106 protein-coding genes and 1 pseudogene (1 of these 107 running past the window's edge) are annotated in these 115343 nt (G+C 65.1%); 52 read left to right on the forward strand and 55 right to left on the reverse strand.

What is annotated here, in order from left to right; all coding sequences use genetic code 11:
• The first annotated feature begins 685 nt into the window (after positions 1–685).
• Positions 686–1465, forward strand: coding sequence for a tRNA (guanosine(46)-N7)-methyltransferase TrmB (gene trmB / locus BSIN_RS15710; RefSeq protein WP_089341197.1), 780 nt, complete (start codon positions 686–688; stop codon positions 1463–1465).
• Between the two features lie 4 nt (positions 1466–1469).
• Here trmB and BSIN_RS15715 read toward each other — a convergent pair whose 3' ends face one another.
• The 3 genes from BSIN_RS15715 to BSIN_RS15725 form a co-directional block, all read right to left on the reverse strand.
• Entirely contained in the window at positions 1470–2297 is an 828-nt protein-coding gene (locus tag BSIN_RS15715; RefSeq protein ID WP_089341198.1) for an undecaprenyl-diphosphate phosphatase, read from the reverse strand.
• 75 nt (positions 2298–2372) lie between these two features.
• Positions 2373–2954 (reverse strand): DUF1439 domain-containing protein, encoded by a 582-nt coding sequence (locus tag BSIN_RS15720; protein ID WP_089341199.1) that lies wholly within the window; start codon positions 2952–2954, stop codon positions 2373–2375.
• Positions 2951–3292: a YkgJ family cysteine cluster protein gene (locus BSIN_RS15725; RefSeq protein WP_089341200.1), complete on the reverse strand. Its 342-nt coding sequence runs from the start codon at positions 3290–3292 to the stop codon at positions 2951–2953. The genes BSIN_RS15720 and BSIN_RS15725 overlap by 4 nt, the downstream gene beginning before the upstream one ends.
• Before the next feature lie 168 nt (positions 3293–3460).
• On the opposite strand from BSIN_RS15725, the gene hemN reads away from it, so the two are divergent.
• From hemN to BSIN_RS15745, 4 genes are all read left to right on the forward strand, one after another.
• Entirely contained in the window at positions 3461–4855 is a 1395-nt protein-coding gene (hemN, locus tag BSIN_RS15730) for an oxygen-independent coproporphyrinogen III oxidase (RefSeq protein WP_089341201.1), read from the forward strand.
• A gap of 95 nt (positions 4856–4950) precedes the next feature.
• Positions 4951–5208 (forward strand): hypothetical protein, encoded by a 258-nt coding sequence (locus tag BSIN_RS15735; RefSeq protein ID WP_059519958.1) that lies wholly within the window; start codon positions 4951–4953, stop codon positions 5206–5208.
• A gap of 98 nt (positions 5209–5306) precedes the next feature.
• Complete coding sequence (locus BSIN_RS15740) at positions 5307–5960, forward strand: protein-L-isoaspartate O-methyltransferase family protein (protein WP_069235155.1); 654 nt, start codon at positions 5307–5309, stop codon at positions 5958–5960.
• Between the two features lie 14 nt (positions 5961–5974).
• Entirely contained in the window at positions 5975–6298 is a 324-nt protein-coding gene (locus BSIN_RS15745; RefSeq protein WP_089341202.1) for a rhodanese-like domain-containing protein, read from the forward strand.
• Between the two features lie 132 nt (positions 6299–6430).
• On the opposite strand, the gene aptA is transcribed toward BSIN_RS15745, so the two are convergent.
• Positions 6431–7759, reverse strand: coding sequence for an omega-aminotransferase AptA (aptA, locus tag BSIN_RS15750; RefSeq protein WP_089341203.1), 1329 nt, complete (start codon positions 7757–7759; stop codon positions 6431–6433).
• A gap of 358 nt (positions 7760–8117) precedes the next feature.
• On the opposite strand from aptA, the gene urtA reads away from it, so the two are divergent.
• From urtA to ureG, 12 genes are all read left to right on the forward strand, one after another.
• On the forward strand, positions 8118–9425 hold the full coding sequence (gene urtA / locus BSIN_RS15760; protein WP_089341205.1) for an urea ABC transporter substrate-binding protein: 1308 nt from the start codon (positions 8118–8120) through the stop codon (positions 9423–9425).
• A gap of 112 nt (positions 9426–9537) precedes the next feature.
• Positions 9538–11184, forward strand: coding sequence for an urea ABC transporter permease subunit UrtB (gene urtB, locus BSIN_RS15765; protein ID WP_089341284.1), 1647 nt, complete (start codon positions 9538–9540; stop codon positions 11182–11184).
• A gap of 4 nt (positions 11185–11188) precedes the next feature.
• A complete protein-coding gene (gene urtC, locus BSIN_RS15770) occupies positions 11189–12409 on the forward strand; it encodes an urea ABC transporter permease subunit UrtC (protein ID WP_143757470.1) in 1221 nt (406 codons plus the stop codon).
• Complete coding sequence (gene urtD, locus BSIN_RS15775) at positions 12406–13272, forward strand: urea ABC transporter ATP-binding protein UrtD (protein ID WP_369828190.1); 867 nt, start codon at positions 12406–12408, stop codon at positions 13270–13272. Before urtC ends, urtD begins: the two co-directional genes overlap by 4 nt.
• 4 nt (positions 13273–13276) lie before the next feature.
• Positions 13277–13969 (forward strand): urea ABC transporter ATP-binding subunit UrtE, encoded by a 693-nt coding sequence (gene urtE, locus BSIN_RS15780; protein WP_089341207.1) that lies wholly within the window; start codon positions 13277–13279, stop codon positions 13967–13969.
• 158 nt (positions 13970–14127) lie between these two features.
• Complete coding sequence (locus tag BSIN_RS15785) at positions 14128–15000, forward strand: urease accessory protein UreD (RefSeq protein ID WP_089341208.1); 873 nt, start codon at positions 14128–14130, stop codon at positions 14998–15000.
• Between the two features lie 224 nt (positions 15001–15224).
• Positions 15225–15527, forward strand: coding sequence for an urease subunit gamma (gene ureA / locus BSIN_RS15790; protein WP_059519965.1), 303 nt, complete (start codon positions 15225–15227; stop codon positions 15525–15527).
• 7 nt (positions 15528–15534) lie between these two features.
• A complete protein-coding gene (locus BSIN_RS15795) occupies positions 15535–15840 on the forward strand; it encodes an urease subunit beta (protein WP_059519966.1) in 306 nt (101 codons plus the stop codon).
• 74 nt (positions 15841–15914) lie between these two features.
• Positions 15915–17621, forward strand: coding sequence for an urease subunit alpha (gene ureC / locus BSIN_RS15800; RefSeq protein WP_059519967.1), 1707 nt, complete (start codon positions 15915–15917; stop codon positions 17619–17621).
• Positions 17622–17638: 17 nt separating this feature from the next.
• A complete protein-coding gene (gene ureE, locus BSIN_RS15805) occupies positions 17639–18250 on the forward strand; it encodes an urease accessory protein UreE (protein WP_089341209.1) in 612 nt (203 codons plus the stop codon).
• Entirely contained in the window at positions 18237–18917 is a 681-nt protein-coding gene (locus BSIN_RS15810) for an urease accessory protein UreF (protein WP_089341285.1), read from the forward strand. Before ureE ends, BSIN_RS15810 begins: the two co-directional genes overlap by 14 nt.
• A 39-nt stretch (positions 18918–18956) precedes the next feature.
• Positions 18957–19619, forward strand: coding sequence for an urease accessory protein UreG (gene ureG, locus BSIN_RS15815; RefSeq protein WP_089341286.1), 663 nt, complete (start codon positions 18957–18959; stop codon positions 19617–19619).
• A gap of 142 nt (positions 19620–19761) precedes the next feature.
• Here ureG and waaA read toward each other — a convergent pair whose 3' ends face one another.
• From waaA to BSIN_RS15835, 4 genes are all read right to left on the reverse strand, one after another.
• Complete coding sequence (waaA, locus tag BSIN_RS15820) at positions 19762–21147, reverse strand: lipid IV(A) 3-deoxy-D-manno-octulosonic acid transferase (RefSeq protein ID WP_089341210.1); 1386 nt, start codon at positions 21145–21147, stop codon at positions 19762–19764.
• 34 nt (positions 21148–21181) lie between these two features.
• Complete coding sequence (gene kdoO, locus BSIN_RS15825) at positions 21182–22066, reverse strand: Kdo hydroxylase KdoO (RefSeq protein WP_089341211.1); 885 nt, start codon at positions 22064–22066, stop codon at positions 21182–21184.
• Between the two features lie 16 nt (positions 22067–22082).
• Positions 22083–23150: a lipopolysaccharide heptosyltransferase I gene (gene waaC, locus BSIN_RS15830; RefSeq protein ID WP_173678697.1), complete on the reverse strand. Its 1068-nt coding sequence runs from the start codon at positions 23148–23150 to the stop codon at positions 22083–22085.
• A 103-nt stretch (positions 23151–23253) separates the two neighbouring features.
• Positions 23254–24648 (reverse strand): phosphomannomutase/phosphoglucomutase, encoded by a 1395-nt coding sequence (locus BSIN_RS15835; protein WP_089341212.1) that lies wholly within the window; start codon positions 24646–24648, stop codon positions 23254–23256.
• Between the two features lie 223 nt (positions 24649–24871).
• On the opposite strand from BSIN_RS15835, the gene BSIN_RS15840 reads away from it, so the two are divergent.
• The 5 genes from BSIN_RS15840 (at position 24872) to BSIN_RS15860 (ending at position 30467) form a co-directional block, all read left to right on the forward strand.
• On the forward strand, positions 24872–26128 hold the full coding sequence (locus BSIN_RS15840; RefSeq protein WP_089341213.1) for an oligosaccharide flippase family protein: 1257 nt from the start codon (positions 24872–24874) through the stop codon (positions 26126–26128).
• The gene (locus tag BSIN_RS15845; RefSeq protein WP_089341214.1) at positions 26125–26970 is read left to right on the forward strand and encodes a glycosyltransferase; all 846 of its coding nucleotides are present in this window, start codon (positions 26125–26127) and stop codon (positions 26968–26970) included. Before BSIN_RS15840 ends, BSIN_RS15845 begins: the two co-directional genes overlap by 4 nt.
• Positions 26971–27157: 187 nt before the next feature.
• Complete coding sequence (locus BSIN_RS15850) at positions 27158–28294, forward strand: glycosyltransferase family 4 protein (protein WP_089341215.1); 1137 nt, start codon at positions 27158–27160, stop codon at positions 28292–28294.
• Between the two features lie 13 nt (positions 28295–28307).
• Complete coding sequence (gene galE / locus BSIN_RS15855) at positions 28308–29330, forward strand: UDP-glucose 4-epimerase GalE (RefSeq protein WP_059519976.1); 1023 nt, start codon at positions 28308–28310, stop codon at positions 29328–29330.
• A 27-nt stretch (positions 29331–29357) separates the two neighbouring features.
• Positions 29358–30467 (forward strand): MraY family glycosyltransferase, encoded by a 1110-nt coding sequence (locus BSIN_RS15860; RefSeq protein ID WP_059519977.1) that lies wholly within the window; start codon positions 29358–29360, stop codon positions 30465–30467.
• A gap of 189 nt (positions 30468–30656) precedes the next feature.
• Here BSIN_RS15860 and BSIN_RS15865 read toward each other — a convergent pair whose 3' ends face one another.
• From BSIN_RS15865 to BSIN_RS15880, 4 genes are read right to left on the reverse strand one after another with little or no spacing between them, the layout of a single operon-like run.
• On the reverse strand, positions 30657–32555 hold the full coding sequence (locus tag BSIN_RS15865; RefSeq protein WP_089341216.1) for a polysaccharide biosynthesis protein: 1899 nt from the start codon (positions 32553–32555) through the stop codon (positions 30657–30659).
• Positions 32556–32573: 18 nt separating this feature from the next.
• Positions 32574–33590, reverse strand: coding sequence for an MraY family glycosyltransferase (locus BSIN_RS15870; protein ID WP_089341288.1), 1017 nt, complete (start codon positions 33588–33590; stop codon positions 32574–32576).
• Positions 33590–34582 carry an NAD-dependent epimerase/dehydratase family protein gene (locus tag BSIN_RS15875; protein ID WP_089341217.1) on the reverse strand — a complete coding sequence of 331 codons (993 nt, stop codon included), beginning with the start codon at positions 34580–34582 and terminating at the stop codon, positions 33590–33592. Before BSIN_RS15875 ends, BSIN_RS15870 begins: the two co-directional genes overlap by 1 nt.
• Entirely contained in the window at positions 34579–35415 is an 837-nt protein-coding gene (locus BSIN_RS15880; RefSeq protein WP_089341218.1) for a glycosyltransferase family protein, read from the reverse strand. The genes BSIN_RS15875 and BSIN_RS15880 overlap by 4 nt, the downstream gene beginning before the upstream one ends.
• Positions 35416–35868: 453 nt before the next feature.
• Here BSIN_RS15880 and BSIN_RS15885 point away from each other — a divergent pair, with 453 nt between their 5' ends.
• From BSIN_RS15885 to BSIN_RS15915, 7 genes are all read left to right on the forward strand, one after another.
• Positions 35869–36696 (forward strand): ABC transporter permease, encoded by an 828-nt coding sequence (locus tag BSIN_RS15885; RefSeq protein WP_089341219.1) that lies wholly within the window; start codon positions 35869–35871, stop codon positions 36694–36696.
• A gap of 34 nt (positions 36697–36730) precedes the next feature.
• Positions 36731–37378, forward strand: coding sequence for an acyltransferase (locus BSIN_RS15890; RefSeq protein ID WP_256583827.1), 648 nt, complete (start codon positions 36731–36733; stop codon positions 37376–37378).
• Positions 37379–37445: 67 nt separating this feature from the next.
• The gene (locus BSIN_RS15895) at positions 37446–38627 is read left to right on the forward strand and encodes a glycosyltransferase (protein ID WP_256583828.1); all 1182 of its coding nucleotides are present in this window, start codon (positions 37446–37448) and stop codon (positions 38625–38627) included.
• A 72-nt stretch (positions 38628–38699) separates the two neighbouring features.
• Positions 38700–40013: an ABC transporter ATP-binding protein gene (locus BSIN_RS15900; protein WP_089341221.1), complete on the forward strand. Its 1314-nt coding sequence runs from the start codon at positions 38700–38702 to the stop codon at positions 40011–40013.
• Positions 40010–43672, forward strand: coding sequence for a polysaccharide pyruvyl transferase family protein (locus tag BSIN_RS15905; protein ID WP_089341222.1), 3663 nt, complete (start codon positions 40010–40012; stop codon positions 43670–43672). The genes BSIN_RS15900 and BSIN_RS15905 overlap by 4 nt, the downstream gene beginning before the upstream one ends.
• Before the next feature lies 1 nt (position 43673).
• Positions 43674–44774 carry a non-hydrolyzing UDP-N-acetylglucosamine 2-epimerase gene (wecB, locus tag BSIN_RS15910; protein ID WP_089341223.1) on the forward strand — a complete coding sequence of 367 codons (1101 nt, stop codon included), beginning with the start codon at positions 43674–43676 and terminating at the stop codon, positions 44772–44774.
• Entirely contained in the window at positions 44771–45883 is a 1113-nt protein-coding gene (locus BSIN_RS15915) for a glycosyltransferase family protein (RefSeq protein WP_089341224.1), read from the forward strand. Before wecB ends, BSIN_RS15915 begins: the two co-directional genes overlap by 4 nt.
• Before the next feature lie 106 nt (positions 45884–45989).
• Here the strand turns inward: BSIN_RS15915 and rfbD are convergent, their stop codons facing one another.
• The 4 genes from rfbD to rfbB are packed head-to-tail and all read right to left on the reverse strand — an operon-like array spanning position 45990 to position 49406.
• Positions 45990–46907 (reverse strand): dTDP-4-dehydrorhamnose reductase, encoded by a 918-nt coding sequence (gene rfbD / locus BSIN_RS15920; protein ID WP_089341225.1) that lies wholly within the window; start codon positions 46905–46907, stop codon positions 45990–45992.
• Complete coding sequence (gene rfbC, locus BSIN_RS15925) at positions 46904–47455, reverse strand: dTDP-4-dehydrorhamnose 3,5-epimerase (RefSeq protein WP_089341226.1); 552 nt, start codon at positions 47453–47455, stop codon at positions 46904–46906. The genes rfbD and rfbC overlap by 4 nt, the downstream gene beginning before the upstream one ends.
• On the reverse strand, positions 47452–48333 hold the full coding sequence (gene rfbA, locus BSIN_RS15930) for a glucose-1-phosphate thymidylyltransferase RfbA (protein ID WP_089341227.1): 882 nt from the start codon (positions 48331–48333) through the stop codon (positions 47452–47454). The genes rfbC and rfbA overlap by 4 nt, the downstream gene beginning before the upstream one ends.
• A gap of 11 nt (positions 48334–48344) precedes the next feature.
• Positions 48345–49406, reverse strand: coding sequence for a dTDP-glucose 4,6-dehydratase (gene rfbB / locus BSIN_RS15935; protein WP_089341228.1), 1062 nt, complete (start codon positions 49404–49406; stop codon positions 48345–48347).
• Positions 49407–49769: 363 nt separating this feature from the next.
• Between rfbB and BSIN_RS15940 the strand changes: the two genes are divergently transcribed.
• Positions 49770–50636 carry a symmetrical bis(5'-nucleosyl)-tetraphosphatase gene (locus BSIN_RS15940; RefSeq protein ID WP_089341229.1) on the forward strand — a complete coding sequence of 289 codons (867 nt, stop codon included), beginning with the start codon at positions 49770–49772 and terminating at the stop codon, positions 50634–50636.
• A 39-nt stretch (positions 50637–50675) separates the two neighbouring features.
• Here BSIN_RS15940 and BSIN_RS15945 read toward each other — a convergent pair whose 3' ends face one another.
• The 11 genes from BSIN_RS15945 to BSIN_RS15990 form a co-directional block, all read right to left on the reverse strand.
• Positions 50676–51719 carry an acyltransferase family protein gene (locus BSIN_RS15945; RefSeq protein WP_143757471.1) on the reverse strand — a complete coding sequence of 348 codons (1044 nt, stop codon included), beginning with the start codon at positions 51717–51719 and terminating at the stop codon, positions 50676–50678.
• A 103-nt stretch (positions 51720–51822) separates the two neighbouring features.
• Positions 51823–53490, reverse strand: a complete 1668-nt coding sequence (locus tag BSIN_RS15950; protein WP_089341231.1) for an FAD-dependent oxidoreductase — start codon at positions 53488–53490, stop codon at positions 51823–51825.
• A gap of 806 nt (positions 53491–54296) precedes the next feature.
• Positions 54297–55643: a hypothetical protein gene (locus BSIN_RS25440; protein WP_143757472.1), complete on the reverse strand. Its 1347-nt coding sequence runs from the start codon at positions 55641–55643 to the stop codon at positions 54297–54299.
• 124 nt (positions 55644–55767) lie between these two features.
• On the reverse strand, positions 55768–56643 hold the full coding sequence (locus BSIN_RS15955) for a lysophospholipid acyltransferase family protein (RefSeq protein WP_089341232.1): 876 nt from the start codon (positions 56641–56643) through the stop codon (positions 55768–55770).
• Between the two features lie 14 nt (positions 56644–56657).
• Positions 56658–57938 carry a dihydroorotase gene (locus BSIN_RS15960; RefSeq protein ID WP_069233940.1) on the reverse strand — a complete coding sequence of 427 codons (1281 nt, stop codon included), beginning with the start codon at positions 57936–57938 and terminating at the stop codon, positions 56658–56660.
• A gap of 91 nt (positions 57939–58029) precedes the next feature.
• A complete protein-coding gene (locus BSIN_RS15965) occupies positions 58030–59061 on the reverse strand; it encodes an aspartate carbamoyltransferase catalytic subunit (RefSeq protein WP_089341233.1) in 1032 nt (343 codons plus the stop codon).
• A gap of 83 nt (positions 59062–59144) precedes the next feature.
• Positions 59145–59663, reverse strand: a complete 519-nt coding sequence (gene pyrR / locus BSIN_RS15970; RefSeq protein ID WP_059519998.1) for a bifunctional pyr operon transcriptional regulator/uracil phosphoribosyltransferase PyrR — start codon at positions 59661–59663, stop codon at positions 59145–59147.
• Complete coding sequence (gene ruvX / locus BSIN_RS15975; RefSeq protein WP_089341234.1) at positions 59650–60090, reverse strand: Holliday junction resolvase RuvX; 441 nt, start codon at positions 60088–60090, stop codon at positions 59650–59652. The genes pyrR and ruvX overlap by 14 nt, the downstream gene beginning before the upstream one ends.
• On the reverse strand, positions 60087–60665 hold the full coding sequence (locus BSIN_RS15980) for a YqgE/AlgH family protein (protein ID WP_059520000.1): 579 nt from the start codon (positions 60663–60665) through the stop codon (positions 60087–60089). The genes ruvX and BSIN_RS15980 overlap by 4 nt, the downstream gene beginning before the upstream one ends.
• Before the next feature lie 228 nt (positions 60666–60893).
• On the reverse strand, positions 60894–62147 hold the full coding sequence (locus BSIN_RS15985; RefSeq protein ID WP_173678703.1) for a hypothetical protein: 1254 nt from the start codon (positions 62145–62147) through the stop codon (positions 60894–60896).
• Positions 62148–62331: 184 nt separating this feature from the next.
• Positions 62332–62502, reverse strand: a complete 171-nt coding sequence (locus BSIN_RS15990; protein ID WP_069233938.1) for a rubredoxin — start codon at positions 62500–62502, stop codon at positions 62332–62334.
• A gap of 215 nt (positions 62503–62717) precedes the next feature.
• Between BSIN_RS15990 and thiD the strand changes: the two genes are divergently transcribed.
• Entirely contained in the window at positions 62718–63566 is an 849-nt protein-coding gene (gene thiD, locus BSIN_RS15995; protein ID WP_059520001.1) for a bifunctional hydroxymethylpyrimidine kinase/phosphomethylpyrimidine kinase, read from the forward strand.
• A 240-nt stretch (positions 63567–63806) separates the two neighbouring features.
• Here thiD and groL read toward each other — a convergent pair whose 3' ends face one another.
• From groL to BSIN_RS16015, 4 genes are all read right to left on the reverse strand, one after another.
• Entirely contained in the window at positions 63807–65447 is a 1641-nt protein-coding gene (groL, locus tag BSIN_RS16000) for a chaperonin GroEL (protein ID WP_059520002.1), read from the reverse strand.
• A gap of 47 nt (positions 65448–65494) precedes the next feature.
• Entirely contained in the window at positions 65495–65788 is a 294-nt protein-coding gene (gene groES / locus BSIN_RS16005; RefSeq protein ID WP_059520003.1) for a co-chaperone GroES, read from the reverse strand.
• 563 nt (positions 65789–66351) lie between these two features.
• Positions 66352–67341, reverse strand: a complete 990-nt coding sequence (locus BSIN_RS16010; RefSeq protein WP_143757473.1) for a hypothetical protein — start codon at positions 67339–67341, stop codon at positions 66352–66354.
• A 637-nt stretch (positions 67342–67978) separates the two neighbouring features.
• Positions 67979–68389: a winged helix-turn-helix transcriptional regulator gene (locus BSIN_RS16015; protein ID WP_059520089.1), complete on the reverse strand. Its 411-nt coding sequence runs from the start codon at positions 68387–68389 to the stop codon at positions 67979–67981.
• A 134-nt stretch (positions 68390–68523) separates the two neighbouring features.
• On the opposite strand from BSIN_RS16015, the gene BSIN_RS16020 reads away from it, so the two are divergent.
• Positions 68524–69531: a zinc-dependent alcohol dehydrogenase family protein gene (locus BSIN_RS16020; protein ID WP_089341236.1), complete on the forward strand. Its 1008-nt coding sequence runs from the start codon at positions 68524–68526 to the stop codon at positions 69529–69531.
• Here BSIN_RS16020 and BSIN_RS16025 read toward each other — a convergent pair.
• Complete coding sequence (locus tag BSIN_RS16025; protein WP_143757474.1) at positions 69528–69803, reverse strand: hypothetical protein; 276 nt, start codon at positions 69801–69803, stop codon at positions 69528–69530. The genes BSIN_RS16020 and BSIN_RS16025 overlap by 4 nt on opposite strands.
• Positions 69804–69888: 85 nt before the next feature.
• Positions 69889–70326, reverse strand: coding sequence for a winged helix-turn-helix transcriptional regulator (locus tag BSIN_RS16030; RefSeq protein ID WP_089341238.1), 438 nt, complete (start codon positions 70324–70326; stop codon positions 69889–69891).
• A 131-nt stretch (positions 70327–70457) separates the two neighbouring features.
• On the opposite strand from BSIN_RS16030, the pseudogene BSIN_RS16035 reads away from it, so the two are divergent.
• The 7 genes and pseudogenes from BSIN_RS16035 to BSIN_RS16070 all read left to right on the forward strand — a co-directional run.
• Positions 70458–71396: pseudogene (locus BSIN_RS16035) on the forward strand (MBL fold metallo-hydrolase); the annotation flags it as partial.
• Between the two features lie 223 nt (positions 71397–71619).
• A complete protein-coding gene (locus BSIN_RS16040) occupies positions 71620–72207 on the forward strand; it encodes a helix-turn-helix domain-containing protein (RefSeq protein WP_089341239.1) in 588 nt (195 codons plus the stop codon).
• Positions 72204–72740, forward strand: coding sequence for a GNAT family N-acetyltransferase (locus tag BSIN_RS16045; protein ID WP_089341240.1), 537 nt, complete (start codon positions 72204–72206; stop codon positions 72738–72740). Before BSIN_RS16040 ends, BSIN_RS16045 begins: the two co-directional genes overlap by 4 nt.
• A gap of 143 nt (positions 72741–72883) precedes the next feature.
• Entirely contained in the window at positions 72884–73498 is a 615-nt protein-coding gene (locus BSIN_RS16050) for a LysE family translocator (protein ID WP_089341241.1), read from the forward strand.
• Between the two features lie 326 nt (positions 73499–73824).
• Positions 73825–74964: a glycerophosphodiester phosphodiesterase gene (locus BSIN_RS16055; protein WP_089341242.1), complete on the forward strand. Its 1140-nt coding sequence runs from the start codon at positions 73825–73827 to the stop codon at positions 74962–74964.
• Between the two features lie 186 nt (positions 74965–75150).
• The gene (locus BSIN_RS16060) at positions 75151–76593 is read left to right on the forward strand and encodes a DHA2 family efflux MFS transporter permease subunit (RefSeq protein WP_089341291.1); all 1443 of its coding nucleotides are present in this window, start codon (positions 75151–75153) and stop codon (positions 76591–76593) included.
• Between the two features lie 462 nt (positions 76594–77055).
• On the forward strand, positions 77056–77850 hold the full coding sequence (locus BSIN_RS16070) for a sulfite exporter TauE/SafE family protein (RefSeq protein WP_069233931.1): 795 nt from the start codon (positions 77056–77058) through the stop codon (positions 77848–77850).
• Positions 77851–78241: 391 nt separating this feature from the next.
• Here the strand turns inward: BSIN_RS16070 and BSIN_RS16080 are convergent, their stop codons facing one another.
• Together BSIN_RS16080 and BSIN_RS16085 are read right to left on the reverse strand one after the other, a co-directional pair.
• Positions 78242–80344, reverse strand: a complete 2103-nt coding sequence (locus tag BSIN_RS16080; protein WP_089341245.1) for a D-(-)-3-hydroxybutyrate oligomer hydrolase — start codon at positions 80342–80344, stop codon at positions 78242–78244.
• A 116-nt stretch (positions 80345–80460) separates the two neighbouring features.
• Positions 80461–80835, reverse strand: a complete 375-nt coding sequence (locus BSIN_RS16085; protein WP_059520015.1) for a BON domain-containing protein — start codon at positions 80833–80835, stop codon at positions 80461–80463.
• 234 nt (positions 80836–81069) lie between these two features.
• On the opposite strand from BSIN_RS16085, the gene BSIN_RS16090 reads away from it, so the two are divergent.
• Positions 81070–82617: a TAXI family TRAP transporter solute-binding subunit gene (locus BSIN_RS16090; RefSeq protein WP_089341246.1), complete on the forward strand. Its 1548-nt coding sequence runs from the start codon at positions 81070–81072 to the stop codon at positions 82615–82617.
• 179 nt (positions 82618–82796) lie between these two features.
• The gene (locus tag BSIN_RS16095; protein WP_089341247.1) at positions 82797–83435 is read left to right on the forward strand and encodes a 2-hydroxychromene-2-carboxylate isomerase; all 639 of its coding nucleotides are present in this window, start codon (positions 82797–82799) and stop codon (positions 83433–83435) included.
• An 83-nt stretch (positions 83436–83518) separates the two neighbouring features.
• On the opposite strand, the gene BSIN_RS16100 is transcribed toward BSIN_RS16095, so the two are convergent.
• The 4 genes from BSIN_RS16100 to xdhA all read right to left on the reverse strand — a co-directional run bounded on the left by BSIN_RS16100 (position 83519) and on the right by xdhA (position 89173).
• Positions 83519–83923: a nuclear transport factor 2 family protein gene (locus BSIN_RS16100; RefSeq protein WP_069235144.1), complete on the reverse strand. Its 405-nt coding sequence runs from the start codon at positions 83921–83923 to the stop codon at positions 83519–83521.
• Between the two features lie 285 nt (positions 83924–84208).
• Positions 84209–85018: a substrate-binding domain-containing protein gene (locus BSIN_RS16105; RefSeq protein WP_089341292.1), complete on the reverse strand. Its 810-nt coding sequence runs from the start codon at positions 85016–85018 to the stop codon at positions 84209–84211.
• A gap of 231 nt (positions 85019–85249) precedes the next feature.
• Complete coding sequence (gene xdhB, locus BSIN_RS16110; protein ID WP_089341293.1) at positions 85250–87604, reverse strand: xanthine dehydrogenase molybdopterin binding subunit; 2355 nt, start codon at positions 87602–87604, stop codon at positions 85250–85252.
• 33 nt (positions 87605–87637) lie between these two features.
• Positions 87638–89173, reverse strand: a complete 1536-nt coding sequence (xdhA, locus tag BSIN_RS16115) for a xanthine dehydrogenase small subunit (protein WP_089341248.1) — start codon at positions 89171–89173, stop codon at positions 87638–87640.
• A 273-nt stretch (positions 89174–89446) separates the two neighbouring features.
• On the opposite strand from xdhA, the gene BSIN_RS16120 reads away from it, so the two are divergent.
• The gene (locus BSIN_RS16120) at positions 89447–90661 is read left to right on the forward strand and encodes an MFS transporter (protein WP_089341249.1); all 1215 of its coding nucleotides are present in this window, start codon (positions 89447–89449) and stop codon (positions 90659–90661) included.
• 96 nt (positions 90662–90757) lie between these two features.
• Here the strand turns inward: BSIN_RS16120 and BSIN_RS16125 are convergent, their stop codons facing one another.
• Positions 90758–91969 (reverse strand): pyridoxal-phosphate-dependent aminotransferase family protein, encoded by a 1212-nt coding sequence (locus tag BSIN_RS16125; RefSeq protein ID WP_089341250.1) that lies wholly within the window; start codon positions 91967–91969, stop codon positions 90758–90760.
• Positions 91970–92673: 704 nt separating this feature from the next.
• On the opposite strand from BSIN_RS16125, the gene BSIN_RS16130 reads away from it, so the two are divergent.
• The 4 genes from BSIN_RS16130 to BSIN_RS16145 all read left to right on the forward strand — a co-directional run bounded on the left by BSIN_RS16130 (position 92674) and on the right by BSIN_RS16145 (position 97084).
• Complete coding sequence (locus tag BSIN_RS16130) at positions 92674–93654, forward strand: LysR family transcriptional regulator (protein WP_059520020.1); 981 nt, start codon at positions 92674–92676, stop codon at positions 93652–93654.
• 67 nt (positions 93655–93721) lie between these two features.
• A complete protein-coding gene (locus tag BSIN_RS16135) occupies positions 93722–94723 on the forward strand; it encodes a 2-hydroxyacid dehydrogenase (protein WP_089341251.1) in 1002 nt (333 codons plus the stop codon).
• Positions 94724–95148: 425 nt separating this feature from the next.
• On the forward strand, positions 95149–95808 hold the full coding sequence (bluB, locus tag BSIN_RS16140) for a 5,6-dimethylbenzimidazole synthase (protein WP_089341252.1): 660 nt from the start codon (positions 95149–95151) through the stop codon (positions 95806–95808).
• A 115-nt stretch (positions 95809–95923) separates the two neighbouring features.
• Complete coding sequence (locus tag BSIN_RS16145; RefSeq protein ID WP_089341294.1) at positions 95924–97084, forward strand: MFS transporter; 1161 nt, start codon at positions 95924–95926, stop codon at positions 97082–97084.
• Between the two features lie 303 nt (positions 97085–97387).
• On the opposite strand, the gene BSIN_RS16150 is transcribed toward BSIN_RS16145, so the two are convergent.
• The gene (locus BSIN_RS16150) at positions 97388–97951 is read right to left on the reverse strand and encodes a GNAT family N-acetyltransferase (protein WP_059571335.1); all 564 of its coding nucleotides are present in this window, start codon (positions 97949–97951) and stop codon (positions 97388–97390) included.
• 39 nt (positions 97952–97990) lie between these two features.
• Between BSIN_RS16150 and BSIN_RS16155 the strand changes: the two genes are divergently transcribed.
• Positions 97991–99247: an MFS transporter gene (locus tag BSIN_RS16155; protein ID WP_143757475.1), complete on the forward strand. Its 1257-nt coding sequence runs from the start codon at positions 97991–97993 to the stop codon at positions 99245–99247.
• Positions 99248–99416: 169 nt separating this feature from the next.
• On the opposite strand, the gene fahA is transcribed toward BSIN_RS16155, so the two are convergent.
• The 6 genes from fahA to BSIN_RS16185 are packed head-to-tail and all read right to left on the reverse strand — an operon-like array spanning position 99417 to position 106372.
• The gene (gene fahA, locus BSIN_RS16160; protein WP_256583833.1) at positions 99417–100724 is read right to left on the reverse strand and encodes a fumarylacetoacetase; all 1308 of its coding nucleotides are present in this window, start codon (positions 100722–100724) and stop codon (positions 99417–99419) included.
• A 26-nt stretch (positions 100725–100750) separates the two neighbouring features.
• On the reverse strand, positions 100751–102085 hold the full coding sequence (hmgA, locus tag BSIN_RS16165) for a homogentisate 1,2-dioxygenase (protein WP_173678700.1): 1335 nt from the start codon (positions 102083–102085) through the stop codon (positions 100751–100753).
• Between the two features lie 18 nt (positions 102086–102103).
• Positions 102104–103462, reverse strand: a complete 1359-nt coding sequence (locus BSIN_RS16170) for an MFS transporter (protein ID WP_089341255.1) — start codon at positions 103460–103462, stop codon at positions 102104–102106.
• Entirely contained in the window at positions 103459–103701 is a 243-nt protein-coding gene (locus BSIN_RS16175; protein WP_059520098.1) for a DUF2783 domain-containing protein, read from the reverse strand. Before BSIN_RS16175 ends, BSIN_RS16170 begins: the two co-directional genes overlap by 4 nt.
• A gap of 41 nt (positions 103702–103742) precedes the next feature.
• Positions 103743–105404 (reverse strand): FAD-dependent oxidoreductase, encoded by a 1662-nt coding sequence (locus BSIN_RS16180; RefSeq protein WP_089341256.1) that lies wholly within the window; start codon positions 105402–105404, stop codon positions 103743–103745.
• 11 nt (positions 105405–105415) lie between these two features.
• Entirely contained in the window at positions 105416–106372 is a 957-nt protein-coding gene (locus BSIN_RS16185; RefSeq protein WP_089341257.1) for an MBL fold metallo-hydrolase, read from the reverse strand.
• A gap of 261 nt (positions 106373–106633) precedes the next feature.
• Here BSIN_RS16185 and BSIN_RS16195 point away from each other — a divergent pair, with 261 nt between their 5' ends.
• On the forward strand, positions 106634–107446 hold the full coding sequence (locus tag BSIN_RS16195; RefSeq protein ID WP_059520027.1) for an EAL domain-containing protein: 813 nt from the start codon (positions 106634–106636) through the stop codon (positions 107444–107446).
• Positions 107447–107498: 52 nt separating this feature from the next.
• Here BSIN_RS16195 and BSIN_RS16200 read toward each other — a convergent pair whose 3' ends face one another.
• Both BSIN_RS16200 and BSIN_RS16205 read right to left on the reverse strand, forming a co-directional pair.
• A complete protein-coding gene (locus tag BSIN_RS16200) occupies positions 107499–107903 on the reverse strand; it encodes a GFA family protein (RefSeq protein WP_089341295.1) in 405 nt (134 codons plus the stop codon).
• 318 nt (positions 107904–108221) lie between these two features.
• On the reverse strand, positions 108222–109013 hold the full coding sequence (locus BSIN_RS16205) for an IclR family transcriptional regulator (protein WP_173678701.1): 792 nt from the start codon (positions 109011–109013) through the stop codon (positions 108222–108224).
• A 76-nt stretch (positions 109014–109089) separates the two neighbouring features.
• On the opposite strand from BSIN_RS16205, the gene BSIN_RS16210 reads away from it, so the two are divergent.
• Positions 109090–110277 (forward strand): acyl-CoA dehydrogenase, encoded by a 1188-nt coding sequence (locus tag BSIN_RS16210; RefSeq protein WP_089341260.1) that lies wholly within the window; start codon positions 109090–109092, stop codon positions 110275–110277.
• A gap of 281 nt (positions 110278–110558) precedes the next feature.
• On the opposite strand, the gene BSIN_RS16215 is transcribed toward BSIN_RS16210, so the two are convergent.
• The gene (locus tag BSIN_RS16215) at positions 110559–111197 is read right to left on the reverse strand and encodes a peroxiredoxin (RefSeq protein WP_059520030.1); all 639 of its coding nucleotides are present in this window, start codon (positions 111195–111197) and stop codon (positions 110559–110561) included.
• Between the two features lie 325 nt (positions 111198–111522).
• On the opposite strand from BSIN_RS16215, the gene BSIN_RS16220 reads away from it, so the two are divergent.
• The 3 genes from BSIN_RS16220 to BSIN_RS16230 all read left to right on the forward strand — a co-directional run bounded on the left by BSIN_RS16220 (position 111523) and on the right by BSIN_RS16230 (position 112826).
• Complete coding sequence (locus tag BSIN_RS16220) at positions 111523–111825, forward strand: ElaB/YgaM/YqjD family protein (protein WP_059520031.1); 303 nt, start codon at positions 111523–111525, stop codon at positions 111823–111825.
• 103 nt (positions 111826–111928) lie between these two features.
• Entirely contained in the window at positions 111929–112306 is a 378-nt protein-coding gene (locus BSIN_RS16225) for a phage holin family protein (protein WP_059520032.1), read from the forward strand.
• Positions 112307–112367: 61 nt separating this feature from the next.
• Positions 112368–112826, forward strand: coding sequence for a DUF3318 domain-containing protein (locus BSIN_RS16230; protein ID WP_173678702.1), 459 nt, complete (start codon positions 112368–112370; stop codon positions 112824–112826).
• 217 nt (positions 112827–113043) lie between these two features.
• Here the strand turns inward: BSIN_RS16230 and BSIN_RS16235 are convergent, their stop codons facing one another.
• The 5 genes from BSIN_RS16235 to BSIN_RS16255 form a co-directional block, all read right to left on the reverse strand.
• The gene (locus tag BSIN_RS16235; protein WP_059520034.1) at positions 113044–113493 is read right to left on the reverse strand and encodes a prepilin-type N-terminal cleavage/methylation domain-containing protein; all 450 of its coding nucleotides are present in this window, start codon (positions 113491–113493) and stop codon (positions 113044–113046) included.
• Positions 113494–113505: 12 nt separating this feature from the next.
• Positions 113506–114039: a hypothetical protein gene (locus tag BSIN_RS16240; RefSeq protein ID WP_089341261.1), complete on the reverse strand. Its 534-nt coding sequence runs from the start codon at positions 114037–114039 to the stop codon at positions 113506–113508.
• Between the two features lie 62 nt (positions 114040–114101).
• On the reverse strand, positions 114102–114887 hold the full coding sequence (locus BSIN_RS16245) for a PilW family protein (RefSeq protein ID WP_089341262.1): 786 nt from the start codon (positions 114885–114887) through the stop codon (positions 114102–114104).
• Positions 114884–115288, reverse strand: a complete 405-nt coding sequence (locus BSIN_RS16250) for a type IV pilus modification PilV family protein (protein WP_125910522.1) — start codon at positions 115286–115288, stop codon at positions 114884–114886. The genes BSIN_RS16245 and BSIN_RS16250 overlap by 4 nt, the downstream gene beginning before the upstream one ends.
• On the reverse strand, positions 115285–115343 hold the 3' portion of the coding sequence (locus BSIN_RS16255; RefSeq protein WP_089341264.1) for a type II secretion system protein. It continues 502 nt past the right edge of the window; the window shows 59 of its 561 coding nt (coding positions 503–561); the start codon falls outside the window, past its right edge; the stop codon is at positions 115285–115287. Before BSIN_RS16255 ends, BSIN_RS16250 begins: the two co-directional genes overlap by 4 nt.

Raw genomic sequence — 115343 nt, forward strand, 5'->3', positions numbered from 1 at the left:
GTTTGCTATCCTGTTCGGAGAGCGATTTATGCAGGCGCGCGGATAACGTGCCGTTCAACCGCCTCGCCCACAAAAATGCGGACAGGTTCGCTGGATGCAGGCGAACCAATTCTCGACCTGATTGAGCCGTGACGAATATACGTGGGAGTGGAACGTACCGAGACCCTCGCGAGGCCTAGCAGAAAACTTGAACTGCGTCGGTCTCGTGGCTGCTCACGTTGTCGCAATTAACGTGAATCCCCTTTCTAACGAGCAGTGCCGATCTCACCTCGATGAGGAACACGGCCAACTGGGCGCCGGTGTGACATAGCGCAGTTTTGCCCAGTACCTCGCCGATGGCGATATTCAATGTAGTACCAGGCCCAACGTATCGTTACCCGTTACGTTCGTACTCCAAGCAACCGTCGTCCCCCGCTGAACGCCCGCGCAACCTCACGGCTGCGCATGTGCGATAATTCAGCCCAGAACGTAGTCCATACAGATAGGCCCGTTCCTGTAGAACGGTTTTAAATCGAAGAGCCGGGGGTTAGGTTCGGTTCCCCTCGCCCGCTCTGCTTTTCCAGCCCTGAGCGCGATCCGTTCGCAGCCGTGGCATCGCGAAGCCGCCTCGTCGAAGGCGGCTTTTTTGTATTTCCGAACTCCGGCGCAGACCGGCCCGGCTGCGCGCTTCGCTTTCACCGCTACGATGATTCACGACGACCCGATCCCTCCCGGCACGCCGCACGACGACGCCAACGATATCGCCCCCGACGCCGCAGCGGCCACGCCCGCCGCCGATGCCGACAACCCGCTGCGTCTGCGCCGCATCCGCAGCTTCGTCACGCGCGCCGGCCGCGTATCGACCGGCCAGCGCCGCGCGCTCGACGAACTAGGTCCGCGCTTCGTCGTCCCGTATGCGAATGCGCAGCCGGACTGGGACGCGATCTTCGGCCGCCGCGCACCGCGCGTGCTCGAAATCGGTTTCGGGATGGGTGCGTCGACGGCGGAAATCGCCAGGCTGCGCGCTAATGAAGATTTCATCGGCGTCGAAGTGCACGAGCCCGGCGTCGGCGCACTGCTGAAGCTGATCGGCGAGCAGCAGCTCGCGAACATCCGCATCGTTCAGCACGACGCGGTAGAAGTACTGGAGCAGATGATCGCGCCCGAAAGCCTCGACGGCGTTCACATCTTTTTCCCGGACCCGTGGCACAAGGCGCGCCATCACAAACGCCGGCTGATCCAGCCGCCGTTCGTCGCGCGGCTCGCGACGCGTCTCAAGCCGGGCGCGTACCTGCATTGCGCGACCGATTGGCAAAACTATGCGGAACAGATGCTCGACGTGCTGAGCGCCGACCCCTCGCTCGACAACACCGCCGACGGCTACGCGCCGCGCCCCGACTATCGTCCGGTGACGAAGTTCGAGCGCCGCGGCCTGCGGCTGGGGCACGGCGTATGGGATCTGGTGTTCAAAAAGCGCGGGCGCTGAGCGTTCACGCCCAGTCGATCCAGCCGCTGTATCCGACGAGCAGCACGAACAGCCCGAACACGATCCGATACCACGCGAACGGCGTGAAATCGTGCGACGCAACGTAGCGCAGCAGCCAGCGCACGCACGCGAACGCGCTGACGAACGCCGCAATCAGGCCGATGCCGAACAGGCCGAGCAAATCGGCGTCGAACGCACGCCAATCCTTGACGGTTTCGTAAAGCGTCGCGCCGAAGATCACCGGAATCGCGAGAAAAAACGAGAATTCGGTCGCGACGCGCCGCTCGAGCCCGAACAGCATGCCGCCGATGATCGTCGAACCGGAACGCGACATGCCCGGTATCAGCGCGACACATTGCGCGAGGCCGACCTTGAGCGCATCGAGCGGCGTCAGCGCATCGACCGATTGCACGCGTGCGGGCGCCGCGCGGTCGCGCCGTCCCTCGACCCAGAGGATCACCGCGCCGCCCGCGATCAGCGCAACCGCGACCGGCACCGGCGCGAACAATACCGATTTGATGGTCTTCTCGAACAGCAGCGCGAGCGCGACCGCGGGCACGGTCGCAATCACGACATTCAACGCGAAACGCCGCGCCAAAGGCTGAGTCGGCAATCCGGTCACGACGTTCGCGATCCTGCGCCGGTATTCCCAGCAAACGGCGAGAATCGCGCCGAACTGAATCACGACGTCGAACGTTTTCGCATACTCCGCATGGAAATGCAGAAAGCTGCCCGCGACGATCAAATGCCCCGTGCTCGATACCGGCAGAAACTCCGTCAACCCTTCGACGATGCCCAGCACCAGCGCCTTGACAATCAGTACCCAATCCATTCGTGACCTCTCTCGTAGTGTGCGGGACGGGGCCACTGCACCGCCGCGGCCACGTCGGCCGCGCGCGGCGCGATGTCACTTTTCGACGATCGCCACACGTATGCCGTTTGTAAGGATTGTGATTGTACCGGGTTCGTAATTGACACCGGCAAATTGCAATTGCTCCGGCTTGAACGTATAGATTGGGTAATCGGTCAGCGCGCGGGTGGCAAGCAACCCTGCCGCCGCGCTGATCTGCTGCGCATAGGCTTGCGCGTCGCCGTCGACGTTCACGCTGTCGACGGCGGGCGCCTTCAGCACGACCGAACGGCTGGGCGGGTCATAGGCGAGCTGGCCGGACACCGTGAACGTGCCGCTGACCGGCTCGCGCAGGAACGGACTCGCGAAACGCGCATCGAGCTTGACCGCGACCCGGTTCCGCTCGGGTTGCAACCCGACGACCGGATTCGCCAGCGCGACGTCGACCACCTGCGCAACCGTCTTCTGATACGGAAACTTGCGGGCGACCGCTCTTTGCACGTCACTTTGCGAAAACGTGTAGTGGTCCGGAACAAACGGAAACGTCGACGCGCACGCGGCCAGCGACACAGCAGCGCCCGCGGCCGCACACACGGCGATCAGAAAGCTGCGCCGGCCCGGCGCGCTCGTGTGGATCATGCTTGACTCTCCTGCTGACGCAAACGGCCCGGCGGCGGCGCGGCAGGCTGCGTTGCCGCTTCGAGCCGGATGAGCCACGCAAGCGCGTCGGCGCGCGATGCGCCGCACATCTCGTCGCTCGGCTGCAAGCCCGAGCAGCACGCGGGCCGCTCCGGACGGCCGAAGATCGCGCAGCGCTCGCCGTCGAGCAATTGCGCGCAGCGCATGCCTGCCGGCTTGCCGGCAGGCATGCCGGGAATCGGGCTCGAAATCGACGGCGCGATACAACACGCGCCGCAGCCTTGCCGGCACGCATGCGCGGTTATCTGGTCCGAACGCTCGGCAACTTCGCCCATCATTGCATCAGGTATCCGAAAAACATCGACGACAATCGAGCACGCCGGTTACAGGCGCGCTCACGCAAAGCGGTATTGTGCCATCGGCAGCTGCGACGTTATTACACAATTCGATGAAATCGCCGCTTTATATACTGGCTGACGTCAGAGAGCACGAGCCGAGCCTTCCCCATGACGCCGCCGAACCCGACCGAAGCGCTGTTGCGCCCCGACCTGCTCGCCAAATATTCGGCGAACGGCCCTCGCTATACGTCCTACCCCACCGCGCCGCAATTTCGAGACGATTTCGATCCCGCCGACTACGTGCGCGCGGCCGCGGACCCTGGCGCGTCGGCGAGCGATCTGTCGCTTTATTTTCACATCCCGTTTTGCGCGACCGCGTGCTTCTACTGCGGCTGCAACAAGATCGCGACCGGCAACCGCAAGCGCGCACGGCCGTATCTCGATCAATTGAAGCAGGAGATCGCGCTGCAGGCGGCGCTCTTCGATCCCGCGCGCACCGTCACGCAGTTGCACTGGGGCGGCGGCACGCCTACCTTCCTGTCGGACGGCGAGACGGCCGAATTGATGGCGGCGATTCGCGGACGCTTCACGCTCGCGCCGGATCACGCGGGCGAATTCTCGATCGAGATCGACCCGCGCACCGCGTCGAGCGCGACGCTTGCGCATCTGCGCACGCTCGGCTTCAATCGCGTGAGTCTCGGCGTGCAGGACATCGACCCCGCCGTGCAGCGCGCGATCAATCGCGTGCAGCCGCTCGAGATGACGGCCGAGCTGATCCGCGCGGCCCGCGCGATGGCGTACCAGTCGGTCAGCGTCGATCTGATCTACGGGCTGCCGCATCAAAGCGTATCGGGCTTCGCGCGCACGCTCGATGCGATCGTCGAACTTGCGCCGGACCGGCTGTCGGTGTTCGGCTACGCGCATCTGCCGCGCCTGTTCAAGATGCAGCGCCAGATCGATGCCGCCGCGCTGCCCCCGCCGGCGACGCGGCTCGCACTCCTCGGCACTGCCATCGAGCGGCTGACGCAGGCGGGCTACGTCTACATCGGCATGGACCACTTCGCGCGTCCGGGCGACGAGCTGGTGCGCGCGCAGCGCGACGGCACGCTACAGCGCAATTTCCAGGGTTACAGCACGCGCGCGGATACGGATCTGATCGGCGTCGGCATGTCGTCGATCGGCAAGGTCGGCGACGTCTATGTGCAGAACGCGAAGGATCTGCCGGGCTACGGCGCGGCGCTCGCGCGACGGCGCGTGCCGATCGCCCGCGGCATCCGGCTCACGGCCGAGGACCGGCTGCGGCGCGACGTGATCACGCATCTGATGTGCAATCTGGTGCTGCGATACGCGCCGTTCGACGCCGCATACGGCATCCGCTTTGCACACAAGTTCGCGCACGAACTCGACGCACTGCGCGGCTTCGAGCGCGACGGCCTGCTATCGATCGAAAGCGATCGTCTGACGATTCATCCGCCGGGGCGGCTGTATGTACGTAACGTCGCGATGGCGTTCGACGCGTACCTGGCGGGTGCGCACGACGCGCACTATTCGAAAACCGTCTGACCTGATGTGGCCGAATAGAGGCCGGCGCCGCGCGCATTCGGCCGCCGTTATTGATAAAGTGACGGTTTTCCCGCACTTTCCGTTTCCGACGCACGATGCGCACGACGCAAGCGACCCGCGCGGTCGAACGCCTGAAAACCCGCAGCGGCAACCCGCAGTACGCGGCCGTCGGCATGCCCGGGGGCCTGTTTTATCTGGTCGACCGCTCGGGCGGCGCGGCCGAGAAGCTCTGCGCGCCGTTGCCGCTCGACGCTTTCGTCGCCTTCGTCGACGAGTTCGGCCCGAAAAAGCCGCGCAAAGCCAGCAAGCTCGATCTCGCATTCGAGGCGCAGATCAAGAACAGCAAACGCTAGGGCCGCAAGCGGTTCGCGGCAAGATCTCGCCCCCGTTTGGTACAATTCCACCGTTTTTCGTCCCCCGCCCACGGCCGTTCAGGCTGCATGACCCCATGATGAATATCGAAAAAGCACGTTTCAACATGATCGAACAGCAGATCCGCCCCTGGGATGTGCTGGACCAGGACGTCTTGAGCCTGTTGTCGGTCGTCAAGCGTGAGAACTTCGTGCAGGCCGCGTACCGCGACCTGGCGTTCGCCGACGTCGAACTGCCGCTGCCCGGCGGCCAAAAGATGCTGTTTCCGCGCGTCGAAGCGCGTATCCTGCAAGAGCTTGCGGTGAAGAAGCACGAGAACGTGCTCGAAATCGGCGCGGGCTCCGGCTACATGGCGGCGCTGCTCGCTGCGCGCGGCCAGTTCGTGACGACGGTCGAGATCGACCCGGCGCTCGCCAAGTTCGCCGAGGACAATCTGAAGAACAACGGCGTGACGAATGCCGAGGTCGCCACGGGCGACGGCTCGCGCGGCTGGCCCGCGAAGGCGCCGTATGACGTGATCTGCGTGTCGGGCGGGCTGCCCGCGATTGCGCAGGAACTGCTCGAGCAACTGAAGGTCGGCGGCCGTCTGGCCGCCTTCGTCGGCGGCCGGCCGGTGATGAAGGCGCAAATCGTCACGCGAATCGACGACAAGCAGTACCGCGTCGCCGACGTGTTCGAAACCTACGTCGATCACCTCGTCAACGCGATCGAGCCGTCGCGCTTCAAGTTCTGAGCCGGCGACCGACGATGCAGATCCTCACCGCCTCCGCGCTCGCCGAATGGCTGCGCGACACGTCGCGCGCGGCGCCCATCGTGCTCGACGTGCGCGAGCCGTGGGAAGTCGCAACAGCGAAGATCGACGGCAGCGTGTCGATTCCGATGCAGCAGATTCCCGCTCGCAGCGAAGAACTCGACGACGATGCCGAGATCGTCTGCGTCTGCCATCACGGCATGCGCAGCGCGCAGGTCGCGATGTTTCTCGAATCGCGCGGCTTCACGAAACTCTACAACCTGCAAGGCGGCATCGACGCGTGGTCGCGCGACGTCGATCCGTCGGTGCCGCGCTACTGAGCGGCTGAGCCGAAGCGGCACGCGGCGATGACCGAAGCAACGCACGCCCGGGCCACGCGGATCGAGCCGCGCGAGTGATCCAAGTGCGACGGGCGCCGCCTCCGATATGCAACGCTTGCCGCGCACGCCGCACTACTGCGTTTCCTTCAATGCTTCGGCGACGATCGCGAACAGTTCGACAAGTTGCGCCTCGTCGACGATCAGCGGCGGCGAGAACGCGAGGATGTCGCCCGTGTAGCGCACCATCGCACCCTTCTGAAAGCATTTGACGAAGACCTCGTAAGCGCGTGCGCCGGGCGCGCCGTCGCGCGGCTTGAGTTCGACGCCGCCGACGAGGCCGAGATTGCGCACGTCGATCACGTGGCGCGCATCCTTCAGCTTGTGGATCTCGCGCTCGAACACCGGTGCGACCTGCGCGGCGCGCGTGAGCAGCCCCTCGCGCTCGTACAGATCGATCGTCGCGACGGCGGCCGCGGCCGCGAGCGGATGTCCCGAATACGTGTAGCCGTGGAACAACTCGATCCCGGCGGGCGCGCCGTCCACGATCGCGTCGTGGATAGCGCCGCTCGCGGCGACCGCCCCCATCGGCACCGCCGCGTTGTTGGTGCCCTTGGCCATCGTCAGCAGATCGGGCGTGACGCCGAAAAACTGTGACGCGAACGGCGCGCCGAGCCGCCCCCAGCCGGTGATCACCTCGTCGAAGATCAACAGGATGCCGTGCTTGTCGCACAGCGCGCGCAACCGTTCGAGATAGCCTTGCGGCGGAATCAGCACGCCTGTCGAGCCCGCGACCGGCTCGACGATCACCGCGGCGATCGTCGACGCGTCGTGCAGCGCGACGAGCCGCTCAAGCTCGTCGGCGAGATGCGCGCCCCAGGCGGGCTGCCCTTTCGAGAACGCAGCCTCGTTCAGATTCAGCGTATGCGGCAGATGATCGATCGACGGCAGCAGCGCGCCGCTATAGGCTTTGCGATTCGGCGCGATCCCGCCGACCGAGATTCCGCCGAAGCCGACGCCGTGATAGCCGCGTTCGCGGCCGATGAAACGCGTGCGTTGGGCTTCGCCGCGTGCACGGTGATACGCGAGCGCGATCTTGAGCGCGGTATCCACCGCTTCCGAGCCCGAGTTGGTGAAGAAAATGTGTTTCAGGTCGCCCGGCGTGTGGCGCGCGATCCGCGCGGCGGCTTCGAACGCCTTCGGATGGCCCATCTGAAACGTCGGTGCGAAATCCATCTGAGCGGCCTGCGCCTGCACCGCGGCGACGATCTCGTCGCGACCGTGACCCGCGTTCACGCACCAGAGGCCGGCCGTGCCGTCGAGAATCCGGCGGCCGTCGTGCGACGTGTAATACATCCCCTTGGCCGAGACCAAAAGACGCGGTGCCGCCTTGAACTGCCGGTTCGCGGTGAACGGCATCCAGAATGCGGAAAGATCGGGGGTCTGCGAAACAGGCTCGATCATCAAAGGCTCCTTGGAGAATCGTTCGAATGATGGGCACGTGGCCGCGCCGCGCGAGCGGATCGCGCGCCCGGCAAGCCGGTCGCAGCCACGCACGGCAAAAACGATTGGGCAGGCACGTCGAGAGTGTAAGCACGCCCCGCCCGGTGCACAACCATGCAGCACGCGCGCGCGCCGCGCTGCACCGCTTCGGACCATGCCGCGCCCGCGTACGTGCGCACACGCACCGCCGCACGCGACCAAGCCCCGCCGACGGGCACGCACGCACGCCGGGCCGATCTGGCACATGCCTTGCGTAATCGGACGCGCCGCGCGCTCGCGAGCGTGCGTCCACACCACTCCAACCGGCAAGGGGAACTCGATGAAACGTCGCAGTCTTTTGAAGTTCGGGTCGATGGCAGGCGCGCTCGCCCTCACGGGTCGCAGCCCGTTCGCGCGCGCGGCGGACGCGGGCAGAGGCCCGATCAAGGTGGGTATCCTGCATTCGCTGTCAGGCACGATGGCCATCTCCGAGACTTCGCTGAAAGACACCGCACTGATGACGATCGCCGACATCAATAAAAACGGCGGCGTGCTCGGGCGGCCGCTCCAGCCGGTCGTCGTCGATCCCGCGTCGAACTGGCCGCTGTTCGCCGAAAAGGCGCGGCAGTTGCTCACGCAGGACAAAGTCGCGTGCGTGTTCGGCTGCTGGACGTCGGTGTCGCGCAAATCGGTGCTGCCGGTGTTCGAGGAGCTGAACGGCCTGCTCTACTACCCGGTGCAGTACGAAGGCGAGGAAATGTCGCGCAACGTATTCTATACCGGCGCCGCGCCGAATCAGCAGGCGATTCCCGCCGTCGAATACATGATGAGCGCCGAAGGCGGCGGTGCGAAACGTTTCTTCCTGCTCGGCACCGATTACGTCTACCCGCGCACGACCAACAAGATCCTGCGCGCCTTCCTGAAATCGAAGGGCGTGAAGGATGCCGATATTCAGGAGGTCTACACACCGTTCGGCCACAGCGATTATCAAACGATCGTCGCGAACATCAAGACCTTCGCGCAAGGCGGCAAGACCACCGTGATCTCGACGATCAACGGCGATTCGAACGTGCCGTTCTACAAGGAACTCGGCAATCAGGGGATCAAGGCGGCCGAGGTTCCCGTCGTCGCGTTTTCGGTCGGAGAAGAGGAGCTGCGCGGGATCGATACGAAGCCGCTCGTCGGCCATCTCGCCGCGTGGAATTACTTCATGTCGGTCAAGGGGCCGGCGAACGCGAAGTTCAAGGACCAGTTCGCCGCGTGGGCGCAATCGCAGAACCTGCCCGGTGGCGCGAAGCGCGTGACCAACGATCCGATGGAGGCGACCTTCGTCGGCATTCACATGTGGAAGCAGGCGGTCGAGAAAGCCAAGAGCGCCGATGTCGACAAGGTGCGCGCCGCGATGATCGGGCAATCGGTCGCCGCGCCGTCGGGCTTCACGCTGACGATGGACGGCAACCATCATCTGCACAAGCCGGTGATGATCGGCGAGATTCGCGGCGATGGTCAGTTCAACGTCGTCTGGAAGACCAAGACGGCGATCCGCGCGCAGCCTTGGAGCCCGTACATCGCCGGCAATCAGGGCAAGCCCGACGTGATCGGCTCGATTCCGGCATTGCTGCGGCGGCGTGCGGCGGCGCTCGCGTGACGTACTTCGCGGGCGGCGCGTCCGTAGCTACATGCGGACGCTTTGCGCGCGCCGCCGCGCCAGGGCGCACGGCCGCACGGCGGATTTTCTTTTCATTCATGAGGACAGGCTGATGCTCACGCCCTTAAGCCGCGCGGTGCGCACCTTTGCCGTGCGCACCGCCGCGGCGTTCGCCGTCTGCGGCGCGCTCGTGCTCGCCGCGCCTTGCGCGGCGTTCGCGCTCGCGAATGCCGACGTCACCGCGCTCGCCAGCGACGACTTCGACGCGAAGCTCGCCGCGATCGATCATCTCGCCGCCGACGGCAGTCCCGCCGCCGTCGCGCTGCTGCACGCGCTCGCCGACGGCAATGCGCTGACCACCGACGCGGGCCGCCTGCTGATTCAGGCCGGCGACGGCAGCACCCGCGACTTGCTCACGCAAGCGGGCACGCCCGCAGGCGACGCGCAACCGGTGACGCTCAACAATCTGCTGCGCACGAAGATCGCGAATGCGCTGTCGGGTATCGATCTGGCATCGCCAGACGTCGCCACGCGGCGCAACGCGATCGATGCGCTGTTGAAGAATCCCGACGCGTCGGTCAAGCCGATGATCGACGCGGCGCGCGCGAAAGAGACCGATCCGGCGCTCAAGCGCCGCCTCGACACATTGTGGGCGATCGCCGCGCTGCACGACGCGGACCCGGCGCGACGCCTCGAAGCGGTACGGCTCGTCGCCGCGCGCAACGATCTCGACATGATCGAGCAATTGCGCCCGCTCGTCGCCAAGCGCGCCGACGCAAGCGATGCGGAGCCGGACGCGCAGGTGCGCGCCGCCGCGCAGCAGGGCCTCGACGCACTGTATGCGATCCAGCGCCGCGGCGAAATCGCGGGCACGCTGTTCGCGGGGCTTTCGCTCGGCAGCGTGCTGCTGCTTGCGGCGCTCGGACTCGCGATCACCTACGGCCTGATCGGCGTGATCAACATGGCGCATGGCGAATTTCTGATGATCGGCGCCTATGCAACCTACGTCGTGCAAACGCTCGTGCAACACTATCTGCCGGGTGCGTTCGACTGGTATCCGCTGATTGCGATTCCCGCGTCGTTCGTCGCGGCTGCCGCGGTGGGCATCGCGCTCGAGCGGCTCGTGCTGCGGCATCTGTATGGCCGCCCGCTCGAAACGCTGCTCGCGACGTTCGGCGTGAGCCTCATCCTGATCCAAGCGACGCGGACGATCTTCGGCGCGCAAAACGTTCAGGTGACCAATCCGGCATGGATGAGCGGCGGCGTCGCGGTCATGCAGAACCTGATCCTGCCTTACAACCGGCTCGCGATTCTCGCGTTCTCGCTCATCGTCGTCGGCATCGCATGGGCCGTGCTGACGAAGACGCGGCTCGGGCTGTTCATGCGCGCGGTCACGCAAAACCGCCAGATGGCCGCGTGCGTGGGCGTGAAAACCGCGCGTGTCGATTCCCAAGCATTCGCGTTCGGCGCAGGCATCGCGGGCCTGGGCGGCTGCGCGCTGTCGCAGATCGGCAATGTTGGCCCGGATCTTGGCCAGAGCTACATCATCGATTCGTTCATGGCGGTCGTGCTCGGCGGCGTCGGCCAGATCGCGGGCACCGTGCTTGGCGGCTTCGGCCTCGGGCTCGTCGGCAAGGCCATCGAGCCGTTCTGGGGCGCGGTGCTCGCGAAGATCGCGGTGCTCGCAATGATCGTGCTGTTCATCCAGAAACGCCCGCAGGGCATGTTTGCGCCGAAAGGCCGAAGCGCGGAGGCGTGACGACATGAATTCGACGACTCAATCGTTTTCCACGGCCGCGGCAAGCGCCCCGCGATCGAGTGGGCAAGCCCACGCCGAACCGGCTGCCGGGCCGATCACGCCGCCGAGCGCGCCGCGCTTCACACTCGATCTGCCGCCGCGCGCCGCGCTGCTGCCGCGACGCGCGTGGCTCGCGCTCGTCGCGCTGTGCGTGGCGGTCGGCATCGGCGTGCCGCTCGCCGCGCTCGTCGTGCCTGAATCGAGCGCATTTCATCTGTCATCCTACGCAATGACGCTCGGCGGCAAGCTGATGTGCTACGCGATCGCGGCGCTCGCGCTCGATCTCGTCTGGGGTTACTGCGGCATCCTGAGCCTCGGGCACGGCTTGTTCTTCGCGCTCGGCGGCTACGCGATCGGCATGTACCTGATGCGCGAGATCGGCCGCGACGGCAAATACGGCAGCGATCTGCCCGATTTCATGGTGTTTCTCGACTGGCATGCGCTGCCGTGGTACTGGCAAGGCACCGGGCACCTCGCGTATGCGCTCGCGCTCGTCGTGCTGGTGCCGGCCGCCCTCGCTTGGGTGTTCGGCTTCTTCACGTTCCGCTCGCGCGTCAAGGGCGTGTATCTGTCGATCATCACGCAAGCGCTGACATTCGCTGCGATGCTGCTGTTCTATCGCAACGAAACCGGCTTCGGCGGCAACAACGGTTTCACCGATTTCAAACGGATCGCCGGCTTCGCGATCACGTCGCCCGGAACACGCACCGCGCTGTTCCTGCTCACGTTCGCGGCGCTCGCCGCGTCGTTCATCGCCGCGCGCGCGATCGTCGTGAGCAAGCTCGGACGCGTCGTCACCGCGATCCGCGACGGCGAGACGCGGCTGATGTTCGTCGGCTACAGCCCGCTTGCGTACAAGCTGTTCGTGTGGACCGTATCGGCCGTGCTGTGCGCGATCGCGGGCGCGCTCTACGTGCCGCAGGTCGGCATCATCAATCCAAGCGAGATGTCGCCCAGCAATTCGATCGAGATGGCGATCTGGGTGGCCGTCGGCGGGCGCGGCACGCTGATCGGTCCGATCATCGGCGCATTCGCGGTCAACGGCGCGAAGAGCCTGTTTACCGCTTACTTCGCCGAATATTGGCTGTTCTTCCTGGGCCTTATTTTCGTGCTCGTGCCGCTCGTGCTGCCGCGCGGGATCATGGGCGCGAGCGCGGCGCTCGCGCGCAAAGGAGCGAGCCGATGAGCCCGCACATGATCCGGCCGCGCCGCGCCAAGCAGGCGGACGACTCCGGCCCGAGCGCCGTCAGCGGCACCGCGGCGCTGTCGCATGTCGTCGAGCCGGGCGCGATCGATACCTCGCACGGCACGATCCTGTATCTCGAAGACATCGAAGTCAGCTTCGACGGCTTTCGCGCGTTGAAAAAGCTCTCGCTTGCGATCGACGCGGGCGAGCTGCGCTGCGTGATCGGTCCGAACGGCGCGGGCAAGACGACGATGATGGACGTGATCACCGGCAAGACGCGTCCCGACTCGGGCTGCGCATTCCTCGGCCAGACACTCGATCTGACCCGGATGAACGAACCGCAGATCGCGCGCGCGGGTATCGGCCGCAAGTTCCAGAAGCCGACCGTCTTCGAGCAGCATCCGGTATGGGAGAACCTCGAACTCGCAATGCAGGCCGACAAGCGCTGGTTCGCGTCGCTGCGCGCGCGGCTCGAGCGCGCGGCGCAGGCACGCATCGAGGAAACGCTCGCGCTGATCCAGCTCGAGGACAGCGCGTACCGGCTCGCGGGCGAGCTGTCGCACGGGCAGAAGCAGCGGCTCGAAATCGGCATGCTGCTGATGCAGCGCCCCGCGCTGCTGCTGCTCGACGAACCGGCGGCCGGCATGACCGACCACGAAACGATGATGCTCGCCGAGCTGTTGAACACGCTGCGCGGCAGTTGCTCGATGATGGTCGTCGAGCACGACATGGAGTTCGTCGCGGCGCTCGCGGGCGATACCGGCCGCGTGACGGTGATGGCCGAAGGCGCGGTGCTCGCGCAAGGCACGCTCGATCAGGTCAAGCGCGACGAAGCGGTGATCGAGTCTTATCTCGGACGATGATGCGATGCTGACGATCGAATCACTGAATCAGTACTACGGCGGCAGCCATATCCTGCGCAACGTGAGCCTCACCGCCGACGACGGCAAGCTGACCGTGCTGCTCGGGCGCAACGGCGTCGGCAAAACGACGCTGTTGCGCTGTGTGATGGGCGTCGTCGCCGCGAAAAGCGGCGCCATTGCATGGGGCGGCAAACCGCTCGGCCCGCTGCCGCCGTATGCGCGCGTTGCCGCGGGCTTGGCGTATGTGCCGCAAGGCCGCGACATCTTTGCGCGGCTGACGGTCGAGGAAAATCTGCTCGTCGGCGCGGCAAGCCGCCAAGCGCCGTCCAAGGTGCCGGACCGAATCTACGATTTGTTTCCGGTCCTGAAGGATATGCGTGCGCGGCGCGGCGGCGATCTGTCCGGCGGTCAGCAGCAGCAGCTTGCGATCGGCCGCGCGCTGATGAGCGAGCCGCAACTGCTGATCCTCGACGAGCCGACCGAAGGCATCCAGCCGTCGATCATTCAGGACATCGGCCGCACACTCAGGCAGCTCGTCGACGAAACGCGGATGACGGTGCTGCTCGTCGAGCAGTACTACGATTTCGCGCGCTCGATTGCCGATCGCTACTGGGTGATGAGCCGCGGCGAGATCGTCGCGGGCGGCGCGGGCAGCGAGATGGACGCGCATCGCGTGCGGGAGATGATCGCGGTTTGAGCCGATTGTTCAAGCGGTTTTCCGGCGTGCGGCGAAGCAACCGGACCGGGGCACCCCCGCACGGCCGGACAGTGCGGCCGAACGCACTCGCCGATGCGCTCGCGCAGTGCGGCCGATATCCTGTAGCATGAGTGCGCCCGCCTTTTCCGCGCCTGACGATGTCCGCCCACGAACCTCATGCCACGCTCGCCCGCCCCGCCGCCAAGGCGTGGCACGCCCGTCTCGAACTCGGCTTCGAACTGCATGGCGCGCGCACGGCGCTCGTCCATCGGCGGCATGCGGGTCCGCTGCGCGTTCAGCGCGCGCTCTACCCGGAAGGCGACGCGATCTGTCATGCGGTAATCGTCCATCCACCCGGCGGCATTGCCGGCGGCGACACGCTCGACATCGACGTTCGGCTCGCGCCCGGCACGCATGCGGTGCTAACCACGCCCGGTGCGACCAAGTGGTACAAGTCGAACGGCCTCGATGCGCGGCAACGGATCGCAATCGAGGTCGGCGCACACGCAAAGCTCGATTGGCTGCCGCAAAACAACCTGTTCTTCGACGCCGCGCACGCGTCGCTCGATTTCGCGCTGACGCTCGGCGCCGGCGCGAGTGCGCTCGGCTGGGATGCGACGCAGCTCGGCCGTCAGGCGGCGGGGGAAACTTGGGCGGCAGGCCGCATCGCGTCGATCTCGACGCTCATCGGGCCAGCCGGGAAGCCGCAATGGATCGAGCGTGCACACCTCGATGCGGCCGATCCGCTGCGCACCGCGCCTCAAGGGCTCGACGGCTTCTGTGTCTACGGCACGCTATGGGCGTTAGGCGCGGCTTGCACTGACGCACTCGCCGAGACGATCGCCCCCACGCTGCCGTTCGACGACACATTGCGCGTGGGCGTCACCTGTGTGGCGCCCGGCACGATGCTGATCCGCGCGCTCGCGCATTCGATGGAGGCGCTGCAGCGTCTGTTCATCGAACAATGGCTCGCGCTGCGGCCGCTCGTACACGGCGTCGATGCGATGCCGTTGCGGCTTTGGCAAACCTGATGCGCGCCGCACGATTCTGACACACGCCTTTCGGCGAAATACCCCATGACGGTGCGCGGCGCACCGGTTTGCGGCATCGCACCGCCCGAAAATCGCATGGCACACGCCTTGCTGGCTTACCTGCGCGCCTGCTCGTGTGCTTACCCAGTTGCGGTGCTACGATAACCGCGCGGTGAGCGCCAAATTCACCATCCAGATATTACGTTTTCCAAAATGTTTCTTTCATGAAACTGACTCCCCGAGAGAAAGACAAGCTGCTGATTTTCACGGCGGCGCTCGTCGCCGAACGTCGCCGCGCGCGCGGCCTCAAGCTCAACTATCCCGAGACGGTCGCGTTCATCACCGCCGCGCTGATGGAAGCGGCGCGCGACGGCAAGACCGTCGCCGAGGTGATGCACTACGGCACCACCCTGCTCACGCGCGACGACGTGATGGAAGGCGTGCCGGAAATGATTCCCGATATCCAGGTCGAGGCGACCTTTCCCGACGGCACGAAGCTCGTCACCGTCCACCATCCGATTGCGTGAGCCTGCGATGATCCCCGGCGAAATCCTCACCGACGACGGCGAGCACGAACTGAATGCGGGCCGTCAAACGATCGCGCTGGTCGTGGCGAACACGGGCGACCGTCCCGTGCAGGTCGGCTCGCACTATCACTTCCACGAAGCCAACGACGCGCTGTCGTTCGATCGCGAGGCCGCGCGCGGCTTCCGGCTGAACATTGCCGCCGGCACCGCGGTGCGCTTCGAGCCGGGCCAGGCGCGCACGGTCGAACTCGTCGCGCTCGCGGGCGCGCGTGCGGTCTACGGCTTCCAGGGCAAGGTGATGGGGCCGCTCTGAACGCCGTGGCCGCGCCGAATGCGACGCGCGGCCCCTCCTTTCCGGAACATCCAAGCAACGCAAGGATCCGCAACATGACATTACGCTTGAGCCGCCGCGCGTATGCGGAAATGTACGGGCCGACCACGGGCGACCGCATCCGCCTCGCGGACACCGATCTGCTGATCGAAATCGAGCGCGACTACACGGTCTACGGCGACGAAGTGAAGTTCGGCGGCGGCAAGGTGATCCGCGACGGGATGGGCCAATCGCAGCTCGTGGCGGCCGACGTTGCCGACACCGTGATTACGAACGCGGTGATCGTCGATCACTGGGGCATCGTGAAAGCCGATATCGCGATCAAGCACGGCCGCATCGCCGCGATCGGCAAGGCCGGCAATCCGGACATCCAGCCCGGCGTGACGATCGCGATCGGCGCGGCCACCGAGATCATCGCGGGCGAAGGATTGATCGTGACCGCGGGCGGCATCGACACGCACATCCACTTCATCAGCCCGCAGCAAATCGACGAAGCGCTCGCCTCGGGCGTGACGACGCTGATCGGCGGCGGCACGGGTCCGGCAACGGGCACCAACGCGACCACCTGCACGCCCGGCCCGTGGCATCTCGAACGCATGTTGCAGGCGGCCGACGGCTGGCCGGTCAATCTCGGTTTTCTCGGCAAGGGCAACGTGAGCCTGCCGCAGCCGCTCATCGAGCAGATCGAAGCCGGCGCAATCGGCCTGAAGCTGCACGAAGACTGGGGCTCGACGCCCGCCGCAATCGACAACTGCCTCACGGTTGCCGACGACACCGACACGCAAGTCGCGATCCATACCGACACGCTGAACGAAGCCGGCTTCGTCGAGGCAACGCTCGCCGCGTTCAAGGGCCGCACGATCCATACGTACCACACCGAAGGCGCGGGCGGCGGCCACGCGCCCGATATCCTCAAGGCGTGCGGCGAGCCCAACGTGCTGCCGTCGTCAACGAATCCGACGCGCCCGTACACGATCAACACGCTCGACGAGCACCTCGACATGCTGATGGTCTGCCATCACCTCGATCCGTCGATCGCCGAGGATCTCGCATTTGCCGAATCGCGCATCCGCCGCGAGACGATCGCGGCCGAAGATATCCTGCACGATCTCGGCGCGCTGTCGATGCTATCGTCCGATTCGCAGGCGATGGGCCGCGTGGGCGAAGTGATCGTGCGCACCTGGCAGACCGCTCACAAGATGAAGGTGCAACGCGGCGCGCTGCCCGAGGACAACCCGCGCCACGACAACTTCCGTGCGAAGCGCTATGTCGCGAAATACACGATCAACCCGGCGCTCACGCACGGCATCGCGCACGAAGTCGGCTCGATCGAACCCGGCAAGTGGGCCGATCTGGTGCTCTGGGAGCCCGCGTTCTTTGGCGTGAAGCCCGCGATGATCATCAAGGGCGGCATGATCGCGCTCGCGCAAATGGGCGATCCGAACGCGTCGATCCCGACGCCGCAGCCCGTCCACTACCGCGACATGTTCGCCACGCGCGGCGGCGCGCTCGCGCGCACGTCGCTCACGTTCGTGTCGCAGCTGTCGCTCGATGCAGGCATCGCCGAACGCTACGGACTCGCGAAGCGGCTCGTGCCGGTGCGCGGCTGCCGCACGGTAACCAAGCGCGACATGATCCACAACGCATGGCAGCCGGCGATCAGCGTCGACCCCGAAACCTACGACGTCGTCGCCGACGGCACGCTGCTGACCTGCGAGCCGGCTCACGTGCTGCCGATGGCGCAGCGCTATTTCCTGTTTTGAGTCCTGAATAACCGACCATGCGCACGATCGACAAACGTATCGCCCCGCACGTGAAACTTGCTGAGTCGCTCGTCGCGCGCGCGCCGACCCTCACGCTCACCTACGATGCGCGCTGCAAAAGCCGGCTCGCCGCAACGCTGGACAACGGCGAGGAAATCGCGCTCGTGCTGCCGCGCGGCACGGTGCTCGCCGACGGCGACGTGCTCGTCGCCGACGACGGCGCACTGGTGCGCGTGGCCGCGGCCGCGCAAGCCGTGCTCGTCGTGCGCGCCGCCGATACCCTGACGCTCACGCGCGCCGCCTATCACCTCGGCAACCGGCATACGCCTATCGAAGTGGGCGCCGATTATCTGAAGCTCGAATACGATCCCGTGCTCGCCGACATGCTGACGCGCCTCGGAACCACGGTCGAACGCACGCACGCGCCGTTCCAGCCCGAAGCCGGCGCTTATGGCGGCGGGCACCGGCACGGCCACGATGCGACGTTTGCCGAAGATTACGCGCTCGCGCAGCAGGTGTACGGCGAGCACCACGGGCACTCGCACTCGCACTCGCACGATCACGATCACGATCACGATCACCAGCATGGTCCTTCCTGCTCGCACGCTCATGGCCATCGACACGACTGAACTCGTCGCGCTGCTGCATCTGGCGTCGCCGGCGCTGCCGATCGGCGCGTACAGCTATTCGCAAGGGCTCGAGGCCGCGCTCGATACGGCGCTGATCCGCGATGCCGATGGCGTGCGCGACTGGATCGCAAGCGGCCTCGCCGACGTGCTCGCGCATGGCGAACTGCCGTTGCTCGCGCATCAGCTCGAACGCTGGCGCACGCACGATGCCGATGCGCTCGCCACCGCGAACGACGAGTTCGTCGCGAGCCGCGAATCGGCGGAACTGCGTCGCGAAACCGAGCAGATGGGCTGGTCGCTCGCCCAGCTTTGCGTGTCGCTCGAATGGGGCGATGCCGCACGTCGTGCGACGCTCGCGCGCCTGTCGCCCATCGCGCTGCCGAGCGCGTTCGCGTTCGCCGCCGCTGCGCACGATGCGAGCCCCGATGCGACGCTCGCGGCCTACGCATTCGGCTGGATCGAGAATCAAACGGCCGCCGCGATCAAAGCGGTGCCGCTCGGCCAACTGGCCGGCCAGAAGATCATCGCGGCGCTGCGCGAGCCGATCCGCGACGCCGTGCGCCGCGCGCTCGCGACGCCGCCTGCCGCGATCAACACGTTCGCGCCGCAGCTCGGCATTCTGTCCGCGCGCCACGAATCGCAATACTCTCGCCTGTTCCGCTCCTAAGCCGCGGTTCGCATGAATCGCCTAAGCATCCCGATCATCATGAACACACCTGCGTTAAACGTTCCCGCCTCCACGGCGACCCGCCGCACGAAAAAACTTTCGCCGTTGCGAGTGGGCATCGGCGGCCCGGTCGGCTCCGGCAAGACGACGCTGCTCGAAATGCTCTGCAAGGGCATGCGAGATCGCTATGACCTCGTCGCGATCACGAACGATATTTATACGAAGGAGGATCAACGGCTGCTGACCGTCGCGGGCGCGCTGCCGGAGGAGCGGATCATGGGCGTCGAGACGGGCGGCTGCCCGCACACGGCGATTCGCGAAGACGCATCGATCAATCTGGAAGCCGTCGAGCGCATGCTCGCGCGTTTTCCGCAGGCGGACATCGTATTCATCGAATCCGGCGGCGACAACCTCGCCGCGACATTCAGCCCGGAGTTGTCCGATCTGACGATCTACGTGATCGATGTCGCGGGCGGCGAAAAGATTCCGCGCAAGGGCGGGCCCGGCATCACGAAGTCGGATTTGCTCGTGATCAACAAAACGGACCTCGCGCCGCTCGTCGGCGCGAATCTCGACGTGATGGCCGCCGACACGAAGAAAATGCGCGGCGAGCGCCCGTATGTGATGTGCAATCTGAAAGCGCTCGACGGCGTCGCCGACGTGATCGCGTTCATCGAGAAGAAAGGATTGCTGAGCGTCTGACGTCCGGCAACGGCGCGCCCATTGGCGTGCGCGGCAGCAGCCGCAGCTGCGCGGCCGCGCGCGACGGCCGGCGCGGAAGCTGGAGCCGGGCTGGCAGCCGCCGCGCATCCGCACCGCACGATAACCTGCCGCCATCCGGCGCTCAGGCGCCGAGCCCGCCCGCCTCTTCGTCGATACCGGCCACATCGCCGCCGGCCGCGCTTGCGACTCGCGGCGGCGGCAGCAACGCGCTCAGCACGTCGATCGTGCGCGCGGTCGCGCCGCGGTGCCGCGCGGCGAACGCCGCGCCGGCCGCGCCCATCGCCGTGCGGCGCGGATGGTCGGCGAACAGTGCATCGGCCGTGCGCGCAAGCTCCGCCGTATCCTGCACCTGCACACAAGCGCCTGCCGCGACCGCGTCGGCCGTCGCCTGCGTGAAATTGAACACGTGCGGCCCAATCAGCACCGGCACGCCCACCGCGCACGCTTCGATCAGATTCTGCCCGCCGAGCGGCAGCAGGCTGCCGCCGATGAACGCGAGGTCCGCGGCTGCGTAATACGCCACCAGTTCGCCCATCGAATCGCCGAGCAGCACCGCGACATCCGCCGGCAGCGGCGCGGCGGCCGGCCGGCCGGCCGCCGCGGCAGCGCCGTCGTCCGCCCATTCGGTGCGCCTCATGCAACGCAGCCCGCGACGCTCGACGAGCGCCGCGACTTCGGCAAAACGCTGGGGATGGCGCGGCACGAGCACCAGCAGCGCGCCGGGCGTGTTCATCGCGGCGAACGCATCGAGCACGAGCGCTTCCTCGCCATCGCGCGTGCTCGCCGCAATCCACACCGGCCGGTTGCCAATCGCCGCGCGCCACGCGCGCCCGCGCGCGGCAAGCTCGGGCGGCGGCGCCATATCGAACTTCAGATTGCCGAGCACCGCGACGTTGCGCGCGCCGAGCGCATTCAGCCGCTCGGCATCGGCCGGGCTCTGCGCGAGCACGCGCGAGAAACCGCCGAACACGTCGCGCACGGCCGCGCCGAACTTCGCCGCGCGCTTGAACGAGCGCGCCGACATCCGCGCGTTCGTCAGCACGAGCGGCACGTCGGCGCGGCGGCATTCGTCGATCAGCGTCGGCCACACCTCGGTCTCCATCACGAGGCCCAGCGACGGCTGCCATGCGCGCAGAAAACGCCGCACCGCAAGCGGCAGGTCATAAGGCAGGTAACAGCGCAGCACGCGAGAGCCGAATAGCTGCTCGCCCGTTGCACGGCCGCCCGGCGTCATATGCGTGAGCAGGATGCGCACATCCGGGCGCGCGCACAGCAGCGCATCGATCAGCGGTTGAGCGGCGCGCGTCTCGCCGACCGACACCGCATGCACCCACACGATCGGCGTGCGTTCGTCGACGCCGCGCGCGCCCGCGCGCCCCGGCCCATAGCCGAAGCGCTCGCCGATATGTTCGCGATAGCCGCGCTCGCGCCGCGAGCGCCATAGCAGACGCAACACCGCGGCCGGCGCGATCAGCCACCACAGCACACGATAGATCGCTCTCAACATCGCCCGGGCGCTCCCGCCGAAACGTCGCGCGCGCTCAAACGAGCGTCCTGCCCGTCAAACGTTCGAGAATGCCGAGCGGCGCGCGCTCGGGACGCACCATCGAATCCACCGGCAAAAAGAACGTCTGCTCGAGCATGAACTGGCCGGACATCACCGCGTGCGACGTTTGATCGGAAAAGCACACCCATACGCTGCCGGGCGGAAACGGCATGGTTTGTTGCGGGCTCGTCCTTTGATAGTCGAGATCGGCCTTCATGCAGTCGTGCAGGTTCAGCATCAGATGGTCATACGCGCTGCGCTTGGTCTTCGTCACGCGCAGCAGCGCGAGCAGAAACGCCGAGCCCGGCAGTTGCGGCCTGATCCGCGGCAAGAAGCGCTTTGCGACGTCCTCGAACGGCTCGCCAACGCGCCACACGCGCGGCACGCCTGCCGGATTCACGTTCGTGAACACGCGCAGGATGCGCTCGCCATAATTAGGCCGCGACGGAAACGCGTCGACGTGCAAGCGGCTGTCGTCCTTGCGCCACGACGTCTGCCGCGTCTCGACCTGCATGAGGCGCAGGCTCGTCGGCGCGACGCGCAGCTTGCCGTGGTATTCGGGCAACAGCCCGTCGACGAGCGTGCATGCATGCTGCGCGAAGCGCGCGACCAGCGCGCGCACCGCCGATTGCGTGACCGCATCGCCGATCACGCCGGCGAGCGCGCCGCCCATCGGCGCGAGGCTGATGTTCTTGCGCTTCGGATCGGCAAGCGCCGGATCGAGCAGCGCTTCCTCGCCGCCGTCGATCGGAAAGCGCAAATGCGGGAAAAACAGCACCTTGCCGTCCTCGAGCGCGGCAAGCAGTTGCTCGCGCGGCACGGACAAGCGCTGGCCGCTCCAGTCGGCGGAGTCGATATGGATGATCTGGGATTCGCTCATGAGATCGCGTCAGGAATTACAGCAAGCCGAACGACGCGAGCGCGTCCTTCACCTGCGAAAGGGACGGCGGCGCGCCCGCCGTGCCGAGGTTGACGACGTTGGGCGACCAGTAGCCGCCCGTGCGCCAAGCCGTCGCGAAATTGTACAGTTCGACGGTCGGGCGCTTGAGCGCCGCCGCGATGTGGACGAGGCCCGTATCGACGCCGACCGTCGCCGCTGCGCCGTCGATCAGACCAACCACAGCGGGCAGCGACAGCTTCGGCGGCACGATGGCCGCCGCGCCGAACGCGTTGGCGAGCCGCTCGCTCGTCGCGCGCTCGGCGTCGCTGCCCCACGGCAGCACGAGCGACATGCCGCGTCGCACAAGCGCCTCGCCCAGCGCCAGCCATGCGTCGTCGGGCCATTGCTTGTCGGTGCGCGACGTCGCATGCACGAACACCACATACGGCACGGGCAAGTTCAGATCGAGCGTGGCGAGCGCGCGCGACGCGGCCGCCGTGTTCAGCCCGAAATCGACCGGATCGCCGGGCGCGGGCGCCGGAACGCCCAGTGCCGCCGCGACGAGCTGCCGCGAGCGTTCGACGACGTGCGTGCGCGGCGCGATCGGCACACGCCGGCGATAGAAGAAGCGCACCGGCCATTCGTAGCCGGCGCCGTCGGTGCGGTTGCCAAGGCCGATGAGCGGGCCGCGCGCCCAGCTCGCGACCCACGCGGTCTTGATAAGCCCCTGGCAGTCGATCACGAGGTCGTAGCGCTCCTCCGCAAGCCGGCGCCTGAATGCGCCGATCTCACGCCACGTCGCGACGCAGCCGAGCCGTTTGCGCCAGCGCCGCAGCGAGAATGGCAGCACGTTGCGCACGCCGTCGACGAGTCCGACGAGATCGGCGAACCCTTCCTCGACGAGCCAGTCGATCCGCGCATCGGGATGATGCCGGCGGATGTCGGCGATCACCGGCATGTTATGCACGACGTCGCCCAACGACGACACGCGCACGATCAGAATTTTTTGCACGCTGAAAACAAAGCCGGCGCAGGCCGGCTCGAGGCCGAAAGGACGGATTTTATCGCGCCCGGCGGCCGACATAGACAAAAAGCGGCGAACGCCCGCTGGCGTCGCCGCTTTTGTCGGCAAAGCTTGCGAAAACGCAAGCACGGCGCGCAACCGCGGTTGCGCGCCGCGCTGTCGCTCAGAACGGCAGGTCCGCGTCCGGCTTGGCCGCCTTCAGCGCACGGCGGAAATCGTCCTGAATGCGTGCGAGCCCATCGGCGGTGGTCGCCTCGAAGCGCAGCACGATAACGGGCGTCGTGTTCGACGAGCGCGCAAGGCCGAAGCCGTCCGGATACTCGACGCGCAGCCCGTCAATCGTCACGATCTCGTCCGCGCCGTCGAACTTCGCGTTCGCGCGCAGCGCGTCGATCAGCTTCACGTTCTCGCCTTCTTCGAGCTTCAGGTTCAGCTCGGGCGTCGACACCGCATTCGGCAGGCCGTTGAGCAGCGCGCTCGGGTCCGCGACGCGCGCGAGAATCTCGAGCAGCCGCGCGCCGGTGTAGAGGCCGTCGTCGAAACCGTACCAGCGATCCTTGAAGAACACGTGGCCGCTCATCTCGCCTGCCAGCGGCGCGCCGGTCTCGCGCAGCTTGGCCTTCACGAGCGAGTGGCCCGTCTTCCACATCAGCGGCTCGCCGCCCTTCTCGCGCACCCAGTGCGCGAGATTGCGCGTGCATTTGACGTCGTAGATGATCTGCGCGCCCGGATTGCGCGACAGCACTTCCTGCGCGAACAGCATCAACTGACGATCCGGATAGATGATCTGGCCGTCCTTCGTGACGACGCCCAGGCGATCGCCGTCGCCGTCGAACGCGAAGCCGATCTCGGCATCGGTTTGCCTGAGCTTGCCGATCACGTCCTCGAGGTTCTCCGGGTGCGCCGGGTCCGGATGATGGTTCGGGAAATTGCCGTCGATATCCGTATAAAGCTCGACCAGCTCGCAGCCGAGCGCCTTGAACAGGCGCGTGGCGAGCGGGCCGGCCACGCCGTTGCCCGCGTCGACCACGAGCTTCAGCGGCCGCGCCAGCTTGATGTCGCTCGTGATCCGCTCGACGTACTGGTCGGCGACGTCGTACTGCTCGTAAGCGCCACTGCCGCTTTCGAAGCGCTCGTCGACGATCCGCTTGTAGAGCGCCTGGATCTGCTCGCCGTAGATCGCCGCGCCGCGCAGCACCATCTTGAAGCCGTTGTAGTCGGGCGGATTGTGGCTGCCGGTGACGACGATGCACGAATCGACCCGGCGCTCGCCCGCCTTGAGCGCGAGCGGCACGCTTGCCGCGAAGTAGCCGACCGGCGTCGGCACCATGCCGACGTCGACCACGTCGACGCCCGCGGCACGCAGCCCGTCGGCAAGCGCGGCCGACAACTGCGGCCCGGACAGGCGGCCGTCGCGCGCGATCACCACGGCGTCGCCGCCGGCTGCGCGCACTTCGCTGCCGAACGCACGGCCGATCGCGCGAGCGACGTCGGCATCGAGCGTCTTGCCGATCACGCCCCGAATATCGTATGCCTTGAAAATGGATTGGGAAATCATCGATTCACTCTCAGTCTTGCATTGGAAAAATTTGCCGCCCCGGACGGAACATCTGGCGCCGGCTGCCGCGAACCCCGGACAATTTATAATTGCAGGTTTGCGGCAAGCCGATCGCACTAACGGATCATCTCATTCTAATGCCTAGTTGCTTCATTGCAGCAAAACCGTTCATTAATACAGCGCGTTCGGTGATCTTGGATACAGTTTCCTTTTCAATTCTTTTATGCTGAAGCGGATCGCCAATCCCGAGGTCGGGCGAGCCGTCGCCAACCTGGCTTGGCTCGGCATCGAGCGCGTCACGCAAATCGGCGTCGCGATCGTCGTGAGCGGGCTGCTCGCCCGCTATTTCGGTCCGGACGCGTTCGGCAAATGGCAGTACGCGAACACGCTGCTGCTCGTGCTCGCCCCGCTCACGTGGGTATGCGGCGCCGAAATCCTGGTGCCTACGATCGTCCAGCGCAGCGGCGCGGAGTTGGGCGCCGTGCTCGGCAGCGCGTTCGCGCTGCGCTTCGCGGTGTCGGTCGCGGCGCTCGCGCTCACGTGGGCGGCAATCGCCGCGGGCGCGCTCGATCCGCTCGTCGGCGCGATGCTCGTCGGGCTCGCGCTCACGCTCGCGCTGCGCGAGCCGTTTGTCGGCGTCGTCAACGCGTGGCTGCAGAGCATGACTTACAGCAAGCCGCAGCTCGTCGCGAGCATCGCGGCCGCGCTCCTGAAAATGGCGCTCGTCTGGCTGCTGGTGCGCGCGAGCGTCGCGCCGGCACTCTTCGGCTGGCTGTGGGCGCTCGAAGCCGCGCTGATCGCGGGCGCGCTGATCGCGTACTACCGCGCCAAGCATGGCGGCGTGCTCGGCTGGCGCATCGAGCGGCCGCTCGTGCGCGAGTTCGCGACGACCGGCACCGTGTTCTGGCTCGGCCTCGTCTGCATGTACCTGTTTCTGAAGCTCGACCGGCTCATGCTCGAGCGCTACGTGACGTTCGCCGAACTCGGCCGCTATGCAGCCGCGCAGCAGTTGAACGAGAACTGGATCACGCTCGCGCTGATGCTCGCGCAGACGATCGCGCCCGCGTTCGTCTATCGCGTGCACGACGCCGCGCAGCTCGCCCGCAACATCCGGCGGCTCGTCGGCATGACCGCCGCGCTGATGATCTCGGGCGCGCTCGTGCTCGACCTGCTCGCGGGTTTCATCATCCGCAAGGTGTTCGGGTCCGGCTTTGACAGCGCGGTCGAAATCTTCCGCTGGGCGGTGTGGCTGTCGGTGCCGGCGGGCATCGAGGCGATCAGCAATCTCGTCGTGCTCAAATATCAGGCGAAATTCGTGTTGCTCGCGAAATGGGTGATCGCCCTGGCGCTCGCGGCGCTCGTCAATCTGATCGCGATTGAGCGCGCCGGGCCGCACGGCGCGCTCGCCGGCCTCGCGGCCGGCTATCTCGCCGCGGCGGCCGTCAATTTCTACTATATCCGCTTGAAGCTGCGCCCATGACGCCCGCACCCGACTTGCCCGATACGCACGGCGCCGCCCGCTCGCTCGACGACGTCGCGGTGCTGATCCCCGCCTACAACGCTCAGGACGATCTCGTGCGCACGCTCGCGTCGTTGCGCGAGGACGCGGGCGTGCGCGTGCTCATCGTCGACGACGGCAGCACGCCGCCGATCGTCGCGCCGCAGCTGCCCGGCCTGTCGATCGACGTGCTGCGGATGCCGCAAAACGGCGGCATCGAGCGCGCGCTCGCCGCCGGCATCGACGCGCTCGCCGCGCGCGGCTTCCGCTACGCGGCGCGCATCGACGCAGGCGATCTCGCCGTGCCGCACCGGCTCGCGAAGCAGCGCGCGTATCTCGCCGCGCACCCGCGCGTCGCGTGCGTCGGGATGTGGACGCAGGTGGTCTCGCGCGACGGCCGGGCACTCTTCATGCTGACCCCGCCCGCCGAGCCCGCCGCGCTGCGCCGCACGCGCTTTTTGCGCTCGCCGCTCGTGCACCCTTCGGTGATGCTCGATATCGACGCGGTGCGTGCGGTAGGCAACTATCGCGTTAAATATCGCGCCGCGGAGGATCTCGATATTTTCTTGCGGCTGATGGAACGTTACGATTGCGCGAATTTACCCGAACTCGGTTTGTATTACGAATTGAACGAGGGCGGCATCAGCGCGACCAAGCGACGCCGGCAGATTGTGTCGACGCTCGCCCTCGTCGTGCGCCACTTCGACGCGCTCAACCCGTGCGACTGGCTCGGCCTCGCGAAGAACCTGCTGCATTTCGTGACGCCGTATACGCTGTTGCAGCGTATCAAGCGCAGGTTGTTCGCGCGGCGTGCGCCAGCGTGACGCGCCGCCACGTATTTTTGCCCGACATGACACTCGCCTCATTTTTGCCCAACACCAGCAGCCTTCGGCCGCGGCCTTCCGGCAGCCCAACGCGCCCGCCCTCGGACACCCCAGGCCGCGCACGTCGACCGCTGCCCGCGCGCGCGGTATCGGCACGCACGCGCCGTTCCGACGTCGCGCCACGCTCATGAACGCCCCCGCCGCCTTGCGCATCGTCCTCGTCTGCAATACCGCATGGGCGATCTACACCTACCGGCACGGCCTGATCCGGATGCTCACCGCGCGCGGCGCGCAAGTCACGGTGCTTGCGCCGCGCGATCGCACCGTCGAGCTGCTGGTGCAAATGGGCTGCCGCTACGTCGAGTTGCCCATCGCATCGAAAGGCACGAGCCCGCGCGAGGATCTGCGCACGCTCGGCGCGCTGTACCGCGCGTATCGCGACATCCGTCCCGATCTCGTGTTCCATTACACGATCAAGCCCAACATCTACGGCTCGATCGCGGCGCGGCTCGCACGCGTGCCGTCGGTCGCGGTGACGACGGGCCTCGGTTACGTATTCATTCAGCCCAGCCGCGCTGCGCAAATCGCCAAGCGCCTCTACCGCTTCGCGTTCCGTTTCCCGCGCGAGGTCTGGTTCCTGAACCGCGACGATCTCGACACGTTCGAGCGCGAGCGCCTGCTCGCGCATCCCGAGCGCGCGCGGCTGCTGCACGGCGAAGGCGTCGATCTCGATCAGTTCGCGCTCACGCCGCTGCCCGCGCGCGACACATTCACGTTCGTACTGATCGGACGCCTGCTGTGGGACAAGGGCGTGCGCGAATACGTCGATGCGGCGCGCGCGCTGCGCACGCGCTATGCGCATGCGCGCTTCGCGCTGCTCGGCCCCGTCGGCGTGGACAATCCGAGCGCGATCTCGCAGGCCGACGTCGATGCATGGACACGCGACGGCATGATCGACTATCTCGGCGAGACGCACGACGTGCGCCCGTACATCGCGCGCGCCGACTGCGTGGTGCTGCCGTCATACCGCGAAGGCGTGCCGCGCACGCTGATGGAAGCGTCGGCGATGGGTCGGCCGATCGTCGCGACCGACGTGCCGGGCTGCCGCGATGTCGTCGACGACGGCGTCACGGGCTTGTTGTGCGCGGCGCGCGACAGCGCGAGCCTTGCCGCCGCGCTCGCGCGCATGCTCGACATGAGCGTGGCCGAGCGCCGCGCGATGGGCGAGCGCGGCCGGCAAAAGGTCGCTCATGAGTTCGACGAGGCGAAAGTCGTCGAGCGTTATCATCGAACCATTTCCGCCCTGACGGGCGTCACACTTTGACGGAGCAACCAGCATGAGCACGAAGGGCACGATCCTCGTCACGGGCGGTGCGGGCTACATCGGATCCCATACCGCCGTCGAACTGCTCGATTACGGCTACGACGTCGTGATCGCCGACAACCTCGTCAACAGCAAGCGCGAAGCGATCGCACGGATCGCGCAGATCACCGGCAAGACGCCCGCGTTCCATGAAATCGACGTGCGCGACGAAGCCGCGCTCGAGCGCGTGTTCGACGCGCACCCGATCACGGCGGCGATTCATTTTGCCGCGCTGAAGGCGGTCGGCGAATCGGTCGCGAAGCCCGTCGAGTACTACCGGAACAACCTCGACAGCCTGCTCGCGCTGCTGCGCGTGATGCGCGAGCGCAATGCAAAGCGCATCGTGTTCAGCTCGTCGGCAACCGTCTACGGCGTGCCCGAGCGCTCGCCGATCGACGAATCGTTCCCGCTGTCGGCGACCAACCCATACGGCCAGACCAAGCTGATGGCCGAGCAGATCCTGCGCGACGTCGAAATCGCCGATCCGCAATGGCGCGTCGCGACGCTGCGCTATTTCAATCCGGTCGGCGCGCATGCGAGCGGCCTCATCGGCGAGGACCCGGCCGGCATTCCGAACAATCTGATGCCGTATGTCGCGCAGGTCGCGGTCGGCAAGCTCGAGAAACTGCGCGTGTTCGGCAGCGACTACCCGACGCCCGACGGTACCGGCGTGCGCGACTATATCCACGTCGTCGACCTCGCACGCGGCCACATCGCCGCGCTCGACGCGCTCGACAAGCGCGATGCGAGCCTGACCGTCAATCTCGGCACGGGCCGCGGCTACAGCGTGCTCGAAGTCGTGCGCGCGTTCGAGGCGGCCTCGGGCAAACCGGTGCCATACGAACTCGTCGCACGCCGACCGGGCGACGTCGCCGAGTGCTACGCAAACCCGGCCGCCGCCAAGCAGATCATCGGCTGGCAGGCCGAGTACGATCTCGAGCGCATGTGCGCCGACCACTGGCGATGGCAGGAAAACAACCCCAAGGGTTTTGTATAATCCGCTGTCCAATTCGCGGGCACGCTCATGCTCAGTTTCGCCGCCGGTTTCATCGTCTCGCTTCTCGTCACGCTGCTCATCGTCCGCTATGCGCATCTGCACGAGAAATTTTCGATCGACAACGATCTTGCCGGCGTGCAGAAATTCCACGCGCGGCCGGTGCCGCGCGTCGGCGGCATCGGCATTCTGCTCGGGTTGACGGTTGGCACCGCGCTGTTGTCGCGCAAGTATCCGGCGATCGCCGGCAGCATCCTCGGGCTCGCCGCGTGCGGATTGCCCGCTTTCGCTTCGGGACTGATCGAGGATCTGACGAAAAAGGTCACGCCCGCCGCGCGCCTCGTGTGCACGATGGCGGCCGCGGCGCTCGCGTTCGTGCTGATGGGCGTCGCGATCACGCGCATCAGCGTGCCGCCGCTGGATTTCCTGCTTGGCTACGCCGCCATCTCGGCCGCGATCACGGTGCTTGCGGTCGCCGCGCTCGCCAACGCGGTCAACATCATCGACGGCTTCAACGGCCTGGCTTCGATGGTCACGTTCATGATGTTCGCATCGCTCGCCTACGTCGCGTTCCAGGTCCGCGATCCGGTCGTGATGTCCGCGTCGTTCGTGATGATGGGCGCGATCATGGGATTTTTCATCTGGAATTTCCCGGCCGGCCTGATCTTCCTCGGCGACGGCGGCGCCTACTTCATCGGCTTCATGCTCGCCGAGCTTTCGATCTCGCTCGTGATGCGGCACCGCGAAGTGTCCGCGTGGTATCCGGTGCTGCTCTTCATGTATCCGATCTTCGAGACCTGCTTCTCGATCTACCGGAAGAAATTCGTGCGCGGCATGTCGCCCGGCATCCCGGACGGCGTGCATCTGCACATGCTGATCTACAAGCGGCTGATGCGCTGGGCGGTCGGCACGCGCGCCGCGCATGAACTCACGCGCCGGAACTCGCTGACGTCGCCATACCTGTGGCTGCTGTGTCTGATCGCGATCATTCCCGCGACGCTCTTCTGGCAGCACACGATCCATCTGTTCGCATTCGTGATCGTGTTCGCCGTGACCTACGTATGGCTGTACATGAGCATCGTGCGCTTCAAGTCGCCGCGCTGGATGGTCGTGCGCAAGCAGCATCTGCCGAAACAGTGACAAAAAAAGCGCGAGCAGAAAATCCTGCGCGCGCTTTTTTACGTCGATGATTCACCCGCCTGCGAATAGCCGGGCAAGCTCAGCGATTGCCTTGCCACGATACCGGCTGCGTCCTCGCGCGGCCCCGCCCGCTACGGCGTACCGCCCGCGCCGATCCTACCCGTCGCAACTTGACCGGCAACGGCCCGCTCACGCCTCCCGGCCGCGGCTGCCGGCGCGGCCCGCGGCGGGCGGCACGCTCTGCAGCGTCGGGCCGACCGCCGGCTGATATTCCGGCACCCAGCGGCGCAGATCGCGCCGCACCTCGTCGTCGCTCAGCACCCGGTGCTGCATCAGCCACGGCAGCAATTCGTCGAGCAGATGGTCGGGCACTTCGCGCGCCTTCGCGGTACGCAGCTTCGGATGCGGCGTGCGGGTAGTCGTTTCGTCATCGGCGAGCAGTTCCTCGTAGAGCTTCTCGCCCGGACGCAGACCGCTGAACTCGATGCGGATCTGGTCCTCGGTGAAGCCATACAGACGAATCAGATCGCGCGCGAGATCGACGATCCTCACCGGCTCGCCCATGTCGAGGATGAAGATCTCGCCGCCCTGCCCCATGCTCGACGCCTGCAGCACCAATTGCGACGCTTCCGGAATCGTCATGAAAAAGCGCGTGATCTCCGGATGCGTGACCGTCACCGGGCCGCCCTTCGCGATCTGCTGCTGGAATTTCGGGATCACGCTGCCCGCGCTGCCGAGCACGTTGCCAAAGCGCACCGTTTCGAACTGCGTGCGCGTGCTCGTCTGCTGCAATGCCTGGCACGCCATCTCGGCCAGGCGCTTGCTCGCGCCCATCACGTTCGTCGGATTGACGGCCTTGTCGGTCGAAATCAGCACGAAATGCCTGACGTCCTGACGAATCGCCGCGCGCGCGACCCGATAGGTGCCGAGCACGTTGTTGCGCAGCGCCTGCCACGCATTGAGTTCCTCCATCAGCGGCACGTGCTTGTAAGCGGCCGCGTGGAACACGATATGCGGCGCATAGCGCGACATCACCTGATCGAGCAGCAGCGAATCCTTCGCATCGCCGATGATCGGCACGACGGGCTGATCGGGGAAGCGCTCGCGCAGCTCTTCCGTGAGCCGGTACATCGCATATTCGGACAGATCGAACGCGATCAGTTGCGCGGGCTGGAACCTCAGAATCTGACGGCAGAGTTCCGAGCCGATCGAGCCGCCGGCGCCCGTGACCATCACGACGCGGCCGCGCAGCAGCGCTTCGACGTGCGGCGTGTCGATCGTCACGGCGTCGCGGCCGAGCAGGTCTTCGAGGTCGATCTGGCGAATTTGAGACAGAATGCCCTGGCCCGGCATCAGCGCCTTCAGCGACGGCAGCACCAGCGCCTTCACGCCTGCCCGCACGCACAGCGTCGCGACGCGGCGCTGCACTTCGACCGGCGCGGACGGAATCGCGATGATCGCGTATTCGACCTTGGTCGTCTCGGTCCAGTGCGCGAGATCGCCGATCGGACCGAGCACCTTGTAGCCGTAGACTTCACGGCCCTGCTTTGTCGCATCGTCGTCGAGCAGGCCGACAAGACGCCACTCGCCGGAGCGCGACAGCTCGCGCGCCAGGTTCGCGCCGGCCGTGCCGGCGCCGAGCACGAGCACCGGCTTGCCTTGTCCGACAAGGCCGCCGTACAGGTAGATTTCCTTGATGGTGCGATACAGTGCGCGCGTGCCACCCATGCCAAGCATCAGCAGCAGCGGCGACAAAACGAGCACCGAGCGCGGAATGATCGGAACCGGCTGCAACATCACGGCTCCCACCATCACGATCAGCGCCCCGCCGCCGACGGCCTTCGAAATGCGCAGCAGATCAGGCAGGCTCGCGAAAACCCACAGCCCGCGATACAAGCCAAACGCATGAAACAACAGCCCGTAGACCGGCAAAACCCAAACGAGCGCGAAAAGCGCGCTGTGCAGAAAGGCCGGCGGAATCACGCCGTTGAAGCGCACAAGATAAGCGCTGAGCCAGACGCAGGCAACTGCCGCCAGATCGAACAAAAACACGCCCAGCGACAACCACGACGCTTTGGAACGAAACATTGGCGACTAACCTCGAATCTATTTCGACGACGCTGCTTCAAAGCGGTGCCAGCGAACATCGATAGCGATGCCCATCAATGCGAGCACCCCATACCAGGCGACGAAAATTATCCATTGTTGTTGCGGCGGCAGGCCCAGCGCGACAAGTGCCGCCATTATGCCCACGAGCATGACCAGATACCAATATACCGCCGTGCGGGCATGCCCCTGCCCGGAACGGACCATGCGCTGATAGTAATGCTCCCGATGCGGTTGCCAAAACTTCTCGCCCCGTAACAAACGTCTCAAAAGTGTTACAGATGCATCGGCAATGAACGGCGAGAACACAATCGCGGGGAACCAGATCGGCCATATCGATGCCTGCCATCCCCAATAGCCGAGCGCACCGGCCAGAAATCCCAACGGAATCGAACCCGCATCGCCAAGAAATAGCTTCGCCGGATGGAAATTGAAGCGCAAAAAGCCCAACGCTGCACCCGCGATCGCTGCACCCGCGATCGTCAGATCGACGGAGTGCGCTGCCCCCATCTGAGCGGCGACGGCATACGCGCCAAAGCCGAACAGCGCCATGCCGCCGGCCAACCCGTCCGCGCCGTCCATGAAATTGTAGAGATTGACGAGCCAAAGCATCAGAAATCCGATGCCGACCAGCGCCCACCCAGGCACCGCCGCCGGATAAAGCGCAACGCAAGCGCAAACGGCGACGAAATGCGCGGCAAAGCGCACGCGCGCAGGCAGCCCGCGACGATCGTCGATCTGCGAGAGCGTGGCGAGCAGCGCGGCGGCCACGCCGATCGGCCACAACGCCGGCGCAAGCCAGACCAGCGCTGCGACGCACACGGGCACGATGCCCCAGCCGCCGACGCGCGGCGTCGGCCGCTCGTGCAGAGAGCGTGCGTTCGGCACGTCGGTCGCCAATCGCCATGCAAGCCCGCTCGACAGCAGGAACCGCAGAATCAGGCCGCAAGCGAGCGCGCCGAGGCCAGCGATCGCAAGCCCCCAGGCCCAGGCGGACGTCGTCGTCGCGATTTGCATCATCGAAACGCCCTCTGTCGCACGGCGCGCTGTCGTTCAGACCGATACCAGGTCGCCGTCGCGGCCAGCCCATCCCGCATCGTGCAGGGCGGCAGCCATCCAAGCGTTTGCCGCAAATGAGCGGAACTCACGCGCAGATTCTCCGTCAGCCGCTCGATCTGCTCGCCCCGCCTAGTCCAGTGGCCGAGTGTGCGAAGCACGCCCGCCGGCACCGGCAGCAAACGGGCAGGCCGGCCCAATTGCCCGCCGAGCATCCGCAGCAGCGCGCTCAGCGTCGGCGGATCATCGTCGTCCGCGATATGGAAGCAGCCGCGCGCAGCCCTGGGGTCGAGCGCGCAACGCAGCAGAGCGTCCGCGAGATTGTCTACATAAACCATGCTGCGCCGCGCATCGAGCGCGCCAAGCGGGAGCGGCCATCCAGCCCAAACGGCATCCATCATCCGCAGGAAGTTGGCCCTAACCTCCGGCCCGTAGACGAGTGGCGGTCGCATCACCACCACGTCGAGCCCCGTCGCCGCGGCGAGGCGGTCAAGCGCCTGCTCGGCCTTCAATTTGGAGCGGCCATACGCATCGCGCGGCGCAGCGACGGCCTGCTCCGTCAGCGCAACGCCACCGTCGACCTCCGCCACAGCCTTGATACTGCTGACGAAAACGAAGCGCGGCACGCCATGGTCGTGCGCGGCTTGTGCGACGCGCAACGCGCCATCGACATTCGTCGCATCGAACGCCGCCTGCTCATGCCGCGCCTCTTCGCGCATCACGTGCACTCTAGCGGCCAGATGCACGACGCAATCAGCCTTCAGCCCCACCGGCCATTGCCTGCCGAGCCCGTCGAAATCGGCCGCGGCATGCACCCACGGCTGTACACCCGGGATGGGGTCGGCGCTCGGCGTGCGCCCGAGCGCCGTCACGCGATGCCCGCGGGCCATGGCCAGGCGGCACAAAGCCCGCCCGACAAAACCGTTCGCTCCCGTCACGATGATATGGCTCACGCAAGCCTCCAACCGAAGCGCTTGAAGAACTTGAAAGCCGACGCGACGAACAGCTTGACGTGCGTAAGCCCCTTCTTCGCCGCTCCGCCGCCGTGATGAACGACGCGCACCTGCGGCACATAGGCAACCCGCGCGACCGAATGCGCGCGCAGACTCAGATCGTAGTCTTCGAAATAAAGGAAATAGCGCGGATCGAAGCCGCCCAGCCGGCGCAGCACATCGGTGCTAAACAGCATGAAGCATCCGCTGACGATGGGCGGCTCCCAAACCACGTCATCGCGATTGATCACGTCTCTCATCTCGTAGCGCGCAAGCCTCCGGCTGAACGGTTTCGCCAGCCACGACGGCGCAAAACCGCGCAGGAACAGGCCGAACAGCGTCGGATAGCGGCGGCAAAGATACTGAATGCCGCCATTTTCGTCGTCGATGCATGGCGTGAGTAGGCCGACGTCAGCGTGCGCGTCGAGGAAGTTCAGGGCCTCGATCAACGCGTCTCGGCGCAAGTCGATGTCCGGATTGAGCACCAAGTGGTATCGATGAGTGAGCCGATCGAGCACGAGATTGTGGCCTCGGCCGTACCCGACGTTGCCATGCCCCGAGATCGTCGAAAACGACAGGCAGTCGCAGTCGGCCCATAGGGACGACACGTCGCGCCGCGGCAAGCCACCGTTGTCAATCAAATAAACATGCGCGGCCAAGTCCGGTCGTTCCGCGCGCAACGCCGCGACAGCCTCACACAAGCTGACAAGCGTGCTGGCGAGCACCGGCATATCCGGCTGATAGACGACGATCGATACAGACAATCCCGGCGAAAGCGGATTAACTTCGTTCATGCGTTACGACAAAAAAATCAGCAAATGGCGCAGAGCGAGTCAATCGGCCCGCTCGAACCGATCGACGGAATCGATCCCGATGCATTTATAATTCACGTAGAAGACACCGGTTCATCGAGTTTGCAGACAGCAATCTGATGTCGGTTCGCGACCACGACGAAACGTGCGGCCGATCGCCCATCGCACGATGCAATCTGTTGCAGTTGTGTAAGACCTTGCAACATCCGGGCCGGCCACGGCCCTCTTTGCTAAAATACCGCGTCCCGCTTGAGTCCGCGTCCGGGCTGAGCGCCGTTCTGACGTCTGCTCACACCCCGTGAATACGCTGCGGCGACGCGTTCGCCGCCCGCCTGTTCTCAAGCTCGAACAGGCCAATAGGCTACCATATCGGGCTACGCGTGACCAAAAGTCGTCGTCGATCGCGGCTGACCACTCATACACTGACACGTCTTGATGAACCCGTATTCCCGACATCCCACCTCGTTCGCAGCCATCGCCAAAGCTATCTGGAGTCACCGCAGCCTGATATTCCAAATGGCCCAGCGTGAAGTCATCGGCCGCTACCGCGGCTCGATCGTCGGCCTCGCGTGGTCGTTTTTCACACCGGTGCTGATGCTGACGGTGTACACGTTCTTCTTCTCCGTCGTGTTCAAGGCGCGCTGGGGCACCGCCAGCGACGACAAATCGATGTTCGCGGTCGTGCTGTTCGTCGGTCTGATCCTACATGGCCTGCTCGCCGAATGCATCAACCGTGCGCCGACGCTGATCCTCGCGAACGTCAATTACGTCAAGAAAGTCGTCTTCCCGCTCGAAATCCTGCCGATTGTCGCGCTAGGCTCCGCGCTCTTTCACAGCGCCATCAGCCTGCTCGTGCTGCTAACCGCGGAATTGCTGTTCCTGAAGACGCTGCCGTGGACAGCCGTCGTGTTTCCGCTCGTGCTGCTGCCGCTGCTGCTCGCATCACTCGGCCTCGCCTGGTTTCTGTCCGCGCTCGGCGTCTATGTGCGCGACATCTCGCAGATCACAGGCGTGCTGACCTCCGTGCTGATGTTCCTCTCCCCCGTGTTCTATCCGGTTTCGAATCTGCCGAGCGAATACCAGTCGCTGATCAAGCTCAATCCGCTTACCTTCATCATCGAAGAAGGACGCAATACGCTGATCTTCGGTCACCTGCCCGACTGGAATCTGTGGCTGATCAACATGTTCGGCGCACTCGCGATCTTGTGGTTCGGCTTCTGGTGGTTTCAGCGCACACGGAAAGGCTTCGCCGACGTGCTGTAATTCCGCCATAACCCCTTCATTCATTCGTGCGATCATGAACCGATCTCAACAGCCGGCCGGCATCAGAAACAGAATCAAGGCACGCCTGCTGCGCTCCCGTTTCTATTACGTGCTCGCGGCACTCAAATATTATTTGGCCAACAATGTCGTCGCGCGCTTTCCGTGCGAAAAGGCGCGCAATCTCTACTACCGGAAGGCGCTTCGCATCGGCATCGGTCGCGACACGCATCTGAGCATGCGCCTGTTCTTCACCGGCTATCACTCACGATGCTCGGTCAGCATCGGCGATAACTGCGTGCTGAACCGCGAAATCTATCTCGACGGCAGAACGGGCATCGTCATCGGCGACAATGTGAACGTGTCGTTCCAAACCTGCATCCTGAGCTTGCATCACGATCATAACGATCCGAATTTCTCGTCGATCGGCGGCATCGTGACGATCCAAGATCATGCGTGGATCGGCGCGCGCGCTATCATTCTGCCGGGCGTCACCGTCGGCCGGGGCGCGGTGGTCGCGGCCGGCGCGGTCGTTGCCCGGGACGTTCCCGAATTCGCCGTCGTTGGCGGCGTACCAGCGAAAATCATCGGCGAGCGCAATCCCGATATTCAGTATCTGACGAAATTTTCGCCGTTTTTCGATACCGACGTGTTTGACGAATCCAGCTTTCATCGGCATGACTAAAAAAAACATCCTCGTCTTTTCGCTGTCTCCGCCCTTACCTGCCAATGCAGGCGGGCCGATCTACGTGATGAATACGATCAGCCCGCTGATCGACGAATATAATTTTCATCTGTTCACGATCGGTGGCGAGGCCGAGAAGAAGCACATCAACGAGCATCGCGCACTCTACGACCGGCACTTCAAGTCGGTTCACGTCGAGCCCCGCGCGACCATGCCCGCTGAAAAACGCCTGCCGGGCCGCGCGCTGCATGCGCTCTCTCACGTCCAGCACGGCCTGCCGTTCATGGATGCGAGCTATTACAGCGCCGATGCAGTCCGCAACGCGCGCCGGATCGTCAAAGAGCAGCGCATCGACATGCTCGAAGTGCATAGCACGCACCTCGCGTTCTTCCGGAAATTCCTGCCGGATCTTCCCGCGCTGCTGGTTAGCCACAACATCGAATCGGATCTGTTCCCGTTCTGGATTCCTGCAAACGTGACGGGCTGGCAGAAGTACGCGATCGAGAGCATCGCGAGAATCAGCCGCGCGAACGCGCACAAGGTCGAGATCGAGAACGCATGGTCGTTCGACGCGATGACGTTCATCTCGCCGGACGACATGAATCGCGTCACCGCGCCGGTCGAAAAGCATTACATCCCGCTCTGCTTTCCGATCAAGGACGTCGATTACGACGCGAAGCCCCACGATAAGCTCAATCTGCTCTGGATGGGCGGCTTCTGGTGGTATCCGAACGCCGAAGGCGTGATGTGGTTCGTTCGCGAAATTTTCCCGCGTCTAAAAGATTCGCTCGATCGACTCAACATCTGCCTACATTTCACGGGCGCCCATCCGCCCGACGAGTTGAAGGCAATTCATGACGGCGAACACGTGCACGTCCACGGCTTCGTGCCGTCGCTCGATCCGATCCTCGCCGACGCGCACCTTCTGTTCGTCCCGCTGCTAACCGGCGGCGGCGTGCGCGTTAAAATTCTGGAGGCCATGAGCAACGGCATTCCGGTCATCAGCACGCGCAAGGGCTGCGAAGGCCTGGGCGCGACCGACCAGGTTGACATCGTGATCCGCGACGATGCGCAGGCCTTCGCCGACGCTATCATCGAACTCGCGGAGCATCGCGACAGGCTCAGCGACATGTCGCGCAACGCGCGCAATCTGCTCGCCAGCAAATACAACCTCGACGAGTGCGTCAAGACGAAGCGCATGCTTTACGACAAACTGACGTCCCCCGCTCGCCGCGCCCGGACAGCATAGACGGCACGCCGGCGCTCACCCGCGAGCGCCGCGTCGATCGCTTGGATCAACGAAACAGAACCGCGCGCACCAATGAATCTCTCTCCCATCCCGAGTACGTCGTCCGAGAATTTGCTCATTCGAGTCGAAAATATCACCAAGCGTTTTCGCATCTATGACAAACCTGCCGACCGGCTCAAGCAGTCGATCTTCAGCAAGATGGGCGTGTTCGGCGCGCGCAAGCAGTACGGACACGATTTCCTCGCACTCAACGGCGTATCGTTTTCAATCAAGCGCGGCGAGACAGTTGGCATCATCGGCCGCAACGGCTCGGGCAAGTCGACGCTGCTGCAAATCATCGCCGGTACGTTGACGCCGAGCGACGGATCGGTATCGGTGTTCGGACGCATTTCCGCACTGCTCGAACTGGGCGCGGGCTTTAATCCTGAATTCAGCGGACGCGAAAACGTGATGCTGTCTGCGCGCATCATGGGAATATCGTCGAGCGAGATCGAAAAACGGTTCGACGACATCGAGCAATTCGCCGACATCGGCGAATTCATCGATCAGCCGGTGAAAACCTATTCGTCAGGCATGTACGTGCGGCTTGCGTTTTCGGTCGCGATTCACGTATCACCCGATATTCTCGTCGTCGACGAAGCGCTCGCGGTCGGCGACACCGCATTCCAGACCAAGTGCCTAACGCGCATCCGCGAATTGCAGCGCGGCGGCACGACGATCCTGCTCGTCACGCACTCGACCAATACGCTAGTCGAATACTGCGACCGGGCGATCTATCTGAAGCGCGGCAAGCTGATCGAGGACGGTACGTGCCGCGACGTCGTGAAGCGCTACGCGAACGATCTCGTCGAAGAGGAAGGCGGCATCGCAATCGACACGTCCGATGCCGGCGATAGCGCCGGCACACCCGCGCTCCCCGACGCGAGCAGCACCGGCAAAGCTAGCGACAAAGCCGTATCGTCGAACAAAACGTCGATCCTGGACGTCGCGGTCACCGACTCGGCCGGCAATGCGCGCAGCACGTTCAGCTTCGGCGAGCCCTTCCGCGTCACCGTCTCGATTGATATCCATCAGACCAACCCCCGCCCTTGCTTCGGAATCCAGATCAAGAGCGTCGACGACATCGTGCTTTGGAGCACCACCACGCAGCACATGAACATCGCGCTCGACCGGATGGAACCGGGCGTCTATCATTTCACCTGGCGGTTGCGGGCCAATTTTGCCGGCAACCGGTACGTGCTCGCGATCGGCGTCGGCGACACCGAATCGGGCGAATACAAGCGCCACGCGCGTCTGCCGTACGGCGGCCATATCGACGTTCTGCCCCAAGACGGCGGCGGATCCGGCTGGCTCGCCCCGTGCCCCGAATTCGTGCTCTCAACATGACTGAATCCATCGACAATCCGGTTCGCCCCGTCAAAGCCGTCGTCATCGGCTATTACGGCGCGCCCAACGTAGGCGACGAGCTACTGCTCAGCCTGCTGGTCGATTGGGCGCGCGCGCGTCACATCGAGCTTGTCGCGGCGAGCATCAATCCCGACTATACGGCGCGCACTCATGCAATCAAGGCCGTCGATTACTTCAATCTCGGCTCGATCGGCAAAGAGCTGGCCACGGCCGACCTGCTGATCTTCGGCGGCGGCGGAATCTTTCAGGATCATCATCCATTCCGGATCACATCGCTTTACGACCCAACCCAGAATGACATCGCCGCCTACGCGCGCATTTTCTACATGGGCCGGCAATTCGGCGTGCGCACCGTCATCTGGGCACACGGCGTCGGCCCGCTAGCCACGCTGGACGGACAGCAGATCTCGCGGGACGTGTTCACGCTCGCCGATCACGTTTCGTTGCGGGATGCCGATTCGCTCGCGCTGTTGCGCTCGCTCGGCGTCGAACGCGATGCGCTCGTCGCGCCCGATCCCGGCTGGTTTTTCGTCAACACGCCTAAGCCACCGCTGCGTTTCGACGATCAATTAAAGCCGCTCGCCGGCCGGCGCAAGCTGGCCGTGCTGGTCCGTTCGTGGGAATTCGATCAGGCGTGGGAATCCGCTTTCGGCGACGCACTGCGCAAAGCCATCTCCAACGAATGGGGCATCGTCTGGATTGGATTCCAGTGGAGCGAAAGCGAGCGTGAAACGAGCGTTGATCTGCCGTGTATCGAGAAACTGCGCGCCCGACTCGGTGATGACATCCCGAGCGTCGTCATCGACAAGCTCTCCCCCGACGCGGCGTTCGTGCTGCTCAAGCAATGCGACGCGGTGTTCTCGATGCGTCTGCACGGCAGCATCATGGCGATCGGCGGCGGCTGCCACGTCGCGGCGCTCGAATACGACAGAAAGATGGCCGTCGCCCACGACATGGCTGGACTGCCCGCCAACATGCGGCTGCAGTTGTCGGACCCGCCATCGCGATTTGACGAAGTGCTGGGCCGCCTGCTCGGCGAACCGTCCGGATTATGGACGCTTCCGCCCGCGCGCATGGAAGCACTCGCACGCAAGGCCAGTGAACATTTCGAGTTGCTCGACGCGGCGCTCGCCGCAACAGCCGGCACATCGGCGGCGGCGCACGCCGAGCGCTGGAAAAGCAATCAACTCGATTGGACCAGCACGTGGCTGCAGCAACTGATTTGGAATAACGATCAAATCCGCAGCACCAGCGATCGAGCACATGATCTATTACATTACCGTGACCTTCAGCTCGCGGAACAGATGGCGCACGTGTCGCAACTGTCGAGCGAACTGTCGGACATCAAGACGCTCCTCGGACAGCAGTCCGCGCTCGTGCAGCAGCTTCAAGCGGACAACAACGCGCTGAAAGCCCAAAACGGCGAGCTGGAAACCCGGAACGACACGCTGCAAGCGACGCTTGATAGCATTCAACACGAATCCGCCGAGATTCGGCAACGGCTCGCCGCAGCCGAACGCGCATTGCACAGCTATCAGAACGCGCCGCTCGACCCCGGAGCCGCCGCCACTCTGCCTCAGACCAGCGATAGCGGACTTGCGCAGAACGCGCGAGAAACACAAGCAGAAGCACACGCACTCGCGTCATCTTCGATGGTAAGCAATATGATGAAGTCACCAAAAATTTACGCCAACCGGGCCGTTTACCTTCTCCAAAACGGAGGCGTGCGTGCTCTGGCCTCGGCCGTGCGCCGGAAATACCGGATGCGCGCCGCCGCTCAAGCCGCGAGCGGCGCCATCGCGATACTTCCCGCGCCTGCCGTGCAAAACGATCCGTATCGCGCACTGCACTCGGCCGCTCAGCTCCAGCGCGCGGAACTCATCATCGTTGCGCCCTATGCGTATCGCGCCAGCGGCGGGACACGTCGATACGCGCAGCTCGCGGCTGCGGCCATCGCGGCGGGCCATCGCGTCATTTATCTGAACGCGTCGACGGCCAGCGGCGAAGACGCCTCGCCGTCCGAAGGCGTATCCGGCCTCTTCGAAACACAACTCGACGCGATCTCTGTCACGGAACTGTTCGGTCTCGTTTCTTCGTTTGCGAAGCTCATCATCGGCGCGCCGGCGGCAGGCGTGCTGCCATTCTTCGATTACGCGCGCCATCGCGGCATCGAAACCGTATTCGACATCGATCGCGAATGGCGCGGCGATGCGCGCAATCCCGGTTCGCCGTTCCAGCAGTTGCTCGCCAACGCGAGCCGCTGCACGGCCGCTACCCCGGCGCTGCAAGCCTCGCTCGCCGACAGCCGGAACGACATTTCCCTGCTGCGTGACGCGGTGCTGCACACATCGTTCGATTCCTACAAAACGTATGATCCGCCAGCCGGACTACGCACCGGCTCGCACAAGCAAGGCCTGTTCTACCCGGCTTGCGGCATCGAATTCATCGACTGGGACATGTTGAAAACCGCGGCCGATCGCAACGCAAACACGGTCTTCTACGTGATGACATCCGACAATCTTCGGCAGCCAATGCCGTCCAACGTCATCGCGCTGCCGCCGGTCCCGATCAACCAGCTCGGCGCCTACGCGGCGAGCGTCGATTTCCTCTACGCGCCGCTGCTTCCGAGCGCAGCCCATGCCGGCGACAGCGACTTCAACGTCTACGCGGGCCTGCATCTCGGCAAGCCGGTCGTCAGCTCGCTGGATAGCGGCCTGGGTGACACGCGCTCCCTGTTCATCCGCCCGGCCGCCGACGATTTCGCCGCCGCTTGTGCGACGCTGTCCGGCGACAGCTCGCCCCAGGCCGCCGACGAGCAATTCGTTTCGCAACACAGCTGGCTCGCCCGCCTTGAGCAACTCGCGCCCGCCGAGCCGAGACGCGACGTCAGCGTCGTCATCCTGATCCACAACAACGCGAAAATCATCGGCCGCTGCCTGAGCACCCTGCTCGCGCACTGCTCCGCGTATCTGGCCGAGGTCATCGTCGTCGACAATGCAAGCTCGGACGGCGGCGCCGAGATCGTCGAAAAACACTTCCCGCAGGTCAAGCTGATCCGCAATCCGCAGAACGGCTGCTCGTCCGGCCGCAACCTCGGCGTCGCGCACAGCAGCGGCAAATACGTCGCATTCTTCGACAGCGATCAGTGGTTCGTCGGCTCCGCGGGTTTTGCGGAAGCGCTGCACGTGCTCGAAAACAACGCCGCCGTCGGCACCATCGGCTGGAACGCCGGCTGGTTCGACGCGACGCGCACCGATCTTGGCGGCATGATCGCCGATTACTGTCCGAACCGGGCGATGAACAGCATCGCAATTCGCGATGGCTTCCGCGCGGACATCGGCTTCCTCGGCACGAGCGGCATGTTCCTGCGCCGCGAGACTTTCGACGCCACCGCCGGCTTCGACACGTTCTACGATCCGACCTGCTTCGAGGATACGGACATCTGCTTCCAGATCAAGGCGCTGGGCATGCAAGTTGTCTATCGCGATCTGTCGGGCGTGCGTCATCAGCCGCATCAGACAACCGGCGCAAACAGCGGCAGCGATGCGTATCAGGCGCTCTTCCAGCGCAACGCCGCATACTTCAAGGAAAAATGGAAGAGCCATCCGGAATTCTTCCTCGATTACGTCTGGGACTGACATGACCAACACAGTGCTATGCGTCGTCGGCACAAGGCCGGAAGCGATCAAGATGGCGCCCGTCATCAAGGCGCTCAAAGCGCGCACGGGCGTGAACACACGCGTGCTGGCCACCGCGCAGCATCGCCACATGCTGGATCAGATCTTCGCGAATTTCGGCATCGCCGCGGATATCGATCTTGACGTCATGCAACCCGACCAAAGTCTCGCCGCGTTGACGAGCCGCCTGCTGATGAGTCTCGACGGTGTGCTCAGCCACGAGCGTCCGCAACTCGTACTCGCGCAAGGGGACACGACGACGGTTATGTCGGTGGCAATCGCGTCCTTCTACCGGAAAATTCCATTCGGCCATATCGAGGCCGGCTTACGCACGGGCATACGGAACAATCCGTTTCCGGAGGAAATGAATCGCGTACTAGTGGGTAACCTCGCAGATCTCCACTTCGCACCGACGGAAAGCGCGAGAGCCAATCTGCTCAATGCCGGCATTCGCGATGATTCCATCTGGGTGACGGGCAATACGGTCATCGATGCGCTCCTCGACACCGTCAAGACGAAACCGGCGCTCAACATCCCGCTCGATCCGGTCAAGCGTCTGCTGCTCGTCACGGCCCATCGCCGCGAAAATTTCGGTGAGCCGCTCGCCGACATCTGCCGCGCGCTCGCGACGCTCGTCGAGCAAAACGACGACATCCAGATTCTGTTTCCGGTTCACCCGAACCCGAACGTCAAGCAAACGGTCCACGCGCTGCTCGGACGAACACCCCGCGTGTTTCTGGTTCCGCCGCTCGACTATGCGCCGTTTGTCGCAGCGATGCAGCGCGCCCACCTGATTCTGAGCGACTCGGGCGGCGTGCAGGAAGAAGCACCCGCACTCGCGAAGCCGGTTCTCGTGCTCCGCTCACAGACGGAGCGCCCGGAAGCTGTCGCCGCTGGCGTGGTCAAGATCGTCGGATCGCGCTCGGCCGACATCGTCGCCTCCGCACAGACCCTGCTGGATTCCGACGAACAGTATCGGACGGTTGCGCGCGGCGTCTCTCCCTACGGAGACGGCTTGGCTGCACAGCGCATTGCCGACATCGTGACGGACCGCTTTGCATGATCGAGCAGCTCGTTTATCTGTCTCCCGTGCCTTGGGCGAGTTTCACTCAGCGTCCGCACAAATTCGTCGAATGGTTCCATGCAACGGCTCGCGCGAACGTACACTGGTTCGATCCGTATCCGACCCGTTTGCCCGAGCCCGGCGATTTGAAGCGCCTGTTCGCGCAGGATGCCGGACACGACGCTTCAGCGATCCCCGGCTGGCTCGACATCGCGCACGTGCGCAGCTTGCCGATCGAGCCGATTGTCGGCGGGACGGCAATCAATCGGCGATTGTGGCGTGGCGCGGTCGATACCATCCGCGATCAATGCGCGAGGGCAAAAACAATGCTGGTCATCGGCAAGCCATCGGCGTTCGCGGTCGACGTGTTGCAGCAGACGTCGCCCTATCGCACCGTCTATGACTGCATGGACAATTTCCCGTCGTTCTACTCCGGCCTGTCTCGCGCAAGCATTGCGCGGATGGAGCGAATCATCGCCGTGCGCGTGGACCGGCTCATCGTTTCGTCGACCACGCTTGAGGCGCGTTGGCGGCCGCATCGCCCTGACCTCATGCTTATCCCCAACGGGCTCGATCCGGCCGCGCTGCCGGCGGTTCGCGCAAGACGCGCGGTTTCAGAATCACCCGCCGTTTTCGGGTATCTCGGCACGCTCGGCGCATGGTTCGATTGGGAATGGCTGATCCGGCTCGCGCAATGCCGTCCGCATGACGAGATCCGGCTGATCGGGCCGCTGTTCTCCCCCCCTCAGCAGCCGCTGCCCCGCAACATTACGCTCCACCCACCGCTCGAACATTCGAAGGCGATGGCAGCGCTCGCGACCTTCGACGTCGGCCTGATCCCATTCGTTAGAAATGACCTGACCCACGGCGTCGATCCGATCAAATATTACGAGTACAGGGCGGTCGGCTTGCCGATCATCTCCACCGCCTTCGGGGAAATGGCCGGGCGAAGCAACGAAGCCGGCGTGTTCATCACGCCCGGCATCGATGGTCTCGAAGCCGCCGCCGATGAGGCGCTTCGGTATATGGCGCAGACAAGCGAGATCGAAGCGTTCAGGAACCAGCATAGCTGGAACAGGAAATTCGATAACGCGGGACTTTACTCGTAAGTCAACGCGAATTCCCACGCTCCCTTACCTCTCAATCCTGCAAACCGCAGACGCGCCCTTCGCGATCGTTGTTACCACCGGATTACCGGCCGGGGCGCCACATCGGTCACATCGATGCGACACACAACGCCAGCGCATCGTCCCATTGCGGCGGCGTCAGGCTGAATGCGCGCTGCAGCTTCGACGTATCGAGGCGCGAATTGGCCGGACGCTTTGCCAACGTCGGATATTCGATGGCCGGAATCGGCACGATCGCCGGCACGCGCGCCGGCGCCGCCACCGCGAAAATGTGTTCGGCGAAACCGGCCCATGACGTCGAGCCGGCAGCGCTCATGTGATAGATCCCGCTGAGCTCGGCCCCCCACGCTGACAACCCGACTTGAGATGCGACGCCCTGCGACAACACGTGCGCCGTGAGGGTCGCGATCGTTGCCGACCAGGTCGGCGCGCCGACCTGGTCGGCAACGATGCGCAGCTCATCGCGTTCGTTGGAAAGCCTAAGCATCGTCGTCAGGAAATTTCCGCCTCGACGTCCGTACACCCAACTCGTCCGGAAAATCAGGTGCGCGCAACCCGCCGCGACGATCGCCAGTTCGCCGTCCCGCTTCGTCACGCCATAGATGTTCAGCGGCACGGTCGCGTCGTCTTCGATATACGGCCGTGCGAGCGCGCCGTCGAATACGTAATCTGTCGAATAGTGAATCAGCAGCGCGCCACTTCGGCGCGCTTCCTCCGCAAGCACCGCGGGCGCCTCGGCGTTAATCATCCGTGCTGAGTCGACGTCCTGCTCAGCACGATCGACCGCGGTATAGGCTGCGGCATTGACGATCACGGCAGGCCGCAGTGATCGGATGCAGGACCGGATTGCATCGGGCCGGCTCAAATCAAGCGCGTCACGGCTCATACCGACGACACGCCCAAGCCCCTGCAGCGAGCGCAGCAGCTCGAACCCGACCTGACCGTGCACCCCGGTCACGACGATCGTCCGCTCGCCGCTCGCATCACGCGCAATAGTTTCACTCATGCGTAGGTCTCCGCTTCCGACAAACGCACGCCGGCGGCATCTTTCGCCGCGACGATCGGCTCGCCGGAGATGGGCCAATCGATCGCGAGGTCCGGATCGTTCCAGAGAATGCTGCGCTCATGCTCCGGAAACCAGTAGTCGGTCGTCTTGTAGAGAAATTGCGCGGACTCCGACAACACGAGAAAGCCATGCGCGAAGCCGGGCGGCACCCACAGTTGCCGGCGGTTTTCGCTCGACAGCACGACACCGGTCCATTTGCCGAAGTTCGGCGAGCCGCGACGGATGTCGACCGCGACGTCGAACACCTCGCCCTCGACCACGCGCATCAGCTTGCCCTGCGCATGCCGGATCTGATAATGCAGGCCACGCAGCACGCCCTTTGCCGAGCGCGAATGATTGTCCTGCACGAACTCGACGCCCGCCTCGACGTGTTCCGTGAACGTGCGTGCGTTGAAGCTTTCGAAAAAATAACCGCGCGCATCGCCGAACACATCCGGCTCGATGAGCTTGACTTCGGGCAGCGCCGTCGGCGTTACGTGAATAGTCATGAGACTTGATCCGTCAGTAGATTTTTCAGATATTGCCCGTAGGCGTTCTTCGCGAGCGGTTGCGCAAGCTTCAATACCTGCTCCGCATCGATCCAGCGACGACGGTACGCAATCTCTTCAGGACACGCGACCACCAGCCCTTGACGCTTTTGCAAGGTCGCGATGAACAACGCCGCGTCGATCAGCGAGTCGTGCGTGCCGGTGTCGAGCCACGCATAGCCGCGCCCCATGATCTCGACATCGAGCGCGCCCGCAGCGAGATAATGCGAATTGACGTCGGTAATCTCCAGCTCGCCACGCGCGGACGGGGTAATGTCCGCCGCAATGTCGCACACCTGGTTGTCGTAGAAATAAAGGCCCGTCACCGCATAATTCGAACGCGGCTTCGCGGGCTTCTCCTCAATCGACTGCGCACGGAATGCGCGGTCGAACTCGACGACGCCATATCGTTCGGGATCCTGCACGTGATACGCGAACACCGTCGCGCCCGAGATTCGCCCCGCCGCCCGTTCGAGCTGTTTCGCGAGATCGTGCCCATAGAAAATGTTGTCGCCTAGAATCAGCGTCGACGGCTCGTCGCCGACGAAATCTCGGCCGATGACGAACGCCTGCGCCAGGCCGTCCGGCGACGGCTGCACCGCATACTGGATGTTCATTCCCCATTGGCCGCCGTCGCCTAGCATCGCGCTAAAGCGCGGCGTGTCCTCCGGCGTCGAAATGACCAGCACGTCGCGAATCCCGGCGAGCATCAGCGTCGACAGCGGATAGTAGATCATCGGCTTGTCGTAGACAGGCAGAAGTTGCTTCGACACGGCATGCGTGATCGGATACAGCCGCGTGCCGGAACCGCCGGCGAGAATGATGCCCTTGCGCGCCATCGATTCAACCTTTACGCGCGTTGCGCGTAGTTCGTTTCAACCCACTTGCGATAATCGCCGGATATCACCTCGTCAACCCACGGCTGGTTGTTGAGATACCAGTCGACTGTTTTCGCAAGCCCCGTCTCGAACGTCTCGGCCGGCTTCCAACCGAGTTCGCGCTCAAGCTTGCTCGCATCGATCGCGTAACGACGATCATGACCGGGGCGGTCCGTCACATAGGTGAGCTGGTCGCGATACGAGCCCGCTGCCTTCGGCCGCGCGTTGTCGAGCAAATCACACAGCATGTGCACGACGTCCAAGTTCGTTTTTTCGTTCCAGCCGCCGACGTTATAAGTCTCGCCCGGCAAGCCGCGCGCGAGCACCTCGCGAATCGCACTGCAGTGATCCCCGACGTACAGCCAATCGCGCACATTCTGGCCATCGCCGTAAACGGGCAGCGGCTTACCGGCGAGCGCATTGGCGATCATCAGCGGAATCAGTTTCTCGGGAAATTGATGGGGACCGTAGTTGTTCGAGCAGTTCGTCGTCAGTACAGGCAATCCGTACGTGTGGTGATAGGCACGCACCAGGTGATCGGAACTCGCCTTCGTCGCCGAGTACGGGCTGTTGGGCGCGTAGCGCGTCGTTTCGGAGAACTGCGGATCGGTCGGCGACAGTGAACCGAACACTTCATCCGTCGACACGTGCAGGAACCGGAACTCGGCCTTCGCATCGTTACCGAGACTACTCCAGTATCGGCGCGCGGCTTCGAGTAGCGTGAAGGTGCCAACCACGTTCGTCTGCACGAAAGCGGCCGGGCCATGAATCGAGCGGTCGACGTGGCTTTCGGCCGCGAAGTGGACGATCGCGCGGGGCTTGTACTGGGAAAGCAATGCGTCGATCGTCTCTCGTTCGCAAATGTCGACGCGCGCGAATACGTGCGCCGGATTTCCCCGCAACGACTTCAGCGTACCGAGGTTGCCCGCGTAAGTCAGCTTGTCGATATTCAATACTGCTTCATCGGTTTGCGCCAACCAGTCGAGCACGAAGTTGGCACCGATGAACCCGGCCCCGCCCGTTACCAAGATCATGGAATTCCTTTGCTGAAATTGGGAGTCGGTTAAGCTACCGACATAATATCGGCCTTGTATATCGACAAACGGACACCGTCCGTCCGAACCGCGTTGCCAGCGGCAATTGCGCGGCCCGATCGAACTACACACCCCACGCTGGCAGCGTCCTCTGACTGCCAGCGAAACGATTATACGGCAACGAAATCGAGAAATATCTCATCAATCGTTTTAAACGGTGCGAAATATATTTCATTCCCCAATTTCTCAGGCAATTACCTTTCATAAAACGACTGCATAACTAAATTTTCCCCATCGGGTATCGCCTCGGGTTCCATTGCCTGTTGTGATACCGTGACTCCAATTTCGTCATATAAGCAAGCGATGATCCATCTCCCAAGCAACGCCCCCATTGCCTTCGGCGATCTTCAGGGCTGCCATGCCGCGTATCGCCGGCTTTTCGACGCGCTCGCCCCCGCACCCGACACCCCGCTCTGGTTCGCGGGCGACCTTGTCAATCGCGGGCCCGCGTCGCTCGCGACGCTGCGCGAGATCGCATCACTCGGCGAACGGGCGGTGGCTGTGCTCGGCAATCACGACCTGCATCTGCTGGCAGTCTCAGCCGGCATCCGCACACTGAAGTCCGGCGATACGATCGGCGAGATCCTCAACGCCCCCGACGCCGAAGACTTGCTCGAATGGCTGCGTCATCGTCCGTTCGCGCACGCCGAGCGCGGCATGCTGATGGTGCATGCGGGCGTGCTGCCGCAATGGGATTTGACTTTGGCGCTCGATCTGGCCGACGAGTTGCAGCGTGCGCTGCGCGCGCCGAATTGGCGCGTCACGTTGCGCGAGCTGTACGGCAATGAGCCCAGCCAGTGGCGCGCTGATCTGAAACGCAAGGAACGGCTGCGTGTCGCGTTCAACGCATTCACCCGCATTCGCTTCTGCACGCCGGAAGGCGCAATGGAATTCCGAGCGAACGGTGGCCCCACGTCCGCGCCCGAGGGCTATCTGCCGTGGTTCGAAGCGCAGGAACGCAAAACCTCGGACATGACGATCGTGTTCGGCCACTGGGCCGCGCTGGGCCTGATGGTGCGCGACAACCTCGTTGCGCTTGACTCCGGATGCGTCTGGGGCAATCGGCTATCCGCCGTGCGGCTGACCGACGATCCGGCCGCACGCCAGATCACTCAAGTCGAATGCGACGGCTGCAGCGCAACAGGTGACTATGCCGGCCGCATGCGCTGACGCTTACGGTCTCCTATCCGATGCCGGACGATGCCTGATCTAACGGCCTCGCTCTTGTATCGCCGCAACGGATCGAGCGTCCGTTCGCCATTGCTCGCGAACGATATTCCGATAAGGATCCACGATGCGGCGATTCATATACTCCAGGCCGATCGAAATGAGCGTGACGATGGGCAACGTCAACCAGAACAGCTTCCATCCGGTAACGGTCGTGGCCAACAAGAGTTGCATGGCGAAAGCCGCCTGATAGTGAGTCAGATAGATTGGGTACGAAAGGCCGCCGATGTTTCGGTCGATCGACCGAAGCCAACGGCCGGTCCGCGATGCGGCGATGAAGAAGAAAGCAATTGTGAAACCCAGCAAGTTCAGATAGTACGGCACCCCAGCCGCATCGAGCGGAAGAACGTGCAACGAACAGATGAACACCGCGTAGACGAGCGTGGCGACCACCGATGCAGCAGCAGGTAGACAAACGCCTATCCCCTGGACCGTGAAATACAGGCAGATGCCGATACCGTAAGGTAACGCGGCGGCCGGCACCGCATATATCCGTGCATTGATGTCGTGCGCCATCAGGACATGGAAGCACACGCCCGCGAGCAAGCACAGGAAGCCCGTCGCTCTGTTTCGCGCGGCGCCCAGCGCAAGCAGCACATACATCGCGAACTCGACGGCCAACGCCCACGCGGGCGGCACGACGTGGGACGCATTCGGCTTGCCCGGCGCCGGAAAGTCAGGGCACCAGTACAAGTTGACGACGAGGTTCCACCAAGCCCCCAACGTATTCGGCATCAGGAAATTTCGATGATAGGCGGCCGCCAATCGCGGCTCGGCCGCGATCAGCACGATCGACATCGCAGCCGCCACCCAGTACATCGGATAGAGGCGCAGAAACCGATTGGCGAAAAACCGGACGAAACCCCGCGCACCGAATCCATAATTCCGCTGCAGTGTGGCGGTCATCAGATAGCCGCTGATCACGAAAAACGTCGACACGGCATACGTCGCCGTCAGGTCTATCCATCGGCCGAGATGAGCGGCCATGACAATCAGCGCGAGAAAACTGCGCAGCGCTCCGAGCATGTTGTATTCAGCGAATTGAAAATGGCGCAAGCACGTGATGTGCAGCCTACGCCGATTTTCTCACATCGCGCGACGCCGCTCTCCCACGCAGCGCACGCGACGCTCATCGATTGTTCAGGACGGCGCCGCTTGCCTTCAACTGAGCGGCCAGCACCGCGTAGTCGATGCGCTGAACACTGTTGCCACTGTTGATCGCGATCGCCGCTGCGGCACCGGCGGCCTGTCCGGTAATCATGTAAGTCGGTTCGACGCGCAGTGAGGAAAAGGCGACATGTGATGCAGACAATGCTACCGGCACGAGCAGATTGCGCATCTCGTCGTATTTGGGCGTGATCGATCGGTACGAAATCGGGTAAGGACGCGCAAGCGGCTGCCAAATAGCACCTTCAGTTCCGACCTGCCCATTCACCGCCACGCGATGCACAACGTGCTGGTCGATCGGAAAGGCGCCAAGGCCGATGGAGTCGGGAATCGTCGTCTCGTTGTAGAGATCATGCTGCGTCATCACGTAGTCGCCGATCATCCTGCGGCCTTCCCGCACATAGAGCAGCCGGGGGAACCCTCCGTTGTCCTGAAACTCGTCCTTACAGAATCCCCACGAGCGAACATCCGCCTGCACGTTCGGCGGAATGCGCGGATCCGTTGCGAGGAACGTCAGCAGAGCCATCGTATAACGCTTGTGCTCGGCTTCGATCGCGCGGCGTCCGTTCGCATCAGCGCGAATGTACTCGGCGCTTCCTTCGATCTCATCCGTGGACAGAAGCCCGAGACTGTTCACATCAAACTTGTTGTTCGGAATAGGAACGTTCGCGATGTAGTGGAACGTTTTGGTGATTTCCGGATGCGCCTTGGCAATCCGGCCCAGCAATTCGAATTCGCGCGGATCGTAATTGTCTGGCTTGACGACCGGAATCTGATTCGCTTTATCCGCCGTGACACAAATTCGATAACCATACGCCTGCACGGCCGAATCGGCGGCCCCTGCCGCACCGAGATTGTTCGGCGCGACATGAGGAAGCAATCCGCTATCCGGACGGCCCGGCACGACATAAGGATCCACATGCGCGCCATCAGTGATGACAATCGGGCCGACGCCCGCCAGTGCCTCGTTATATTGAGATTTCGCCTCGCGTCCCTGCGTGTGATTGATGCCTGCCTTCGCCATCAGATCGCCTTCGTAGCTCGCATCGATGAATATCTTCGCTATGTACTGCGAGCCGTCCTGCATCTGAATGCCCTTGATGCTATGGTCCGCGGATTGGACGCTCTCCAAGCGTGCATCGTATTTGACGATGACGGCGGGAACGTCCGCAATCATTTTCAACAGGATGCTTTCCGCGACGTGCGGCTCATGGAATATGCCACCCATCGTCCAGGTCTTGTCGTATCGGAGATTGACAGCGTCGACAAAGCGGCGAGCGAAACCGCCCATCGCCCACAGCCTGTCCTGAGGATAAGCGTCCGTTACACTGACGCCGCTCGTGATCATGCCGCCGACATGCTTGGTCGGCTCTAGCACGAGAACGTGCTTGCCCGCTTTCGCCGCCTCAAGCGCCGCAGATATTCCAGCAGGCGTCGCACCGTATATGAGGACGTCGGCGGCACCGGGGTTGGACGCGTTGGTGCTCGACGCGGGGACGGGGGCAGGGGTTGGTGTGGTGGGAGCGGGTGTCCCAGAGGATGAGCCTCCCCCTCCGCATGCCACTAACATCAGCACCGAACTAATCGCCAGTAAACATTCAGCAATACTGAATTTTAGGATTCTAAACATACGATACCCAGCCCCACTTTACAGAGCCAATCCGTCCATCACATGCCATCGGATACGGCTTACCGCCAATTTTTACGAAATATTACAAGCTATGCGCACACTTTAGCACTTGAATCTCGCGTTTCACTATCAATCAGAGTCCTATTAGGGATATCTCTTGCCGGTCGCCCTGACGTCAGCGCATTCCGGCCAACGCCGCCAAGCATGGCATGTCGAGATAAAAAAGATGTGTTGAAACAGAGGCCGGGAGGAACAGCTGGCGCTGCCCGCAAATCAACGCAACGCCATCTCGCCCACGTACTCCGCCTACCATATCAGCGCAATATGGCAGGCGGCACGATGGCTCAGCATCATCGGTCGATCGATATTCGGCGGGCACAAATGTACAGGCCAATTATGAAGAAAATGCGATTGTGCCGGTTCGCACTTGCGTAAAGAAATGTTGAGAATTGTATCTGTCGATACGCCCTCGGCAGTTCGCCGGAAACGCTCCAGCGCATCCGCCAGGCAAGCGAGCCCCTCCATTGAACCCGCGTTGCCTCGGCAACAATCGTCTAGTGATTCGGCCGTTCACCCTTCGCGACACGACACCGTCGACCTCGTCGCCGTCTTCAGCTCCCCGGCGCCTTGCCACCGTTCGAAGCGGCGCGAACTCCGCGTCGAGCAACCAACACCGCCCCGACTCGAGCAACTGCTGTCTCATGCCAATCGCCCGTCACCGCAATTGGCTCGCCGGCGTACAGACCGCCACCAACGGATCACTCTTCAGCCCTATCGATCAGCAGTTACAGGCAGAGCTATACGACTCAGTCAAACCAGATTAATGGCAAATCCCTAGTCATCGCCAGATGTTTGAATGTACCGTCTGCACGTCCATATAGCGTGATCTGGTGTGTCCCGGGAGCCAGTCTTTCCCCTGGATTCGCGGACAGATAGCTTGCACCAATAGTCCGTGTACTGACACCATCCGGATTGCTCAACTGTTGAATCCCTGTCGATCCACGCCGCACACCGTCTACCGTAATCCACATACTGACCGTGCCGGTATCAGCGGTGTCGCCCTGTACACGAGATTTCCCGCTAATTAAAACGATTCCATTATGGCCGGCGGGAACAACAATGGTAGCTTGCGCAAGCGCGACATCGGCCCCTGTTGACGGAACTCCAGGCCATCCCGAACTGCTACCCACACCTATATAGTTGGTCCGATTGTATGCGTCGTTACTTGTCGAGGCAGAACCAACAACTGACATGCCGCCATACAACGTAACCAGCGTCGAATTGGCACCGGCCTTGTACTGGACGTGGTTTACCAGTCCGGAGCAACTATTATCTTCACAATATGCTAATGCAGACGCATCCCAGCTTATGGTCGACGGCCCCGTCAATTGAGCATAAAACGCCTGATTATAAAATGGCGCCTGATTTTCAGCCCCTTTGTACATATCATTATCAGACCAAGAACCAATATTATTTTCAGGCTCCCTTCCATTTAAATAGATCGATGTCAATGGATCTCCATAGCTGCCGGCAAGATATATCCGGCCGGATGCAAGCGAGATAACTGGTTGCCCACCCGGATTGAGCGATTGCGAAATCAATGCCTGATGCGGCAGGGGCATTCCACGCACAATACCAGCCGTATTAAAACTCAACGTAGATGTATCGGAACCTAATTGTGAAATATTAACATTCTCTGCTGGAGCAGTCATCACAGCAAGATTACTTCCTGCACCCACCATAAACGCAGCGCCATTCAGCGTAGACGCAATAAGCTGCAAAACGTGAGTTCCTGCAGACAGATATTTTCCACCTATTATATTATAAGAATGTTGCTGAGCGTTTGAAGTTTGCGACCAATCGACGATCGAATCATTTGAAATGGATTGACCATCGGCAACAATTGATAATGCAGCAATTGCCGCTCCTGATGGATAGACTCGTCCGTCTGATTGGACATAGACGTAAGCCGCTGCTGGAAGCGTAATAGTCGAACTCAGTAAAACACGGTTATTTCCGGAAATAGATAAATCGCCGGAAAGCTGTCCATAGGTTGACTCAGACCCTGCCGAAAACACCGAATTATTTACTGTCACGCCAATACTGAAAGCGGCAGCAAAAACCGCCCATTTCCTTAAAAATAAAATGAACATTTTTCAGCCCTCCATTTTCAATTGACCTGATATATCAATTTCAAAATATGCTTTAAATAGCCTCCGGTAACCATTCAATCTCGAATGCCAGCCGAGATGCTGTAAAAACAGAACCAATCCCAGCCTACCCCCCTTCTCGACGCGGCACCGCCCCGACGTCGCCGCCGGCGTCGATTCCTTGCGCGTCCCCGCTGCCGCCCTGCTGCGCGCCCGCCGGATAAGCCGCGTCCCGCAGCCGCGCCAGCTCCGCATCGAGCGGCCGGCCGGCGGCGCGCTGCATCTGCGCGAGCGCGTGCGCGACCGCGGCGCGCGCGCGCGCCGCCATCTCGCGCCGGTCGCCTGTCGCCGCGATCGGCTCGCCGACGTACAGATGCGCGGTCAGCGGCCCGCTCTCCAATACCCGGTCGAGCGACTTGCCAAGCGAAAGTTCACCGACATACGCCGGCGCCAGCGACTGGCGCCCGTGCGCATCCTCATACATCAGGCAAATCGGTTGCACCGCGCACTGCGCCTCGACCACGGCTTGGAACATATTCGAATGGAACGGCAAAAGCCCGAGGCCATCGGACGTCGTGCCTTCCGGAAACACGCACATCAGTTCGCCGTTGCCGAGACGAGCGGCCAGCGCGTGCATGATCCGCTTCGCCTCGCTGCGCTTCTCGCGCTGAATGAACACGGTGCCCAGACGCTCGGCCAACCAGCCGATCACCGGCCAGTCCCGCACCTCGGCCTTGGAGACGAACGGCGTCGGCCGCCACGCATTGATCACGTAGATATCGAGCCACGACACATGATTGCCGACCACGAGCGCGCGCGCGTCGAGCCGCGCGCTGTCGTTATGCACGACGAGCCGCATCCCGCAGAGCCGCAGCATCTTCAGGGTCCAGCGCTGCGTGAGTTGCCGGCGCCGCGCGGGCGCCGCGCGCCGAAAACGGATGGCGACGATCGCCATTCCAGCCAGCAGATGCAGGACGAGGCGCGCCTTGCGGAGGGCTTTCATGATGGGCGCTCGCGTCAACGGCGCTCGAACGCGACCTGGCCGGCAACGAGCGTCGCGCACACCTGCGTCGGCAGTTCGTAGCCGAGGAACGGCGTATTGTGCCCCTGGCTCTTCAGCGCGCGCGGCTCGACATACCAGTGCGCGCGCGGATCGAACACGCACAGATCGGCTGCCGCGCCCTCCGCGATCCGGCCGGCCGGCAGCTTCAGCACATCGGCCGGCGCCGAGCTGATCTTCGCCAGCGCCTGCGCGAGCGGCACGCCCGCCTCACGCGCCCACTTCACCGTCAGCGACAGCAGCAGTTCAAGCCCCGTCGCGCCCGGCGTCGCTTCCGCGAACGGCAGCAGTTTTTCATCGTCATCGACGGGGGTGTGGTCGGAGCAGATCGCGTCGATCGTGCCGTCGGCCAGCGCCGCGCGGATCGCTTCGCGGTCGCGCTCGTTGCGCAGCGGCGGATCGAGGCGAAATTGCGCATCGAAATAGCCGATATCGACGTCAATCAGATGCAGGTGATTCACGCCGACGTCGCAGGTCACATTCAGGCCCTCGGCCTTCGCCGCGCGCACGAGCGCGATACCCGCCGCCGACGACAGCCGCGCGACGTGCACGCGCGCGCCCGTCACGCGCATCAACTCGAACAGCGTATGCAGCGCGATCGTCTCGGCCGCGACCGGCACGCCCGACAGGCCGAGCCGCGACGCAACCGGCCCGCTCGCCGCGACGCCGCCCTTCGCGAGAAACGCGTCGACCGGGCGCAGCCACACCGTATAGCCGTAAGTGCTCGCATATTGCAGCGCGCGCAGCAGCACCTGCGTATCGGTGACGGGCACGTTCGCCTGCGTGAAGCCGATGCACCCCGCTTCGGTCAATTCGACCATCTCCGTGATCACGCTGCCCTTCAGGCCGACGGTCAGCGCGCCGAGCGGATACACGTGGGCCTGATGCAGATTGCGGGCGCGAAACTTCAGCATCTCGACCAGGCCAGGCTCGTCGAGCACGGGATCGGTGTCGGGCGGACACACGAGGCTCGTCACGCCGCCCGCGACGGCCGCGGCCATCTCCGATTCGAGCGTCGCCTTGTGCTCGTAGCCGGGTTCGCGCAGCCGCGCCGACAAGTCGACGAAGCCCGGTGCGACGATCATCCCGGTCGCGTCGATCGTCTTGGCCGCGTTGAAATCGGCGGGCGCGCTCGCGCCGATCGCCGCGATTTTTCCGGCCGCGACGAATACGTCGGCCTGCCGCTCGGTGCCGGCCGCCGGATCGATCACCGTGCCGCCTTTGATATGAATCTTCATGCGCTGTCTGCTTATGCGTTGAATGCGTGAATGCGTCGAGTCCGATGCGCGGCGCGCCGCGGCGGGCACGAGCCCGCGCCGCCGCGCGCGTTCAGTCGCTGTTGCCCGCGACGATGCCCATCACCGCCATGCGCACGGCAATGCCGAAAGTCACCTGGTTCAGGATCACGGATTGGGGACCGTCTGCCACCTGCGAGTCGATCTCGACGCCGCGGTTCATCGGGCCGGGGTGCATCACGATCGCGTCGGGCGCGGCCAGCGCGAGACGCTCGGGCGTAAGCCCCCAGCTTTTGAAATACTCCTGCGCGGACGGCAGCAGCGCGCCGCTCATCCGTTCGTTCTGCAAACGAAGCATGATGATCACGTCGACGCCCTTCAGACCTTCATCGAGATTGTGGAATACCCGCACGCCCATCTGCTCGAGCCCGCCAGGCAACAGCGTGCGCGGGCCGATCGCGCGCACCTCGGGCACGCCGAGCGTGGTCAGCGCGTGGATATCCGAGCGCGCGACGCGCGAGTGCAGGATATCGCCGACGATGGCCACACGCAGCTTCGTAAAATCGCGCTTGTAGTGGCGGATCGTATACATGTCGAGCAGGCCCTGCGTCGGATGCGCATGGCGGCCGTCTCCCGCGTTGATCACGTGCACGTGCGGCGCGCAGTGCTCGGCGATCAGGTACGGCGCGCCGCTCGACGCATGGCGCACGACGAACAGATCGGCATGCATCGCCGACAGGTTGTTGATCGTGTCGAGCAGCGATTCGCCCTTGCTCGTCGACGACGCGTTGATATTCAGATTGATCACGTCGGCGGACAGGCGCTTCGCCGCGATCTCGAACGTCGTGCGGGTGCGCGTCGAGTTCTCGAAGAACAGGTTGAACACCGATTTGCCGCGCAACAGCGGCACCTTCTTCACTTCGCGGTCGGTCACGCTGACGAATTGCTCGGCGGTGTCGAGGATCTGGTTGACGATCGCGCGGGGCAACCCCTCGATCGTCAGCAGATGCTTGAGCTCGCCGTTCTTCGTGAGCTGCGGGTTGCCCTTCAGGAAGCCGTAGCGATGGCGCTCGGCGGGCGCGGACGCAGCGGAGGTGCCGGTGCGGCCGGAAATGTCGGTCGTCATGATGTGCGTGATTCCAACGTGTTGCTGAACGGCACGCCCGCGCAAATCGGGCGCGGGCGGCCGGAATGCATGACGCTGCGGCCTCAGAGGCCGCGCGCCTCGGTGCGAAGCGTGAACGCGGCGGCGTCGGTGCGCTCGAGCACGAGCGTCGCGTCGGCCGCGACGTCGAGCGTGCCGCCGACGAAGCGCGCCGCCACCGGCAGCTCGCGCCCGCCGCGATCGGCAAGCACCGCCAGTTCGACGGCGGCGGGACGCCCGTAGTCGAACAGTTCGTTGAGCGCGGCCCGCACGGTGCGCCCGGTGTACAGCACGTCGTCGACGAGCACGATCCGGCGCCCTTCGACCTCGAACGGCAGCGAGGTCGGACTCGCCTGGCTGTGCAGCCCCTTTTTCGCGTAATCGTCACGATGCAGCGCGACATTGACAACGCCGAAGCCCGGCGCGGCCAAATCGCGCGCCAGACGCTCCGCAAGCCATGCACCGCCGCTGTAAATGCCGGCAACGACAGGGCCGTGCGGCGCTGAGAACGCGGCTTGCCCATAGGCGCCGCGAATCTGGTCGAGCAGGACGCGGTAAAGCGCCTCGGCATCAATGAAGCTCATGATGGTCGGACAACTCGTCGAGATATTGTTGAAGAATGATGCGGGCGGCTTCGGCATCGATGCGCGCCGCGGCCGCGCCGCGCGCGCGCAAATCCGCGCGCGCGTCGACCGACGAGTAACGTTCGTCGACCCAGCTCACGGGCAGATTGAAGCGTCCGTTCAATTGATTGCCGAAGCGCCTGGCCTGCTGCGTCATCTCGTGCGGCGCGCCGTCCGGATGAAGCGGCAAGCCGACGACGAGCGCATCCGGCTGCCACTGCGCGATCAGCTCGCCAATCGCCTTGAAGCGATGCTCGCGGTTTAGATTGGGGATGATGACGAGCGCACGGGCCGATCGAGTCAGCCGATTGCCGATCGCCACGCCAATGCGTTTTTCGCCGTAGTCGAACGCAAGGAGCGTCGCGTCGCGCGCAAGCACCGCGCTCATGCGTGCCCTGCCTCGCCGGAGAGCATCGACGAACTGACTCCAAGCAAACCGAGCGCCGCCTCGAAACGCTCCTCGGCGGGCGTATCGAACACGATGCGCGGATCGGCCTCGACCGTGAGCCAGCCGTTCTTCGAGATTTCCTCTTCGAGCTGGCCAGCGCCCCAGCCGGCATGACCGAGCGTCAACAGGAACCGCTTCGGGCCCGTACCCGTCGCGACCGCCTCGAGCACGTCCTTCGACGTCGTCATCTCCAGCCCGCCTTCGACCGTCATCGATGAGTTGTACGAACTGCCCTCAACCGGCTCGTGCAGCACGAAACCGCGCTCGGTCTGCACCGGGCCGCCGAAATACACGGGGATGTGTAGAAGCGGCTCGATTTCGAGCTTCAAATCGATACGGTTGAAAAGCGATTCGAGATCGATATCAGTCGGACGATTGATGACGAGGCCGAGCGCACCGCGCTCGCTGTGATCGCAAAGATAGACCACCGTTCCTGAAAACGTCGGATCGGCCATGTTCGGCATGGCGATCAGAAACTGGTTGGTGAGATTGATGCGATCGGAACTCTTAGACATAGTTTGAATTTTAGCAAAGACCTCGCACGCCACGGTCGCCGCGCGAGTCGACACGATGTTCACTCACTCTATCACGCGTTCGAAACCCATCGATGTACCGTCCCGCGCGCTGTTGCCCGGCACCGCGCAATACATGCTGCCACGACTTTCGCGATTTTTCGGTACGCGTCTTCAAGGTTCTTGTAACACACTTTGATACACCTGCTCGGCTCACCCGGCCCGCGCAGCTTATACCGAAGGGGCGTCCAAGCCCGACAATGCATGGGCGAGCGCCGCGCGCGCCGCCGATAGATCGGGCGGCGCCATGCCGGCTGCGATCTTGTGCAACGCGGCACGCAGCGCTTCGGCCGCCTGGGCGCAGGCCGCCGGGCTGGGCGCAAGCCCGGTGCCGAGATGGGCGCGGCACCGCCATGCAAGCCCCAGCGCATCGGCGAGCAGCGCCGTATGCCCGAGGCCGAGAGCACACGCGGCCGAACCGACGCGATACGCTGCCTGCGCCGCGCGCAATGCCGCGCCGGCATCGGCCGTGCGCGCATCCAGCGTAAGCTCGCTCATCGATGCATCCGCCGTTTGCAAAAAATCCTCATATGCATGACAGTTGACGACTACCGCGCCGAGCTCACGCGTCGGCTCGACGCGCACCGCGTCCGCCTCCGCGCGCGCGGCGCCCGCCTCCCACAACGCCTCGGAAGCCTGCGTCCCCGCAACATGCCAAGCGACGGTCAACCCGTAGTCGTGCAGCAGCTCCACATCGGCGCCGTCCTCCGCCGCCGCGCCGTACAACGCGTAATCGCGCCAAAAGAGCGCGAGCGTCTGCCTGACGAGCGCGGCGGGCGCGATTCGCAAGCCGTGCGCCTGCTCGCCGAGCAGCAGATTGCAGCGCGCGAGAAAACGCTTGAGTTCGACACCGCCGCTCGCGCGCAGCACCCGGATGCACGCAAGCGCAAGCCGCCAATAATCGTAAGGAAAAGGACCCGCGAGTTCGGCCACACAATCGGCAAGCCCGTCGAGCGCCGCGCTGGACGCTGCTTGCGGCGCGCGCAGCGCACCGAGCAATGCCTGCTCGTAACGTGCGCGCAAATGCGCGAGCGCATGTTCCGACAACGGATACAGCGTCGCGGCCGGCACTGGCCGCCCGGCAAGCGCCAGCGCGTCGGGCGGCGTGTCGGCGCGCAAATCGCCCGCGGCCTGCACGCGCAGCGCCCGATAGTGCTCGAACAGAACCGGCGAGCACGCAAGCTCGCGCAAATTGCGCCTCTCGACCGCCGCCCGGAAATCCCGCAACGCCGTTTCAAACTCGACCGGCTGCAACTCGATCGACGCAAGCGGCGCGGCTTGCGCCAGGGCATTGCAGAAGCGCTCGGCCGCAAGCCAGCCCGCTTCGCGCAACACGGCGGCCGCCGCGGCAAGCGAGGCGGCCGGATCGGCACGCCGCGCGAACGACTGCTGCGCGGCTTGCAATGCCGCATCGGCAGCCGGCACCGCACCGCCTCGCGGATTGGGCAACGCGTCCGGGATCGGGAGTGATGCGAATTCGCGGAAAGTGGGCACGAGCGTCAGCACCAGAAACATAGCCGCGCCGCAAGCAGCGCAGGAAGACCGCCGATGCCGTTGCGCCTTACCGCCCGCCCTCGCTCACGCGGGACCGGGCGGCCGGAGATGGCGGTCAGATCTGAACCATCTCGAAATCTTCCTTACGCGCGCCGCACTCGGGGCATGTCCAATTGATGGGAACATCTTCCCAACGTGTGCCCGGAGCGATTCCCTCTTCCGGCAACCCAGCTTCTTCGTCGTAGATCCAACCGCAGATCAGGCACATCCAGCTTTTATGTTCCATCTTAAGCCGCGTAAAGAAAAGTCGTCGATTTCAAAAGAGCCATGATGGTACCGTGTCGGCGCCGGGCTGCCTAGCAATCCGCCTTCTAGCGCGCCAGCGTGCCGGATCACGTTAAAAAAAAGCTCGATTCGGCAAATTCCGCCTCATAATGGCTGCGCGCACGCACATCTCAGGCGCATCTGGCCCGCTTCACCGTTTTTTCTTTCCCCATTTCCATGTCCAGCAACACCCCTCCGATTGTCCTCACTTTCGGCCTGTCCGACCCGACGGGCGGCTCCGGCTTGCAAGCCGACCTGATGACCCTGGCAAGCATGGGCTGTCACGGTGTGTCCGTCTTGACGGGCTATACCGTGCGCGATTCCGCCGCATGCGACGAAGTCACCGGGCTCGATCCCGACACCGTCGCCGCGCAAGCGCGCATGCTGCTCGAAGACATGCCCGTCGCCGCCTTCAAGATCGGCGCCGCGACGCGCGCCGAGGTCGTGAGCGCGATCGCCGAGGTGGCCGCCGACTACGACGGCGTACCACTCGTCCTCGCGCCGGATTTCACGCTCGACGACGAGCACGTGCTCGCCGCCGACGAGTTGCGCGAATCGATCGCCGACCTGCTCGCGCCCCAGACGACGTTGCTCGTTGCCGATCACGCGACGCTTCTCGCGCTCGCGCAGCCCGACGGCGACGCCGAAGCGCCCAATCTGGACACCGCGCTGGCTCATTTGCTGAGTCAAGGCTGCGAGTACATTCTGGCGACGGAAACAGGCTCGCACCGGCTCGTCAACTCGCTGTACAGCGAGGAAGGCCAGATCCGGCAGGATTTGTGGGAACGCACGCCGCACCGGCTGATGGGCATCACCGACACGCTCGGCGCGGCGATCGCCGCACTGCTCGCGAACGGCCAGGAGCCGCCGGAAGCGGTGCGCGAAGCACAGGAATATCTGTACCAGGCGGCGCGCGGCGCATTCCGGCCCGGCATGGGCGCCTATCTGCCGGATCGGTTCTTCTGGGCGCGCAGCAACGACGACGAAACGCCGATGGCGTCGGCGATCGGCAAGCGCGCGCGCTGATGCCGCCCCGCCGCCCTCGCGCCCGATAACCGCGTCGCGCGGGCTTGCCGAAGAGACGAAGGCGCGCGCCGCGCCGGCCACGTTCTATCGTTAGGCGTCCGGCCTGCAGCTTCCCGCTTTCTGCTTCAGGCCGGCGGCAGTCAGCCGCTCCAAACGAAAACACCCGCGTCGCCGCGGGTGTTTTCGTTTGGGAGAACGCGCGTCGCCGCGCGTTCTTCAATGCAACCGACGTGATGCCGATTACATGTCCATGCCCATGCCGCCCATGCCGCCCGGCATACCGCCCGGCGCCGGAGCGTCTTCCTTCGGCAGCTCGGCAACGGCTGCGTCCGTCGTCAGCAGCAGGCCCGCAACCGATGCCGCGTTCTGCAGCGCGGTGCGCGTGACCTTGGTCGGGTCGACGACGCCGGCTTCGACCATGTCGACGTACTCACCCGTCGCCGCGTTGTAGCCGTAGTTGCCCTTGCCTGCAGCAACTGCCGCCACCACGACGCTGGCTTCTTCGCCGCCGTTCGTGACGATCTGACGCAGCGGCTCTTCCATCGCGCGCAGCACGATCTTGATACCGGCGTTCTGGTCGGCGTTCGCACCGCTCAGCGAGGCGATCGCGGTACGTGCGCGGATCAGCGCAACGCCGCCGCCCGGGACGATGCCTTCTTCAACGGCCGCGCGCGTGGCGTGCAGCGCGTCTTCGACACGTGCCTTCTTTTCCTTCATTTCGACTTCGGTCGCAGCACCGACCTTGATCACCGCCACGCCGCCGGCCAGCTTCGCCACGCGCTCTTGCAGCTTTTCACGGTCGTAGTCCGACGTTGCCTCTTCGATCTGCGTGCGGATTTGCTTGACGCGCGCTTCGATGTTCGCAGCTTCGCCTGCGCCGTCGATGATCGTCGTGTTTTCCTTGCCCACTTCGATGCGCTTGGCCTGACCGAGTTCGGCCAGCGTAGCCTTCTCGAGCGTGAGGCCGGTTTCTTCCGCGATGACCTGGCCGCCGGTCAGGATCGCGATGTCTTCCAGCATTGCCTTACGGCGGTCGCCGAAGCCCGGCGCCTTGACCGCAACGGTCTTCAGGATGCCGCGGATGTTGTTGACGACCAGCGTTGCGAGCGCCTCGCCTTCGACGTCTTCAGCGATGATCAGCAGCGGACGGCCTGCCTTCGCGACTTGTTCGAGCACCGGCAGCAGATCGCGAATGTTCGAGACCTTCTTGTCGTGCAGCAGCACGTAAGGGTTCTCGAGAACGGCGACTTGCTTGTCCGGGTTGTTGATGAAGTACGGCGACAGGTAACCGCGGTCGAACTGCATACCTTCGACGACGTCGAGTTCGTCGGCGAGCGACTTGCCGTCTTCGACGGTGATCACGCCTTCCTTGCCGACCTTGTCCATTGCCTCAGCGATGCGATCGCCGATCGACGAATCGCTGTTCGCCGAGATCGCGCCGACTTGCGCGATTTCCTTGTTCGTCGTGCACGGCTTGCTGATCTTCTTCAACTCTTCGACTGCCGCAGCCACGGCCTTGTCGATACCGCGCTTCAGGTCCATCGGGTTCATGCCCGATGCGACGTACTTCATGCCTTCGCGAACGATCGATTGCGCGAGAACGGTTGCCGTCGTCGTGCCGTCGCCTGCGTTGTCGCTGGTCTTGGAAGCAACTTCCTTGACCATTTGCGCGCCCATGTTCTGGAGCTTGTCCTTCAGCTCGATTTCCTTGGCGACCGACACACCGTCCTTGGTGACCGTCGGGCCGCCGAAGCTGCGCTCGAGCACGACGTTGCGGCCCTTCGGACCCAGCGTGACCTTCACTGCGTTGGCGAGAATGTTCACGCCTTCGACCATCTTCGCGCGAGCGGAATCGCCGAATACGACGTCTTTAGCTGCCATCTTCTAACTCCTTGGATTCTTGAGAATATGTACCGTTAAGTGAACGCTTACTTGGCGTTGACCACAGCCATGATGTCTTCTTCGCGCATCACGAGCAGTTCCTGGCCGTCGACCTTGACGGTCTGGCCAGCGTACTTGCCGAACAGCACACGATCGCCGACCTTCACGTCGAGCGCGATCGCCGCGCCTTTGTCATCGCGCTTGCCCGGACCGATGGCGAGCACTTCACCTTGATCCGGCTTTTCAGCTGCCGCATCGGGAATCACGATGCCCGAGGCGGTCTTGGTTTCCTGATCCAGGCGCTTGACGATCACGCGATCGTGCAACGGACGAAGGTTCATATTCACTCCTCTCTTGAATGAGACTGAAGAACGCTGGGAAACTGCCGGCCAGTGTACCGTCCGGCAGGAATTGTTAGCACTCTCGTGCAGCGAGTGCTAATTATATGGACGGGTTTTGACAAATTCAAGAAGCGGGAATTGCGGAAATTTCGGAGGGGTTACGGCGCACGGAAACCAACGGCTCGCGCTTCACCATTGAAGAAAATTTTTTTAAGAACAAGGATCTGCGAAACAACCCGCCCGCGCTGCAACCGCAGAGGGAGCTTCTGCCGCCCCGGCGTCGCCCCACATCTCGGCGCTCACGCGGATCGATCCGCTATGCGAAGCCGGTGCGCTGCGTGCGGACGCCGCACAGCATCTTAGGGATGGATCGGATTATCGCGAGCAGCCGCGCACGATCTTCCGCTCTCTAATCCGCAAACGAATGCAGCCCATATCGGCGCGGGCAAACAAACGGCATCGGCCCGCGGCCGTGCCGTGTCGCTCCGTTGACTCGGGTTAGCTTCCGCATTGCAAAGGCGCGTGCGCGTCGCGCGACACCCTCGCCCGCCGGCCAGCAAACTTTATCTCGACAGAACGCCTGCCCGCGTCGGGGCAGGCGCGGCGTCGGAGGCACGCAGATTCGCCGCCCCCACACCCGAGCCCGCGATCGGCTTCGGTATCGTGCTCCCCAGGCCCGGCAATGCGCGCAGCACCGTTTCGGCCGACGAACCGACCGAATCGATGGCGCTGCCGATCGCAGCGGCTCCCGTCGAGAACGCCGAACGCGCGATATTCACAGTGCTGCTGCCGAGCGCGGCACTGCCCAATGAGGTTGCACTGTCCGCAGCTGTACGCAAGCTGGCGTAGCCCGGTTGCGTGTCCGGCAGGACGCCCGTCCCGCCCGCGCCCGTCAACGCGCGGGCGACCGCGCCGAGCGCCGCCGCGGCGGAGTGGCGCAGCTCGCCGGCCGCCAGCGTATCGATCGCGCCGCTCACGACATTGGCAATCGGGACGATCGGATTGCCGCCCCCCGAGCCAACGCGGCCGAACGCCTCCGCAACGTTATTGAGCGCGCTCGTCAAAACGCCCGCCGGGTTGATGGCCGGCAGCACGTTCATGACATCGCCGAGCGCATTCGCCACCGGGCTGGCATTCGCCGCGGCAGCCAGCACGTCCACCGACGAACCCGCCGTCGCTTGCGCCGCGGCCGCACTGCTCGCGAGGATCGCGCTCGACGGGTCGCCCGCGGTATTCGAAAGCAAGCCGCCGGCATGGCTCACGGCGTCGCCCGGCGCGCCCGCCGAAGGGCCGCCGCCCTGCAACGCGACCGCCGGCTCGCGCACGTACCCTGGCATATCCGTCGAGCCGCGAACGCCAGCGCGTGCCGCAACATCCGGCACGCCGTCGGTCGATACGGCCCATGTGCCGCCCAAGCTGGCGCTACCAGGTTCACCGGCCGAAACCCGGACAGTGCCGAAGCCCGCCCGTTGCGCTACGGCAGGCGTCGGCATCGCGCTGAATGCCGCTGTGGCCGACAGCGCGATGGCCGTCGACCTGAAGCGATGTTTCATTGATGTGATCTCGTGTGAAGGGATGCTGCCGCCGTCGCGACTAGAACCGCAGCGCACAAAGCATGCCAACCGATTTGGGCCGCCGCCCACACACCATTTCACCCAACGAAACCGAACAACAGAGTATTTAGTGTTTCAACTCCACGCAGGCGCAATCGCGCTTACGCCGCCCACCGGCATTGTTACGTTTTGCGTAACGTAACAAATGAATTTTCCGTTACATGATCGCTGATGAAATGCACATCACAGCCCTATACGCCGCTCGCCAGAAATTCATCAACAAATAAAATAAACATAACGAAACTTCATAAAAAACCCCTATCCGACTCAGCTCACCACCAATACGGCATCGCACGCTGACACCGTTCACGCGCACCTCTGCCGGCCGGACGCGCAAATTCACTCTCTTTCATCCGTCGTTAATCGTTTTTCATTCGGCCAGCTACCAACCATTTGCATAAATGGCGATCTCCTCATCGCGCATTCAATGTCGATATTTCTTATCTGAGCAATCAAATCCAATTTCGGAGGATTTCAAAAATTCCCAAAAATCTAAATCGATTGCGATCGCGCCGCCCGCCTATCCGGCAATCCGAAAGACCGTCGGCCGACGACGAAAGCAATGCGCTATGCCGCGCTATGCCGCATTCTCCATGCCGGACGCCCGCTTTTGCTTCAACGGAATGTCTTCGCACGCCGGCCGGTCGTTCACGGCGCCCGTCTGACGCTCCCGATACGATTCGCCCCACTCGCGCAGGCTGATCAATACCGGCGCGAGCGTCTGGCCAAGCGGCGTCAGCTCGTATTCAACCTTCGGCGGCACCTGCGGATAGACATGGCGCGCGACGATGCCATCCGCCTCCAGCTCGCGCAACTGCAAAGTCAGCATCCGCTGCGTCGTATTGGGCATGAGCCGCGTCAACTCCATGAAGCGCCGCTTGCCACGCAGCAAATGAAACAGAATGACGGGCTTCCACAATCCGCCGATCACGGAAAGCGTCACTTCGACATCGCATCCGCTCTTGCTGTCCAGTCGCTTGGGTCGCATGTTCATACCTACATAATTGACAGTACCAGCTTTAATTGTACGTTCTTGCGCACATCGAAGTACGTCGAGACAATTCGATCAACGTCGATCTCGCAGCGCACCACCGTGCGCTCGCCATTCACAGGAGTCGGAACATGAAAGCCATCATGCTGCGCCAGCCCGCTGGCCTCGAACAGCTCGCCCGCGTCACGCTCGCCGATCCGGGCGCGCCGGGCGCCGGCGAAATTCGCGTGCGCATCCACGCAAGCTCGCTCAATTATCACGATCTCGGCGTCGTCACCGGCAGAATGAACACGGCCGACAAGCGCATTCCGATGTCGGATGGCGCGGGCGTCGTCGAAGCGATCGGCGAAGGCGTCACGGAGTTCGCGCCCGGCGATGCGGTGGTATCGACGTTCTTCCCGCAATGGCTCGACGGCGCTCCGACGACCGCGGATTTCGCGACGGTGCCTGGCGACGGCGTCGACGGCTATGCGCGCGAAACCGTCGTGCGGCCCGCGCACTGGTTCACGCGCGCGCCAAGCGGCTATACGCACGAGCAAGCCGCGACGCTGACGACAGCCGGCCTGACCGCATGGCGCGCGCTCGTGGTCGACGGCCGCCTGAAGGCCGGCGACACCGTGCTCGTACTCGGCACGGGCGGCGTATCGATCTTCGCGCTGCAATTCGCAAAGCAAATGGGCGCGCGCGTGATCGTCACGTCGTCGTCGGACGAGAAGCTCGAGCACGCGCGGACGCTCGGCGCCGATCACGTCGTCAACTACCGGCGCGACGCAAACTGGGCCGCGAAGGTGCTTGAACAAACGAACGGCGTCGGCGCCGATTACGTGATCGAAGTGGGAGGGCCCGACACGCTGCCGCAATCGATCGCCGCGTGCCGGATCGGCGGCCACATCGCGTTGATCGGCGTGCTCACGGGCATCGCAGGCCCCGTGCCGACCGTCACGCTGATGACGCGGCAGCAAAAGCTGCAAGGTCTCATTGTCGGCAGCCGCCGGCATCAGATCGACATGGTGCGCGCGATCGACGCAACGGGCATCAAGCCGGTGATCGACAGCACGTTCGCACTCGACGACATTGCCGAAGCATTCCGTCATCAGGCCGCGGGCAAGCACTTCGGCAAGATCTGTCTGTCGATCTAGCGCGAAGCGCGAAGCGCGCGGCAGCGCGGCAGCGCGGCGAGCCCGGCGGCGCCGCGCGCTTGGCCCGCGCGATCGGATTGCATCACGGCGAAGCTCGTCGGTGCGCTCGGCGCCGAACAAGCGGGGGAGTTGCCGTGACCGGCCACGCTGCCTGCGGGTGCGCAGAGGTGCCTGTCGGCGCCAGTCTCGGTGCCTGCGGGCAGCGTGCGCCGCACGCCGTGCCAGCCGCGCGGCGCGCTGCCGCGAAACCGCGTCGCCATCGCGACCTTCATGGCCGGCGCCACGATCATCACATCATCACGTCCGCGCGCAAATGGTAAGCCGGGTGCGCCTACATGCTGGGCGGCGCGCGCGACGCTACACCGCCGTCACATTCCGCTGTTCGTCGTAGGCGGCGCGCGCACCGAGCACCGCGCCGATATTCGACTCCGCCCATGCGATGAGCGGCCAGACCGAGGCCACGAGCGTCTGACCGAGCGGCGTGAGCGCATATTCGACCGAAACCGGCATCGTCGGATAGGCCGTGCGGGCAACGAGGCCGTCCCGCTCGAGCCGCTTGAGCGTTTGCGACAAGACCTTCTGCGACAAGCCTTCGATATGCCGCAGCAACGTATTGAAGCGCAGCGGCCGATGCGCAAGCAACGCAAGAATCAGGACAGTCCATTTGTCCGCGATGCGGTCGAGCACATGCCGGGTCGGGCATTGCGCCGCGTAAACGTTGCCGTCGCGCGGCACGTCGAGCAGCGACGGTTTCTCGCTGGTAACCTGCTGACGCTCAAGTACGCTCTTTTCCATCATCGCCACCCCGTCTATAGTTTCCGCTGGTAACTACCTATATCGCAGATACTATCATCGGCGTCCCCGCCTAGCGCGCAATGCGCAACGCGGCCGGCGCGCACCCATGCTTTTTTACCGTGGAGTCCTTTATGTCCTTGCGCATCATCGCAGCACTCGCCGTCACGGCGGCATCCGTTTTCGGCCCGAGCCTCGTCCATGCGCAAAGTGACCGGTCGACGCTACGGATCGATGTCTACAACCCCGGAGAAAAAAGCGTCTTTCCTGTTTCGTCCGAGATCATCACCGGCCGCACGGGCGCGATCCTGATCGACGCGCAATTCCAGCGCAACGACGCGCAGGCGCTGGTCGACAAGATCAAAGCAACCGGCAAGCCGCTCAAGCTCGTCTACGTGAGCCATAGCGATCCGGACTACTACTTCGGCCTCGATACGATCAAGGCCGCGTTCCCGGACGCAAAAATCGTCGCGACACCGCAAACGGTCGCCGCGATCAATGCCAACAAGGACGACAAGCTCGCCTACTGGGGGCCGATCCTGAAGGACAACGCCCCGCATGCGCTCGTTGTCCCGCAGCCGCTCGACGGTGACACGCTGACGCTCGACGGCCATAAGCTGCGCGTCGTCGGCCTCGACGGCCCGACTCCCGAGCGCACGTTCTTATCGATTCCGTCCGAGCGCGCCGTGGTGGGCGGCATTCCCGTCGCGGCGAACATCCACGTGTGGATTGCCGACACGCAAACGCCCGAGTCGCGCCGCCACTGGATCGAGACGCTCGACCGGATTGCCGCGTTGCATCCGGCGCGCGTCGTGCCGGGCCACTACCTCGCGAATCCGGACGGCAGCAAGCCTTACTCGCTCGCGGCCGTAAAGTTCACGCGCGACTATCTGATCGCGTTCGAGGCGCAAGCGGCCAAGGCCAAGAATGCCGCGGAACTGATCGCGGCGATGAAGGCGCGCTATCCGAATCTCGGCGACGTGTCGTCGCTCGAGATCAGCGCGAAAGTCATTAAAGGCGAGATGCAATGGCCGGTCGTGCGCGCATCGGGCGCGGCTGCGGCGGCAAGCCAATAAGCCCGCGGGCGATTTGGCGCCGTCGGCATGCGTGACGAGGATATCGAACGCGGCAACGTTCGCGCGGATGCGCGCATCGCGCGCCGAAGCGGCTACGCATTGCGCGGTGCGCGCAATTCGGATCGATGGCCCGGTCTGATGCATGACCCGCCACGCATACCGTGCGCCGTTTTCTGTCGAAATCTAGTATTTTGGATTTTCCTCCAATATACTGGACCACATGAATGTCAACCAATTGATCGCCCGGCGCGTGCGCGCATTGCGCGACTTCCACGGCTATTCGCTCGATGCACTAGCCGAGCGCAGCAAGGTGAGCCGCTCGAACATCTCGCTGATCGAACGCGCGCAGAGCAGCCCGACGGCCGTTGTGCTCGAGCGGCTCGCCACCGCGCTCGGCGTGCCGCTCGCGTCGCTGTTCGAGGACGAGCCCGCCGAACGAACCGCCTCGCCGCTCGCGCGCGCGGCCGAGCAGCCGGTCTGGAGAGATCCGGCGTCGGGCTACGTGCGCCGGACGTTGTCGCCGTCGATGCCATCGCCGCTCACGCTCGTCGAAGTGCGGTTCCCCGCCGGCGAACGTATCGCCTACGATGCCGGCGAGCGCAACGCCGACGTTCATCAACAAATCTGGATGCTCGACGGCGAGATGGACATCACGACCGGCGATGACACATGGCGCGTCGCGGCCGGCGACTGTCTCGCGATGCGCATCGATCGTCCGACCCTCTTCTTCAATCCGGGCCGCAAGACCGCGCGTTATGTCGTCGCGCTCGCATCAGCGCCCGCCGCGCACACAGGACGATCCGGATGAACGACGCAATCGGCGCCATCGGCATACGCCGGATCGGCCCAAACGAGGCGGCCGCATATGTCGACGCGCTCGCCGACGTGCTGCTCGACTGCGTCGACGGCGGCGCGTCGGTCGGCTTCATGGCGCCGCTCGCGCCCGAGCGCGCGTGCGCGTTCTGGCGCGATGTGGCCGCGTGCGTCGCGCGCGGCGAGCGCGTGCTGTTCGTCGCGGAGCAGGCCGATGGGCGCGTTGTCGGCACCGTGCAGATGATCGTCGGCCTGCCGGAGAACCAACCGCATCGTGCCGACGTCGCGAAGATGCTGGTGCGACGCGACGCGCGCCGCCAAGGCGTCGCGCGACGGCTGCTGGCGGCACTCGACGACACCGCGCGCGAGCTCGGCAAAACGCTCCTCGTACTCGATACGGCAACGGGCAGCGACGCCGAGCGGCTCTACCAGAGCGCCGGCTGGCAATGCGTCGGCGTCGTGCCGAACTACGCGCTGATGCCCGACGGCGCGCCCTGTTCTACGACGTTCCATTACAAGCGGCTCTGAGCCCGGCGGCGCCTGTCTTGCGCTGCGGTTCGTTAGATTGTCCGGCCGCGCCGCCATACTATAAGCCCGTCGTCTCGGCCGTTGCGTCTGCGAGCCCATGCGTGGGCGCATCCGAACACCTCTTTCACGACGAGCGATTCCCGATGACGTTGAGCCCTACGTTCGCATTCATCGTAACTTGTCTCGGCTTCGGCTTCATTCCGGGCCCGGCGTTGCTGCAAACCGTCTCGCTGACGCTCCAGCATGGGCGGCGCGCGGGCGCGCTGTCGGCGCTCGGCATCCATCTCGGCGCGCTCTTGCAGATCGGCGCGGTTGCGATCGGCGCAGTCGTCGTGCTGAACACGTCGCCGTGGCTCTATCACGCGCTGCGCATCGCGGGCGGCGCCTATCTGATCTGGCTCGGCATCCAGCGCGTGCGCGCCCGGCCCGACGCCGGCGGCGCGCCATCGCAGATGCCGAAAAACGTGATCTCGTCGAGTGCGCTGATCGAGGCATCGAATCCGAAATCGGCGCTCTTCTATATGTCGTTCCTGTTGCAATTCGTCGATCCGTCGGCGCCGCTCGAGGTCGGCTGGCAGCTTTTCCTGCTCGGCGCATCCGCGAATCTGCTGTTCTCGCTCGCCGATCTGGTCTGCATCGCGCTCGCCCATCCGCTGCGCAAGCGCGCAGCGCCCGGCGGCCCGGCAATGACCGTCGGCCGCTATCTGGCGGGCGCGCTCTTTATCGGCCTTGGCATCGCCGCGATCGTCACGCGCTGACGTTGCGTCGAAGCCGGGGCCGCGCACGCGCGCGATTCGTTTACCTGAGCGTCCGGCATCGAGCTATCTGGCATGGCTCGATGCCGGCAAACCACGCCGCCGCTCGTCGATCCAATGCACTGTTCGTGGCCGGCCGCGCAGCCGCGCTGACAGCCGCGCTTATCCGGCTGCGCCCGGCATCGAAAGAGCACAGACAGCACAAGTAATATATATGTAATGATTCGCTGCGAGGATCGCATCCCGGTCGGCAGCGGCAACCCGTGTCGGCATGCCCGTGCTCCGATGTCTCCTTGTTCTTCCCCCTTTCATCTCACAGGATCGACGATATGCTCTTCAAACGCTCGTTCGCATGCGCGCCCGTCGTGCTCGGCTGCGCCGCGGCGCTCACACTTGCCGCGTGTGGCGGCGACGACGACCCGAACTACACGCGCCCGATCGCCGCGAAGGTACAGGTCATCGGCCATCGCGGCGCGAGCGCGCTGCGCCCCGAGCACACGCTTGCGTCATATCGCAAGGCCATCGAGGACGGCGCGGACGTCATCGAGCCCGATCTCGTCGCAACGCGTGACGGCGTGCTCGTCGCGCGCCACGAGAACGAAATCTCCGGCACGACGAACGTGTCGACACTGCCGCAATTCGCGAGCCGCAAGACGACGAAGACGATCGATGGCATCCGCTTGACCGGCTGGTTCACCGAGGACTTCACGCTCGCCGAGCTCAAGACGCTGCGCGCGCGTGAGCGGATTGCGCAATTTCGTCCGGCAAACACCAGCTACAACGATCAGTTCGAGATTCCGACCTTCGACGAGATCATCGCGCTCGCCAAGCAGATGTCCACGCAGGTCGGCCGCACGATCCACCTCTATCCGGAAACCAAGCATCCGACCTACTTCCAGTCGATCGGCCTGCCGCTCGAGGACCGCTTGATCGACGCACTGCGCAAGGATACCTACACCGCGCGCGACGCGACCATCTACATCCAGTCGTTCGAAGTCGCGAATCTGAAGGCGATCCGGAACCGCATCGGCGCGAGCCAGCCGAACTGGAAGCTCGTGCAACTGATGGACGAGCCCAAGCAGCAGCCATACGACTTCGTGAAGGCGGGCGACGCGCGCACCTATGGCGATCTGTCGACACAGCGCGGCATGCGTGAAATCGCAGCGTATGCGAATGCGGTCGGCCCGTACAAGACGTCGATCATTCCCGTCGACGCGAGCGGCACGCTGCAGCAACCGACCGACTACGTGCGCAACGCACACGAAGCGGGACTGCTCGTGCATCCGTACACGTTCCGGCCGGAAAACAATTTCCTGCCGGCCTCGCTGAAGGATGGCGGTGCGCCGAGCGCGCGCAACACGTCCGGCTCGGTGCGCGAAATTCAGGCATACCTGCGCGCGGGCATCGACGGCTTCTTCACCGACGATCCGGCCGTCGGCCGCACGGCGCTCGACACGTTGCGCCGCTAAGCCGCCCTTCCGAGCGGCGCGCCCAGTACGCGCGACATGCGCGAGCCCGCCATGCGCCGCGGCTCGCGCGTTCGTCGCGCGGCGCGGCCCGCGCATGCCGTGCGGGTGTCAGCAACCGGCAGCAGCGGCCGCCCCAACCCGCTTACAATGCTGCGCGTTCCGTATCAAACAAAGGAGACGCGCGCGATGACGCACGGCATTCATGGTGAAAAGCGCTGGTATGCGCTGATCGTTCTTTGTCTGGGCGTGCTGATGATCGTGCTCGATTCGACGATCGTCAACGTCGCGCTGCCGTCGATCGGCACGGACCTGCATTTTTCCGAAACCGCGCTCGTGTGGGTCGTCAACGCGTACATGCTGACGTTCGGCGGCTGCCTGCTGCTCGGCGGCCGGCTCGGCGATCTGTACGGCCATCGCCGGATATTCCTCGCCGGCTTGACGCTTTTCACGCTCGCGTCGCTCGCCTGCGGCATCGCGCAATCGCAGGCGGTGCTGATCGCCGCGCGCGCGGTGCAGGGAACGGGTGGCGCGGTGGTCTCAGCGGTGTCGCTGTCGCTGATCATGAATTTGTTCACCGAGCCCGGCGAGCGGGCGAAGGCGATGGGCGTCTACGGCTTCGTCTGCGCAGGCGGCGGCAGCCTCGGCGTGCTGCTGGGCGGCGTGCTGACGAGCGCGCTGAGCTGGCACTGGATCTTCCTCGTCAATCTGCCGATCGGCGTGGCCGTCTACGCGCTGTCCGCCGCGCTGCTGCCGAAAATCCGCGCGCAGGCGGCCGGCGCACGCCTGGACGTCGCGGGCGCCATCACCGTCACCGCGTCGCTGATGCTTGCCGTCTACGGCGTCGTCAACGGCAACGAAGCCGGCTGGCTGTCGATGCAGACGATCGCGCTGCTTGGCGCGGCGGCAGCGCTGTTCGCGGCGTTCATCGGCATCGAGGCGCGCGTCGCGCATCCGCTGATGCCGCTTGCGCTCGTCGCCAAGCGCAATGTCGCGATCGCGAACGCGATCGGCGTGCTGTGGGCCGCCGCGATGTTCGCGTGGTTTTTCCTGTCCGCGCTCTATATGCAGCGCGTGCTCGGCTACCAGCCGCTCGAAGTCGGCCTGGCGTTTCTGCCCGCCAATCTGATCATGGCGGCATTCTCGCTCGGGCTGTCGGCGAAGATCGTGATGCGCTTCGGTATCCGCGCGCCGATCGCCTTCGGGCTTGCCGCCGCCGCGCTCGGTCTCGCGCTGTTCGCCCAGGCTCCGGCGAACGGCAGCTTCGTCGCGCATGTGCTGCCCGGCATGGCGCTACTCGGCTTCGGCGCGGGCATCGCGTTCAATCCGGTGCTGCTCGCCGCGATGAGCGACGTCGCACCGAACGATTCCGGGCTCGCGTCGGGCATCGTCAACACGTCGTTCATGATGGGCGGCGCGCTCGGCCTCGCGGTGCTCGCCAGCATCGCCGCCGCACGCACCGACGCGCTCGCTGCCGTGCACGTTGCGGCGCAATCCGCTCTCAATGGCGGTTATCACGCGGCATTCGTCTGCGGCGCGATCTTCGCCGCGCTTGCCGCATGTCTCGGGTTCGCGCTGCGCGCCCCGGCACAGACCGCCGGCGACGCCGAGCTGCGCAGCACCGCGCATTGACGCGACCGGCATGGCAAAGGCGGCTCGCGCGGAGATCGGCGATACGCGCGCCTGCCGGGCGATTGAAGCCGCCTGTTTCACCGACGCAAAGGCGCGGCGGACGATGCGTTATTCCGCGCGCGATTCACCCGGCCCGGTGACGTCGCACGCTGCGCGCCACTTGCCTGCGTCAGATCCGCGGCTCCTCACGCGCGGCCGACGGCGGCCCGGTTCCCGTTGCCCGCCCGCCGCCGACGCCCCGGCGTTTGCAATTCGCGCCTCGCCGCGCGTGAAACCTCGCGCGCCAGCCGCGGCGCGACACCGCGCTTGTACGCGCCTATCGAACCCAAGCCGGCGTCGCGCGCGCGATACCATCCGGCGGCCCGTTTTTGCGCGCTCCGGCGCCGGAGCGCGAGTTTTGCGACAATGGCGGGCTTTGGCAGCCCGCCGACCGTCACTTTCAAACGCCTAACGCCCCCGCCGATGCCGTTGCCTCATATCGATCTGCTGTACTCCCTGTCCGGCCTCTTCGTCGGCTTTCTCGTCGGTTTGACGGGCGTCGGCGGCGGCTCGCTGATGACGCCGATTCTCGTCCTGCTGTTCAATGTCCATCCGGCGACGGCGGTCGGCACCGATCTGCTGTACGCGGCGGTCACGAAAGCCACCGGCACGTTCGTGCACGGGCTCAAAGGCACGGTCGACTGGCGAATCACCGCCCGGCTCGCGGCAGGCAGCGTGCCCGCCGCCACCGCCACGCTATGGATTCTGCATACGCGCGGGTTGCATGCGCAGAGTACGGGCCGGATGATCGAGTGCGTGCTCGGCGCGGCGCTGCTGCTGACCGCGCTGTCGCTGTTGTTCCGGCCGCAGCTCGCGGCGCTTGCCGCGCGGCATGCGCGCGCGCTGCCGCCGAGCCCCGCGCGCACGCTCGTCGCGACTGTCGTGACGGGTATCGTGCTCGGCGTGCTCGTGTCGCTGACGTCGGTCGGCGCGGGGGCGATCGGCGTGACCGTGCTGCTGCTTCTCTACCCGGCGCTCACGACGACCCGGATCGTCGGCTCCGATATCGCGCACGCGGTTCCGCTCACGCTCGTCGCGGGTATCGGGCATTGGCTGCTCGGCTCGGTCGATTGGTCGATGCTGGCATCGCTGCTGTTGGGCTCGCTGCCCGGCATCGTGGCGGGCAGCCACCTGTCGGCGCGCGCGCCGGAAAGCCTGCTGCGGCGGGTGCTGGCGGCGACGCTGGTTGCGGTCGGCGCGAAGCTGGTGCTCGCGTAGCGCCCGCGAGCCGAATCTGCAACGCGGCTGGCCGGGCCGAGCCGCCGCGAAGGCCGCCCGCTATTTGGCGCGTACCGCAGCGTATCGCCGCGCCCCCTCGCTCGCCGGGTTTGGACGGCGGAGGCCTGCATGGCGTGCGGGTCGGCTCAGCGTTCAGGTTGACGAACGCTCAGGGCTGCACTTCGGCGCGCAAGCGCCGGCAAACGGCCGACCGCGCTCGCCGCGTTCAGACAATCGGCAATCGGCGCTCGCCGCGTCATCCGATTCAGCCCGATCCGCGCCGGGCGGGCGGCCGGCCGGCAAAAACCGGCATTCCGCCTGTCGGCGCGGCCGGCAATGACAATGCAAAACGCATAACGAAAAAAAACCGAAATCGCGCGCCGAAGCAAAATCAGAGCGGCACGTCGATCACGCCCGTGCTCGCCTTGATCGCATTGGCCGCACCCGGCGCCGGATCGATCGGCGGCAGGTTCGCCGCCGACAGCGCGGGCGCCGAGCCCGGTGTGCCGCCGCGCGGCGTCGTGCGAATCACTTGCGACGGCGGCAGCGGCGTGCCGTTTTTCAGATGACTCCACATCAGATTCAGCGCGAGCAGATCGTAATAGTGGACAGGCACGTAGCGCGTATCGAAACCCGGCGCGGACAGGAATGCATCGAAATGCTGGCCGTTCGTCACTTCGTAGAACGAAAGCTGGCTCCGGCTGCCTTCGGCCAGGCTGTTCTGCGCGACGTAGGCACGCGACGCGTGATTGACGGGCACGAGCGCGTCGCTTCTGCCATGCACGATGATCGCCGGCTTGTGTCGCAGATTCGCGTTGACGCGCACCGCATCGACGCTCGCGCCGATGCCGAGCTGATTAGCGCTCCAGATCTGGCGCAGGCACAGCGCGCCCGCGAAGCTCGCATCGGGCGTCGCCAGCCGATGATCGACGCCGCCCACGGCGCCGTTGAACACGAGGTTGATGCCGTTGGTCGGCGCAATGCCGTTGCCCATTCCGTACAGATTCGTCATCGGCGACACCGACGCCGGTGCGACCGCGCCCGTCGCCGGGTTCGTCGTCGCGAAACTGAAATTGCAAAGATTGTCGGTGACGCCGGAACGCGTGTAGGCGTTCGCATACGTGACGGCGATCGCCGGAATCGCCTGCGAATCCCACATCGGCGCGTGCAACAGATCGGAATCGGCAAGATAGCCGGCCGCATGAAGCTGCGCGAGCGCGTCGCTTGCCTGGCTCGGTGTGTCCGCGCCCGCGACGAGCCCGGCCGCGGCGAGCGTCGCGCAGCGCTGCGCGCGGATCGCTTGCGTCTGCGCAAGCGGCAGCGTGCCGAGATACGGCGCACCGGCCACTGCGGGCGCGGCGGCCGCGCACGGCTGAAGCAGGTTCGCGAGACTCGCGTAGTCGGCGAGCGGCCGGCCGAACGACGGCACACTCACGCCATTCTGCTCGACCGTCACGCCCGGCGCGAGCCGCACGTTGATTTGCGGCTCGCCGACGACGACCGCCGTGATCCAGCCGCGCGTGTCCTGCTCGGCCGCCGCGAGCGCCGCGCCGCCGCCGTTGCTGACCGATGCGGCGATCGTCGTGATGTCGCCGGGCCGGTAGCGGATGCCGTGGTGCCGGTCGCCGATGCGCGGGCCGTACTGCTCGTTGAGCGCCCAATACGCGAATTCGACTGCCTGCAGCGTCACGCGCCCCCAGTCCTGCTCCGGGTTCTGCTGCGAATGCGCATGCTTGTACGCATAGCGGTACGGATACGCGCTATTGAACGCGGCAAGCGCGGAACCCGGCTCGCTCGCGGTGAAGAGGCTCGCGTGCCCGGCGCTCGACGCGTCCGCGAGCGTGCCGTCGATCCGCGTGATCCGGTTGGTGCCGATTTCGTGCGCGCCGTTGCCGCCGCCCTTGTCGTTGTATGCGACCGCGCATCCGCGCTTGAGCCCCCATTCGCCCGCCGTCGCGATCGCGCCGTACACGCCGCGCGAGCCCGACGACGTCGCCGTCACGATGCAAGGATTCGCCGGATCGAAGCTCGCCGGCACCTGCACGAGCAGCGTGACGTTTTTGCGGCCGCTGCCGTCGTCCGAGTAGGCAAGATATTCGGTGCCGGGGATCTTGCCTTCGCCGAGCGTATCGTGGCCCGCGAGATCGACGTTCGGTCCCCAGAAGCGCCCGTAACCGCCGTTCAGCGTCATATCGACGAGCGCGCGATAGTTCGTGTAGATCGCCAGACGGCGCAGTTCCGCCGCGCTCGGCTGCGCCGGATTCGCGAAGCCGGGCCGCGTCGCGCTGCCCAGCCCGGTCTTGCCGAGCCCGGCCGTCAGCAGATCGTCGCTCGCGCCGTCGTAAGCGCTCACGCTCACATTGCCCGCGATGAAATCCGGCTGCGTATTGACCGGTGCGCCATCGTCGCCGTTGCACGCGCCGAGCAGCGCGCTGCTCACGCACGCGAGCGCCAGCAGCCACGCCCGCTTCGATCGGACTGCGATCCTCGTCATTTCCCGCCCCCTGTTGTCTTGCGCCGTCCGCGGCGAACGCCGTCGCCTCCCGGCCAGCGCGCGCCGCGGGCGGCGGCGCGCCGGATGCGCGCTGCCGCCCCGCGCGCGTCACCGCCTCACTGCATTTGCACGGACAGCTTGTTGGTCACCGACGTCACGCCCGCGACGCTCTTGGCCGCCGCGACCGCCTTGTCGATCTGCGACGCATCCGGCACCGACCCTTCGAGCGTCACGGCGCCGCCGCCTTTCGAGCGCACGGTAATGTTCGACACATCCACCCCGTTGGCTTTCGAAATCGCCTTGCGCACCGCGTAGCCGAGCTTGCGGTTCGCGTGCCGCGCGCTCTTGGCGGCTGCCTTCGACGCGCTTTGCGCAGCCGCCGCGGGCGCCGAGGCGCCCGGCGCCGCGTCGCTTGCCTGCGCGAACACGTTGCCGCCCGTGAGCGCCAGGACGATCACGCCCCCGAGTGCCTTCGATACGATCGATTTCATATGCTCTCCTGATTTCTGATTGATTTTGACGGGCACCACGGCCGGCGCAGCACAACGGGTTCGCGATAAGAACACCGACGCGACGGCCCCGCACAATGTAATCCACAGTCCGCACGTGCGCCAAGTATTCGCGCAACGGGCATGCGGTGCGGCACCGCGGCGGCCCCAAGCGCCGCAACGGCGGCGAACTCGGGTACTATCGCCGCGAGCAGATCGCCAGCCGTCACCCCGCCCATGAAGCCAACCCCGCCACGCCGCTCCCGGCAGCATCCGATCGTCGCCCGCTTCGTCGCGGTGTCGTGGCGCGATCTCGCGATGTCGATCGGGCCGACCGTGCTGCTGACAGCCGCCGCGATCTGGCTCGCCATCGCCCTCCTGCAGCCCGCGCCGCCGACATCGCTGACCATCTCCGCAGGCCCGCCCGGCAGTTCGAACTGGCTTGCCGCGCAAAAATATAAGCAGATCCTTGCAAAAAATGGCGTCACGCTCAACGTGCTCCCGTCCGCCGGCTCGGCCGAGAATCTCGCGCGGCTGTCCGATCCGGCGCAGCGCGTCGACATCGGCTTCGTGCAAAGCGGCATCGACCGCAAGGACAAGCACGAGAATCTCGTATCGCTCGGCAGCATCGGCTACGTGCCGCTCGCGATACTCTACCGCGGCCCCGTGGTGGAGCGGCTGTCGCAGTTCAATGGCAAGCGGCTCGCGATCGGCGCCGAGGGCGCGGGCGCGCACGAACTCGGCCTGGCCCTGTTGAAGATGAACGGCATCGTGCCGGGCGGGCCGACCGAGCTGCTGCCGCTGTCGGGCGAGGACGCGGCGCGCGCGCTGACCGAAGGCCGGATCGACGCGGCGTTCCTATCCGGCGATTCGACGCAGATTCCAGTGATGGCGAAACTCTTTCGCGCACCGGGCGTGCATTTCTATTCGTTTACGCAGGCGGAGGCGTACACGCGGCGCTTCCCCTATCTGACGGAAATCACGCTGCCGATGGGCGTCTATGATCCCGGCACCAACCTGCCGCCCACGGACATCCACACGCTGTCGCCCACCATCGAGTTGATTGCGCGCGACACGCTGCATCCGGCGCTCTCCGATCTGCTCATCGAAGCCGCGCGCGACGTCCACCATCGCGCGACGATCCTGCAGCGCGCGGACGAATTCCCGTCGCCCGTCACGCGCAGCAGCTTCCCGCTGTCGGACGACGCCGCGCGCTATTACAAATCCGGCAAGACCTTTCTGTACCGGAAGATGCCGTTCTGGGTCGCGAGCCTCGTCGACCGGCTGCTCTTTATCGTGGTGCCGCTCATCGTCGTGCTGATTCCGGGGCTGCGGCTCGTGCCGGCGCTATACGGCTGGCGTGTGCGCTCGCGGATCTATCGCTGGTACGGTGCGCTGATCGCACTGGAGCGCGGCGCGCTCGGCGAGCACACCGCCCGGCAGCGCGCCGCGCTGCTCGATAGGCTCGATAACGTCGAGAACGCGGTCAACCGGATGAAGATGCCGCTTGCTTACGCGGGGCAGTTCTACGTACTGCGCGAGCACATCGGCTTCGTGCGCGAGCGGCTGATCGCACGCGAGCCGCAATCGCGGCCGGCGCACGCAAGCAGCGCGCCGGCCGCCGCCGCGGGCAGCCCGCCCGCGCACGACGCGCCGCATCGCGATAGCACTGCGCCGCACGGCGATAACGGCGATACGCAGCCCGCCGGCACACCCGCCGCCGATGCGCCGTTCGCGAACGCGCCGCGGCCCGGCCCCGCTGAAGAACGGCACAAGCATCCGTGACGTTCGTATGACCCATGCCGCGCCGGCCAGTACCCGGTTCACCGGAGCGCGGCGCAATACGCCCGAGCCGATACGCATCGGCCCCGGCCATCCCCCGCGACGGCTGCATTTGTCCCCGCCGCCGCGTAACATTGCGACACGACGCCGCCCGTTGCGTCCCTTCCGTCAGGAGATCCTCGATGACCGTCGGCATCGACGCTTCGCAGCCGGCATGGTTTTACGATTTCGTGTCGCCGTTCTCGTACCTGCTGCTCGAACAGCATGGCAAGTGGCCGCGCGTATCATTCGCGCTCACGCCCGTATCGCTGCTGGATCTGCATCGTCACTGGGGCCAGCGCCCGACGTCCGACGTGCCGGCGAAACGCGTTTTCACTTATCGGCACGCGCTTTTTCGCGCCGAGCAGCTCGGCATTGCGTTCAAGATGCCGCCTGCGCACCCGTTCGACGGGTCGCGCGTGCTGCTGCTCGCGACGCTGCTGAATGGCGACTTTCATGCGATACGCGAGATTTTCCGCTTCATCTGGCGAGAAGGCCGTGATCCGGTCGAGCCTGGTAATTTCGCTGAACTCTGCGGACGAGTCGGAATCGCGCACGACGATCCGCGGCTCGCGTCGGACGAAACCCATGCGCAGTTGCGCCGCAATACGGACGATGCAATCTCGCTCGGCGTGTTCGGCGTGCCGACGTTTTGGCTGAACCGTCAGCTATTCTGGGGCGAGGATGCGCTGCCGATGGTGCTCTATTGCGCACGCACGCCGAGCTGGCTGGAATCGAAGGAAGTCACGCGGATCAGCACGCTGCCGTCGGGCCTTGCATGACGGCGCGTCGTGCGTCGCGGGCGGGCGTGCCGCGCTGACGGCGCGGCGCGCCATGATCGACGCTCATCGAGCCGGCGGTCGGATCAAGCGTGACAGAAAGTTTCCTGCAGATGGGACCAACGCACCCGCCCCGTGCGCAGATCGCGCTCGAACACCGCCGTCGACCGGCGCGACGGCAGCGCACCCGTCGCATCCGTTTGGTGCTCGACGTAGCTGACGATCGCGAGTTCGCCGAGCACGGTGAGCGCGCGCATCTGCGAAAACGTGATCGCCAGCCCCGGCTTGCGGCCCGCGAGCCGGGCGAACAGCGCGCGCAACGCGTCGTGATCGTAGAGATGGCCGTCCGTGCCGATCATCGTGAAGCCGGGCGCGAAATGCGCCATCAGCGCGTCGAGCGCGGCGGGCCCGGATGCGTCGCCCGCGAGCCAGTCGCGAATCGCGTCGCAAGCGGCGACGAGTTCGTCGAAATAGGGTTGATGCGCTTGCATGGATCTCTCTGCCGTTTTGAACGAGCGCGACGCACGCCGCGCGAACTGAACTCGCGAGTGTACCTGCGACGTCAGCGGCATGCCGCCGACGCGCGCCGCGATACGCGCGGCTGGCATCGCCGCGCACGGGCCGCCAAGGCGGCAAGTCTGTTCGCCCCGCGGCGGCATCGCCAGCCGCCGCCCGGCGGCGCAAACGCCCGATACGGCTGCGTCACGGAACCGCCCGGCGATGCCGGTCCGCGATCCATGAGGCGCCCCGCCGCCATCACGCCGGGACATCGTGCATCAGCGCGCGGGAACCGGATCGAGCCCGGTCTTCCGGATATCGGCCGCGGCGCCCGGCGATGCAAGATAGTCGAGCAACGCGCGCGCTTCACGCGGATGCCGCGCGCCGACCGGAATGCCGCCCGCGTAGCGCGTGATCGATTGCAACGGCTCCGGAATCTTGCCGACGAACGTCACCCCCGGCACCGGCAACAATTCGCTCACCTGCTGGAAGCCGAATGCATACGTGCCGTCGGCGACCTTCGTGGCGACCGGAACGCGCGGCACCATCGTCGCCTTCGGCCCAACCTGGGCCTCGACGCCCAGGCGCTTGAAAAGCGCGTCGCGAATATACACGCCGCTCGCGCTATCCGAATACGCCACCGATTTCGCCTGCAACAGCGCCGCTTTCAGCGCCTCGGGCGTGCTGATGTCGGGCGCGGGCGCGCCGTCGCGCACGACCGCCCCGATACGCGAATCGGCCAGCTCGACGCGTGAAGCCGGATCGATCTTGCCTTCGCCGATCAGCTTGTCGAGCGCATAGCCGACCATGATCACGACATCGGCCGGCTCGCCGCGCGCGAGCCGATTCGGAATCGCCTCGGGCGTCGCGCCCATCGACGGTCCCCAGGCGATGTCGAGCGTATTGCCGCTCGCCGCTTCGAATTTCGGCGCGAGCAGCTTGTACGCAGCCGTGAAGCCGCCGGAATTCATCACGTGCAATTCGGCTGCGTCGGCGGGCGCAACGGTCACGCCAACGGCAACGGCAGCAGCAATGGCCGCGGCAAGCCGCGGCGCGCGGCGAAGGTGCTGTGTCAGCGGAGATCTCATCATCATTGTGGTGCCCAGCGCTAGGGTTGGAAGGCAAACGCCGACGATCTTCGCTGAAACCGGTTCTTCCGGAAATCAGGGGCTGCCAGGATAGGAGCCTCGGCCGGAACGCTTCGCAACGCCGACGCCAAGGCCACACCCGGCAACCTCAGGATTGCGGCGCGCCCTTAAGCCCCCAGTCGCGGCAGGCCGGGCAACCTTGGCGCCTCTGGCCGCCGCACGACGCCCCATTCACCGCGCCCGCCCCCCGCTCACCGCCTGCACCGCGCGCAGAATCGCCTCGCCCGTCGCGGGCGCCGTGAGCGGCGGATTGATCGCATCGCCGCCCACCGACGCAATCGCATCGCGAATCGCGAAGAACACCGAAAACGGCAGCAGCAGCGGCGGCTCGCCGACCGCCTTCGACCGGTGAATGCTGTCCTCGGCATTGCGGTTGTCGAACAGCTTCACGCGAAAATCCGGCGGGCAATCGTTGACGGTCGGGATCTTGTAAGTCGACGGCGCATGCGTCATCAGCGTGCCGTCGTCGCGCCACCACAGCTCCTCGGTCGTGAGCCAGCCCATCCCCTGGATGAATGCGCCTTCGATCTGCCCGATGTCGATCGCCGGATTCAGCGACGCGCCGACGTCATGCAGCACGTCCGCGCGCAGCACGCGCATCTCGCCGGTGAGCGTATCGACGATCACTTCCGAGACGGCCGCGCCGTATGCATAGTAGAAAAACGACCGACCCGTCAGCGTCGTCTGATCCCAATGCAGCTTCGGCGTGGCGTAAAAGCCGTCGGACCACAGCTGCACGCGCGCACGATATGCGTGCGCCACCACCTCGTCGAACGGCACGACGGCATCGCCGATCCGCACGCCGTCATAGTCGAAGCGCACGTCGGCCGGCCGCGCGGCACCGTTGCCGAAATGCCCGGCAGCGAACGCGGCGAGCCGCTCGCGCAACTGGCGCGCGGCGTCCTGCGCGGCCTTGCCGTTCAGATCCGAGCCGGTCGACGCCGCGGTTGCCGACGTGTTCGCGACCTTGCTCGTATCGGTCGCCGTCACGCGGATGCGCTCGAAGCTCACGCCCAGCTCGTGCGCCACCACCTGTGCAACCTTCGTGTTGAGCCCCTGGCCCATCTCCGTGCCGCCGTGATTCACGAGGATCGAGCCGTCGGTATAGATATGAACGAGCGCGCCCGCCTGATTGAAATGCGCGACGTTGAACGCGATGCCGAACTTCACCGGCGTCAGCGCGATGCCTTTTTTCAGCACCGGACTTGCCGCATTGAACGCGCGCGTCGCGGCGCGGCGCGCGCGATAGTCGCTCGTCGCCTCCAGCTCGTCGATCAGCTCGTGCAGCACGTTGTCCTCGACCGTCTGGCCGTAGGGCGTCACGTTGCGCTCGGTCTTGCCGTACAGGTTCGCGCGGCGCACGTCGAGCGGATCGCGGCCGAGCGCGCGCGCGATGTTGTCGATGATGTACTCGATCGCGAACGCGCCCTGCGGGCCGCCGAAGCCGCGAAACGCGGTGTTCGACTGCGTGTTCGTCTTCCCGCAGCGGCCGGTAATCGACACGTCGGGCAACCAGTACGCATTGTCGAAATGACAGATGGCGCGCGTCATCACCGGCCCCGACAGATCGGCGGAAAACCCGCAGCGCGACGTCATGTCGACCGAGACGCCGGTGATCACGCCCGCGTCGTCATAGCCGACGTCGTACCGGTAATGGAAATCGTGGCGCTTGCCGGTGATCATCATGTCGTCGTCACGATCCGGGCGCAGCTTGACCGGGCGCTGCAGCTTCCATGCGGCAAGCGCCGCGCAGCACGCGAACAGGCCCGACTGCGATTCCTTGCCGCCGAAGCCGCCGCCCATGCGGCGGCATTCGACGAGCACGTCGTGCGACGCCACGCCAAGCAGGCGCGCCACCACGTGCTGCATCTCGCTCGGATGCTGCGTCGAGCTGTACACATGCATCGCGCCGTCTTCCTTCGGCACCGCGTAGGCGATCTGCCCTTCGAGATAAAACTGCTCCTGGCCGCCGAGCGTCAGCTCGCCCGCGTCGCGATGCGCGGCGCGTTCGATCTGCGCGGCCGCCTCGCCGCGCGCGAGCGTCATCGGCGGCACCACGTAGGATTCGGCGGCGCGCGCTTGCTGCGCGGTGAGGACCGCCGGCAGCGGATCGTATTCGATCTGCGCGCGGCGCGCGGCACGCCGCGCGGCGTCGTGCGACGTGGCGACGACGACGAAAATCGGCTGCCCGACATACTGGACGACGCCGGGCGCGAGCACCGGATCGTCGTGGACGACCGGCCCGCAATCGTTCACGCCCGCAATGTCGTCCGCGGTCAGCACCGCAACGACGCCGGGCGCCGCGCGCACCGCGTCGAGCCGCATCGACACGATCTTCGCATGCGGCTTCGCGGACAGGCCAAGCGCCGCATGCAGCGTGCCGGCGACGAGCGCGATGTCGTCGGTATAAGTCGCGCGGCCGCTCACGTGCAGATGCGCGGATTCGTGCGGACGCGACACGTGCACTTGCTTGAAGCCGTCGGGGTCGGCAGCCACGCTCAGGAAAGGTTCGGTTTGCTGATTCATGATTCGATGCTCCATACGCTTCGTGCCGGCCGCTCAGGATGCGGCCGGCTCGGCCGCCGCCGTCGCGCGCACGTTCACCGCCGACGCGAGCAACGGATCGTGCGGCCGGGTTTCCAGCCAGAAGCGGTACAGCAGGTTCTTCGCGGTCGCGAGCCGGTACGCACTTGTCGCGCGCATGTCGGTAAGCGGCGCGTAGTCGTCTTCGAGCGCGCGCATGGCCGCGTGCGCGGCGGCTTCGTCCCAGACCGCGCCGACAAGCGCAGCCTCGGCATGCGCCGCGCGCCTGGGCGTTGCCGCCATGCCGCCGAACGCGATGCGCGGCGCGCGCACCTTGTCGCCGTCAGCGATGAACGCGAACGCCGCGCAGACCGCGGAGATATCGGAATCGAAGCGCTTCGACAGCTTGTATGTGCGCAATTTCAGGTTCGCGCGCGCACCGGTGCGCTTGGGCACCTTCAGCGCAACGACGAACTCGTGCTCGGCCATGTCTTTCTTTTGATAGCCCAGATACAAATCCTCGAGCGGCAGCTCGCGCATTGCATCGCCGCCGCGCAGCACGGCACGTGCGCCCAGCGCGATCAGGCCCGGCATCGAATCGCCGATCGGCGAGCCGTTCGCAACGTTGCCGCCGAGCGTGCCGGCGTTGCGGATCGGCAGCGACGCGAAGCGCTTCCACATCTCGGTAAGCTCCGGGTAATGCACGCAGAGCGCCGCATACGCCTGCTCGACGCTCACGCCCGCGCCGATCTCGATCCAATCGCCGTCGTCGGCGATGCGGCGCAGCTCGGCGATCTGGCCGACGTAGACGATATCGCCCAGATCGCGCAACTGCTTGGTCACCCACAAGCCGACGTCGGTGCTGCCCGCGAGCAGGCGCGCGGCGGGCTTGGCGGCCTTCAGCCGCGCCAGCTCGTCGAGCGTGCGCGGCGCATCGAACGTGCGGCCCGCGTGCTCGTAATGAAACGTGCCGCGGCGCGACAGCGTCGCGAGCGTGCGCGCAAGCGCGGCGAAGTCGGCCGGCGCGCGCGGCGGCTCATGCGCGCCGCGCGCATCGAACATCCGCACCGCCGCGTCGACGATCGGCCGGTAGCCAGTGCAGCGGCACAGATTGCCCGTCAGCGCGTCGGCGATTTCGGCGCGCGACGGCACCTCGCCCGGCTCGCCGCATTGCGCGCGCTGCACGTGCCGCTCGTAGAGCGCCCACATCGACATGACGAAGCCCGGCGTGCAAAACCCGCACTGCGAGCCGTGACACTCGATCATCGCGCGCTGCGCCGGATGCAGCGCGCCGCCCGGCTCGCGCAGATCCTCGACCGTGAACAACGCGCGGCCGTCGAGCGTCGGCAGGAACTGGATGCACGCGTTGACCGCCTTCAAATCGACGCCACCTGCATCGTTGGGCTCGCCGATCACGACCGTGCACGCACCGCAATCGCCCTCCGCGCAACCTTCCTTCGTGCCGGTGCAATGCGCGTCCTCGCGCAGATACTGGAGCACCGTGCGGGTGACCTCCGCGCCGCTGACCTCGCGGATCGCCTGACGATGATAAAAACGGATCGGCTCGCTCATGCTGTGTATATCAGTCGTAGTCGTTCGATGAAAAAAGAAACGATTCCGGGTACGCGGGCCGGCCCGCGCGGCACCCTGGGCACCGTCACGCTCACAACGCTATCACCGACAAATTCCCGAACCCATAGCCGGCCCCGCATGGGCGTTATATCGCGGCGGCGATATCGCGCTGGCGGCCGTGCATTGAACTAAACGGTCCATGCAGGCAAACCGGTTCCATGTGAGAATTCGATTTTCGCATCCGCCGATGCGCGCTTCGTTCCGTCCCCTTCCATGCCCGCCGATTCCGACTCCTTCGCCCGCAGCGCGTCCGCGACGACGCTGCAAATCGTCAGCGTCGTATCGTTCACGTTCATCTGCTATCTGACGATCGGCCTGCCGCTCGCGGTGCTGCCCGGTTTCGTACACGCCGAACTCGGCTTTTCCGCGATCGTTTCGGGCGCGGCAATCAGCATCCAGTATTTTGCGACGCTCGCGTCGCGGCCGCTCGCCGGGCGCTTCGCCGATACGCTCGGCCCGAAGCGAACCGTGCTGCGCGGCCTTGCCGCCAGCGGCGCGAGCGGCGTGCTGCTGCTCGCGGCGTTCGCCGCCGCACGCTGGCCGGCCGCAAGCATCGCGCTGCTGGTGGCGAGCCGGCTCGTGCTCGGCGTCGCCGAAAGCCTCGTCGGTACGGGCGCGATTCTTTGGGGGATCGGCCGCGTCGGGGCCGCGCACAACGCGCGCGTGATCTCGTGGAACGGCATCGCGACCTACGGCGCGCTCGCGCTCGGCGCACCCGTCGGCGTCGCGCTCGCGCATGCGTTCGCGCCCGCCGTGCTCGGCCTGCTGATGATCGCGCTCGCCGCGGCCGGCTATGGAGCCGCGCGGCTGATCGCGCCCGTGCCGCTCGTGCACGGCGAGCGCATGTCCTATGCGAGCGTGTTCACGCGCGTACTGCCGCATGGCCTCGGCCTCGCACTCGGCTCGGCCGGCTTCGGCTCGATCGCAACGTTCATCACGCTTTATTACGCGGAGCGCCACTGGCCGAATGCGGCGCTGTCATTGACGCTGTTCGGCACGCTGTTCATCGGCGCCCGGCTGCTGTTCGCGCATACGATCCAGACCCACGGCGGGTTCCGGGTGGCGATCGTGTCGTTCGCGTTCGAATCCGCGGGCCTGCTGCTGCTCTGGCTCGCCCCCGTGCCGCACATCGCGCTCATGGGCGCGGCGCTGACCGGCTTCGGCTTTGCGCTGATCTTCCCCGCGCTCGGCGTCGAAGCCGTCGCGCTGGTGCCACCCGCGAGCCGCGGCGCGGCGCTGTCCGCGTACTCGGTGTTCCTCGATCTGTCACTTGGCATCACCGGGCCGCTCGCCGGCTACGTTGCCGGCGCATTCGGCTATCCGCAAGTATTCCTCTGCGCGGCCGTCGCGGCGGCCGCGGCGGTGGCGCTGTCGATCGCGCTGCACCAACGGCAAAAGCGCACGAGCGAAAGCGGCGCGGCCGCCTGAGCGGCACGCGCAACCCATCGGCCGCATGCATCGGCCGCCCGGCGTCCGCTAATACAGGCGCGCCGCCGCGGGCTCGCGCAGCAAGCGCCCGCTTCGTCACGCGCGGCTGGACAGCGCCTGTTCGAGCGCCGCGACGCCCGCCGGCAAATCGACGCGCGCATGAAGATCGATCATCGTGCGCCCAAGCGCGTGCAGCGTGCGAAACAGATTGTGTTCTCGGCACTGCTCGCCCATCTGCCCGATCCGCACGATCGGCGGGCCGAACGAACCCGAGATCTCGACTTGATGCTGCTTCGAAATATGGCCGCAAATGAGGCCCGGCGTCAGCCCCTGCGGCACGGTGATGCCGACCACCGAGTTCAGCCTGCACGATTCGGGCGCGTAGAGTTCGAGCCCCATCGCGGTAACCCCGGCCTGCAGCGCAAGCGAGCAGCGCTGGTGGCGCGCGTAACGGCTCTCGAGCGTCTCCGCGCAAACGAGCCGCAGCGCCTCGTGCAGCGCCAGCACGCCTGATACGGGCGCCGTGTAGTGATAGCCGGCGTTGTGCCAGAAATTCTCGGCGAGCGCCATGTCCAGGCACCAGTGCGTGTTCGGCTCGGGGCGGTGCTTCATCCGCTCCCACGCGGCGTCGGAAAACGCGATCAGCGAGACGCCCGGAATCGACGACAGCCCCTTCTGGCCACCGGTGATCACCGCGTCGATGCCCCACGCGTCCATATCGAGCGGCATCGTCGACAGCGTGCACACCGCGTCGACGACGACGAGCGCACCCGCCGCTTTCGCGAGCGCGGCAATCTCTTTGAGCTCGCGGTTCCAGACCGTGTTCGACGTCTCGCCGTGAACGATCGTGACGATCTCGGGACGCTCGCGCGCGAGCGCCTCGGCAATCTCGTCGAGGCTCGCGACCTTGCGGTCGGGCACATCGACGAGCACGACGCCCGCGCCGACGCGCGTTGCCATCTCGGCCATCCGCGCGCTGAAAAAGCCGTTCTTGATCGACAGCACCTTCGTGCCGGGCCACGCGAGATTCGACACCGCCATTTCCATCGCAGCCGAGCCTGGGCCGGCGACGCCGAGCACCCATTTCGAGCGCGTCTGGAACACGTAGCGCGCCATTTCCTTCACCTGCTCGATGATCTTCGCCATCGTCGCGCCCAGATGGTTGATCACGATCGCATTCGCCTTCGCGACCGCCGCCGGAATCGGCACAGGCCCGGCGCCCATCATCAGAAGCGGCTCCTCGGGCAGGATTGCATCGAGCGGAACGACGACAGGGCAGGGAATCGGCGAGTGATCGGGGCTGGACATGGGAGCGAGAGCAAAAAACCGTTAGAGGAAAATAGCAGCGAGTTCATCGATCATTCCTTGAACTGTTGCAATACGCAAGCGTTCTATCCTGTCATCACTAACAGGATAGATGTGGCGCACTGCGATTTGACGCGCCGCAGCAATTCATTTCCCCGAAGCCTGCCGGAAAATACCGGCATCCGGACTAAATAGGCCGAAACGTCATCAAAACTGATTCGACTATTAATGGAAGAGAACCGGTTTTTGCGACCCGAATCCCCAAATTTTTGACAGTCTTGCATTAATCATTCGATGCGCCGCAGCAAGTCTTTACGTTCGCATTCGGAAATGCATTTTTGATGATTTTGCAATTCATCCGTAAAAATCACCGCTGACGAATATGTGAGCCGATAGGTTATCCGCGCGTCTCGCCCTCCGAACATAAGGAGCAGCTGTGTCCCGAACGCCTTTCCCGGCTCCGCCCGCCGGCTTGAGGAAGCGTCCGGCCGCCTTATAAGCCAGCACTCGTGACTGCGCACCGATTTATATCATTTTCAGCCAAATAATTATTTAGTTGACTAATGCGACCAGCCTATTGAACAATTTACGCAGCCTTCGACGATTTGATATTTACACGTCCCGCGGGTCGATCCGACGGCCCGCGGGATGTCTTCGCCGGAGGTGAGAAAAACACAAGATAATCATTTAATGGGCCAACCTAAACCATGAACCAGATCCAGACCATGCGTGTATTCGTATGTGTCGCCGAGCTGCAAAGCTTCCGGCGAGCAGCTCGCAAGCTCGGCGTATCGAATGCGCTAGTCACGCGTTCGATCGCCATGCTCGAGACGCATCTGAACACACGCCTCATCCATCGCACCACGCGCAATCTGTCTCTGACCGAGGCAGGCATCCGCTATCTGGATGGCTGTCGCGCGCTGCTGGAGGAATTCGACCAGCTCGAGGCGTCCGTCGAGCGCGCGGTGCACGAGCCGGTCGGCACATTACGCATCGCGGTGTCCGGGCTTTTGCCGCCCAGCCGGATCACGCCCCTCGTCGACAGCTACCGGCGCCAGTATCCGAAAGTGCGCGTTCAGCTCACGCTGACCGAAGGGCCGATCGACGTGATCGACGCCGGCTATGACGCCGGCCTCGTTACGGGCGGCCATCTCGACGGCAATCCGACGCTGATCGGCCATCCGCTCGCGCCCAACACACTCGCGCTCTACGCCGCGCCGTCCTATGTCGAGCGGCATGGCGCGCCGCATCGCCCCGACGATCTGGCACGCCACACGTATATTGCGCTGCCCGCCGATCAGCACGCGCCCACTTGGCGTTTCATCGATCCCGATCACCAAACGCACGTCGTTTCGCTGCAACCGGTTTATACGGTCAACAGCACGTCGATGCTGCTCGCCGCCGCGCTTGCCGGCACCGGCGTCGCGGTGCTGCCGGAGAGCTATATCGCCGATGCGCTCCAGAGCGGCGAACTCACGCGGCTCCTCGGCGACTACCGGATCGACGATCCCGACACGCAGCTATCGATCGTCTACCCGAATCGCCAATTCCTGCCGCCGCGAACGCGCAGCTTCGTCGAGCATGCGCTCTACCACCTCGGCGGCCAAAAATCCGATTCGAACGGCCACTACTACATGCATGACGCAAGCGCGGGCAGCCGGGCAGACGTCGTCGTCGGGCTACAGTGACATTGGGCTGCAGTCCGGCTCGAGCCGGCTGCAGTAAACTGGCGCGCACCTGTAGCGGAGGCGACGCGTGCGCGTGATTCTTTTTAGCAGCCGGCAATACGACAACGATTCGTTCACCACGGCCAACCGGCCGTTCGGTTACCGGCTGCATTTCCAGCCCTCTCATCTCGACGCGGAAACGGCAGTGCTCGCGCGCGGCTATGACGTCGTCTGTGCGTTCGTCAACGATACGCTTGACGCGGCCGTCCTCGATACGCTCGCCGCCGGCGGCACGCGCGTCATCGCGCTGCGCTCGGCGGGCTTCAATCACGTCGATCTCGCGGCGGCCGAGCGGCTCGGGCTCACCGTGGTGCACGTGCCTGCCTATTCGCCGCATGCGGTCGCCGAACACGCGGTCGCGCTGATCCTGGCGCTCAACCGGCGCCTGCCGCGCGCCGTCGCGCGCACCCGCGAAGGCGATTTCTCGCTCACCGGCCTGCTGGGCTTCGATCTGTTCGGCAAGACGGTCGGCGTGATCGGCACGGGCCTGATCGGCAGCGTGTTCGCGCGGATCATGTCGGGCTTCGGCATGCGGGTGCTCGCCCACTCGCTGCCGCCGCACGACGACGCGCTGATCGCGCTCGGCGTGCGCTATGTCCCGCTCGACACGCTGCTCGCGCAATCCGACATCGTCAGCCTGCACTGCCCGCTGCTGCCCGGCACGCATCATCTGATCGACGCCAGCGCGCTCGCGCGAATGAAGCCGGGCGCGATGCTGATCAACACGAGCCGCGGCGGCCTCGTCGATACGCAAGCGCTGATCGATGCGTTGAAACGCGGCCAGCTCGGCCATCTCGGGCTCGACGTCTATGAGGAGGAAAGCGGGCTTTTCTTCGAGGATCACTCCGACCATCCGCTGCAAGACGACGTGCTCGCCCGCCTGCTCACATTCCCGAACGTGATCGTCACGGCCCATCAGGCGTTCTTCACGCGCGAGGCGCTTGCGCAGATCGCGCAAACGACGCTCGCGAATATCCGCGCGTGGCAGGACGGCACGCCATGCAACGTGGTCGCCGTCCGGCGGGGATAACGCGCGCCGCGGAGGTGAACCGAGCGATGCGGATTGGCAGTGAGGTGCAGGTATTCGCGACGTGGACGGTTCGGACGGTTCGGGCAGGCCAGGCGGGCAAGCTCGCGGCAAACGCCTGCGCGGCGCACCGTCCTTGCGCTCTTAGACGAATCGCCTGACCCGGCCGACGTGATCGCAAGATCGATGCTCGACTGCGCGCCCCCGCCCGCCTCCGCTGCCCACGCCTTTCAGCCAGCCCGAAACGGCGCATTTTTTCCGCACCCCGAGCCCGCGCATCGCGCCTCGCGGCGCATCCGCCCCGGCGCCCGTGTCCGCCGCCGCCATCGGGCCAGCCATCGCTTTTTATCGGCCTGTCTTCGGAGTCTGCTATCGTGGCGGCGATTCCAGCTTCCGGCCCACTCTGCATCACCGCTGAGCACCTGCCTATGCGTTTCGACGACTCCGCGCTCGCCGCCGTCTACCGGGCGATCTTCGAGCGGCGCGACATGCGCCATTTCACGTCCGCCCCAGTCGATCCCGCCGTGCTCGCGCGGCTGCTACGCGCCGCGCATCACGCGCCGAGCGTCGGCTTCATGCAGCCTTGGCGATTCATACGCGTGACCGATCCGGCGCTGCGCGAGCGCATTCACGCGCTCGTCGACGCCGAGCGCCGTGCCACCGCCGACGCGCTCGGCAAACGGCACGACGAATTCATGCGGCTGAAGGTCGAAGGCGTGCGCGAATGCGGCGAGCTTCTCGTCGTCGCGCTCGCCGACGGACGTGAGCAGCACGTATTCGGCCGCCGCACGCTGCCGGAGATGGATCTCGCGTCGGCCGCCTGCGCGATCCAGAATATATGGCTCGCCGCCCGCGCCGAAGGGCTCGGCATGGGCTGGGTGTCGCTGTTCGATGTCGACGCGCTGCGCACGCTGCTCGCAATGCCCGACGGCGCCAAGCCGATTGCCGTGCTGTGCCTGGGTCATGTCGACGAATTCTACGCAAGGCCGATGCTCGAGGAACAACGCTGGGCGGCGCGCATGCCGCTCGACGCGTGCGTGTTCGAGAACGGCTGGGGCCACCCGCCCGCGCCTGCGCGCGCCCTCTGATCCGGCCCCAAACGTCAGGGTTTTTACTCAGGTAAAATCGCAACGATCCGCCTGCATGTCACGCGCACCGCAATCCCGCGGCGCGATGCGCGCGGTGCTGCGCCGAGTTCCCGCGATGCCCCTACCCCTCTTTGCCCTTGCCGTTGCCGCATTCGGTATCGGTACCACCGAGTTCGTCATCATGGGACTCCTGCCGAACGTCGCACGCGATCTCGGCGTATCGATTCCGGCAGCGGGCATGCTGGTGTCCGGCTACGCGCTCGGCGTCACGATCGGCGCGCCGATCCTCGCGATCGTAACCGCCCGAATGCCGCGCAAGGCCGCGCTCCTCGCGCTGATCGGCGTATTCATCGCCGGCAACCTGTTCTGCGCGACCGCACCCGGCTACGCGGCGTTGATGATCGCGCGCGTCGTCACCGCGTTCTGTCATGGCGCATTCTTCGGGATCGGCTCGGTCGTCGCGAGCAGCCTCGTCGCGCCGAACAAGCGCGCGCAGGCGATCGCGCTGATGTTTACCGGCCTGACGCTCGCCAACGTGCTCGGCGTGCCGCTCGGCACCGCGCTCGGCCAGGCGTTCGGCTGGCGCGCGACGTTCTGGGCCGTCACCGGCATCGGTGCGGTCGCGGCGGCGGCGCTCGCCGTGTGCGTGCCGAAACACCTCGACATGCCCGCGGCCGGCATCGCGCGCGAATTCGGCGTGCTGCGCAATCCGCAAGTGCTGATGGTGCTCGGCATCAGCGTGCTCGCGTCGGCGAGCCTTTTCACGGTGTTCACTTATATCGCGCCGATTCTCGAGGACGTGACCGGCTTCACGCCGCATCACGTCACGCTCGTACTGCTGCTGTTCGGCCTCGGCCTGACCGTCGGCGGCACGGTGGGCGGCAAGCTCGCCGACTGGCGGCGCATGCCGTCGCTCGTCGCATCGCTCGCGTTGATCGGCATCGTGCTCGCGCTGTTCTCCAGCACGATGCACGCGCCGTATCCCGCGCTCGTCACGATTTTCGTATGGGGCGTGCTTGCGTTCGCAATCGTGCCGCCGCTGCAGATCTTGATCGTCGATCGCGCGAGCGAAGCGCCCAATCTCGCGTCCACGCTCAATCAAGGCGCATTCAATCTCGGCAATGCGCTCGGCGCATGGCTCGGCGGCACGGCCATCCATGCAGGCGTGCCGCTCGCGAAGCTGCCATGGGCGGGCGCGGCGCTCGCGCTCGCCGCGCTCGCGCTGACGCTGTGGTCGGCCTCGCTCGAACGGCGCGCGGTTGCGAGTCCGGCCTGATCGCGCCCGGCTGCGAACGGCTCGCGCGGGCCACGATGTAGGAGCCGTCCGCGGGCGCCGGACGGCGGTTCGAGAGACGAGCGCCCACATCTCACCACCCCGTGGCCGCTGCGCGCTCGACGCCCCGGCGGCGAACCGTCCCCACGTCAAGCTCCGCGCAACCGGCACACATCATGGACGATGCATTCGCACCGCGCCCGCCCTCCGCAACGGCGCATCCCTGCATGGCATGCCATGCAGGGCACGATAAACCCCGCCTCCCTCTGATTTCGCATCCCGCCGCGCATGCACGCGCCGGCCGTGTCAGCCGCCCGCTGCCGTGCGGCAATCCCGCTCGAGCAGCCCGTACAACGCGCTGTCCGACACCTCGTCGCCGACGATCCAACGTTCGCGCAGCAACCCTTCGCGGACGAATCCCAGCCTCTCGAGCAGTTTCGCGGATGCGACGTTGCGCGGATCGATATCCGCTTCGAGCCGCCTCAGGCGCAGCGTGCCGAACGCATGGCCGATCAGCGCGGCGGCCGCCTCGGTCATATACCCGCGCCCCCAATGCGCGGGGTGCAGGCTGAAGCCGATTTCCGCGCGCCGGCACTGCTCGTCGGCGTGAAACAGATCGCATGTGCCGAGCACCTCGCCGGCGGCCCGCGACTCGACGACACAAACAAGCCCGCTGCCTTCGGCGGCAGCCTTCAGCAATCGCGCGACGCGAGCCGCCGCCTGGTCCGGCGAAGTCATGGCCGGAAACGAGAAATAGCGCATCGCATCGGCGTTCGACCAGATCGCGTACAACGCGCGCGCGTCATCTTCGCGCAGCGCACGCAGCCTCAGACGCGCAGTCGTCAGCGTGACAGGTTCGAAAATAGGCATCGCAGGGCCACCCCGGTTCAGTTGCGGTTCGATTCACGCATGGCCCGTAAAGTCCGGCACGCGCGTGGTTCGATCATACGGAACCTGTGGAGCAATCACGCAGGCCGGTGTAGCATCTGCGCCGTTATGAAAACCATCGTCACACGCGATTTTCTCGCGCTCATCCTCAGCGTCGCGGTCGTCGGCCTCGGCACGGGCGCCACCCTTCCGCTCACCGCGCTCGCGCTGATCGAAGCCGGCCACGGCACCGACGTCATCGGCATGCTGACCGCCGCGCAAGCCGGCGGCGGCCTTGCGATCGTACCGTTCGTGTCGCGCATTGCGAAGCGCCTCGGCGCGCGCCGGGTGATCGTCGCGTCGACACTCGTGCTCGCGGCGGCAACGATCCTGATGCAGCTCACGTCGAATCTCGTCGTGTGGGGCGTGCTGCGCATCGTCTGCGGCGCGGCGCTGATGCTGCTTTTCACGATCGGCGAAGCATGGGTCAATCAGCTCGCCGACGATTCGACGCGCGGGCGCGTCGTCGCGATTTACACGACCAATTTCACGCTATTCCAAATGGCGGGCCCGGTGCTCGTCAGCCAGATCGCCGACTGGACGAGCACACGCTTCGCGCTCACCGGCGCGCTGTTTCTGCTGTCGCTGCCGACGCTCGCGTCGATCCGGCAGGCGCCGCTCGCCGACGATGCGCATCACGAGCCGCACGATCACTGGCGGCGCGTGCTGCCGCAGATGCCCGCGCTTGTCATCGGCACCGGCTTCTTCGCGCTGTTCGACACGCTTGCGCTATCGCTGATGCCGATTTATGCAATGGATCACGGCGTGGCGAGCGAAGCGGCCGTGCTGTTCGCGTCGATCATCCTGCTCGGCGACACCGCGATGGCATTCCCGCTCGGCTGGCTCGCCGACCGGCTCGGCCGGCAGCGCGTGCATCTCGGCGCGGCGTGCATCGTGCTCGCGCTGTTGCCGCTCGTGCCAGTTACCGTCGCGACGCCGTGGCTGCGCACGCCATTGCTGTTCGTGCTCGGCGCGGCGGCGGGCGGAATTTATACGCTGTCGGTCGTGGCATGCGGCGAGCGCTTTCGCGGCGCGGCGCTCGTGACCGCGAGCGCGCTCGTGTCGGCGTCGTGGAGCGCGGCAAGCTTTGGCGGGCCGCTCGTCGCGGGCGCGCTGATGGCGCATTGGGGCAGCGAAACGCTGATCGGCGTGCTCGCCGCCGGCGCGCTCGCGTTTCTCGCGGCGGCGCTGTGGGAACATCGGACGATTGGACGACGCGCGGCCGCATCGCCGCGTTGACGGTTTCGTGATGACGCGCGTCGACGCGCGAGCCCGTGCAACCACTTGGAGCGCGCAACGCTCACCATCCACCCTGCAAGCTCATGCGGGCCGGCGGCCCGCGAACCGCGCGTCTTGCGCACGAACCCCGCACGCACGGCCGCCGCCGCGTCATCGCGTCATCGCGCCGTCAGCCCGGCAGCGCAGGCAAAACCTTGCCGGCACACGTCCCGAAACCGACTCGATACCCGTCGCCTTGACACCAACCGGCCAGCGTCAGTTCATCGCCGTCCTCGATGAACGTGCGCGCGCCGCCGCCGGTGAGCGGCGCCGGCTCCTTGCCGTTCCAAGTCAGCTCGAGCAGGCTGCCGAATGCGTCCTTCGTCGGCCCGCTGATCGTGCCCGAGCCCATCAGATCGCCGATTCGCGTATTGCAGCCGGATACCGTGTGATGCGCGAGCTGCTGCGCGATCGTCCAGTACAGATACTTGAAGTTGGTGCGAGAGATCGTCGTCGCGTCGGGCGCGCCTTCCGGCTTCAGCCGCACCTCAAGCGTGATGTCGAACGCGCTCTCGCCCGTATCGCGCAGATACGCGAGCGGCGGCGGCGTCTGCTGCGGCTGCGCGGTGCGAAACGGCTCGAGCGCGTCGAGCGTGACGATCCAAGGCGAGATCGTCGTCGCGAACGTCTTGGCGTTGAACGGCCCGAGCGGCACGTATTCCCATTGCTGGATATCGCGTGCGCTCCAGTCGTTCAGGAGCACCATGCCGAATACATGCGACTGCGCGTTCGCGCATGCGATCGGCTCGCCGAGCGCATTGCCGCGCCCGATGATAAAGCCCGTCTCCAGCTCGAAATCGAGCTTGCGGCATGCGCCGAACACCGGGCGCTCGTGGTCCGGCAGCTTCAGTTGCCCGTTCGGCCGGCGCACCGGCGTACCGCTGACGACCACCGACGATGCGCGCCCGTTGTAGGCGATCGGCATCTCCGACCAGTTCGGCAACAACGCGTTCTTCGGGTCGCGGAACATCGAGCCGACGTTCGTCGCATGTTCTTTCGACGAATAGAAATCGGTATAGCCGGGGATGTCGACGGGCAAATGCAGCGTCGCGTCGCGCTGCGCGACGAGCACACGCTTGCGCAACACCCCGTCGTCACGCAGCCGCGCGTTGCCGCGCTCGAGCAGCTCGCTCAGTTGGACGCGCACGCTGCGCCAAGCGTCGCGGCCAAGCGCGATGAAATCATTCAGCGAAGGCCGCTCGAACACGGCCGCCGAGCCGGCGCCCGGCACGCTCAGCAAGCCCGTGCGCTGCAGCGCCGCCAGATCGACGATCGCGTCACCGAGTGCGACACCCGCGCGACGCGTCGAAAAACGCACGTCGCTGAAGATGCCGAACGGCAGATTCTGAATCGGAAAATCGCATGCGGGATCGTTCGCCGAATCGAGCCAGCTTTTGCGCGCCGGATCGATGCTTGCCTGCCATGCCGCGTGCAGCATTTCGCTCTGTTGATCGGATTGGATGCTCATCGACGCTCCGGATTGAAGTGTTTATTCAGGCCTTGCCAGCATTCGAAATAATTCGCCTGCAACTGGGCGCTCTCGAGCGCGAAGCGGGTTGGACGGATCAGCGTGCGGGTCTCGAACATGAAGGCCATCGTGTCGGCCACCTTGTGCGGCTTGGCCGTATCGCTCGCGCACGCCTTCTCGAACGTGTCCGCATCCGGCCCGTGCCCCGACATGCAATTGTGCAGGCTCGCGCCGCCCGGCACGAAACCTTCGGCCTTCGCGTCGTAGACGCCGTGCACGAGCCCCATGAACTCGCTCGCGACGTTGCGATGAAACCACGGCGGGCGGAACGTGTCCTCCGCCACGAGCCAGCGCGGCGGGAAGATCACGAAGTCGAGCGTATCGACGCCGGGCGTGTCGCTCTGCGCCTGCAGCACGAGGAAGATCGACGGGTCCGGATGATCGTGGCTGATCGAGCCGATCGTGTTGAAGCGCCGCAAGTCGTACTTGTACGGTGCATAGTTGCCGTGCCATGCGACGACGTCGAACGGCGAATGACCGATCTCGGCGCGCCAGAAACGGCCGTTGAGCTTCGCGACGAGTTCGAACGCGCCTTCACGGTCTTCATACGACGCATGCGGCGTCAAGAAATCGCGCGGATTCGCAAGCCCGTTCGAGCCGATCGGCCCGAGATCCGGCAGACGCAGCAGCGCGCCGAAGTTCTCGCAGATATAGCCGCGCGCCTGCCCGTCCGGCAGCGCAACCGCAAAGCGCACGCCGCGCGGAATCACCGCGATCTCGAACGGCTCGACGTCGAGCCGCCCCAGCTCGGTCATGATGAAGAGCCGGCCCTGCTGCGGCACGATCAACAGCTCGCCGTCGGCGCTGTAGAAAAAGCGCTCGTGCATCGAGCGGTTTGCCGCGTACAGATGGATCGCGCAGCCACTCATGGCCGCGGCCGAGCCGTTGCCGCCCATCGTCACCCAGCCGTCGACGAAATCGGTCGGCTGCGCGGGCATCGGCAGCGGGTCCCAGCGCAGCTGGTTCGGCGGCGTCGGCGGCACGTCGTGCGAATCGGCGAATTCGGCGATTACCAGGCGCTCGCCCGGCACGGATTCGAACGGCCGATGCATGGCCGCGGGCCGAATCCGGTACAGCCATGAGCGGCGGTTGTGCGCGCGCGGCGCAGTGAACGCAGTACCGGACAACTGCTCCGCATAAAGTCCGTATGGCGCGCGCTGCGGCGAATTGCGCCCATGCGGCAGCGTGCCCGGCAGTACCTCGGTCGCGAATTCGTTTGCGAAGCCGCTCTGATAGCCGGCCTCGCCCGGTTTCGAAAAATCCAGCGTCATGATGGTCGTTTTCTCCATTCAGGCAATATTCGGCGCGGCCGGATCGCGTCGGCGCGCAACGCCCGCGAGGCCGAGCACGAAGATCGCCGAGCCCAGCACCGGCACCGCGGCCGCGTGAAACAGCGCGTCGTGCGTCCAGCCCAGCGCGATCAACTGCCCGCCGACGAGCGGGCCGAGCACCGAACCGACGCGGCCGATGCCCAGACTCCAGCCGATGCCCGTCGAACGCAGCGACGTCGGGTAATAATGGCCCGCAAGCGCATTGACGGCCGGCTGTCCGCCGACGATGCAAAACCCGCCGACGAACACCGCCGCGAGCAGCAACGGCAGCACGTGCGCGACCGTGCCGATCAGGCCGACCGCGAGCGCGGCGCACGCGAAGCAGGCGAACAGCACGCGCGCGAAGCCGTGCCGCTCGATCAACCAGCCGAGCAACAGCGTGCCCGCCACGCCGCCCGTCTGCAGCACCGTGCCGACAACCACGGCCGTCTCGTTCGCATAGCCCGCATCGCGGATCACGGTCGGCAGCCAGTTCGATAAAAAATACAAGTCGATCAGATTCATGAAGCTGATCGCCCACAACAGCAGCGTGACGCGCGCGCGCCCCGCGCGAAACAGCTCGGCCACCGGCGCGCCGCGCGGCGCGGCCTCGCGCACGACGAGCATCGTATCGGCGGCGAGCGGCAGTTGCGGCGCGAATCGCGCGAGCCAAGCGCGCGCCGCCTGCTGCCGGCCGCGCAGCACCAGAAACTGCGGCGACTCGGGCAAACACGCGGCCATCGCCACGGCAAGCACGAGCGGCGCCGCGCCGCCGACGAAGAACACCGCGCGCCAGCCGAACGCAGGAATCAGCGCGGCGCTGACGAAGCCGCCCAACGCCGCGCCGAGCGTGAAGCCGCACGACACGATCATCATTCGCTTCACGCGATGCGCGGCCGGACTGCATTCGCCGACGAGCGCCATCGCGTTCGGCATGATGCAGCCGAGCCCCAGGCCCGTGACGAAGCGCAGCGCGATCAGCGCGGGAATCGTCGGCGCGAACGGCGTGGCGAGCATCGTCGCCGCGAAAAACAGCGTCGCGCCGATCAGCACCGGCCGGCGGCCGATCCGGTCGGCCAGCACCGACAAGCCGAGCGCACCGATCAGCATCCCGAACAGGCTCGCGCTGAACACGGGGCCGAGCACCTGTTTCTGGACGCCCCACTCGGCGATCACGCTCGGCGCGACATAGCCCATCGCCTGCGCGTCGAAGCCGTCGAGCACGAGACTCAGCCCGCACAGCGTCAGCAGTAGCGCGTGGAACGCGCGATGGTGCGTGCCGTCGATCACGCGCTCGACTTCGAGCACGCGCGCCGCCTCGGGTGCCCGCGCGCTCATTGCGTTGCCCGCCCGGCCCCGGCAAGCGGCGACGCCGCGACAGCATGCGCGCCGCCGCGCGCGAGCGCCATCGCCTCGCGCAGCACGTCGAGATCGCCGACCTGGTTGGCCAGCAGCAGGATCAGCTTCGCGTTGACGCGTTGGCTTTCGTCGTCGGACAGATCGCGGTGCATGTCGATCAGCGCTTCGTAGAATGCGTCCGGGTCCGCCAGACGCGGGCGGGTGTCGAGATGGCGCATCGGGTACCTCCTGTCTCCATTGGTATGACGGGGCAGCATGTTCACGCGGCGCCGATCGCGCGCAGCAGCGCGGCGCGCACCGCGCGCGCATCCGCCGATCGCATGCGCGCGCACACGTGCTGATCCGGACGCAGCAGGTAGAACGTGCCGGGGCGCGCGTCGTAGCGCTGTGCGGCGAGCCCGTCGACGTCCTCGATCACATCGACGCCCGGCACCGCGCGCCCCTGCGCGCGCGGCACGACGAGCACCGGCGCGATGGGCAGCGCTTGATCGCGCGTCAACTCGACGAGCGCCTGCGCATCGTCGATCGTGCCGAACCAGAGGCCCGAGAAGCCGCCCCGCACATGCTGCAGCAGCCAGCCGGGCTCGCCGCGCGCGACGACGGGCGCATCGATCGCGACCGCGCCCGGCACCGGAGCGCCGTCAAACGCGTCGCCCGCGCGATCCGCGGTATTGAGCGGCGAATCGGCGAGCACCGCGGGCACCGACAGTCGCCCGCTATTGACGAGCCCGCGCGCGAACTCGCAATCGCGGGCCAGTTCGAGCGTGGCGTCGCGAAACGTGCGCGACACCGCGCACTTCGGCGTGATGAAATCGGTCGCGCGCGTCGAATGGCGGATGTTCTCGTCGGCGGCGAATTCGCGCTCAGTCGCGTAGGTGTCGAGCAGCGCATCGGGCGCACGTCCGCTTAGCACGAGCGCGAGCTTCCACGCAAGATTGTCGGCATCCTGCACGCCGCTATTCGCGCCGCGCGCGCCGAACGGCGACACGCCGTGCGCCGCGTCGCCCGCGAACAGCACGCGGCCATGCCGGAAGCTGTCCATCCGCTGGCAACGGAACGTATAGACGCTGACCCACTCGAGTTCGAACTCGGCGTCGGGGCCGAGCAGCGCGCGCACGCGCGGGATCACGCGCTCGGGCGCCTTCTCCGCGACCGGATCGGCATCCCAGCCGAGTTGGAAGTCGATCCGCCAGATGCCGTCGGGCTGCCGATGCAGCAGCACCGACTGGTTGCGATGAAACGGCGGATCAAACCAGAACCAACGTTCGGCCGGAAACGGTGCGCTCATCTTCACGTCGGCGATCAGGAAGCGATCCTTGAACGTGCGGCCTCGGCTGTCGAGCCCCATCATCGCGCGCAGCGGGCTCTTCGAGCCGTCGGCCGCGATCACGTATCGCGCGCGCAGCGTGTACGGGCCATCGGGCGTCTCGACCTCGAGCGTCACGTGATCGGCCGTCTGCCCGATGCCCGTCACGCGGTTCCTCCAGCGCAGATCGAGATTCGGCAGCTCGCTCGCACGCTCGGCCAGATAACCTTCGACGTAATATTGCTGCAGATTGACGAACGCGGGCCGCTGGCATCCCGCATCCGGCAGCAGATCGAACGCGTAGATCAGCTCGTCGCGCAGGAACACCTTGCCGACGTTCCAGCCCACGCCCTTTTGCGCAATCCGCTCGCCGCAGCCGAGCCGGTCCAGAATTTCGAGGGTGCGCTTCGCGAAGCAGATCGCGCGCGAACCGGTCGCGAGGGTGTCGTCGTCGTCGAGCAGCACGACGGGCACGTCGCGCTGAGCCAGATCGATCGCCGCCGCCAGTCCGACCGGCCCCGCGCCGACCACCACCACCGGATGCGGCGCGAGTGCGTCGGCATATTCGGCGCGCGGCCGGCAACCGAACTTCAGCGTCTGGTAATCGGTGCTCATGGTCGCCGCGCTCAGCCTTCGAGGGTTTGCCACATGTCCTTGTCGCGCTCGGCCGTCCAGATCCGCGGGTGCGGATATTGGGTCGCCTCGTCGAACGCGCGCGTCACGTCAAACGGCATGCAGTGATCGAAAATCACCCATTCGCCGAATTTAGGCTTCAGCGCCGCGTAGGTTTCCTTGTACAGCGCGTTCAGATCCTTGCCCGCCGCCGCGCCCGCCTTCACGTTCGCGTACAGCTCGCTGACGAACGCGCGCGTGCCGGCAAGCCCGAGGGCGACCTCCTGCGGTGTCTTCAGCGCCGCGCCGCGGCCCGGCACGAGCTTCTCCGGCTTGAGCGCCGCGATCGCGTCGAGCGTATGCGGCCAGTCCTCGAAGTACGCATCGCCCGCATACGGCGTTGCGCCGTATTCGACGAGATCGCCCGACAGCAGTACTTTCTCCTGTGGCAACCAAACGACCGTGTCGCCCTTCGTGTGCCCGCGCCCCAACTGCAGGATCTTCACCTCGAGTTTGCCGAGCCAGAGCGTCATCTCGCCTTTGAACGTCAGCGTCGGCCACGTCAGGCCCGGCACCGACTCGACCGAGCGGAACAGCCGCGGAAAGCGTTCGATCTCGCTTTTCATGTCGGCCGCGCCACGCTCGACGATCAGGTCGTAGGTGTCCTGGCTCGCGATCACGTGATCGGCGCCATACGCCGACGCGCCCAGCACCCGCACCGCGTGGTAGTGCGTGAGCAGCACGTACTTGATCGGTTTGTCGGTGACTTCGCGAATGCGGCGGATCACGTCCTGCGCCATCACGGGCGTCGCCTGCGTATCGGCCACGAGCACCGCATCGTCGCCGATGATGATCCCGGTGTTCGGGTCGCCTTCGGCGGTGTAAGCGTAAGCATGCTCGGACAGGCGCTCGAACGTCACCTGCTTGTCAGTCAAATCCGCCTGCGAGGCGAATGTCTTGTCACCGGCCATCTTTCCTCTCCTTGCTCCGCTCGGCAAAAGCGCCGCTTCGATTCGTAGTGGGCCGAACCATACGCCTGGTTTCCCGATGGGCGACCCATTGATTACGAATAGTACAATCGATTTCGATTAGTGAAATTAACGTATACCCTAATCTCCCGGCCAGGCCCGATATCGATATGAGCAAATCGCGCAACCAATCAGGCGCGGCGCTGCTACTATCATTCGTATAGACGGCGGCCGATTCGGCCGCCTTTCTTCCATCCGGAGTCCATGGTTCCGCCCACCATTGCCGAACTCGTCGCCCGCGCGGGCAAGCTGCCGTTTCTGCGCGAGCACCTCGCGCTCGACGACGACGCGCATGGCGCGCACGCGTATGCACAGCTGCGCGATGCGCGTCTCGAAAGCGCGTATGAGCCGATTTACGACGTGTCGATGCCGGGCGCGCCGCAATCGGCATCGCTCACCGACGCGATCGAGCGCTACGGCGACGAGCTGGGCTTTCAGGCCATTACGCAGATGGGCGGCGCGCCGTTCGATCCGTTTGACGCGGTGGCCGACGATCAGTCGCTCGTCGCGCTCGACCGGCTCGCGCGCAGCCTGCATGCGATCAATTTCTTCGGCGCGCAGCGGCACGGGCTGCTGTTCCTGCGCGTGCACGAACGGCTGCTAAAGAGCGTCAAGTACGACCACGGCAAGCATTTCTCGAGCGTGCTCGAGAGCTTCGGCCTGAGCCCCGAGCGCATCGTGATCGAGCTGCCGGCCGCGGCCGTCGCACATAAGACCTTTCTCGGCTATCTGACGAAGAGCTATCAGCACTACGGATTCAAGGTCGCGGACAAGCTGCCCGATCCGGGCCGCATTCTCGCCGTCGAATCGGAGATGGCGCGCCCCGACTACATCAAAATGGACGCGTCTGCCGCGCTGCGCGAAGGCATGGTGAAGGCGCTCGTCGGCTACGCACAGCGCGTGCACATTCCGCTCATCTTCGATCACGTCGTCGATGAAACGCAGTTCGAGCTGTTGCGCCAATATGACGTGCGGCTCGTGCAAGGGCCGGTGTTCTCGCACCCGGCTGCGGTTTGAAAAAGCAGAAGAACGGGCGACTGATGCGCGGCCGCCCGCGTCGCGCCACGCATCAGTCGCCGCCGTCGAACACCGGCAGGCTGCCCGCCACGTCAACTCCCGGCACACGGTTGGCGTACCAGGTGTGCGCGCCTGGGCGAATCCGTGACGGATCGTCGAGCGTCGCGTAATTGAATTCGACCGTCTCGGGCGCATTCGACCGTCGATATTCGAGCTGCGTGCCGCACTGCACGCAGAAACGCCGCCCGGCCCACGTGCTCGACGCGTACACGCGCGGCTCGCCCTTCACGTATTCGAATGCGCCGATCGGCACCGACGCCCACGCAAGCACGGCGGCGCCAGTCGTCCGCTGACATAGCCGGCAGTGGCAAAAGCCGGCGCTCGCGGGCTCGACGGTGATCCGATAGCGAATCGCGCCACATGCGCAACCGCCCGTCAACGGTTCGAAACTCGGCATCATGGATCTCCCGCACACATATTTTGCTGCGGCGATCGCGCCGCAATGGGGCTGCGGCGTTCAGATTACAACCGATTTCAGGCAACGGGCACCATCGGCGGACCGCAACTGGCAACTGGCTACCGGAATGCGCACCGGTGCGGCGCGGCAACCGACAGCCCGAGTTCACGTGCAACGACGCATGCATAAATAGGACGGCGCAACGCGACTGACGTAACACCGTCGATGCTCCCGTAAACGCGCCCCCCTGCGCGCCATCCGCCCGGCCGCCCGGCATTCGGCGCAAGCCGCCGCCTCGCACCGCAAACGGCCGGCCTGCTATGCGGTGGGCCCAAGCCGCTTCGCAAGCGCCTTCAACTTCGGCCCGATCCGGTCGCGAAACACGTCCTCGCCCATCGACGACGCTGGCCCGCTGCAACTCAGGATCAGCCAGCGCCCTTCGCGCGGTTCGCGAAACGGCACCGCGACCGCATTCACATCGGCGTGCCAGTCGCGAAACGAATAGCAGCAGCCTTGCACGTCGAACGCGTCGACCGCGCGCTGCGCCGCCTCGGCGAGCGCGGCCGCCGCCCGCCCCTTGCCCGCCGCCTTGCGCAGCTCGGTAAACAGCGCCGCGCGCACGTCGGGCGGCTGTACGGCGAGATACGCCCGGCCCATCGAACTCGTCAACATCGACAATCGCGAACCCGACGCAAGCCCAAGCGTCAATGCCGTCTCGCTGCGGATCGTCTCCAGATAGATCATGTCGAGACCGTCGCGGCACCCAAGCGACACGGCCGCGCCGATCTCGCGCGCCAGCGCCTGCATGTGCGGCCGTGCGAGCGCGAGCGTATCCGAGCCCGCGAGCAGCGCATAACCGAGCGACAACACACCCGCATCGAGCGCATATTTGCCGAGCGTGTCGTCGTAGCGCAAATAGCCGAGTACGGTGAGGGTATAGGCAAGCCGGTTGACGGTCGCCTTCGGCAGGCCGGTGCGCTCGGCGAAATCGCGATTGCCGAGCATCGTCTCGCCCGGCCGGAACGCGCGCAGCAGATCGAGCCCGCGCGCAAGCGCGACGACGAACTTGCGCGCATCGAGCTCATCGTCATCGATGGTCGGAACATGCATGCGATGGTACACTGAGGCCGAAATGCAGAACATTGTTCCGCACAGCAGAAATTCAGTCAAGTGAGGAGACATCGCGATGGCCGCTGCAAGCTTTCATTGGGACGATCCGCTGCTACTCGATCAGCAGCTCACCGGCGACGAGCGGATGGTCCGCGACGCCGCGAGCGCCTATGCGCAACGCAAACTCGCACCGCGTGTGACCGAAGCGTTCCGCCACGAAACCACCGACGCGACGATCTTTCGCGAAATGGGCGAGCTGGGCCTGCTCGGCCCGACGATCCCCGAGCAGTACGGCGGCCCCGGCCTCAACTACGTGAGTTACGGACTGATCGCACGCGAGATCGAGCGCATCGACTCGGGATATCGCTCGATGATGTCGGTTCAGTCGTCGCTCGTGATGGTGCCGATCCACGAATTCGGCTCCGACGCACAAAAGGAGAAATACCTGCCGAAGCTCGCGACGGGCGAATGGATAGGCTGCTTCGGCCTCACCGAGCCGAACCACGGCTCCGATCCGGGCAGCATGGTGACGCGCGCGACGAAAGTGCCGGGCGGCTATTCGCTGTCCGGCGCGAAGATGTGGATCACGAACGCGCCGATCGCCGACGTGTTCGTCGTCTGGGCGAAGCTCGACGAAGACGGCCGCGACGCGATCCACGGCTTCATTCTCGAAAAGGGCTGGAAGGGGCTCACCGCGCCCGCGATCCACGGCAAGGTGGGCCTGCGCGCGTCGATCACGGGCGAGATCGTGCTCGATGAAGTGTTCGTACCGGAAGAGAACCGGCTACCGAACGTCACCGGCCTGCGCGGCCCGTTCACGTGCCTGAACTCGGCGCGCTACGGCATCGCGTGGGGCGCACTCGGCGCGGCCGAGTCGTGCTGGCACACCGCGCGCCAGTACGTGCTCGATCGGCATCAATTTGGCCGCCCGCTCGCCGCCAATCAATTGATTCAGAAAAAACTCGCCGACATGCAGACCGAAATCACCCTCGGCTTGCAAGGGGTGCTGCGTCTCGGACGGATGAAAGACGAAGGCACGGCCGCCGTCGAGATCACGTCGATCATGAAGCGCAACTCGTGCGGCAAGGCCCTGGACATTGCGCGGCTCGCGCGTGACATGCTGGGCGGCAACGGCATTTCCGACGAGTTCGGCGTCGCGCGGCATCTGGTCAATCTCGAGGTGGTAAACACCTACGAGGGAACGCATGATATCCACGCGCTGATCCTCGGCCGCGCGCAAACCGGCATTCAAGCATTCTTCTGAGCAGCTCACGGCCCATCTCGATACCGGCCGCGCAACGCGCCGACTTGGCCGGCGCTCGCCGCGAGCGGCTTCGGTGGCAACCAAGCACTGTTCGCCCGCACGGGTCACGCGCATGCTTCATCGCTTCATGGATTGGGTTCGAGCCCGCTCCACTGCCCGTCGCACGGGCGGCAGCATCGAAACCGCCGCTCGCTTCGCCAACAAAAACCCCGGCACTGCTGGCCGGGGCTTTTCGTCAGACGACAATCACGCCATGCCAAACCACACACGGCGCGCGCCGGTCATTTGTTCGGCTGCGGTGTCAGACGCAGATACGGGCGCACCGCGTTGAAGCCTTTCGGGAAGCGCTGCTTCAGTTCGTCCGGGTCCTGCAGCGACGGCACGATCACGACGTCGTCGCCATCCTTCCAGTTACCGGGCGTCGCCACTTTGTAGTTGTCGGTCAGTTGCAGCGAATCGATCACGCGCAGCACTTCGTCGAAATTACGGCCCGTGCTCGCCGGATACGTGATGATGAGGCGCACCTTCTTGTTCGGATCGATCACGAACAACGAGCGCACGGTCAGCGTTTCGTTCGCGTTCGGATGGATCATGTCGTAGAGCTGCGACACCTTGCGGTCGGCGTCGGCGATGATCGGGAAACCGACGCTCGTGGCCTGCGTCTCGTTGATATCGTCGATCCAGCCCTTGTGCGACTCGACGCTGTCGACCGACAGCGCGATCACCTTTACGTTGCGCTTGTCGAATTCGCCCTTGAGCTTCGCGGTCAGCCCAAGCTCCGTCGTGCAAACGGGCGTGTAGTCGGCAGGATGCGAAAACAGCACGCCCCAGCTATTGCCGAGCCACTCATGGAATTTGATGCGGCCGAGACTCGAATCCTGTTCGAAATCCGGCGCGAGGTCACCAAGACGCAGACTCATATTGCAGCTCCTTGATCTAGCATGGATCGGGCGCCCAGGCACAGGATATGCCCGGACAAGCCTTCAGGTTAAGGGATGAGGCATCCGGCGAAAACGATTATTCCGTCAGATATTCATTCCTTTTTATCATTTTTGCCGGGTGGGTTTGACTATTTTGGAAACTTTTTCGTTCCGGAGCGTCTCTCTAAGTGATCGCAAGTCGTTTACCATGTTAGCCAAGCGCGATCCTGCGCCGCCTGCGACGGGACGCCGCGCCCGAACACAGGCGCGGGTCTTGCTGCGATCCCGTACCGGGCCCGCGCCCCCAAGCAAGAAGGGAGTCGCAATGTCGGAAGTCAACAAGGAGAAACTGATGTCGGATATCAAAACTGTTCTCGCGGATGCGGAAGACTTGCTGAAACAGGCCGCAAGCAGCACGGGTGATCGCGCGAACGAACTGCGCGACAAGGCGCTCACGCGCTTGAAGCAGGCAAAGGAAAAAGCGGCCGACGTCCAGGTGGTTGTGGTCGAGAAAGGCAAGAAGGCCGCACGCGCCACCGACGACTACGTGCACGAGCATCCTTGGACATCGATCGGCATCGCAGCCGGCGTCGGCGTGCTGATCGGCCTTTTGATCAACCGCAAGTAACACCGGCACGGCTCCAAGGGCGGCTCGATCCCGCTCGCGCCCATGCGGCGCACCGGGCGGTGCCGTAGCGCACCGCCGTCCTTCATAGGCACGCACTTCATTCATGACGACAGAAACCTCATCGCATGGGCCGCTGCGCCGCCTGCTCGGTTCCGCGTTCGCACTGTTGCAGACCCGGCTGGAACTCGTCGGCATCGAGATCGCCGAGGAGAAGGAGCGCCTGCTGGCCATGCTCTTTCTCGGACTCGCCGCAATGACGCTCGCAACAATGGCGCTCGTCAGCCTCACGGCGCTCGTCGCGATCGTGTTCTGGGATAGCTATCGCTGGCAAGCGCTCGCCGCCATTACCGGACTCTATGCGTTTGGCGCGCTCGTCTGCATGCTGAAGGTGCGCGCCGGGCTGCGCAACGCGCCGGCGATATTCGATGCCACGCTGAACGAACTGGAAAAAGACCGCGAGCTGTTCCGCGGCAAGCCGTGAACGCCGGCATTCGTTTTCCGTTCTGTTTTCGGTTCCGCCCTTCTCCATTTTGTCACGCGCCATGAGCCACTCCGCTACGGACCCACGATTTCGCACCGCCTCGCACAAGCGACGCATCAGTGCCGCCGAGCACCGGGCGCTGCGCAAGGAATTGCTGCTGCTGCGCTCCGGCGCCGAGCGCGCCGAATTCGCCCACGCCGGCGCCGAATTGCGCCAGTCCGTCACGCAGTTCAAATGGCTGAAACTGATTGTGCCGGGCCTGTCTGCGAATGTGTTCGGCAAATCGGCGAGAAACGCCAATACGGTGTTGGGCGCGCTCGTCAATCAATATCCGCTGCTGAGTTCGCTCGCCTCGATCCTGCTTGCAAAGCCCGCACGGACATTGCTGCGCGTGAGCGCGCGCCCCGCGCTCAAATGGGGCGCCGTCGGGTTTGCCCTGTGGAATGTTTATCGAATCTGGAAGCAGATGAAAAGCGATAACCGGCAATCCAGTTCGCAGACGCGGAACCGCAAATCGTAACGCGTGGGCAGGTAGCGGGGATCACCGAATGGCACTTTCGCGTCTGGCACTTCGCATGGAATCGGCCGGCCATGCAGTGCCTGCGGTATAGCCATCCCGCGCGCACCATCTCTATCTCTGCCCGCGCTCCGGCCGCGCATATCCCCGTTGTTTCGCCTCGCAGTCGCGCTGGTTGTCTGGCCTCGCCCCGTCGGCATTCGCCTATCCCATCGAGCACTCAATTCGTCAACCAGCAAGCCCCCACACCGGAGGTTTGCTGCCCGGCTGCGCCGTCCATTGCGCGATTCTCGCGCGTGCCGTCCGCATACAGCACAAAGACACCGCAACCATCGTCGCGCATCGGGCCATTCGTCGCCGGGCCCGCCTCCAGCGCGTATCCGCCGTGCGCTTCTTCGGCCGTCATTTTCAGCCAATAGACCGCACCACCTGTTTCAGGTGCCCGACTCAACCCGTCAGGCAATGCGGCGGGCAAGGTTTCGCCGAATGCATCGACATATTGCGCCGCGCGATATAGCGCGGCGACCGCACTCAACCGATGCCCTCGTTCGACGTGACGCCGATACGACGGAATTGCGAATGCCGCGAGCACCGCCACGATCGCAAGCGCGACAATCACTTCAATCAGCGAGAATCCGCGACAATTCGCGGCACCTTTCGTTGACGACATCGCCCCTCTGCACTAAGCCGGCCTACCTACGACTCGCCGCCACCGACGCTCGACCCGCCCGCGCTCGACAACGATCTGCAGTTGCAGCCACTCGCCCGTATCCCGCGTCGCGCCGATACCCCGTGCAGTCACGACATACGCGCGCGCACCCGGCCGCGCGGGCAGGCGCCACGCCTCGATCACACAGCTCGGCGCTTGCGCTGCATTAGGCCAATTTGGATACGGCGCGAATGCGCGGCTACCGTCGAACGCGTCTGGGCTTCGCCATCCGGCCGGCTCGCCGGCAGCGTCTTCCGCTGACGCGGCATCGTGGGCGGCCGTGCCGTTCAGCAGCGCATCGGCGCAGGCATCGAGCGCCGCGTCGGCTGCATGAAAAGCAATCAACCGGCTGGCAAGACTCGTCGTGCGCCGCATTTCCGTCGCCGCGATTTCGAACCATGCGGACGACATCACGGCAAGCGAAGCCGTCACGGCCAGCACGCCAGGCAACGCGACGCCCCGCGAACGATATGCGCAATGCGCCCACCGCTTGGTTGCACAGCGCATGCGCCAGCATTCGGCGCTTACCGAAGTTCGGTTCGATGGCAATACGACCGCCGATGAAGCACTCATCCGTTCCTCCGATTGCGAACTGCAACATAACGGCGCAATACGAGCCTTGCTCGAGTATCCGTAGCCACCACTGCTCGTCCCGAACAGTCGACATAGCGCGCCGCACGGCCAGTCGGCCTTCCGCGCACCTCAATACAAACGGCAACGGCTGCGACGCTATCCCAGGCCGAAGCAGACAGCGCCGATGCATCAACCCACTCCGAGGCACCGCGCAACCGGTAACGCAACCACAATCGCTCGACACCTTCGACGAGTGGCTGCGCAAGCCCGCGCCTGCCGCTGCCTTCGCAATACAGCTCAGGCTCGCCCGTCGACGCGCTGACACGCGCGTAAAAGCGATTGACGATCAACGGTTTCGCATCAGCCGCACCGACACCCTGACCGAGGCAATCCGTCGCCTGGCCGGTTACCGTAAGCCACGTCGACACGCCGTCGCCAACGTAGCGCACGACGAGCCCGTCCGAGCCATTCGCAAGCGGATCGCACGCCGGCTGAGTATCCGCACCGACAGCCCGTGCCCGCACGCATCCGAAGAGTCCAGGCGCCGGCAGCACATCGTGCGCATCAAGTGGCACGAAACCGGCCATCTGAATCTGCTGAGCGAGCAACACAAGCGCCGCTTGCGCCGAATCGCGCATCCGTGCGGCATCCGCCGCCGCCGCATACGCTGCCCGTTGGACGCGATAAAGCGACACCGCCGTTAGCAAAATCAGCAAACCGAGCGTCATCGCGACCATTGCCTCGATCAACGTATGGGCGCGCCAATGCGATATCCGATTCATCCGCCGCCCGCAGTCGCAAAAGCAAGCGCCACACATCGCACGCCGCCCGCCGTTACAAAAACCCCAGTGCAACTCGATGGACCTTCGGCTGCCGGCTGTGCACCGGCCCACTCGATTCGCAGCGTCGCCATGCCGCCGCCCGCGCCGACAAGCGCCAACTTGCCATGCGGCAACGCAGTCACCGCTGCTTGCCAGTCAATGCCCGCCGGTCCGACAGACCGGGCCGTTTCAGCCCAGGAATCGGCGAGAAGCCATGCCTGCTCGCGATATACGGCATCACGCTCGCTGCGTATCGCCGCAAGCAATGCGGCAATCACACTGAGCGCGGCCATCGCAAGCAGTGCCGACGCGACTGTCACCTCCACCAGCGAGCCGCCCCGCGTCATACGGCGGCGCTTCACGCCGGCGCTCCACAACCGCCCTCCGTGATCCGCACCCGGCCGCCCGACGCGATCC

The sequence above is a fragment of the Burkholderia singularis genome (assembly GCF_900176645.1).
Taxonomy (GTDB): Bacteria; Pseudomonadota; Gammaproteobacteria; order Burkholderiales; family Burkholderiaceae; genus Burkholderia; species Burkholderia singularis.

Coding starts and splice junctions, on each gene's coding strand:
- thiD (WP_059520001.1), top strand. CDS start 62,718: ATGTCCAGCAACACCCCTCCGATTGTCCTCACTTTCGGCCTGTCCGAC.
- bluB (WP_089341252.1), top strand. CDS start 95,149: ATGCGTTTCGACGACTCCGCGCTCGCCGCCGTCTACCGGGCGATCTTC.
- BSIN_RS15980 (WP_059520000.1), bottom strand. CDS start 60,665: ATGTCTAAGAGTTCCGATCGCATCAATCTCACCAACCAGTTTCTGATC.
- BSIN_RS15850 (WP_089341215.1), top strand. CDS start 27,158: ATGAACGCCCCCGCCGCCTTGCGCATCGTCCTCGTCTGCAATACCGCA.
- BSIN_RS16050 (WP_089341241.1), top strand. CDS start 72,884: ATGACGTTGAGCCCTACGTTCGCATTCATCGTAACTTGTCTCGGCTTC.
- BSIN_RS16150 (WP_059571335.1), bottom strand. CDS start 97,951: ATGCCTATTTTCGAACCTGTCACGCTGACGACTGCGCGTCTGAGGCTG.
- urtB (WP_089341284.1), top strand. CDS start 9,538: ATGCTCACGCCCTTAAGCCGCGCGGTGCGCACCTTTGCCGTGCGCACC.
- BSIN_RS16105 (WP_089341292.1), bottom strand. CDS start 85,018: ATGAGATCTCCGCTGACACAGCACCTTCGCCGCGCGCCGCGGCTTGCC.
- BSIN_RS15880 (WP_089341218.1), bottom strand. CDS start 35,415: ATGAACGAAGTTAATCCGCTTTCGCCGGGATTGTCTGTATCGATCGTC.
- BSIN_RS16010 (WP_143757473.1), bottom strand. CDS start 67,341: ATGAAACATCGCTTCAGGTCGACGGCCATCGCGCTGTCGGCCACAGCG.
- BSIN_RS16145 (WP_089341294.1), top strand. CDS start 95,924: ATGCCCCTACCCCTCTTTGCCCTTGCCGTTGCCGCATTCGGTATCGGT.
- BSIN_RS16120 (WP_089341249.1), top strand. CDS start 89,447: ATGCCCGCCGATTCCGACTCCTTCGCCCGCAGCGCGTCCGCGACGACG.
- BSIN_RS15745 (WP_089341202.1), top strand. CDS start 5,975: ATGCAGATCCTCACCGCCTCCGCGCTCGCCGAATGGCTGCGCGACACG.
- BSIN_RS15835 (WP_089341212.1), bottom strand. CDS start 24,648: ATGATTTCCCAATCCATTTTCAAGGCATACGATATTCGGGGCGTGATC.
- groL (WP_059520002.1), bottom strand. CDS start 65,447: ATGGCAGCTAAAGACGTCGTATTCGGCGATTCCGCTCGCGCGAAGATG.
- BSIN_RS15950 (WP_089341231.1), bottom strand. CDS start 53,490: ATGTTTAGAATCCTAAAATTCAGTATTGCTGAATGTTTACTGGCGATT.
- BSIN_RS15890 (WP_256583827.1), top strand. CDS start 36,731: ATGAACCGATCTCAACAGCCGGCCGGCATCAGAAACAGAATCAAGGCA.
- BSIN_RS16080 (WP_089341245.1), bottom strand. CDS start 80,344: ATGACGAGGATCGCAGTCCGATCGAAGCGGGCGTGGCTGCTGGCGCTC.
- ruvX (WP_089341234.1), bottom strand. CDS start 60,090: ATGAGCGCGGTGCTTGCGCGCGACGCGACGCTCCTTGCGTTCGACTAC.
- BSIN_RS15965 (WP_089341233.1), bottom strand. CDS start 59,061: ATGACGACCGACATTTCCGGCCGCACCGGCACCTCCGCTGCGTCCGCG.
- xdhB (WP_089341293.1), bottom strand. CDS start 87,604: ATGAATCAGCAAACCGAACCTTTCCTGAGCGTGGCTGCCGACCCCGAC.
- BSIN_RS16085 (WP_059520015.1), bottom strand. CDS start 80,835: ATGAAATCGATCGTATCGAAGGCACTCGGGGGCGTGATCGTCCTGGCG.
- BSIN_RS15940 (WP_089341229.1), top strand. CDS start 49,770: ATGATCCATCTCCCAAGCAACGCCCCCATTGCCTTCGGCGATCTTCAG.
- BSIN_RS15895 (WP_256583828.1), top strand. CDS start 37,446: ATGAATACGATCAGCCCGCTGATCGACGAATATAATTTTCATCTGTTC.
- hmgA (WP_173678700.1), bottom strand. CDS start 102,085: ATGACGCTGGATTTTTCGAAACCGGGCGAGGCCGGCTATCAGAGCGGC.
- waaC (WP_173678697.1), bottom strand. CDS start 23,150: ATGTCGGCCGCCGGGCGCGATAAAATCCGTCCTTTCGGCCTCGAGCCG.
- BSIN_RS16015 (WP_059520089.1), bottom strand. CDS start 68,389: ATGCGACCCAAGCGACTGGACAGCAAGAGCGGATGCGATGTCGAAGTG.
- BSIN_RS16205 (WP_173678701.1), bottom strand. CDS start 109,013: ATGCATGTTCCGACCATCGATGACGATGAGCTCGATGCGCGCAAGTTC.
- rfbD (WP_089341225.1), bottom strand. CDS start 46,907: ATGAGTGAAACTATTGCGCGTGATGCGAGCGGCGAGCGGACGATCGTC.
- groES (WP_059520003.1), bottom strand. CDS start 65,788: ATGAACCTTCGTCCGTTGCACGATCGCGTGATCGTCAAGCGCCTGGAT.
- hemN (WP_089341201.1), top strand. CDS start 3,461: ATGACGCCGCCGAACCCGACCGAAGCGCTGTTGCGCCCCGACCTGCTC.
- BSIN_RS16020 (WP_089341236.1), top strand. CDS start 68,524: ATGAAAGCCATCATGCTGCGCCAGCCCGCTGGCCTCGAACAGCTCGCC.
- ureG (WP_089341286.1), top strand. CDS start 18,957: ATGAACACACCTGCGTTAAACGTTCCCGCCTCCACGGCGACCCGCCGC.
- waaA (WP_089341210.1), bottom strand. CDS start 21,147: ATGTTGAGAGCGATCTATCGTGTGCTGTGGTGGCTGATCGCGCCGGCC.
- BSIN_RS15865 (WP_089341216.1), bottom strand. CDS start 32,555: ATGTTTCGTTCCAAAGCGTCGTGGTTGTCGCTGGGCGTGTTTTTGTTC.
- fahA (WP_256583833.1), bottom strand. CDS start 100,724: ATGCTGCACGCGGCATGGCAGGCAAGCATCGATCCGGCGCGCAAAAGC.
- BSIN_RS16245 (WP_089341262.1), bottom strand. CDS start 114,887: ATGAATCGGATATCGCATTGGCGCGCCCATACGTTGATCGAGGCAATG.
- rfbB (WP_089341228.1), bottom strand. CDS start 49,406: ATGATCTTGGTAACGGGCGGGGCCGGGTTCATCGGTGCCAACTTCGTG.
- BSIN_RS15720 (WP_089341199.1), bottom strand. CDS start 2,954: ATGATCCACACGAGCGCGCCGGGCCGGCGCAGCTTTCTGATCGCCGTG.
- wecB (WP_089341223.1), top strand. CDS start 43,674: ATGACCAACACAGTGCTATGCGTCGTCGGCACAAGGCCGGAAGCGATC.
- BSIN_RS15860 (WP_059519977.1), top strand. CDS start 29,358: ATGCTCAGTTTCGCCGCCGGTTTCATCGTCTCGCTTCTCGTCACGCTG.
- BSIN_RS16235 (WP_059520034.1), bottom strand. CDS start 113,493: ATGTCGTCAACGAAAGGTGCCGCGAATTGTCGCGGATTCTCGCTGATT.
- BSIN_RS15900 (WP_089341221.1), top strand. CDS start 38,700: ATGAATCTCTCTCCCATCCCGAGTACGTCGTCCGAGAATTTGCTCATT.
- BSIN_RS16030 (WP_089341238.1), bottom strand. CDS start 70,326: ATGGAAAAGAGCGTACTTGAGCGTCAGCAGGTTACCAGCGAGAAACCG.
- BSIN_RS16180 (WP_089341256.1), bottom strand. CDS start 105,404: ATGAGCACCGATTACCAGACGCTGAAGTTCGGTTGCCGGCCGCGCGCC.
- BSIN_RS16070 (WP_069233931.1), top strand. CDS start 77,056: ATGCCGTTGCCTCATATCGATCTGCTGTACTCCCTGTCCGGCCTCTTC.
- BSIN_RS16225 (WP_059520032.1), top strand. CDS start 111,929: ATGACGACAGAAACCTCATCGCATGGGCCGCTGCGCCGCCTGCTCGGT.
- urtE (WP_089341207.1), top strand. CDS start 13,277: ATGCTGACGATCGAATCACTGAATCAGTACTACGGCGGCAGCCATATC.
- BSIN_RS16195 (WP_059520027.1), top strand. CDS start 106,634: ATGGTTCCGCCCACCATTGCCGAACTCGTCGCCCGCGCGGGCAAGCTG.
- BSIN_RS16090 (WP_089341246.1), top strand. CDS start 81,070: ATGAAGCCAACCCCGCCACGCCGCTCCCGGCAGCATCCGATCGTCGCC.
- BSIN_RS16200 (WP_089341295.1), bottom strand. CDS start 107,903: ATGCCGAGTTTCGAACCGTTGACGGGCGGTTGCGCATGTGGCGCGATT.
- BSIN_RS16185 (WP_089341257.1), bottom strand. CDS start 106,372: ATGGCCGGTGACAAGACATTCGCCTCGCAGGCGGATTTGACTGACAAG.
- BSIN_RS16220 (WP_059520031.1), top strand. CDS start 111,523: ATGTCGGAAGTCAACAAGGAGAAACTGATGTCGGATATCAAAACTGTT.
- BSIN_RS15885 (WP_089341219.1), top strand. CDS start 35,869: ATGAACCCGTATTCCCGACATCCCACCTCGTTCGCAGCCATCGCCAAA.
- urtA (WP_089341205.1), top strand. CDS start 8,118: ATGAAACGTCGCAGTCTTTTGAAGTTCGGGTCGATGGCAGGCGCGCTC.
- kdoO (WP_089341211.1), bottom strand. CDS start 22,066: ATGAGCGAATCCCAGATCATCCATATCGACTCCGCCGACTGGAGCGGC.
- BSIN_RS15960 (WP_069233940.1), bottom strand. CDS start 57,938: ATGAAGATTCATATCAAAGGCGGCACGGTGATCGATCCGGCGGCCGGC.
- BSIN_RS16215 (WP_059520030.1), bottom strand. CDS start 111,197: ATGAGTCTGCGTCTTGGTGACCTCGCGCCGGATTTCGAACAGGATTCG.
- BSIN_RS16210 (WP_089341260.1), top strand. CDS start 109,090: ATGGCCGCTGCAAGCTTTCATTGGGACGATCCGCTGCTACTCGATCAG.
- BSIN_RS15715 (WP_089341198.1), bottom strand. CDS start 2,297: ATGGATTGGGTACTGATTGTCAAGGCGCTGGTGCTGGGCATCGTCGAA.
- urtD (WP_369828190.1), top strand. CDS start 12,406: ATGAGCCCGCACATGATCCGGCCGCGCCGCGCCAAGCAGGCGGACGAC.
- BSIN_RS15795 (WP_059519966.1), top strand. CDS start 15,535: ATGATCCCCGGCGAAATCCTCACCGACGACGGCGAGCACGAACTGAAT.
- BSIN_RS15845 (WP_089341214.1), top strand. CDS start 26,125: ATGACGCCCGCACCCGACTTGCCCGATACGCACGGCGCCGCCCGCTCG.
- BSIN_RS15905 (WP_089341222.1), top strand. CDS start 40,010: ATGACTGAATCCATCGACAATCCGGTTCGCCCCGTCAAAGCCGTCGTC.
- BSIN_RS15945 (WP_143757471.1), bottom strand. CDS start 51,719: ATGCTCGGAGCGCTGCGCAGTTTTCTCGCGCTGATTGTCATGGCCGCT.
- rfbA (WP_089341227.1), bottom strand. CDS start 48,333: ATGGCGCGCAAGGGCATCATTCTCGCCGGCGGTTCCGGCACGCGGCTG.
- aptA (WP_089341203.1), bottom strand. CDS start 7,759: ATGATCGAGCCTGTTTCGCAGACCCCCGATCTTTCCGCATTCTGGATG.
- BSIN_RS15725 (WP_089341200.1), bottom strand. CDS start 3,292: ATGATGGGCGAAGTTGCCGAGCGTTCGGACCAGATAACCGCGCATGCG.
- BSIN_RS16095 (WP_089341247.1), top strand. CDS start 82,797: ATGACCGTCGGCATCGACGCTTCGCAGCCGGCATGGTTTTACGATTTC.
- BSIN_RS15990 (WP_069233938.1), bottom strand. CDS start 62,502: ATGGAACATAAAAGCTGGATGTGCCTGATCTGCGGTTGGATCTACGAC.
- BSIN_RS16155 (WP_143757475.1), top strand. CDS start 97,991: ATGGCCCGTAAAGTCCGGCACGCGCGTGGTTCGATCATACGGAACCTG.
- BSIN_RS15740 (WP_069235155.1), top strand. CDS start 5,307: ATGAATATCGAAAAAGCACGTTTCAACATGATCGAACAGCAGATCCGC.
- BSIN_RS16100 (WP_069235144.1), bottom strand. CDS start 83,923: ATGCAAGCGCATCAACCCTATTTCGACGAACTCGTCGCCGCTTGCGAC.
- BSIN_RS16125 (WP_089341250.1), bottom strand. CDS start 91,969: ATGTCCAGCCCCGATCACTCGCCGATTCCCTGCCCTGTCGTCGTTCCG.
- BSIN_RS16170 (WP_089341255.1), bottom strand. CDS start 103,462: ATGAGCGCGCGGGCACCCGAGGCGGCGCGCGTGCTCGAAGTCGAGCGC.
- BSIN_RS15785 (WP_089341208.1), top strand. CDS start 14,128: ATGTCCGCCCACGAACCTCATGCCACGCTCGCCCGCCCCGCCGCCAAG.
- BSIN_RS15735 (WP_059519958.1), top strand. CDS start 4,951: ATGCGCACGACGCAAGCGACCCGCGCGGTCGAACGCCTGAAAACCCGC.
- ureC (WP_059519967.1), top strand. CDS start 15,915: ATGACATTACGCTTGAGCCGCCGCGCGTATGCGGAAATGTACGGGCCG.
- rfbC (WP_089341226.1), bottom strand. CDS start 47,455: ATGACTATTCACGTAACGCCGACGGCGCTGCCCGAAGTCAAGCTCATC.
- BSIN_RS16240 (WP_089341261.1), bottom strand. CDS start 114,039: ATGCGCTGTGCAACCAAGCGGTGGGCGCATTGCGCATATCGTTCGCGG.
- BSIN_RS16060 (WP_089341291.1), top strand. CDS start 75,151: ATGACGCACGGCATTCATGGTGAAAAGCGCTGGTATGCGCTGATCGTT.
- BSIN_RS16045 (WP_089341240.1), top strand. CDS start 72,204: ATGAACGACGCAATCGGCGCCATCGGCATACGCCGGATCGGCCCAAAC.
- xdhA (WP_089341248.1), bottom strand. CDS start 89,173: ATGAGCGAGCCGATCCGTTTTTATCATCGTCAGGCGATCCGCGAGGTC.
- BSIN_RS16230 (WP_173678702.1), top strand. CDS start 112,368: ATGAGCCACTCCGCTACGGACCCACGATTTCGCACCGCCTCGCACAAG.
- ureE (WP_089341209.1), top strand. CDS start 17,639: ATGCGCACGATCGACAAACGTATCGCCCCGCACGTGAAACTTGCTGAG.
- trmB (WP_089341197.1), top strand. CDS start 686: ATGATTCACGACGACCCGATCCCTCCCGGCACGCCGCACGACGACGCC.
- BSIN_RS16040 (WP_089341239.1), top strand. CDS start 71,620: ATGAATGTCAACCAATTGATCGCCCGGCGCGTGCGCGCATTGCGCGAC.
- urtC (WP_143757470.1), top strand. CDS start 11,189: ATGAATTCGACGACTCAATCGTTTTCCACGGCCGCGGCAAGCGCCCCG.
- BSIN_RS15915 (WP_089341224.1), top strand. CDS start 44,771: ATGATCGAGCAGCTCGTTTATCTGTCTCCCGTGCCTTGGGCGAGTTTC.
- pyrR (WP_059519998.1), bottom strand. CDS start 59,663: ATGAGCTTCATTGATGCCGAGGCGCTTTACCGCGTCCTGCTCGACCAG.
- BSIN_RS16175 (WP_059520098.1), bottom strand. CDS start 103,701: ATGCGCCATCTCGACACCCGCCCGCGTCTGGCGGACCCGGACGCATTC.
- BSIN_RS15870 (WP_089341288.1), bottom strand. CDS start 33,590: ATGCAAATCGCGACGACGACGTCCGCCTGGGCCTGGGGGCTTGCGATC.
- ureA (WP_059519965.1), top strand. CDS start 15,225: ATGAAACTGACTCCCCGAGAGAAAGACAAGCTGCTGATTTTCACGGCG.
- BSIN_RS15840 (WP_089341213.1), top strand. CDS start 24,872: ATGCTGAAGCGGATCGCCAATCCCGAGGTCGGGCGAGCCGTCGCCAAC.
- BSIN_RS25440 (WP_143757472.1), bottom strand. CDS start 55,643: ATGTTCATTTTATTTTTAAGGAAATGGGCGGTTTTTGCTGCCGCTTTC.
- galE (WP_059519976.1), top strand. CDS start 28,308: ATGAGCACGAAGGGCACGATCCTCGTCACGGGCGGTGCGGGCTACATC.
- BSIN_RS16025 (WP_143757474.1), bottom strand. CDS start 69,803: ATGAAGGTCGCGATGGCGACGCGGTTTCGCGGCAGCGCGCCGCGCGGC.
- BSIN_RS15955 (WP_089341232.1), bottom strand. CDS start 56,643: ATGAAAGCCCTCCGCAAGGCGCGCCTCGTCCTGCATCTGCTGGCTGGA.
- BSIN_RS16055 (WP_089341242.1), top strand. CDS start 73,825: ATGCTCTTCAAACGCTCGTTCGCATGCGCGCCCGTCGTGCTCGGCTGC.
- BSIN_RS16130 (WP_059520020.1), top strand. CDS start 92,674: ATGAACCAGATCCAGACCATGCGTGTATTCGTATGTGTCGCCGAGCTG.